This window comes from Paenibacillus pasadenensis (assembly GCF_002864175.1).
GTDB classification, from domain to species: domain Bacteria; phylum Bacillota; class Bacilli; order Paenibacillales; family Paenibacillaceae; genus Paenibacillus_O; species Paenibacillus_O pasadenensis.
Genome location: NZ_NFEZ01000004.1, coordinates 2,433,979 through 2,547,530, shown reverse-complemented (window position 1 = coordinate 2,547,530; position 113,552 = coordinate 2,433,979). Strand labels below are relative to the sequence as shown.

The following is a 113,552-nucleotide window of genomic DNA, read 5'->3' as shown; positions in this document are numbered from 1 at the left end:
CAAAGGCCGTATACCTCGAAGCGATGGTTCATGATCTTGAAGTTGCCCGGCAGCCTCATCTCCTGCTCCATCGGGCAGTAGTCGAACGTGAGCGTCTTCTCGCAATTCGTGCAGATCAGATGATGGTGGTGATGATGATTGCAGGCCGCCTTGAACTTGAGCCCCGCGTCCATCGAGTAGAACTGCTCCAGCACGCCCATCTCGCTCATGAGGCGCAGATTGCGATATACGGTATCGAAGCTGACGCCCGGATAGTGGACCGTCATCGCCTCGTAGACGTCCTTCGGGGACAGATAGCCTTCGCAGCCGGCGAAAATTTCCGCCAGACGCCGCCGCTGCTCGGTGATGCGCCAGCCTCCGCGGGCCATCGCGTCGACGATCTCCTTGGCCGTGCCGCCGGCATGGGTATGCGCCATGATCCCGTCTCCCTCCCTTTACATTCCAGTCGATGGTCCTATTGTACCATAACCGGACGTGGACAAGGTAGCTCCGCCCGACCGCGCATGCCGACGACCGGCAGGCGGAATCCGCCTGCCGGTGTCCGGGACCTCAGCCGCTACGACTTGCCGCCGCGCCCCGCCAGATGGATCATGGAAACGACGAGGGCGAGCAATGCGATCAGCGTATCCGTACTCATGAAAACCGCCTCCTGAAGCGTAGGCTTCTGTCGGCCGGCTTCCTCTCCCATGAGCGGTGCGGAATCGGTTTCCCCGTACTAGGACTATGCGGGCGCGGCGCCGAGTATTCTCCTTTTCCTGCCAAAAAAGCTCTCCCACATCCCCAGCCGCGCACGTATAATAAGAACTACGCTCTCGCGAGCCGAGCGCGGCCTATCCGAACCTTCAAGGGGAGACCATCATGAACCTCTACTTGATCGTGCTGTCCTTGTTCATGTATCTCATCGCCTTTTTCACCGGCGTCAAGCGCACGCCATGGCTGCTGGCCGCCTTCGCGCCCGGCAGGATCCGCAACCGCGACAAGCTGTTCCGAACCGTCTCCCTCTATAATTTGATCGCTTGCGTCATCGTGTTTTTCGTCGGCGTCATCAACCTGCCGGAGCTGTCGTATCTGCTCGTGCTCATCGGCTGCGGCTACGTCGCGCTGCTGCTGTACTGCAACCGCAGCATGTAGGGTCCCGTCCTCCACCGCGCAAAAAAACAAGCCCTGGATGAAGCCATCCAGGGCTTGTCTTGCGTGAAGCGATGCGGCGGCCATGCGTCCGCCGCGCGTTGAATGCTCTTGCGCGGATCAGCCTTCGAGCAGAAGGGATTCCGGATCCTCCAGCAGCTCTTTGACCGTGACGAGGAAGCGGACCGCTTCGGCTCCGTCGACGATGCGGTGGTCGTAGGAGAGCGCGATGTACATCATCGGGCGGTTCTCCATCTCCGTGTCGCTGGTCGCGACCGGACGGATCTGGATCTTATGCATGCCGAGGATGCCGACTTGCGGTGCGTTGAGGATCGGCGTCGAGAGCAGCGAGCCGAAGACGCCGCCGTTCGTGATCGTGAACGTGCCGCCTTGCAGGTCCGACAGCGCCAGCGAGTTTTTGCGGGCTTTGCCGGCCAGCTCGGAGATCGACTTCTCGATGCCGGCGAAGCCGAGGCGGTCGGCGTCGCGCACGACCGGCACGACGAGGCCGTCCGGAGCGGCGACGGCGATGCCGATGTCATAGTATTTCTTGACGATCAGATCGTCGCCGTCGATTTCCGCGTTGAGGAGCGGGAATTTCTTGAGCGCGCCGACGACGGCCTTGGTGAAGAAGCTCATGAAGCCGAGGCCGATGTCGTTCTTCTCCTTGAACGCATCCTTGCGGCGCTTGCGCACGTCGAGGATCGCCGTCATGTCGACCTCGTTGAACGTCGTCAGCATCGCGGCCGTCTGCTGGGCTTCGACGAGGCGCTTGGCGATCGTCTGGCGGCGGCGCGACATTTTGGTGCGCTCGACCGGCTTGCCCGGCTGCTCCGTGAACGCCGGCTTCGCGGCCGGAGCCGGAGCGGCGGCCGGAGCCTTGGCCGCAGGAGCCGGAGCGGAGCCGTGGCTCGCCACGTCCTGGCTGTAGATGCGGCCGTTCGGGTCGGTTCCCTTCACCTGGTTGAGATCGATGCCGCGCTCGCGGGCCAGCTTGCGAGCCGACGGGGAAGCGATCGGCTCTCCCTCGGAGGATGCGCTCGCAGGAGCGGGAGCTGCCGCCGGCGCAGCGGCCGGAGCCGCTGGAGCCGCCGCCGGAGCGACCGGAGCTGCCGTCTGGACCGGCTGCGCCGGAGCGGCGGCTGCGCCGCCCTCTCCGATGACGCCGATCGACTCGCCGACGAGCACGGTATCGCCCTCGCCCTTCAGGATGCTCGAGAGCACGCCTGCGGATTCCGCGCTGATCTCCAGGTTGACTTTATCGGTTTCAAGCTCCAGCAGCAGGTCGCCTTGGCTTACGGCTTCCCCTTCCTTCTTGAGCCATTTGGTGATTGTCGCTTCCGAGATGGATTCGCCCAGATCGGGAACTTTGATGTCAGCCACTTGCTTCTACCTCCCAAGTAAAATCGTGTTCAGAGCTTTTTGCTGCAGCGAGAGCGAAAGGATGGACTGCTGCTCGGCGGCGTGCACTTCCTGATGGCCGCTAGCCGGGCTCGAGCGGTCCGGACGGCCGATGTAATGGACGGCCTTGCCTCCGGCCAACTCGCGGATGCGAGGCTCCATGAACGTCCAAGCGCCCATGTTCTTCGGCTCTTCCTGAACCCAGACGATCTCCTCCAGCTTGCTGTAGCGGGAGATGATTTCGGCGATCTCCTTGGCCGGGAACGGATACAGCTGCTCGACGCGCACGATGTGCAGCCAGCTCATGTCCTGGTCCTTGGCGGAATCCAGCGCTTCCTCGAGGTCGACGGCGACCTTGCCGGTGCAAAGGATCAGGCGGCGCACGGCGGACGCCTTCTTGCCGAGGCCTTGCTGCTCCAGCACGAGCTTGAACGAGCCGCTCGCCAGCTCCGAGCCCGGCGACAGGACGCGCGGGTTGCGGATGAGGCTTTTCGGCGACATGAGCACGAGCGGACGCGCGCCCTCATGCTCCGTCCAGGCAGCCTGGCGGCGCAGCAGGTGGAAGTATTGGGCGGCCGTGCTCAGGTTGGCGACGGTCCAGTTGTTCTCGGCGGACAGCTGCAGGAACCGCTCCAGACGGGCGCTGGAGTGCTCCGGTCCTTGGCCTTCGTAGCCGTGCGGCAGCAGCATCGCGAGGCTGGAGCGCTGCTTCCACTTCGTCCGTCCCGCGGAGATGAACTGGTCGAAGATGACCTGCGCCGCATTGGCGAAGTCGCCGTACTGCGCTTCCCAGATCGTGAACGTCTCCGGCGAGAAGACGTTGTAGCCGTACTCGAAGCCGAGCACCGCGCCTTCGGTCAGCGGGCTGTTGTACACCGCGAAGCTCGCCTTGGCTTGCGGGAAATGATGCATCGGCGAAAATTTCTCGCCGGTCTTGTGGTCGTTCAGCACGATATGGCGATGCGAGAACGTCGCGCGCTCGGCGTCCTGGCCGCTCATGCGGATCGGCTTGCCGTCGGCGAGGATCGTCGCCAGGGCGAGCGTCTCGGCGAGCGCCCAGTCGACCTTCTCGCCCTCGTCGAGCATCGAGCCGCGGCGCTGCAGGATGCGCTGCAGCTTCGGATAGACGGTGAAGCCATCCGGAACCTGCAGCAGCGCGGCGTTGATTTCCTTGAGGCGCTCGAGCGGCACCGCCGTCTCGGTCGTCTCCGGGGCGTCCGGAATCGAGCCTTCGTTCCGGCGCTTGCCGCTGGCCGCCTGCTCCTTCATGACGTCGTAAGCCTTTTGCAGCTCGGCTTGCGTGTCCTGGATCATCCGGTCGATGTCGGCGGCGCTCAAGGCGCCCTCGGCCTTCAGGCGCTCGGCATACAGCGTCGCGACCGTCTTGTGGGCGCGGACCTTTTCGTAGACGAGCGGCTGCGTGCCCTCCGGATCGTCCATCTCGTTATGGCCGTAGCGGCGGTAGCCGACGAGGTCGATCAGGAAATCCTTCTTGAACTTGTCGCGGTACTCGCAGGCGAGGCGGACGGCGGCGATGCAAGCCTCCGGATCGTCGGCGTTGACATGCACGATCGGAATCTCGTAGCCCTTGGCGAGGTCGCTCGCATAATGCGTCGAGCGGGAATCCTTGCTGTCGGTCGTGAAGCCGATGCGGTTGTTGGCGATGATATGGATCGAGCCGCCGTTCGTGAAGCCGTCGAGGCCGGTGAAGTTGAGCGTCTCGGCGACGATGCCCTCGCCCGGGAACGCCGCGTCGCCGTGCACCTGGATAGCGAGCGACTTGCTCGGATCGCGGCGCGGGAAGCCCGGCTGCGTGCGGTCCTCCTGCGCGGCGCGCGAGAAGCCCTCGACGACGGAGTTGACGTACTCCAGGTGGCTCGGGTTGTTGGCGAGCAGGATGCGCGCTCCGGCGACGGAGCGGTCCGCGCCGAGGTGGTACTTCACGTCGCCCGCCCAGCCGGAGTTGATGCCGACGGAGCCTTCCGACGGCACGAGCTCCTTGTTCGGCGCATGATGGAACTCGGAGAAGATCTTCTCGTACGGCTTGCCCAAGACATGCGCAAGCACATTCAACCGGCCGCGATGCGCCATGCCCATCAGGATATGACTCGCCCCGTCCTGAACCGCTTGGCGGACGATCTCGTCGATAACCGGAATAAGCATGTCGACACCTTCTACGGAGAACCGTTTCTGGCCGACGAACGTGCGGTGAAGGTAAGACTCGAATTGTTCGACATGAAGCAGCAGATTGAGCAGGGACTTGCGTTCTTCAACGTTCAGGGAGGCGTTGGCAATGCCCGATTCAGCCTTCGCGCTGAGCCAGTCCCGTTCGGTTTCGTCGTGGACGTGGCTGAACTCGAAGCCGATGGATTGGGTATACGAATTGCGCAGCTTCTGGATCGCTTCCCAGCCGTTGGAGACGCCGGCCGGCGCATGATCCCAGAGGAGGGAGGCCGGGAATCGGCTCAGATCCGATTCGTTCAGCTCAAAAGTGGATGGCTCGAGCAAGCGTGTATCCGAGGATGCGCGCAAGCCGAGAGGATCGGTATTGGCGGCCAGATGGCCGTAGGTGCGGATGTTGCCCACCAGCTTTTCGGCGGCGACGAGCTTCTTGAGCAGCGTCGCGTCGACGGCGACCTGTCCGCCCGCGGCCGGGGCCGTGCGGGAAGGCTGGGCGCCGAGTTCGGCAGGAGGCGCTCCCAGTTCGGCGAAAAGCTCGCGGAAGGAAGCGTCGACCGATTCCGGGTCGCTGCTGAACTGTTCGTACTGTTCCTGGATGTAGCCCAGGTTAGGTCCGAAAAAGTCTTTCCATTGCCTTTTCGTGTTTGATTCGTCGGTCATTTGCCAACTACCTCCGTTAAGTGAAAAAGGTTGGTACGGATGATAACCAAGCGCTGCCGAACCTCCGTCATGCCCGTGAAAAAGCCGCCGGCAGAGTACCGGCGGCCTGACAACAACGAATCATTGAACAGGTTCGGCTTCGATTGTGCCTCTATTATAAAGAAAATAAAGCGCTTATTCAACGTTTCGCGACAACCTTTCCGAAATTGTGACGATTTCGTTCACAACCTTGAGCGAAGCCGGCCTCTTTGCGGCCGAACATCGCGGGCAAAAGTCCGTCCTCCAGCCGAACCAGGCGCCGAGCGCCCAGCCGGATGCCGGATCAGGAGCGGTACAAGCCGCTGCGGAAGCTGACGAGCTTGGCCTCGGTCATCTCCTCGGCGGCGTAGCGGACGCCTTCCCGGCCGCTGCCGCTGTCCTTGCGGCCTCCATACGGCATATGGTCGAGCCGGAACGTCGGCACGTCGTTGATCATCACGCCGCCGGCCTGCAGCTCGGCTGCCGCATGGAGCGCATGCTCCACGTCCTTGGTGAACACGCCGGCCTGCAGCCCGTAGCGGGATCGGTTGGCCGCGGCGACCGCCTCCTCCCATCGGCGGAACGGCGCGATCGCGGCGACCGGGCCGAACGCCTCCTCGCAGCTGAGCTCGGCGTCCTCCGGCACTCCGCGCAGCACCGCCGGCCGCATCAGGCTCCCCTCGAAGCTGCCGCCGCACAGCAGCTCCGCTCCGCGCGCCAGCGCCGCGTCCAGCCAGCCCTTCAGCCGCTCCGCCGCCTTGGCGCTGATGAGCGGCGTGATGTCGGTCTCCTCGGCCAGCGGATCGCCGGCGACCAGCGCCTTCGCGCGCTCGGCGAGCATGGCGGCGAACCGATCCGCCAGCTCCTCATGCACGAAGACGCGCTGCACCGAGATGCAGACTTGTCCATTATAGGCAAACGCTCCGGCCGCCGTCTCGTCGGCGATCCGGCCTAGCTCCTCCTCCGTGAAGCCGCGATCGATCAGCAGCGGCGAGTTGCTGCCCAGCTCCAGCGTCGTGCGGCGCAGCCCGGCCAGCTGGCGGATTTGGCGGCCGACCTCAGGGCTGCCCGTAAAGGAGACGAACGAGACGAGCGGATGCGAGGCGAGCGTCGGCCCGAGCTCGCGCCCGTCTCCGGGCACGATGTTCAGCAGCCCGGACGGAAGGCCGGCTTCCTCGAACAGCTCGGCCAGGAACAGCGCGGAGATCGGCGTCTGCTCCGCCGGCTTGAGCACGACCGCGTTGCCGGCGGCCAGCGCCGGCCCGACCTTATGGGCGACGAGGTTGAACGGGAAGTTGAACGGCGTGATCGCGCTGACGACGCCTACCGGCTCCCGCCGCACAGAGGCGGTCCGGCCTTCGCCGCGCGGAGCGGCGTCCATCGGCACGGTCTCGCCGGTCAGGCTGCGGGCCGCCTCCGCGGCAAACAGATACGTCTGCACCGTGCGCGCGATTTCGGCGCGGGCCGCTCGGATCGGCTTGGCCGCCTCGAGCGCGACGATCCGCGCCGCCTCCTCCGCCCGCCGCTCGAGCAGATCGGCCGCTTGATACAGAATGGAGCTGCGTCGATGCGCCGGCATGCCGCAATGCTCGCGGAACGCCCGATCCGCCGCTTCGACCGCGCGCGCGGCCTGCTCCGGCGACGCATAGCCGACGAGGGCCAGCTCCTCTCCCCCGTATGGCGCGAGCAGCGGCGCCTGCTTATGCCCGTCTTCCCACGTCCCGTCGATCCATAACCGCATCAGTTGCGACATTTCGTATCCCTCCATCTTCATATTGTGATAGAAGCCAAACAAAGTCTAATGAATTCGTGCTTTCATGCGCCAATTTTCAAAGCGCTTTGCTTGACATGATACAATTTGTATCATAAAGTTTGATTATAAGGCCTGCTCGTCAAGCCTTTCTTTGAACCGCCAAGGTTCAGTCTGATGTAAGGAGCCACCGACATGACCATGACCATGGGCGACCGTCTGCGCGAGCTGCGACTCAGCAAGAACCTGTCCCAGGAGGAGGTGTCCCGCCATATCGGCATCACCCGATCCGCGTACAGCCATTATGAGATCAACAACCGCCAGCCTGTCTACGAGACGTTGATGAAGCTGGCCGCCTTCTTTGAGGTCTCCCTGGATTATATGATCGGCGGCGACCAAAATCAAAGCGAGTCCCAGCAGTTGAACAAGGATACGCTGGATCTGATCCAGACGCTGAACCGGATGGAGCCCGACAAGCGGAAGCTCTATATCGATCAGATGCTGAAGCTGCTTCGCAAGGCCGAATCCGCCGGCTAGCGGCCTGCTCCGCCTGCCGGCGGCAGGCGCGGCCGGCCGCGCCTTTCCCCGTTTTTCCCCTCGTCCCGATCCGGCCCTCCTCCTGCCTCTTGCCGGGCGCCTCCCCGTCTGCGCGAATCGGCGGCTTTCCTTCACCCCGCCTTGCCCTCCGGCTCTCTCCTTCATTGCTTCGATCCATCGCTCCCGATATAATGAATGGACGATCGCATGACAGAAGGGACCGAGAATTCATCGATGTATACTGCTGACCAATGGAAAGATTACGAACTGATCGACACCGGCGACGGAGACAAGCTCGAGCGCTGGGGCGACGTGACGCTGCGCCGTCCCGACCCGCAGATCATCTGGCCGTTCCGCGGAGACCGCAAAGCCTGGACGTCCGCCGACGGCCATTACCATCGCAGCAGCGCCGGCGGCGGCAGCTGGGATTACCGCAAGGCGCTTCCCGAGCGCTGGACGATCCGCTACGGCGAGCTGAGCTTCCATATCAAGCCGACGAGCTTCAAGCATACCGGACTGTTCCCGGAGCAGGCCGTCAACTGGAGCTGGATGATGGACAAGATCCGCTCCGCAGGCAGGCCGATCCGCGTCCTCAACCTGTTCGCCTATACGGGCGGAGCGACCGTCGCCTGCGCCGCCGCCGGTGCGGAGGTGTGCCATGTGGACGCCGCCAAGGGCATGGTGCAGTGGGCCAAGGAGAACGCCGCGCTGTCCGGGCTGGCCGAGCGCCCCATCCGCTACATCACCGACGACGTGTTCAAATTCGTGCAGCGCGAGCAGCGCCGCGGCAGCAAGTACGACGCGATCATCATGGATCCGCCGTCCTACGGACGCGGCCCCGGCGGCGAGATGTGGAAGCTCGAATCGAGCCTTTTCCCGTTCCTCGAGTCGTGCATGGACATCCTGAGCGAGAAGCCGCTTTTCCTGCTCCTCAACTCCTATACGACGGGACTGTCGCCGCAGGTGCTGCACAACCTGCTGGAGATGACCGCCCGCAAGCGCTTCGGCGGCTCCATCCACTGCGGCGAGATCGGCCTGCCGATCACCGCCTCCGGCCTGACGCTGCCATGCGGCATCCTCGGCCGCTGGGAGGCGTGATCCGGTGAGCGCCAGCCCCGGCAGCGCGTCCGACATCCCGATCCTCTACGAGGACAACCATCTGCTCGTCGTCGTCAAGCCGCCCGGCGTGCCCTCGCAGGAGGACGAGAGCGGCGATCCGGACATGCTGACGCTGCTCAAGGCCGATCTCAAGCGCCGCTACGACAAGCCGGGCAACGTGTTTCTCGGCCTCGTGCATCGGCTCGACCGACCCGTCGGCGGCGTCATGCTGTTCGCCAAGACGTCCAAGGCGGCGAGCCGGCTGTCCGACGCCGTCCGCACGCGCGCGTTCCGCAAGACGTACCTCGCCGTCCTCACGGCCAAGCCGCAGACGGACTCGGGCAGCCTTCGCCACTACCTGCAAAAGGACGCCGCCCGCAACGTCGTGACGGCTTACGCCAAGCCGACCGGCGACGCCAAGGAAGCTCGCCTCGACTACCGGACCTGGCCCGGAGCGGACGGCGCGCCGCTGGCGGCGGTGCGACTCCACACCGGACGTCCCCATCAGATCCGCGCGCAGTTCGCCGCGATCGGCTGCCCGCTGGCCGGCGACCGCAAGTACGGCCCATCCGGCCGCGGCGCTCCAGCACGCGGCGGACACGGCGACATCGCGCTCTGGTCGGCGGCCGCCGGCATCGCCCATCCGGTGACCAAGGAGTGGATGGAGTTCCGCTCGCTTCCGCCGCGCGCCTTCCCTTGGACGGCTTGGACGGAGCAGCAGCTGGAGCAGGCGGCCTCCGCCGTCCAGCACGCTTCCGACTGAAGGCGGGCCGAGACGGATCGTCTGGCAGGAAAAGCAGGCGGCTTTGCCGCAAGAGAGCCGAGGGCCGAACAGCCGGAATCAGCAAACAAGGGCCGAGCCGGCTTCCCTGCGAGGGGAAGCCGGCTCGGCCCTTTGTGCGGCGCGGCTGAAAGGAAATGCGGCGCGGACGGCCTTGGCGGTCCGCCCTTGACCTGCCGCCGGGACACGCCCGGCATGGAAGCGGCTAGCCCGCGTTGGCGACCTTGCCGAGCAGGTAGACGAGCAGCTGCTGGTTATGGGACGAGATGCGGTCGAGCGCCCCCTTGAGGAACTCCTCGCGAATCTCCACTCCCCGCTTCACCTCGTGCTCGCCGTGGCTCGTCATCTGCACCCAGACGATGCGCCGGTCGGAGGAGTCGCGGCTGCGCTCGATCAAGCCGCCCTTCTCCATCCGGTCAAGCAGCGTCGTGATCGCCGCCGGCGTCGTCTGCAGATGCTGAAGCAGCTCCGACGGCTTCATCGGCTGATGCTTCTGCAGCAGCTCCAGCACGTTCAGCTGTCCTTCGGTCAGCTGAGGAAGCAGCTGCTCCTCCAAATGGTTCTTCCATTCCTTCGAGATCTTGATCCACAGCCTGGCGAAATCCTCGGTTATCAACGCGAACACCTGCTTTCTGAATGGATAGGTCCGACGAGGACAAGTCTGTCCTCTGCTAATTCCTGATTATACCATCTGACTTTGTCGAAAGAAAGGTTAATCGGATTAATAATTCTAGACCTTAATCGATCTCTTTCCGAACCTTTAGACATAGGTTGACATAGGATGCAAGACATGAAGGCGACAGAAGGCGAAAGGGTGATCATCATGGAAGGGCATAAGGAAGCGGTCATCCGCAAAATCCGTGCCTACGGCATCATCAAGGACCCCGAGCTGCTGGAGCGGCCCGACGAGCCGGTTCCGCTCTGGGTGCTGCTGGAAGCGCTCTTGCACGTGATCGACCGACTAGAGCCTTCCGACGACCGGCCGTACGACTGACAGGCTCTGCGAGGGGCCTCTTTTTTTCGTTAAAGCATTGAACCTTTACGGGCATGCTTGGTATAATCATTACATTTATTCCGTTAGATAGAGAGGGTTGAATTTCGATGACACAAAAGCTCAGAACCGGCATCGTAGGCGGAACCGGCATGGTCGGACAGCGCTTCGTCGCCTTGCTGGACCATCACCCTTGGTTCGAAGTGACGGCGATCGCGGCCAGCGCGAGCTCCGCCGGCAAATCGTATGAAGAAGCGGTGCGCGGCCGCTGGAAGCTGGACACGCCGATGCCCGAAGCCGTCAAGGCGATCCAGGTGCAGGACGCGTCCAAGGTCGAGGAGGTCGCAGCCGAGCTCGACGTGATCTTCTGCGCGGTCGACATGAAAAAGCAGGAGATCCAAGCGCTCGAAGAGGCTTACGCCAAAGCCGGCGTCGCCGTCATCTCCAACAACTCCGCCCATCGCTGGACCGCCGACGTCCCGATGGTCATTCCCGAAATCAACCCGGAGCATCTGGAGGTCATCGCCTCCCAGCGCGAGCGCCTCGGCACCGAGACCGGCTTCATCGCCGTCAAGCCGAACTGCTCCATCCAGAGCTACGTTCCGATGCTGACCGCGCTCAAGGAGTTCGGACCGAAGCAAGTCGTCGCGAGCACCTATCAGGCGATCTCCGGCGCGGGCAAAACGTTCGCCGACTGGCCGGAGATGATCGACAACGTCATCCCGTATATCGGCGGAGAGGAAGAGAAGAGCGAGCAGGAGCCGCTGCGCATCTGGGGCAAGGTCGAGGACGGCGCGATCGTCAAGGCTTCCGAGCCGGCGATCACGACCCAGTGCATCCGCGTCCCGGTCGCGGACGGCCATCTGGCGACGGTGTTCGTGAACTTCGAGACCAAGCCGAGCAAGCAGGACATCCTCGACCGCTGGGCCGCCTTCGCGGGCCGTCCGCAGGAGCTGGAGCTGCCTAGCGCGCCGAAGCAGTTCATCACCTACTTCGAGGAAGACAACCGCCCGCAGACGGGCTTGGACCGGGGCATCGAGAACGGCATGGGCATCAGCGCCGGACGGCTGCGCGAGGACTCGCTGTACGACTTCAAATTCGTCGGCCTCTCGCACAACACGCTCCGCGGCGCCGCGGGCGGCGCCGTGCTGATCGCCGAGCTGCTCAAGGCCGAGGGCTATATCGTCGCCCGCTGAGCACAGCGGACCGATCGAGAGCCGGCAGCAAGCAAAAGGGACGAAGCGGAGAAAATCTCCGCTTCGTCCCTTTTTTCGATGAATGGCCGTTCGGCAGCCGAACGTGAACCGGTCATCTGTCCATCTCTGCCCGGCTGCCGCCGCCGGATCAGCCTTCCTGGCTGATTTCCGGCCGCTGGAACAGCTGCATGACAGCGTCGTTCTTCTCGACCTGGACCATCGCCCGGCCGACCGACTTGCGGTCGTCGAGCGGCGTCTTCTCGCTCTGGAAGCGCTGCTCGCCGCCTCCGGCGAGCAGCGCGCTCAGCTCGCGCGGCTCCTTGCAGTACGAGGCGCCGACGAGCGCCGCGCCGTTCGGCTTGACCCGCTTGCCTTCCTTGAACTCGAACGTGATGACGCCCTTGCCGCCGCGGCCCTGGACCGGGTAGTCGGCGAGCAGGCTGCGCTTGGCGTAGCCGAGGTCGCTGATGACGAGCACTTCGCCCTCGTCGTCCGGACCGGCCTCCAGCGCGGCGGCAAGCTCGTCGCCTTCCTTGAGCTGGATGCCGCGCACGCCGCCGGCGACGCGTCCCATCAAGCTCACCTCGGCAGCCGGGAAGCGGATCGCCGCTCCCGCCCGCGAGACGAGCACGAGATGGCGGTCGCCTGCCGACTGCAGCACCTGGACGACCTCGTCTCCGTCCGCCAGCTTGACGGCCGCGATGGCCGTCGAGCGGTTCGTCGCATAGTCCTTGAGCTCGGTCCGCTTGACCTGCCCGCGCTTCGTGAAGAAGAACAGCGATTGGCCCGGCTGCTGGATGTCCTTGACCGGCAGCACCGCGACGATGCCGTCATCTTTTGGAATCGGGATGACGTTGACGATCGCCGTGCCGGCGTCCTTCCACTTGAAGTCCGGAATCTGATACACCGGCAGCAGGTAGTAGCTGCCCTTGCGCGTGAAGACGAGCAGGCTGTCGATCGTATTGCACTCCAGCACATGGCGGAGCGCGTCGCCTTCCTTGAGGCCGGACGCGTCCAGCTCTCCCCCGCTGCGGGCGAAGCTGAGACGGCTCGTCCGCTTGACGTAGCCGTCGCGGCTGATCGTCACGAGCACGTCCTCGGCGCTCACCATCACCTCGAGGCCGACCTTCAGCTCCTCGACCTGGCCGCGGATTTCCGAGCGGCGGTCGATGCCGTACTTCTCGCGGATCTCCAGCAGCTCCTCCTGAATGACCTTGAGCAGCTTCTTTTCGCTGTCGAGGATCGAGCGCAAATAGTGGACGCGCTTGGCGATCTCGCGCAGCTCCTTTTCCAGCGAGGTGATCTCGAGGTTGGTCAGGCGGTACAGCTGGAGCGTCAGGATCGCATCGGCCTGCCGCTCGCTGAAGCCGAACTTGGCGACGAGGTTGTCCTGCGCGTCGGCGCGGTTTTTCGACGCCTTGATCGCCGCGATGACGTCGTCGAGGATGTTCAGCGCCTTGACGAGTCCTTCGAGCACATGCGCGCGGTCCTCGGCCTTCTCCAGCTCATAGCGCGTGCGGAACGTGACGACTTCCTTCTGATGGTCGATGTACGCCGCCAGCATCTCCTTGACGCCGAGCTGGCGGGGAGCCTTGTTGACGATCGCGACCATGTTGAAGTTGTACGTCACCTGCAGGTCGGTCTTTTTGAGCAGATAGGCCAGGATGCCGTCGGCATCCGCGTCCTTCTTGAGCTCGACGACGATGCGCAGGCCGTCGCGCCCGCTCTCGTCGCGCACCTCGGCGATGCCGTCGACCTTCTTCTCGAGACGGATGTTCTCCATCGCCGTGACGAGGCGCGACTTGACGACCTGGTACGGAATTTCCGTCACGACGATCATCTTCTTGCCGCCGCGCAGCTCCTCTACGGCCGTTTTCGACCGCAGGTGGATGCGTCCCTTGCCGGTCGAGTAGGCGTCGCGGATGCCCTCCTCGCCCATGATGATGCCTCCGGTCGGGAAGTCCGGACCTTTGAGGATGCCCATCAGCGCCTCGAGCGGCATGCTGCCGTCGTTCATGAGCGCGATGCAGGCGTCGATCACCTCGCGCAGGTTATGCGGCGGGATCTCGGTGGCGAAGCCCGACGAGATCCCGCTGACGCCGTTGACGAGCAGGTTCGGGTAGCGGGCCGGCAGCACGACCGGCTCCTTGGTGCTGTTGTCGAAATTGTCCTTGAACAGCACGGTGCGCTTCTCGATGTCGCGCAGCAGCTCCATCGCGATCGGCGACAGCCTCGCCTCCGTATAGCGCATCGCCGCCGCCGGATCGTCGTCGAGCGAGCCCCAGTTGCCGTGGCCGTCGATGAGCGTATGGCCCATCTTCCATGGCTGCGCCATCCGCACCATGCCCTCGTAGATCGAGGAGTCGCCATGCGGATGGTAGTTGCCCATCACGTCGCCGACCGTCTTGGCCGACTTGCGGTACGGCTTGTCCGGCGTATTGCCGGCGTCGTACATCGCGTACAGGATCCGCCGCTGCACCGGCTTCAGGCCGTCGCGCACATCGGGGATGGCGCGGTCCTGGATGATATATTTGGAGTAGCGTCCAAATCGGTCGCCGACGACCTCCTCGAGGAATGCCGGCAGAAATTGCTCGCTTGCGCTCATGAGCCCGTCCCCCTATTCCTCGTATTCGGTGAAGTCGACATTGTCGATGATCCAGCGCTTGCGCGGATCGACCTTGTCGCCCATGAGCGTCGATACCCGCCGCTCCGCCTTGGCCGCATCGTCGATCTGCACCCGCAGGAGCGTTCGGGACTCGGGATTCATCGTCGTTTCCCAGAGCTGGTCCGGGTTCATCTCGCCGAGGCCCTTGTAGCGCTGCAGCTCGAAGCCCTTGCCCATCTCCTTGCCGTAGTTCTGCAGCTGCTCATCGGTCCAGGCGTAGCGCACCGTCTGCAGCTTGCCCGTCTTGCGGGACATCTTGTAGAGCGGCGGCTGCGCGATGTAGATCCTTCCCGAGTCGATGAGCGGCTTCATGTACCGGTAGAAGAACGTCAGCAGCAGCACCTGGATGTGCGCGCCGTCCGTATCCGCGTCGGTCATGATGATGATCTTGCTGTAGTTGCACTCGTCCGCCTCGAACTCCGGCCCGACGCCCGCGCCGATCGCGGCGATGATCGCCTTGTACTCGTCGTTCTTGAGGATGTCGCCCAGCCGCGCCTTCTCCGGATTCATCGGCTTTCCCTTCAGCGGCAGGATCGCCTGATACTTGGAGTCGCGGCCTTGCTTGGCGGAGCCGCCGGCAGAGTCGCCCTCGACGATGAACAGCTCGTTGCGCGAGGCGTCCTTGGACTGCGCCGGCGTCAGCTTGCCGCCGAGGTTGGACGACTCGCTGCGCTTCTTTCCGCTGCGGATCTCCTCGCGCGCCTTGCGCGCGGCCTCGCGCGCCCGGGACGCCTGGATCGCCTTTTTGAGCAGCATCTGGCCGACCTGCGGATTCTCCTCCAGGAACACGGCCATCTTGTCCGCGACGACGGCGTCGACGGCGCTGCGGGCGGAGCTGCTGCCGAGCTGGTCCTTCGTCTGCCCGACGAACTCGACCTCCGCCATCTTGATGTTGATGACGCACATCATGCCTTCGCGCAGGTCTCCGCCTTCAAGGTTCTTTTCCTTTTCCTTGAGCAGGCCGGCGCGCCGGGCATAATCGTTGAGCACCCGCGTGTAGGCTGTCTTGAAGCCGGTCTCATGCGTGCCGCCGCCCCGCGTCGGGATCGAGTTGACGAAGCTCACGATCGTCTCCGTATAGCCGTCGTTGTACTGCAGGGCGACCTCGACCTCGATGTCGTCCTTGTCCGCCGCGAAGCGGACCGCCTCATGCAGCACCGACTTCTCCTCGTTGAGGAACTCGACGAACTGCTTCGCTCCGCCCTCGTAGTGGAAGACGTTCTCATGCCCGCTGCGGTCGTCGCGGATCGTCACCTTGAGCCCGGAGTTCAGGAAGGCGATCTCCTGCAGCCGGTCGCTCAGCGTATCGAAGCTCAGCGAGGTGTTGCCGTGAAAGACGCGCGCATCCGGCTTGAACGTCACCTTGGTGCCGGTCTGGCGCGTATTGCCGACGATCTCGAGGCCGGTCGTCGGCTCGCCGACATGCTCCTTGCCCTGGCTGTCGACCCAGTATTCGAACCTCTGCTTATGTATCTTGCCCTCGCGGAAAATCTCCACCTCGAGCCATTCCGACAGCGCGTTCGTCACCGAAGCGCCGACGCCGTGCAGCCCGCCTGACTTCTTGTAGCCTCCGCCGCCGAACTTGCCCCCCGCGTGCAGGATCGTGAATACGACCTGCGGCGTCGGGATGCCGCTTTTGTGCATGCCGGTCGGGATGCCCCGCCCGTTGTCGTGTACGGTCACCGATCCGTTTTTGTGCAGCGTGACGGCGATCTCCGTGCAGAACTTGGCCAGATGCTCGTCCACGGCGTTGTCGACGATTTCCCACACGAGATGGTGCAGGCCCGAGCTCGTCGTGCTGCCGATGTACATGCCGGGGCGCTTGCGCACCGCGGTCAGGCCCTCGAGAATCTGGATATCGTCCGCCTCGTAGGAAGGGCCCTTCGCCGTATTTGCCGATTCGGTTGCGTAAAGGTCCAGTTGTTCGGCCATACGCGTCCCCCTTTTCTGTTCCTTGCTGTCCGTGCGAATAACTCACGCTATTTTAATTCAAGATGTCCTGTTTCGTAAAGACGCCATACGAGACGACGAGCGCCGCAGCGGCCCAGATGCCAAGCACGGCCAGGGAAAATCCGATGTCCATGCCCGCGATCGGCGGCGGCGTGCCTTCGAGATAGTCGGTCAGGTCGATGTTCACGGAGAAGATGTATTTGGCGGCCTCCCAGGAGGAAGCCATGCCGGCCAGGATGCTGCCGGAGATGACCGCCGCCATCATCGTGACGATGCTCGCCGCCGTGCTGCGCACGAGCACCGACACCATCGTCGACAGGATGGCGATCGTCATGCAGCTGATCCAGATGAGGCCGCTCTGCATGAGCATGTACGCCCATTGCGGCACGGCATGCACGCCGGTCGCGTCGATCGCGGAGCCGTCGATGACAAAGCCGGTGAACACCGGCATCGTCCATCCCCCGTAGCCGAAGAGGAGGCCGGATATGAGATAGCATACCGCGCCGGTCGCGAGGATAGCCAGCGAAACGTAGAGCGTCAAGGCGATCAGCTTGCTCGTCAGGATTTTCCAGCGCCGCACCGGACGGGTCAGCAGCATCTTGATCGTGCCCCCGGTGCGCTCTCCCGATACGAGATCGGACGAAAGCGCGAGGATGAGCAGCGGGAAAAACATCGAGACGGAGCTCGCCATGAACTGACGGGTGAACGTAGCCGCGTCCGGGCTGTTCGGATTGATGTCATGATCCAGGTAATATTGCAGCTGCTGCACTTTGATGCGGTCGTACTTTTTCCACTCCTCCGGCATGCGGTCGCTCGCCAGCGTGTTCTGCAGGTCGGTGATCTGCTGCTGGATCTGGTTGCGCCAGTCCTTGAAGTTGGCGGCGTTCGTCTGGGACACCCGGAGCTGGGCGTAGGTGAACAGCGGCACGAGCACCAGCAGGATTAGAAGGATAACATAGAACCGCTTCTTTTTCCAAATTTTCAGCGTCTCGTTCTGAACGAGCGGAAGCATCCCCTTCACTCGGCCTCCACCTCCGTCAGCCTCAGGAAAAGCTCCTCGAGCGTCGGCGCGACGCGCTGCACCGCTTCGATGCCGATGCCCCGCCGCACGAGCAGCTCCACGACATCCGGCAGCGCTTCTTCATCCACGCTCGTCACGATCGCTCCGGGCAGATGAGCGAGCGCGCCCTCGTCCAGCCGATGCTCGCCGTCGCCGAACAGCTGGACGGACGGCTGGTCCGCGAGCAGCGCCCGCGCCTCCTCCTGGCGGTCGGTCTGCCACAGCACGAAGCTGGACGCCTGGCCGACAAGCTCGTCCACCCGGCCGACCGCCAGCACCCGGCCTTCGTTGATGATCGCGACGCGGTCGCACATGAGCTGGATTTCGCTCAGCAGGTGGCTGGAGATGAACAGGCTCAGCCCGGTTGCCGACAGCATGCGGATGAATTCGCGCAGCTCCTTGATGCCCTTCGGATCGAGCCCGTTCGTCGGCTCGTCGAGGATGAGCAGCTTCGGCCGTCCGAGCAGCGCCTGCGCGATGCCGAGCCGCTGCCTCATGCCGAGCGAGTAGTCGCGGACCTTGTCATGGATGCGCTCGTCCAGGCGCACGATCGAGACGACCTCGCGGATGCGGTCCTCCCCGATGCCCGGCTGCATGCGCGCGAACTGCTCGAGGTTTTCCCAGCCGGTAAGGTAAGGGTACATTTCCGGATTCTCGACGATGCAGCCGACCTCGGCCAGCGCCTTCTCCGGATCGCGGGCGAGATGATGTCCGCCGATGAGGATCTCGCCCTCGGTCGGCTTGATCAGATCGACCAGCATCCGGATCGTCGTCGTCTTGCCCGAGCCGTTCGGCCCGAGGAAGCCGAAGATCTCGCCGGGATGCACTTGGAACCCGACCTCGTGGATGATCCATTTCCGGCGGATTCTTTTTTTCAGGCCGCGCACGTCCAGCACGGGCTCGCCGGCGGCGACGCCCGCCTTCGAAGCGGCATCCTGCGCAGCCGCGGACGGCCTGGACTTTGGCCGTCGGCGAACGGGGTAATCAATCGTCATGCAGGTCCTCTCCTTTTGTCTCTAGCTCGTCTGCCAAGACAGCGGCGACGCGTCCGTCAGGTCAGCGCCTGCACGATGCGCTGCGCGATGCGGACGTAGCCGTCCTGATTCGGGTGGAAATGATCGGACGCCATGTAGGCGGCCGAGCGCTGCTCGAACAGATCCATGACGGGAACGAGCACCGCATGCTCGTCCTTGGCCAGGATGCGGTACGCCTCGTCGTTCCAGCGCTGGACGGCCGCGCTGCCGTCGCGCAGCTCCGCGATGTCGTAGAACGGATTGTACAGCCCGGCGTAGACGAGCGTCGCCTCCGGGTTGATCGCGCGGATCCGCTCGACGATGCTTTTGAGCGACGCGGCCGCGGCCGGAATCTGCGCCTCGATCTCGTCGAGCGGAATGTCGCTCGAGCTCCCGTTCTCTCTCGCTTCGAGGACAGGACGGAACAAGTCGTTGCCGCCGATCGTCAGCAGGATCAGGTTCGCCTGGCGAATCGGGTTGTCGAGGCCCCGGTCCTCGGCGAGCATCTTGTCGAGCTCCGCCGCCGTCAAGCCGCTGATCGCCAGATTGTTGATCTGCTGCACCGGCTTGCCGGTCGCAGCCTTCAGCTGCTCCAGCACCGGCTTCACATAGCCGCGGCCGCTGTTGTCCCCGACTCCTTTGGTCAAGGAATCGCCGAGCGCCGTCACGAGGATCTCGTCCGCCTGCTGGTATTGTCCGCCGGCCTGAGCCTCCTCCGGAGCCTGGCGCGCCGCCTGCTGCACGGAAGGCGTGACGATCAGCATGTCGCGCATGGCGAAGGCGAATCCTCCTGCGAGGAGCAGCGTCGAGGCGAGGGACGCCGTGCCTACGACCCGCCATAATGTGCCGGATGACTTCATCTTATTTCGGCTCCCCTTGCTCGGAATTTGAATTGTGAACATTTGGTATAGCATCATCTACTAAAAATAAGGCTTGCGACAAGTTTTTGCAAATCATGCGGGACGAAAGGACTAGGGCGCGCTCGTCCCCCGCACCGCAAAGCTGCCCGCCGGCGTTCGCGCCCGCTTCTGCCGCCCGATTTTTTTGGACTGCAGCGTCCCGAGCGGACGGCAGCGTCAGACGGAAAGGAGGCGAAAGCGCATAGGTCCATGAAAAAAGCAGGCCTCGTCGGCCTGCTCTTCCTATCCGTCATATCTGATCGTCAAGCACTCCGCTGCCTGGCGAGCCGCGTCGCGCGCGCTCTCGGCATCCGTCCCCGACGCAAGGGCGACGGCCATGCGGCGTCCCTTGCGCGTCTCCGGCTTGCCGAATACGCGCACCTGCGCGCTCGGCACCGCGAGCGCCTGCTCCAGCCCTTCGACCGCGAACGAGCGGCTGTCGCGCGTCGCCTTGAGCGTGCGGCTCGCGCCCGGCGACAGCAGCCGCACGCCAGGGATCGGCAGGCCGAGGATCGCGCGCACGTGGAGCGCGAACTCCGACAGATCCTGCGTCGCCATCGTCACCATCCCCGTATCATGCGGCCGCGGCGACACCTCGCTGAACAGGACGCCGTCCTCGGTCAGGAACAGCTCGACACCGTACAAGCCCCAGCCGCCAAGCGCTTCGGTAATCGCCAGCGCGATCCGTTCGGCCTCGCGCAGCTGCGCCTCGCTCATCGCATGCGGCTGCCACGACTCGATATAGTCGCCGTCCTGCTGCACATGTCCGATCGGCGCGCAGAACGCCGTGCCCGAGACGGAGCGGACCGTCAGCAGCGTGATCTCGGATTCGAAGCGGACGAAGCCTTCGACGATGACGCGCTTCTTTTTGGCGCGGCCGCCCTCCATCGCATAGTTCCAGCAGCTCTCGATCTCCGCCTCGGAGCGGCAGACGCTCTGGCCCTTGCCCGAGGAGCTCATGATCGGCTTGATGACGCACGGCAGTCCGAGCTCCAGCACGGCCGCCCTCATCTCCTCGAGCGAGTCCGCGAAGCGGTAGGAGGCGGTCGGCAGGCGCAGCGTCTCCGCCGCCAGGCGCCGGATGCCTTCGCGGTCCATCGTCAGCCGCGCGGCTCGCGCCGTCGGCACGACCTTGTAGCCCTCCTGCTCCAGCTCGACGAGCGTGCCGGTGGCGATCGCCTCGATCTCCGGCACGATCAGATCCGGCTTCTCCCGCAGGATCAGCTCCCGCAGCCGCTCCGGGTCGAGCATGTCGACCACATGCGAGCGATGCGCCACCTGCATCGCGGGCGCGTCCGCATAGCGGTCGACGGCGACCGTCTCCACGCCGAGCCGCTGCGCCTCGATGACCACTTCCTTGCCCAGCTCTCCAGAGCCCAGCAGCAGCATCTTGCGCGCCCCTTGGGTCAGCGGCGGTCCATACGACATTTCAGTTCCCCCTGTTCCAATTTCCGGTACATGATCCCTATCATTTTGGACGCTCTCTATCGAAAAATCAAGCGAACAGAGTCGTTTTCCTTGACAGCTATATTCCACTGAACGTATATTTTAGGCATGAAATCGATCCTTCACGCGCTGGCCGAGCCGAATCGGCTGCGGATCGTCGAGCTGCTCCGCTCCGGTCCGCTCACAGTCGGAGAAATCGCCGAACGGCTGTCCTTCAACCAGCCGCAGACGTCCAAGCATCTCAAGGTGCTGAGCGAGGCCGGCGTGCTGCTTGTCGAAGCCTCGGCCAACCGCCGCATCTACCGGCTCTCGCCAAAACCGTTCCAGGAGCTGGAGGCATGGGCTTCCTCCTTCCGCCGCGACTGGGAGGAGCGCATGGACCGCCTGGACGGGTACCTGCAGCGGCTGCAGCAGGACGGCACGGAGCGCTGACGGCGCAAGGCTCGGCCTTGCGGCCCGAGCCTCGCTTGCGCGGCCGCTGCAGACAGACTTTCAGGCCGCCCGCAGAAGGCCCCTTCCGCAAAAAAAAGCTGACCCGCATGTCCGGACTTGGACAGGCGGAGTCAGCTTTTTTGGAGCCGGCCTTGGCTTGCCGGCAAGCGTCAGGCGCTGAGGAAGCGGTACTGCGCCTCGATGAGGCCGTAGTACGTGCCGCCATGCCGCATGAGCTCGTCATGGCTGCCCTGCTCGACGATGCGGCCGTGGTCGAGCACGACGATGTTGTCGCAGTGGCGGATCGTCGACAGGCGATGCGCGATGATGAACGACGTGCGTCCGGCCAGCAGCGTCTTGAGCGCCTCCTGGATCTTGAGCTCCGTCTCGGTGTCGATGCTCGCCGTCGCCTCGTCGAGGATGAGGATCGCCGGATCCGCGAGCAGCGCGCGGGCGAAGCTCAGCAGCTGCCGCTGTCCCATCGACAGGACGTTGCCGCGCTCCTGCACCTCGGTGTCGTAGCCGTCGGGCAGCGTGACGATGAACTCATGCGCGTTGACCGCGCGGGCGGCCATCTCGACCTCCTCGTCCGTCGCGTTCAGACGCCCGAAGCGGATGTTGTCGCGGATCGTGCCGGAGAAGATGAACGTATCCTGCAGCACGATGCCGACCTGCGAGCGCAGGCTGTCGATCGTCACGTCGCGGATGTCCTGGCCGTCGATGCGGACCGCTCCCTCTACGGGATCGTAGAACCGGCAGAGCAGGTTGATGATCGTGCTCTTGCCGGAGCCGGTATGGCCGACGAGCGCCACCGACTGGCCGGCCTTCACCTCGAGCGAGATGCCCTTGAGGGCGGGACGGTTCTTCTCGTACTCGAAGACGATGCTGTCGAACGACACGTCGCCCTTGATGCCGGTCAGCATGCGCGCGCGGCCGCTTTCCTTAACGGTCGGCTCCTCGTCGATGAACTCGAAGATCCGCTCCGAGCTGGCCATCGCGACGAGCAGCTGGTTGTACATCTGGCCGAGCCGGTTGATCGGATCCCAGAAGTTGCCGATGTAGTTGGCGAAGCCGACGAGCAGGCCGACGGTGATGACGTTCGTCTGGAGCAGATGCGAGCCGTACCAGAACAGGATGAGCGTGCCGATCGCCGCCGTCACCTCGATGATCGGGCCGAACGTCTGGTTGAGCACCGAGGCGCGGTCCCAGCTTTTTTTGTTGATCGTGTTCATATGGTCGAAGAACTTGTAGTTCTCCTTCTCCTGCACGTACGCCTGCGTCACCTTCATCCCCTGGATCGCCTCGTTGAGATGGGAGTTGATGCGCGACTGCTTGATGCGCACGTCCTGCCAGGCGAAGCGGATGCGCTTGCGGAGAGCGCCGGAGACGATGAACATGAGCGGCACCGTCACCATGACGGCGATCCCGAGCTGGAAGTTCCAGATGAGCAGGATCGCGGCGATGCCGACGAGCTGGATGCAGTCCATGAGCAGGTTGACGACGCCGTTCGTGAACAGGTCCTGCAGCGAGTTGACGTCATTGGTGACGCGCACGAGCACGGAGCCCGCCGGCCGCTTGTCGAAGAAGCGGAAGCTGAGCTTCTGGATATGCTCGAACAGCTGCTGCCGCAGGTCGTAGATGACCTTTTGGCCGATGATGTTCGTGTACTTGATGCGGATCGTGTTGGCGGCCCACTGGATGACGTACAGGCCGAGCATGATGCCGCCGTAGGCGAGCAGCAGGCTCTTGTCGCCGCCGTCCTTGTCGATCGCCTCGTCGATCGCGAGGATGATGACGGCCGGCGCGGCGAGCCGCGTCAGCGTGCCGAGCAGCATCATGAGCACCATCGGCACGAGCTGCTTGCGGTAAGGCTTCATATAGGAAAGCAGGCGCAGGACCTGCTTCCAGTTGAACGGCTTCTCGATGACCTCGTCATCGGTATACTTGAAGCGCTGGCGCTGAGCCTGCGCCGCCTCCTGCATGGAGGCGTCCAGGCCGGATGCGGGCGCGGCCGGCCCTTTTGCGCTGCTAGCCATCAGGCGGTCCCTCCTTTGCCCAGCGCGGGCTCGTCGTCCTGCTGCGGACGGTCGGCGTACTGGATGTTGTAGACTTCGCGGTACGGTCCGCTCTGGCGGACGAGCGCCGCATGCTTGCCGCGCTGCACGATGCGGCCCTTGTCGAGCACGAGAATCTCGTCGGCGTCCTTGAGCGAGCTGATCCGGTGGGCGATGATGAACGTCGTCCGTCCCTTCATCAGCTCCTTGAAGCCGGCCTGGATCTCATGCTCCGTCTCCATGTCGACCGCGCTCGTCGCGTCGTCGAGCACGAGGATATGCGGATTGCGGATCAAGGCGCGGGCGATCGCGATGCGCTGCTTCTGGCCGCCGGAGAGGCCCATGCCGCGCTCGCCGACGAGCGTGTCGTAGCCGAGCGGCAGCTCCATGATGAAGTCATGCGCCTTGGCCAGCTTGGCCGCGCGCTCGATCTGCTCCATCGTCGCGTCCTTGTCGGCGTAGGCGATGTTGTCGCGGATCGAGGCGGAGAACAGGAACGTCTCCTGGAACACGGTCGCGATCTGGCTGCGCAGGCTCTGGACGTCGAGCTGGCGGATGTCGAGGCCGTCGATGGTGATTTTGCCCTGCTTGACGTTGTAGGCGTGCATGAGCAGCTGGATGATCGTGCTCTTGCCGGAGCCGGTGCCGCCGAGCAGGCCGATGACGGTGCCCGGAGGGGCGTCGAAGCTGATGTCCGTCACCGCCGGCTCCTTGTCCGCGTAATTGAACGTGACGTTCTCGAAGCGGACATGACCCTTGACATGCTGCTTGTCGAGCACGACCGCGTCGGGCACGCTCTTCACATGCACGTACTGGTTCAGCAGCTCCAGCACCCGCTCGCCGGACGCCTTGGACTGCGTGTAGTTGTTGATATGGAAGCCGATGCCCCACATCGGTCCGATGATGTACCAGATGAGGCTGAAAAACGCGACCAGCTCGCCGAGCGTCAGATGCTGGTCGATGACGCGCAAGCCGCCGAAGATGAGCAGGATGACGACGCTTACGTTGGCCAGCAGCTCCATGAGCGGGAAGTACCGGGCCCAGATCGTCGCCGCGCCGACCTGGTTCGTCTGGTATTCCGCGCTGCGCGCCGAGAATTTCTCGACCTCGTGGGACTCGCGCGCGAACGACTTGACCGTGCGCACGCCGGTGATGTTCTCCTGGACGGCCGTCGTCATGTGGCTGAGCGCCTGGCGCATCTCGCGGAACGCCGGATGGATGTTCTTCTCGAAGCGCACGGCGGTGAAGGCGAGCAGCGGAATCGCCACCAGCGTGACGAGCGTCAGCTGCCAGTCCATGGTCAGCATCATGACGCCGCCGAACAGGATCATGAGGAACACGTTGAGCACCTGCGCGAAGCCGAAGCCGATGAACTGGCGGATCGCCTCCAGGTCCGCGGTCAGGCGGCTCATCAGATCGCCCGTCTTGGCGGTGTCGTAGTACGGATAGCTCAGCTCCTGCAGCTTGGCGTAGCTGGCGTTCCGCAGCCGGTAGGCGACGCGGTTGCCGAGCCGTCCGCCGAAATATCCGCTCAGGAAGTTCATGAAGCCCTTCAGCGAAACGACGCAGACGACGGCCAGCGACAGCAACGGCACCGGCTCCCAGTTCTGCGGCTTGACGACGTCATCGATCAGGTACCGCAGCAGGTTCGGATAGACCAGTCCGAGCGCGGTTGCAGCGGCCAGGCAGAGGATGGATGCGAAGATGAACTTGCGCTCCACCCAGTAGTAAGGCTTGAGTTGCCTGAAAACCTCCAAGTGTGCTCTCTCCCCCGTTAGTTAGGTTTAACTGCGATTTCAGTGCTGACATGGACGTATGTTATCAGCATCCCGCAGGAGCGGCAAACGCCTTTTGCGGCCATATTCAGCACTCTGCTCCGCTAAAAGGGAAGATAAGGCACGTAAGGGGGATCATTCTCTTTTTCCTCAACGAATCGTCACGTTTACGACACATTTGCGCGTTTTTATCCGTTTCGGCTGGAAATGCGAAAAAAACTTTTAACGCTCGCCGATTTCCGCTACCGCCGGCACGCTCCGCAAGCAGCAAAAAAGGATGCCCCTCGGCCGCTATCAGCGGCGCGGAGGGACATCCTTTTTGTCGCGCGGAATCGCGCCTGCGGGCAGCGCCGCTCGGGTAGGCAGGGGGATCAGCCCGCCTCGCCGAGCAGCTCCTGAAGCTGCCGCTCCAGCGCGCGCAGCGAGTCGAGGCTGCCGCCGTCCCGCATCGAGCCGATGCGGCCGTCCAGCTCCCGTTGGAACGAAAGGCCCAGCGCGTCGGCCGCCGCGGCGAGCCCGGCTTCGAGGGCGGTCCGGTAATGGGCGAGCCAGTCCGCCGCCGCATGATCCATCCACGCCCGGATTTCCGGAGCGATTGTCTCCTCCAGCTCCTCCCGCAGCGCTTTTTTGCCCTCTCCCTCGAAGAAGGAGCGCGGGCTGCGGAACAGGCTGTACAGCCGCTTCGCCTGCACGCCGGCGGACTGCCATGGCGCCGGCTCCGGCGGAGCGGCGAACGCAGCCGCTTCCCAAGGCGCCGGCTGGAAGCCCGGCAGCAGCTCGGCCAGCCTCGCGGCCGCCGCTTCGGCGCGGACGCGGATAAGCGCGCCGGAGGCCGTTTCGAGCCGCAGCGTCGTCGCCAGCAGCTCCTGGCTCAGCTCCAGCTGAAGCAGCCGCTGCAGCTCGAGCCATGACGTCCAGACGGCCCGCCGCAGGTCGCGTCCGTCGTCCTGCAGGCTCGACGGGTTGAAGGCATAGTTGAAGAAGTCGCCGAAGCCGTAGCGGATCCGCTGCTGGATGTAGTGGAACAGCTCCTGCAGCTCCTTCTCCAGCTCGGCGGCAGGCGGCGCCTCGGCGATGACGGCAGCGGCGTCCGCCCCGGCGGCGCGCAGCCCCTCGAGACGGGCGCGCTCATGCCGCCGCGTATCAGCGTCGCCTTCGGCCGCTTCGATCCAGCCGCGGATCGTATGCGCGGCACGCTCGAGCTCGCCGTCCGCCGCCTGCACGGCCAGCCGGCCGAGCTCGCCGCGCGTGAAGTCGAGGAAGCTTTGCTCGAACGCCGGGATGCCCGACGCCGCGAGCGCCGCCTCGTCGCCGTGCTTCCCTTTCAGCCCGAGCAGGCTCGATACCGGGAACAGCCGCGGGAAGCGGATGCCGTGCTGCAGCAGATTCGATTCGACATGCTTCAGCACGTCTCCCAGCTCCTCCGGCGAGGCCGCCAGGTCGGCGGCATTGACGAGGAAGAACATCTTGTCGAGCTCGAACTGGTCCTTCACCCGCCCCAGCTGCATGAGGAATTGCCGGTCCGCCTGCGAGAACGCATGGTTGTAATAGGTGACGAACAGAATCGCGTCGGCGTTCTTGATGTAGTTGAAGGCGACTCCGGTATGGCGGGCGTTCACCGAATCCGCGCCAGGCGTATCGACGAGCACGATGCCCTGGTCGGTCAGCGGCGAGCTGTAGAACAGCTCGATCTCGCGCACGAAGCAGGAGCGGCTTTCCTCCGCGACGTAGCGGCGGTAGTCCTCCTCGCCGACGCGCAGCACCTCGCCGAGCTGCGGCGACAGCTCGCTCCAGCCGGCCGCCGCCGCCTTGAGGAAGCTGTAATGCGGCCGCCCGGCGGCATGGATGCCGTCCGGACGCAGCGCGGCGATCCGCTTCAGCAGCTCCGCCTCGGCGGCGCCGGAGGCGTCCTCGCCGAGCAGCGACAGCGAAAAGCGCAGATCGTCCAGCATCGCCTCGCGGGCTTTCATGCTGACGCGGGCCGTGCCGTGAGGCTGCTCCTCCGTCGGCGCAAGGATGCGGTTGATCGCCGCCGTTGTCGGATTCGGCGACACGGGCAGCGCCCGCTCGCCGATGAGCGCGTTGGCGAGCGACGACTTGCCCGCGCTGAACGCGCCGAACAGCGACATCGTGAGGCCCCGAGGCGCATGGCGGGCGCGCGCATCGCCGGGGCTCAAGCGCGCCAGCGCCGGCTCCGGCGCGAGCAGCTCCGCCGCGGCGCGCAGGCGCGCGGCGGCCCGCGCGCGGCGCGCGCCTCGTGCGGCTTCGCCGGGCGGCGCGGCGGCGCGCCTGCCGGCAGCCCAGGGGCGGCTTCGCGAGGCCGAGGGCTCGGGCTGCCGGTGCGCTCCGGCCGCTGCCGGCTGCGGCGGCGCGCTTGCGGCGCAGAGCGCCGGCGCGCCGGCTCGCCGGCACAGCAGCGCCGCGCGCGCGCTCGCTGCGCGCGGCCGCCTCGCCGAGGCGGGAGGCCCGCGAGCGCGCGGATTGGCCGCCGAGGCCGGGCTAGCCGGCGGCGCGCTGCGGCGGCGGCGGCATAGCGGGCCGCCGCCGCAGCGCGCCGCCCCCAAGAGGCGCCGCGCTTCAGCTGCGCCTTGATCTGCGCGGCGGCGTCGCGGCAGTACACGATCGTGTACTCGCCGCCGAACACCGCGCCGCTGCTGACGCGCTCCGCCAGCCAGGCGGCGTCCGGCCGCCAGGCGAGCGCCGCCTCGAGTCCGCTTTCCCACGACTGCCGCTCCGGCCCCTGCAGCCCCTCGCGGTCCGCCGCCTTGCGCAGCAGGTCGGCCAGATGCCAGGCGGCCTCCGCCTGCACCTGCCGGCCAAGCTCCTCCTCGAACGCCGCCGCGCGCCGCTCCTGCTCGGCCGCCGTCTTGGAGGCGGCGAACAGCAGGCCCGTCTTGAAGCCCGGCTTGCGGCTCTCCAAAAACGACGCGGCGATGTCCCGGGTCGCGGCCGGCATCAGGTTGGCGTTGTCGAGAATTTTGCCGATCTCCGCCTGCAGCGACGCTTCCAGCGCCTGCGGTCCGGACTCGGCGCCGCCTGCGGCCTGCTCCAGCTCCCGCATCGCCGCCTGCAGTCCGGCCCGTTCCTCCTCCGGCCCGGCCTCGAGCTCCAGCCGCTCCCGCTGCGGCTCCTCCGCTTCGAGCCGATGCTTCAGCCAGCTGCGGGCGAGATGGCGGAGCGAGGCGTGCACGCTCCCGACGGCCAGCTCCGAGCGCAGCCCCTCCAGCTCGCCAAGCAGCTTCTTGAGCTCCTCGAACTGGCTCTGCGGATGCTCCGGCTCGCGCAAGGACAGGTAGAGCGTGCCGGCCGGCTCCAGATGCCAGCTGCGGAACGCCTCCTCCACGCTGCGCTTGTACTCCGCGAACGGCAGCTCCTCCTCGCGATGCTTGTCGATCTGGTTGACGATCAGATAGAGCGGCTTGCCCCAGTCCTTGAGCCCTTTGGCGAACTCGAAGTTGATCTCCGACTGGACATGATTGTAGTCCATCACGTAAAAGACGACATCCGCCAGATGCAGCGCCGACTCCGTCGCCATCCGGTGGGCGTCGTCCGTCGAGTCGATGCCCGGCGTGTCAAGCAGCGTCGTCTGCCGGCCGAAGCCGCTCGCCGGATAGGTCAGTTCGACGCTGCGGAAAACCTCTCCGTTTTTGCAATAGTCCTCCAGCCGCAGCGGATCGGCCTCGATCGTCCGCTCTTCCCCGTCCACGACCGCGTGGATGACCGCCCTCGCCGGTTCCCCCGACGCGATCGTCACGACGTTGGCGCTGGTCGGAATCGGACTCGACGGCAGCAGCCGCACGCCGCACAGCGCATTGACGAGCGTCGACTTGCCAGCCGAGAAATGGCCGCAAAACGCTGCCGACAGCCGGCCGGCCTCCAGCTTCTCCTCCAGCTGGCGGGCTCTTCCCGCCAGCTCCTTCTCGCCTTGCTCGGCAAGCAGGACGGCCAGCCGCTCCGCCGAATAGCCGAGCCGCTCCGCCTCCTCCTGTCCGCTGGACATCGTTGCTGTTTCCCCTTGAGCCATGTCGCCATTCTCCTCTCCGCTTCGCCCGCCGGATCTCTCTGATCAAAAAGGTCAAAAAAGCGCAAAACAGCCGTCCCCGGGCGGCAGGGACGGCTGATGCTGCAATCGAATCGCCTTGCTCTGCGGCAGGCGCCGGCGCCGGTTTAAACGGCCGGCGCCTCCTCATCCTCATCCGTCGGGATGCAGATCTCGAACACATTGCCGTGCTGCAGGATCGTGATGCCGCGCTGCTTCTCGCGCATGACGACGACCTCCGGCTTCTGGCGCATGCGCTCCAGGTATTGGGCCGGCAGATCGCCGGAGCCGCTTACCGTCACGCCTTCGACGACGAGATCCTCGTTTTCTCCCGGAGGAGCTTCCATCACCTGCTCGTAAATATCGGAGAACAGACCGAAGTCATTCGTGAATACGCTGATGCATTTCATTGTTCATCATCCTTCGCTTAAAGGTTGGAAGCCTCGCGCCTGGCGGCGGCTCCCTTCTTGGATCTAGGTTTGGCGGCGGGGACCGCCTTCATGCGCCGCTGGCCTTCCTTGCACAGCCCGATGAGCGGACAGATGTCGCATTTGGGCTGCTGGGCCTTGCAGTGGTAGCGCCCGAAAAAGATGAAGCGATGATGGGTCAGCGTCCATTCATCCCGGGGGACGCGGCGCATCAGCTTCTTTTCGACCTCGAGCACGGAATCGTCAGGCTTCGCCAGCCCGAGCCGCTTGGACACCCGCTCCACATGCGTATCCACCGCGATCGCCGGGACGCCAAACGCGTTGCTGACGACGACGTTGGCCGTCTTGCGCCCGACGCCGGGCAGCTCCGTCAGTTCCTCATGCGTGCGCGGGACGTCGCCGTCATGCCGATCCAGCAGGATCCGGCACAGCTTCTGGATGTTCGCGGCCTTCGTGCGGAACAGGCCGATGCGACGGATGTCCTGCTCGAGCTCGGCCAGCTCGACCTTCAGGTAATCCTCCGGGGAACGGTATTTTCGGAACAGATCCGCCGTCACGCGGTTCACCGTCTCGTCCGTGCACTGCGCGGACAGCAGCACCGCGATCGTCAGCTCGAACGCGTTTCCGTGGTTCAGCTCGCAATGCGCGTCCGGAAACAGCTCGGCCATCGTGTCGAGAATGAACCGGATTTTATCGGAAGCTTTCATTGGAACGCTCTCTCCCTAGTTGCACTATCGTTCAAAGTGTACCGAATCTGCCCGTCCGGCGCAACCGAAAAAGGCTGTCCGCGCAAAAAAAGAAGCGCCTCGCGGCGCTTTGTTGCGAAAATCTTCGTTTTTCAGCCTTTGACGACCTCCAGCAGCTTGCCTCCGAACACGTACAGCGTGACGGCATCGCCATCGGTCAGCGAAGCGATCGCGATCGCTTGCCCGTTCCAGCTGGCCGCCGCGCCTTCGGCGAGCGTGAAGCGATAGCTGTTGTCGGTAAGCGAGCTGCGCTTCACGAGCAGCTGGCCGTTCTCCATTTTCCAGAACGTCTTCTTGACGCCGGCGTTCGCTTCGATGACGACGGCTCCATCGGCGTTTTTGCGCGTCTCCACGCGGTCGCCGACAGCCAGCGTCGACACGCTGCCGCTCGCCGCTCCGTTCTTGACGATGCTGTAGCCGCTGCCGAGCTCGATCGTGCGCGCCGAGCCGCCGTACTCCTGCACGGTGACGGAGCTGGCACCGATCTGCGTGACGACGCCGTAGCGGACCGTCACGAGCGTCAGCGACGATGGCGTCTGACCCGCATAAGTGACGTTCACCGTAGCTCCCGCCGCAAGCGAGGCGAACGGAACGGTCGCGCCGTCGTCGCCGCGCAGCGGCAGGCTGCCCGCGCTGAGGGCGATGCCGCTGCCGGAAGCCGGCTGCAGGCCGAGGATCTTGTTGGCCGCATCGACCGACGAGATTTTGTACTGCACGCCCTGATGGACGCGCAGGCTCGTCGCCTTGGCCTGATTCGTATCGAGGCCGGCCGTCACGCGCATTCCGACCTTGACGTCGGCAATCGTCGCGCCGCTCTTGCCGTACCAATCGACGGAGAGCGCGTCGAACGGCAGCGTCGCCGACGTGCCGTCGTCAAGCGACAGCGCCAGCGTCTTGGTCGCCGTATTGAGCAAGCCGATCGTGCCCGTGTATTGATACACGAAGCGGATCAGCACGGCGTCGCTGCCGGAATAGCCGACCGTCACGCGCTGGCCCTGGCGCAGCATGCCCGCCGCCGTCGACAGCGGCACGTTCGTGCCGTTCAGCTCGACCCGCGTCTTGTCGGTCACCTGGAGCGCCGCGAGCTTGCCGTTCGTGCCCTTGACGGTGAGAGCCTTCTGCTCGGCGCTGTAGCTGAGCACCTCGGCTCCGGTCAGCGTCGTCAGCGAGCGGTTCTTGACCGTGATCGAGGTGATCTTGCCGGCGGCGTCGAGCGCGAGCTCCAGCTGGTCGTCCTTGTACAGGTCGCCGAGCACCGGCTGCTCGATGCCGGGTATCGTCAACGTCACGTTGTCCGCAAGCTTGCTCGTCTGGGCTTTTCCGGCAACCTCGTAAATCAGGTACTCTCCCGTATAGGCGCTGAACGTGCCGCTCGCGCTCCGCACCGTCGTATCCGTCACCTTCACCGACACGACCTGGCTGTCCTTGACGGAATAGCTGACCGTATCGCCCGCCTTCAGTCCGGCAAGGCCGCCCTCCAGCGCGCGGCCGTCCCAGCCGAGCACGACGAGTCCCGCCGCTGCCGGCCACGTCTCGTCGGCGCCGGACGCCGTCTTGACCGTCAGCATGCCGTTCGCCGAGGCGGCGACGGTGCCGGCGCCTTCCTTGGTCACCGGAGCCGACTTGACGACGATCTCGAGCGCGCCCGGCTTGTCGCGGAACGTATCCGTCTTGACGATGACCTGGCTGTCCGTCTTGAGATCGGCGAGCTCCAGCTTCGCGCCCTCCTGCGACTTGATCGCAAGCGACGAGTCGTAGGAAACGCCGATCATGTTCTGTCCATCCCAGAGCCATACCGTATTCTGGCCGGGAGCGATCTGCTTGATCGTGCCCTCGGTCGACTTCACCTGCTGCTCCGTGTCGGTCTGCTCCACATAAAGCGCGTCCGTGCCTCCGCCGAGCACCTGCACATGCGTGTACAGCTGCAGCTCGGAGCCGGACTTCAGCGCCGTCTCGCTGTCGAAGCGGTAGAAGCGGACATCCGCGGCGAGGTTGAACGTGCGGAAGCCTTCATCGGTATAGACGGTAGCCGTCGTGCCGCTGAGCGCCGTGAGCACGCCCTCCGTCTCGCCCGGGTAAGAGACCGGCGCGAGCGTCTGCGCGCGGCTGAACAGCGTCGCCGCCGAAGCCCGGTTGACGGCGGAGACCGGATCGAACTTCTCCGCCGTCACGCCTTTGACGAGTCCGAGCGAGACGCCTGCATTGACATACCCGGCATAACCCGCGCCGATGGAGGCGGCGTCCTGGAAGCCGGAGCTTTTGGAGGCCAGCTCCTGAGCGAGCTGCTGCTTGCCTGCGGCGCGCACGATCAGCTTCGTGATCCATTCGCGCGATGCGGCGGAAGCGCCCCATTCCTGCTTCGGCTGCGATTCGGCCAGCTTGAACTCCTCTTCCTGGCTGAGCAGGCCCAGCTTCATTGCCAGCACGACGTACGGCTTGTAGTAGTTGTTCACTTGGAACGTATCGGGGAAGACGACGGCCTGCGAGGCGTCGATCTCCTTTTCCTTGCCCATGAAGCGGAGCGCCATGACGACGGCTTCCTGGCGGCTCACCGACGCCGAAGGGCGGAATTGCCCTTGGTTGCCGACGATGATGCCCTGCAGGGCCAGCTTCATGATGCTGCGCTCCGCCCAATGTCCGGCTTTGACGTCGGCGAAGAAGGATCCGGCCGCTGCGGCCGCTGTCGTCCCCCCGGACACGGAAGAAGCCGCTGCATGAGCAGCGGCAGGTCCTCCAGCCAGGAGGGAGAGGGCGATCATGCCCGTGGCGAAACGATAGGCTTTTGTACTTAATGGCATCTGTTCCGGCTCTCCCCTATGAATGGAATGAAATAGATCTGGTTATCGGCGGCCTTCGTACGAAGCGCGCTTGATCGGATGCTCCAGCTCGACGTGGCCCATCAGGCTCTCGACCGCCTCGCCGTCCACCGTCACGTCGAGCGACTCGATTTCGGGAAACTGGAACGCCGTGCGCGCCAGCGAGTCGATGGCAAGCTGCTCGCCCGACCCGCCCAAGCGCGCATCGTCCGGCAAGGTCAAGTCGACCTGCGCCGCCCCGTCCTTGAGCTGCACGGAACGGAACTCCACGCCTTGCCATAAGGACAGATAGCCGTCGCGGTCCGCTCCGGCCAGCGCCTCGAGCGCGGCAGCGAGCTTGTCGGCATCGCTCTTGTAAGAAATTTCAGCATCGAATGCCTTGAGCTCCAGCAGCTCCGAATCGGTTTGATAAATCTGGATCGTCGCCTTTTGCAGCTGCGCCTCCGCTCCGCTCCCGGCGGAAGCTCCGTCGCCGGAGCCTTCGGCCGTCTGCGGCGACGGCGACAAGGAAGGAGCCGCCGTCGCGGCAGGAGACGGAGACGGCGATGGGCTGGACGCTCCCGCCCCGCCCTCCGGCGCTTTGGCGCCGCAGCCTGCAAGCGCGGCCGTAACGGCGGCGGCGGCCAGCAGCGCCGCCAGCTTGAATCTAGGCTGCTTCATGGCTCTGTCGCCTCCTTACAGCTTTAAATATTCCTTGATTCCTGCCACGAGCGCTTGCGCGATCTCGTTCTGCTTCTTCTCGTCGAACAGGATCGCTTCGTCCTTGGCGTTCGTGAGGAAGCCGGATTCCGTCAGCACTGCCGGCATCGTCGTTTGCTTGATGACGACAAAGCCCGCCGTCTGCACCTTGCGGTCCGGAAGTCCGGTCGCGCCGAGCAGATGCTTCTGGATGATGTCAGCGAGCGTCTTGCTGTCCGCCCGATTATAGAAGGTTTCGGTCCCCGAAGCCGAGGAGCCTTTGAGCGCGTTCGCGTGAATCGAGATGAACACGTCCGCTTTGAGCCTGTTGGCGATTGCCGCCCGCTCTTCCAGAGCGATGAAGGTATCGTCCGAGCGCGTCAGGATCGGCTCGATGCGAGCCTCCTTCTTGAGCAGCTCGTTCACCTTGAGGGCGATGGCCAGGTTGTACGCCTTCTCCGTCTTGCCGCTGATGCCGATCGCGCCCGGATCGTGGGCGCCGTGTCCGGCGTCGATGACGACCTTGAAGATCTTGTCGCCCGACGGCGTCGTCGGAATTGGAGGCACCGGCTCGGTCGAGCCGAGGACGCTCAGCTGCACGAGGCCCTCGGACTTGGTGAGCGTATACTGCGCCGCCGCCGTCAGATCCCATACGATCCGGACCGTCGAAGGCTTGTCCGAATAATGGGAGAAGCGAATCTTGCTCACCAGAGGGTTGTCCGTGACGATCTCGCCCATCTTGGCCGTCGTCGCCGTGAAGCCCGGGGCGAAGGCGTCCGCGAACGCCGATGCCGGAATGTCCAGCACGAGCCGGTCCGGTCCGGTCAGCACCTGCGGCTCGCCTACCGTCGCGATGCCTTGGTAGGCGATGCTCGTCGTGCCGATGCCGTCGTACTGGATGGAGGTGACGAGCGCCTGCGCGTCGGACGGCACCGTGCCGCCGCCATTGCCGCCGCCCGGCTCCGTGCCGCCCTGGCCGGGATCCGGCTGGCTGCCGGTTCCGCCTGTTCCGGGCTGGCTTCCGCCGCCGTCCGTGCCCGGGTTTTCGGGCTCCTGCACGGCCGGCTGGAACAGATACACCGACTTGGCAGGCGCGTCGTAGTACACCTCCAAGCCCATGTTCTCGCTCACGAAGCGCAGCGGCACCATCGTCGTGCTGGCCGCTCCGCTGCCGACAATTTTCGCCGGCGTCGGCAGAGCGACCTTCGAGCCGTTGACGACGGCGGACTTGCTGCCGACGACGAGCTCGATGAGGCTGTCTCCGTTATGTATGACTGCCTTTTTTGCCGCCTTGTCCCACGTCACGTCAAAGCCCATCCCCTCGGCTACCGTGCGGATCGGAATGAACGTCGTGCTCTGGTCGATCCGGGGCGCCGATGCCGACTGAAGCTCCAGGCCGTTCAGGAACAGCTTGGGAGCCTTGCTCGCCGCGGAAGTGGCCGAAGCGAACATGGTTAACGCTGCTACGAGAAACACCAGCATCAGAACTGCTTTTTTCATCATTCACCTCGAAAAACGGATTCACCCGCCTTGCCTGTCCGGCGGCAGTGGACGTTGGCAAAGTCAGGCAAAAGGTTAGACGCGAAGCGTCCCGAAAAGTTGCGAAAAAAAGGGAACCGTGGCAACTTTTTTGCGTATAGGCGAGGTTGCCGCTTCGCAGGCCGCGCCGCTCCGGCAAATGACCGCTCGACGAATGCTGACGCCGCGACAGATCGTCTTTGCTTCGCTGGCTGCAGATCGAGTTGCTCGGTTTTTCCGCACAACTCTAACAGTTCGCTCCTCTTCTGACCCAGTTACTCGGTTTTTCCGCGCAACTCCGACCGCTCGCTCCTCTTCTGACCCCAGTTACTCGGTTTTTCCGCACAACTCTGACCGTTCGCTCCTCTTCTGACCCAGTTACTCGGTTTTTCCGCGCAACTCCGACCGCTCGCTCCTCTTCGGACCCCAGTTACTCGGTTTTTCCGCGTAACTCCGACCGTCCGTTCCTCTTCGAACCCCAGTTACTCGGTTTTTCCGCGTAACTCCGACCGTTCGCTCCTCTTCTGACCCCAGTTGCTCGGTTTTTCCGCTCAGTTCTCTCTCTGATCCGCCTCCCGCGCATACGAGTAACTCGATTTTCTCGACTTAATGCCTCGGCTTCGTGCCTCCAACCACCCGCTAACTCGATTTTTTCGACTTAATGCCTCGGCTTCGTGCCTCCAACCACCCGCTTACTCGATTTTTTCGACTTAACGCCCCGGCTTCGTGCCTCCAACCACCCGCTAACTCGATTTTTTCGACTTAATGTCCCGGCTTCGTGCGAGCGGTGCGGACCTGTCCAAACCCGGTGAGACCGGCGTGGCGCGCATGGTAATCGTCTCCCAGGGATACGGGAGCGCATAAGGCCCCTGTCTTCGGTTTTACGGAGCGTGCAGGTCAATCAGCTCCCGGTGCGTAAGATTGTCGTTCCCGGTGACACGGGAGCGCTCAACCCTGCCGTCTCCCGAGAATGCGGGAGACGCGCCCCTCCCCCAAAAAAAGGGGGAGAGGCGAAGCTGATGGACAAGGCAGAGCGAAGCGAGACGATGCCTTTCGGAGAAGCGGCAGCGGTCCTCTTGGAAGACGGATGGCCTCCGCCTAGGAGGTCAAAAAATCAGGGCATCCGGCTTCCAGTGGAATCGGAGAAAGGCTCGGCTCGCGCAGCGGTTCGCCTGTCCATGGCCCGCTTTCCGGCTCACAGCCGAGAAAGGCTCGGCCCACGCAGCGGGCTTCTTGTCCATTAATCTGTCGGCTCACGGCCGCCCTCTCCCCCACGCCGAAAAATAAAAACCCGCCTGCGGACTCCGCAGACGGGCAAGCAAACTTTTTACGCGAAAGCGCCCTGACGACGCTCCTCATACGCGGAAATCTCATCCGCATGCTTCAGCGTCAGGCCGATGTCGTCCAGCCCTTGAAGCAGGAACTGGCGGCGATGCTCGTCGAGCTCGAACTCGATGCGCAGGCCGTGCGCGTCGGTCAGCAGCTTGTTTTCCAGATCGACGCTCAGCTCGTAGCCCTCATGCGCGGCGGTGCGCTGGAACAGGTCCTCGACCTGCTCCTCGCTCAGCTTGATCGGCAGGATGCCGTTCTTGAAGCAGTTGTTGTAGAAGATATCCGCGTACGACGGCGCGATGACGACCTTGTAGCCGTAGTCGAGAATCGCCCACGGCGCGTGCTCGCGGGAGGAGCCGCAGCCGAAGTTGGCGCGCGAGATCAGCACGGATGCGCCTTGATAGCGCGGCTTGTTGGGCTCGAAGTTCGGGTTGACGTTGCCCTCTTCGTCGAAGCGCCACTCGAAGAACAGGAACTGGCCGAAGCCGCTGCGCTCGATGCGCTTGAGGAACTGCTTGGGAATGATGGCGTCCGTATCGACGTTGACCCGGTCGACGGGGGCGACGATGCCCGTATGCTTCACGAATGGTTCCATGATCGGTGAAACTCCCCTCTGTATGAAACGGCCTGAGCCGCTGGTATTTATTAGTTCGCTACCGCTTGCTTGATCTTCCAGTCGCGCACGTCCGTGAAGCGGCCCTCGATCGCAGCCGCCGCGGCCATCGCCGGGGAGACGAGATGCGTGCGGCCGCCGCGGCCCTGACGTCCCTCGAAGTTGCGGTTGGACGTAGAGGCGCAGCGCTGGCCCGGCTGCAGCACGTCGGGGTTCATCGCGAGGCACATGGAGCAGCCCGCCTCGCGCCATTCGAAGCCAGCCTCGACGAACACCTTGTCGAGCCCTTCCTTCTCGGCCTGCATCTTGACGCGTCCGGAGCCCGGCACGACGATCGCGGTGACGCGGTCGCTCACCTTATAGCCGCGGGCGATCTCGGCGGCGGCGCGCAGGTCCTCGATGCGGCCGTTCGTGCAGGAGCCGATGAACACGTAGTCGATCGGAATCTCGGCCATCGGCGTGCCCGGCTTCAGATCCATGTATTCCAGCGCCTTCTCGGCCGCCTTGCGCTCGTTCTCCGTCGGCAGGTCGGACGGGTTCGGCACGGCAGCCGTAATGTCGGTGCCCATGCCGGGGCTCGTGCCCCAGGTTACTTGCGGAATCAGGCTGTCGACGTCGAACTCCAGCACGGTGTCGTACTCGGCGCCCTCATCGGTCGTCAGCTGGCGCCATGCCTCGATCGCGGCGTCGAAGTCGGCTCCCTGCGGCGCGTACTCGCGGCCGCGCAGGTACTCGAACGTCGTCTCGTCCGGAGCGATCAGGCCGGCGCGCGCGCCGCCCTCGATGCTCATGTTGCAGACGGTCATGCGCTCCTCCATCGTGAGCGACGCGATCGACTCGCCCGTGTATTCCAGCACGTAGCCGGTGGCGAAGTCGGTGCCGTACTTGGCGATCAGGCCGAGGATCATGTCCTTGGCGGTGACGCCGGGCTTGCGGCTGCCCTTGAAGCGGATCGCCATCGTCCGCGGCTTGGACTGCTGCAGGCACTGGGTGGCGAGCACATGCTCCACCTCGCTCGTGCCGATGCCGAACGCCAGCGCGCCGAACGCGCCGTGCGTGCTCGTGTGGCTGTCGCCGCAGACGATCGTCTTGCCCGGCCAGGTGAGGCCGATCTCAGGCCCCATGACGTGCACGACGCCCTGGTCGATGTTGTTGAGATCGAACAGCTTGACGCCGAAGTCGGCGCAGTTCTGCGTGAGCGTGTCGACCTGCTGCTTGGAGATCGGGTCCTTAATGTTGAAGCGGTCCTTGGTCGGAACGTTGTGGTCCATCGTCGCGAACGTGCGGTCCGGGCGGCGGACCTGGCGGCCGGAGAGGCGCAGTCCCTCGAACGCCTGCGGCGACGTGACCTCGTGGACGAGATGCAGGTCGATGTAGAGGATGCTCGGCTTGCCCTCTTCCGCGTGGATGACGTGATTGTCCCAGATTTTTTCGAACATCGTGCGCTTTTTCATAAGTTATCACCCCGTATGAGTATCGGTGCCGTTTGTTGATCTGCCTCCAGCATACACGCCGGCAGTTGATTGTTCCAAGATATAATATCTATAATCATTATAGGAGTCTGTTATAAATCGCCCGGCCGCGCCGAGGCGCCGAAGGAGTCGAACGATGGAACTACGCCAGCTGCATTACGTCATCCAGATCGCCAAGGAGCTGAACTTCTCGCGCGCCGCCGAGAAGCTCCATATCGCCCAGCCGTCGCTCAGCCAGCAGCTGTCCAAGCTGGAGAAGGAGATCGGCGTGCTGCTCGTCCGCCGCACGACCAACTCCGTCGAGCTCACCCATGCGGGGGAGGTGTTCGTGGACAAGGCCCAGGACATCCTCGACCGCATCGAGCAGCTCAAGACCGAGATGGAGGACATGGCCCAGATGAAAAGAGGCCGCCTCGTCATCGGCAGCCTGCCGATCACCGGCTCCCACATCCTGCCGATCGTGCTGCCGGAATTCGGCCAGCGCTTCCCCGACATCGAGCTCGTGCTCGTCGAGGATACGACGGCCAAGCTCGAGCAGCTCGCCGCCAGCGGGCAGACCGACATCAGCCTGCTGACGCTGCCGCTCATCGACTCGACGCTCGTCTACGAGCCGCTCATCCGCGAGGAGATCACGCTCGCCGTGCCGCCGAGCCATCCGCTCGCCGGCCGGACCGAGCCGATCGAGCTGGAGACGCTGCGCGAGGAGCCGTTCATCGTGCTCAAGAAAGGCCAGGGCTTCCGCAAGATCGCCCTCGACCTGTGCGCGGGCGCCGGCTTCCAGCCGCGCATCGTGTTCGAGAGCAGCAACATCGAGACGGTGCAGTCGCTCGTCGCCGCCGGCATGGGCGTCGCCTTCATCCCGCAGATGATCGCGCAGGGACGCCATACGGAGTTCACGCCGTCGTTCATTCCGCTCGCCGGCAAGCCGTCGCGCACGCTCGTCATCGCCAGCCGCAAGGGCCGCTACCTGTCCAAAGCGGCGGAAGCCTTCATCGAGACGATGAAGGCTTCCGTAAGCCGCCACTACGGCGGGCAGGACTAGAGCCCGGCCGCTGCGGCCGCGCCCTACAGCCGGTACAGCTGCGGCCTGCGGTCCTCGAAGACGGGAATGCGCGAGCGCACCTCGTCGACCAGCGACAGATCGATGTCGGCGCTGAGGATCGTCTCCTCCTCGCCCGCCTCGGCGATCACTTCGCCCCACGGGTCGATGATCATCGAGTGGCCGAAAAATTCCGTCGATCCGCTCATGCCCGTGCGGTTGCAGGCGATGACGTACATCTGGTTCTCGATCGCGCGCGCGATCAGCAGCGAGCGCCAGTGATGCAGGCGCGGCTTCGGCCATTCCGCCGGCACGAACAGAGCCTTGGCCCCGGCCAGCGCGAGCGAGCGGGCGAGCTCCGGAAAGCGGATGTCGTAGCAGATCATCATCGCCGCGTCCGCTCCTTCGAGCGGGAACAGGCCGAGGCGCGAGCCGGCCGCCAGATGCTTCTCCTCGTCCATCAGCCGGAACAGATGGATCTTCTCGTACTGTCCGGCCAGCTCTCCCTCCCGATTATAGGCGTAGGCGGCGTTGTACACCTCCTGCGCCCTCTTTTCCGCGATCGAGCCGCCTACGACATGCACGCCCGCCCCCCGGCTGAACGCCGAGAGCATGCCGCGCGTCCGCGCCCCTTCCTCGTCGGCCAGCTCGCCGATGCGTTCGAGCGCGTAGCCGGTATTCCACATCTCCGGCAGCACGATCACGTCGGGCTTGTCCGCCGCCGCGGCCGCCTCCTGCAGCCTGGCCTGCACCCGGCCGAAGTTCAGCTCCGGCTCTCCTGCGTCTATATGAAGCTGCAGCGCCGACACGCGCAGCTTGCCTCTGGTTCCGCTCATGCCTCCAACCCCTTTCCGCGCATCCGCCTTGGAATGCTTGTCTAGATGCTACTATTCTTGCCGCCTCATAGGGCGCTGTCAAGATGGACAGCTTAATAGCGAAGTTCCGGCTGCCCGAGGCAGCACGAAAGGAGATGTTTTGCCCATGCGATTCCTTCCCTCTCGATCGCGCGCCGCGCGCATGCGGCTGGCCGCCGCTGCGCTTGTCCTCCTGCTGCTCGCGAGCCTGCTGCCGCAGGCTGCCGCGGCTGCGGCTCCGGCGCCGAGCAAGCCCGACCGTCCCGTCCAGGTGTTCGACGTCCGCGCCGGCAAGGTCGTGCAGTCGTTTCCGAATGAGGACGCGTACCAGCAGATCGCCCGCGCCTGGCTGGACGCGGCCGAAGGGCTGTCGCCCAATCTGTCCCCGGACGATGACTGCGGCTATGTGTTCCGCATCCCGCTGCGGAAGCCCGCCTCGGTGAAGGTCGGCAGCCTGCGCCTGACCGCCGAGGACGTGTTCCTGTTCTATTGCCCCGAGCGCGAGCCGGAGCTGCTCGTGTTCGACGAGCGCAAGAAGCCGTACCTGCTGACCGCCCGCCCCGATCTGCGGCCGTTCTTCGAGCGGATCGGCTTCGAGCCCTGACCGCTCCGCTCGACAGTCCGTCCCTCCTCTGCTACCATGGGTGCAGCAAGCCGGAAGCGAGCGCGCGAGCCGCAGCGGTCCGGCCAAGGATGATGATGGAGTGATGACAAGATGAGCAAAAGCCGCTTCGGCGCGGCGGCGCCCGGCATCGTGCCCGCCCGCCGCTTGCAAGGGCTGCCCGAGCAGTTTTTCGCCAAGCTGGTCGGCAAGGCGAACGCCCGCGCCGCGCTCGGCCGGGATGTAATCAATCTCGGCCAGGGCAACCCGGATACGCCGACGCCCGCCCATATCGTGGAGAAGATGCAGCAGGCGTCCGCCGATCCGCGCTACCACCGCTACCCGCCGTTCCGCGGCTTTCCGTTCCTGAAGGAAGCGGTCGCGCTGCGGTACAAGGAGGATTACGGCGTCGAGCTCGATCCCGAGACCGAGGTCGCGATCCTGTTCGGCGGCAAGACGGGCCTGATCGAGATCAGCCAGTGCCTGCTCGATCCCGGCGACCTGTGCCTCGTGCCCGATCCGGGCTACCCGGACTACTGGTCCGGCGTCGCGCTGTCGGGCGCGCGCATGTCGTTCATGCCGCTGCGCGAGGAGAACGGCTTCCTGCCGGACTACAGCCGCATCGGCGCGGACGACCGCCGGGACGCCAAGCTGATGTTCTTCAACTATCCGAACAACCCGACCGGAGCGGTCGCGACGCCGGAGTTCTACCGCGAGACGGTCGAGTTCGCCGCGGCGAACGGCATCGTCGCCGCCAGCGACTTTGCCTACGGCGCGCTCGGCTTCGACGGCCGGCGGCCGATCAGCTTCCTCGAGACGCCCGGCGCCAAGGAGGTCGGCGTCGAGTTCTACACGCTGTCCAAGACGTACAACATGGCCGGCTGGCGCGTCGGCTTCGCGCTCGGCAACGCGCGCACCGTCGAGCTCATCAACCTGATCCAGGACCACTATTACTGCAGCCTGTTCGGCGGCATCCAGGAAGCGGCGGCGGCGGCGCTGACCGGCTCCCAGCAGTCGGTGCGCGAGCTCGGCGCCAAGTACGAGTCGCGGCGCGAGGCGCTGTTCGGCGAGCTGGAGCGCATCGGCTGGCAGGCGGAGCGGCCCGGCGGCTCGTTCTTCTGCTGGCTGCCGGTGCCGAAGGGCATGACGTCGGAGCAGTTCGCCGACATCGCGCTCGAGCAGGCCGACGTCGTCGTCGCGCCCGGCGTCGGCTTCGGCCGGCACGGCGAAGGCTACGTGCGGCTCGGCCTGCTGACGGACGAGGATCGGCTGCGCGAGGCGGCCGCCCGCATCGGCAGGCTCGGCCTGTTCGGCTAAGGCCGCTTCCGGCCCGCCCGGCTGTCCCGCCCGCATCGGCAGGCTCGGCCTGTTCGTCTGCGGGCGGCCGAGTGCCGGGGAGGCGGAGCCCCGCCTCCCCGCTCGCGGTCCTTTACGGCTTTACAGTGCCCGGGCGTCATGGTATGCTGGGTTCAATTCAACACGTTAGACGCTGTGAAGGGAAACGACAGAATCCCGCTGCGCCTCAGAGAGCGGTCTCCATCGGCTGGGAGAGACTGCGGCGCCAGCCTTCTGCACCCGTCCCGGAGCGCCCGGCGAGGAGCCGGACAGCGCCCTCTGTTACAAGGGCACCGAGCGGGACGGCTTTGCCGTCCAAGTTTAAGGTGGTACCGCGGAAGCAGCAGCTTTCGTCCTTTAGAGGACGAAAGCTTTTTTTGTTTCCGCCGCGTCCACGCCATTTTTGCCGAGCAAGAGAGGAGCAGCACGATGAGCGCTGACAGACGCGTCGTCAAGATCGGGAGCAGCTCGCTGACGAGTCCCGAAGGCGGATTGAACAAGGAAAAGCTGGCCTTTTACGCCGGAGAGCTGGCCGCCCTCCACCGGCAGGGCCGCGAGGTGCTGCTCGTCACCTCCGGCGCCGTCGCCGCAGGATTCCGGGCGATCGGCTACGCCGCGCGGCCGAAGCTGCTGCATGAAAAGCAGGCCGCGGCCGCCGTCGGCCAGGCGCTGCTCATGCAGGCCTACCAGGAGGCGCTCGCGGCCGAGGGCGTCCGCTGCGCGCAGCTGCTGCTGACGCGGCCGGACTTCACGGCCCGCGGCCGAGGGCGCAACGCGATGATGACGATCGACGAGCTGCTGCGGCAGGGCGTCATTCCGATCATCAACGAAAACGACACGGTGTCCACCGACGAGCTGAAGTTCGGCGACAACGACATGCTGTCCGCGCTCGTCGCCAATCTGGTCGGCGCGCGGCAGCTGATCATCGTCACCGACACGGACGGCCTCTATACGGCCGATCCCCGCCACGATCCGTCGGCGCGCAAGATCGAGCGCGTCGAGACGATCACCGGCGAGCTGATGGGACTTGCCGGCGGAGCCGGCTCAAGCGTCGGCACCGGCGGCATGCGCTCCAAGATCGAGGCCGCGCGCATCGCGATGCGCGGCGGCGTGCCGGCGTTCATCGGCCGCGTGCTGGAGCCGGGCGAGCTGCTGCTCGCCGCATCCGGCAGCGGCAAAGGCACCTATTTCGAATCGCGGGAGCATCATCTGCCGGTCAAGAAGCAGTGGCTCGGCTTCCACTCGATGCCGAGCGGCCGCATCGCCGTCGACGCCGGCGCGGAGCGCGCCCTCGTCAGCGGCGGCAAGAGCCTGCTGCCCGCAGGCGTCACTGCCATGAGCGGCGACTTCCATCCCGGCGACGTCGTCGAGGTGACGGATGCGGAAGGCCGCCTGATCGGCCGCGGCATCGTCAACTACGACTGCTGGCAGCTGCGGGCGGCGGCCGGTCTCGGCTCGGACGAGGTGCGCCGGCGCATCGACATCGCCCGCATCGAGGTCATCCACCGCGACGAATGGATCACGCTCGCCTGACGGCAGCGTCCACATTCGAAAAACATTCAAAACGGGCTCCGGCCCGACAAGGAGGAAACGACATGAGCATGCAAGCCAGCTTGTCCGCCGCTCAGGAGGAAGCCCGCCGCAAGGCGGCCGCCGCGCGCAAGGCCGCATCGCGGCTCGCCGTGCTGACGACGGCGCAGAAGGACGAGGCGCTCGCGCGCATGGCGGACGCGCTGCTGGAGCGCTCCGCCGAGCTGATCGCCGCCAATGCGATCGATCTGAAAACAGGCGAGGAGAACGGCACCGCCCCCTCCCTGCTTGACCGGCTGAAGCTGACGCCGGAGCGGATCGAGGCGATCGCCGAGGGCGTGCGCCAGGTGATCGGCCTGCCCGACCCGGTCGGACGGACCGTGCAGGCGATCGAGCGGCCGAACGGCCTTTCGATCGAGCAGGTGACGGTGCCGCTCGGCGTCATCGGCATGATCTACGAGGCGCGCCCGAACGTGACCGTCGACGCGGCGGCGCTCTCGCTCAAGACCGGCAACGCCGTCGTCCTGCGCGGCGGCAGCGCCGCGCTGCAGACGAACCTCAAGACGGCGGAGATTCTGCGCTCCGCGCTCGCCGGCTCGGCCATCCCGCCCGAAGCGCTGCAGCTGATCGAGGATCCGAGCCGCGCCTCCGCCGACGCGATGCTCAAGCTGAGCGGGCTGCTCGACGTCATCATCCCGCGCGGCGGAGCGGCGCTCATCCGCAATGTCGTCGAAAACGCGACCGTGCCCGTCATTGAGACCGGCGCCGGAATCTGCCATACTTATGTGCATGAGGATGCGAACGCGGACATGGCGGTGTCCATCGCGGTCAACGCCAAAGCCCAGCGGCCGTCGGTATGCAATTCGATGGAGACGCTGCTGCTGCATCGCCGCTTCGCCGAGCGCGGGCTCGCCCGCATCGCCGAGGCGATGAAGGAAGCCGGCGTCGAGCTGAAGGGCTCGCCGGACGCGCTTGCCCTGCTCGGCAGCGGCGCGGCGCGTCCGGCAACGGACGCGGACTACGCCACGGAGTACAACGACTACGTGCTCAACATCCGGATCGTCGACAGCCTCGAGGAGGCGCTGGAGCATATCGAGCGCTTCGGCACGCGCCACTCGGAGTGCATCGTAACCGAGAGCGCCGCGGCCGCGGGCGAGTTCCTCGACCGCGTCGATGCGGCGGCCGTCTACCACAACGCCTCGACCCGCTTCACGGACGGGTTCGAATTCGGCTATGGCGCAGAAATCGGCATCAGCACGCAAAAGCTCCATGTGCGCGGTCCGATGGGGCTGCCGGCGCTGACATCCACCAAGTACCGCATCCGCGGAACCGGCCAGGTACGAGGCTGATTCCCCCATTCAAGGAGGCAACTGAACCGATATGACGACGCAATCCGCGGCCGGCGCTTCGCCGGCCGCTCCCGATACGCAGCTGCAGCAGCTGCGCTTCTGCTTCTACGGCGCCGGCTCGATGGCCGAAGCCGTCGCCCGCGGCATGACCGGCCGCAAGCTGTGCCCGCCCGAGCAGATCGGCATGTTCAACCGCAGCGGCGGCCAGCGGCTCGCCGACCTGCGCGCCCTGTACGGCGTGACGACCGCCGAGACGCCGGAGGACAAGGACCGCCTGCTGGCCGAGGCCGATGTCGTGATTTTGAGCATGAAGCCGAAGGACGCCGAGGAGGCGCTCCGCTCCGTCGCCGCCACGCTGCGGCCGGGGCAGCTGATCGTCTCGATGATCGCCGGGCTGTCGATCCGCACGATCCAGGCTCTGCTCGGCCAGCCGCTCGCGGTCGTGCGCACGATGCCCAATACGTCCAGCTCGATCGGCCTCGGCGCGACCGGCCTCAGCTTCTCCGGCGAGGTCAGCGACGAGCAGCGCCGCATCGGCGAGCAGCTGTTCCGCTCCGTCGGCATGACGGTCACGGTCGAGGAGCCGCTGCTCGAAGCGGTGACCGGCGTATCCGGCAGCGGCCCGGCGTATCTGTACTACATCATGGAGTCGATGATCCAGGCCGGCGTCGAGCTGGGGCTGGACAGCGGCCTCGCGCGCGAGCTGACCGTGCAGACGATGCTCGGCGCCGCCGAGATGATGCGGATCACCGGCGAGCAGCCGGCCGAGCTGCGCCGCCAGGTGACGAGCCCGGGCGGCACGACCCAGGCGGCGATCGCGCTCATGGAGGAGCACGGAGTCGGCCTGCATTTCCGCCAAGGGATGAAAAAATCGTCGCAGCGCGCCTCCGAAATCGGACGCGATCTGGAAAGGAGCGTACTCGGTGACTGAATCGACGAACCGAGCCGGCATGTGCGTCGCGACGTACCGCGTCCATGACGACAAGGCCGACTTCGCCAAGAAAGCCCAGTCCATCGCCGTCGGCCTGACGGTCGGCAGCTGGACCGATCTGCCGGAGCTGCGCAAGGCCGAGATGGAAAAGCATCTCGGCCGCGTCGTCTCCGTCGAGGAGCATGCGGGAGACGGCACGCCGGGCAGCCGGCATGCCGACATCCGCATCGCCTATCCCGACCTCAACTTCAGCCGCGACATCCCTGCCCTGCTCGTCACCGTCTTCGGCAAGCTGTCGATGGACGGACGGGTCAAGCTGCTCGATCTCGACGTGTCCGACGGCTTCCAGAGCGCCTTCGCCGGTCCAAAATTCGGCATCGCCGGCGTGCGCGAGCAGCTCGGCGTCCACGGCCGCCCACTGCTGATGAGCATCTTCAAGTCCGTCATCGGCCACGATCTGCGCGGGCTCGAGGAGCAGTTCTACCAGCAGGCTCTCGGCGGCGTCGATCTGATCAAGGACGACGAGATCCTGTTCGAGAACGACGAGATCGGCATCGACCGCCGCGTCGCCGTCTGCATGGAGGCTGCCCGGCGGGCGTCGCAGCAGACCGGCCAGAAGCTGCTCTACGCCGTCAACCTGACCGGCCCGACGTCGCGGCTGCATGACCAGGCCCGCCGCGCGATCGCCGAGGGAGCCAACGCGCTGCTGTTCAACGCGCTCGCCTACGGCTACGACGCGCTGCATGAGCTCGCGGCCGATCCGTCGGTGAACGTGCCGATCGCCGCCCATCCGGCGATGGCCGGCGCGTTTTATCCGTCGCCGCATTACGGCATCGCCGCCCCGCTGCTGCTCGGCAAGCTGATGCGGCTCGCCGGCGCCGATCTCGTGCTCTTCCCTTCTCCGTATGGCTCGGTCGTCATGCCGAAGGAAGAGAATCTCGCGATCACCGCGGCGCTGCTCGACCCGTCCCGTCCGATGCGGACGAGCTTCCCCGTGCCGTCCGCCGGCATCCACCCCGGCCTCGTGCCGCTGCTGCTGCGCGACTTCGGCATCGAGTCGGTCGTCAATGCCGGCGGCGGCGTGCACGGCCATCCGGGCGGCGCCGCCGCCGGCGGACAAGCGTTCCGCCAGGCGATCGACGCCGCGATGGCGGGCATTCCGCTGCAGCAGGCGGCGCAGGAGCCGGGACGCGAGGCGCTGCGCGCCGCCGTCGACGCCTGGGGAGTGCGCGAGGCCTGAGGCTTCGCGGCATCCGCCCCGCGAATTTCGCAACCGCAACCGAGAAAGAAGGCTTAGAGCGATGAGCATGGAACCGAAAAAACAAGTGCTGTTCTGCGACTTCGACGGCACGATCACCGAGAACGACAATATCGTCGCGATCATCAAGCAGTTCGATCCGGACGGCTGGCGGCAGCTCGTGCAGGACACGGTCGACCAGCGCATCTCCGTCCAGGAGGGCGTCGGCTCGCTGTTCCGCCTCCTGCCGGCCTCGCTGAAGGACGAGGTCGTCCGCTATTCGATCGCCAATGCCGTCATCCGAGACGGCTTCCGCGAGCTGCTCGCCTATTGCCGGGAGCAGGACATCGACTTCTACGTCACGAGCGGCGGCATCGATTTCTTCGTCTACCCGCTGCTGGAGCCGTTCGGCATCCCGCATGACCATATCTATTGCAACGGGGCCGACTTCTCGGGCGAGCGCATCGAGATCGTCTGGCCGCATCCATGCGACGACGGCTGTCCGAACGGCAGCTGCGGCATGTGCAAGACGGCGGTCATGCGCCGGTTTCCGGCGGAGCGCTACGAGCGCATCCTGATCGGCGACAGCGTCACCGACTTCGAGGGCGCGAAGCTCGCCGATCACGTCTTCTCGCGCGCCCAGCTGACGGCCAAGTGCCGCGAGCTCGGCCTGCCGCATGAGGAGTTCGCGACGTTCCATGACGTCGTGCGCGACCTGCAGGAGCGCCGGCCAGCCCATCAAGAAAGGACGCGTCAATCATGAGCGATTTTCAAGAGCATCTCGCGAAGCTGGAGGACAAGCAGCGCGCCTACGCCGAGCTGGCCGAGGTCAAGGAGCTGTTCGCCTCGCGCGGCTGGTTCGCCGGCACGAGCGGCAATCTGTCGGTGCGCGTCGGAGACTTCAACCCGGGGAGCTTCCAGTTCGCCGTCACGGCGAGCGGCAAGGACAAGTCGAAGCGCACCGCGGAGGACTTCCTGCTCGTCGACCAGAACGGCAAGCCGAGCGAGCCGACGGCGCTGAAGCCGTCCGCCGAGACGCTGATCCACTGCGAGATCTACCGTCTAACCGGAGCCGGCGCCATCTTCCATATCCATTCCGTCTTCAGCAACGTCGTCTCCGAGTGGTTCTGGGAGCGGCGCTCGGTGCCGGTCGCCGGCGTCGAGCTCATCAAGGGGCTCGGCATTTGGGAGGAAGAAGCGCAGATCGAGATTCCGATCGTACCGAACTACGCCGACATCCCGCGCATCGTGCCGGAAATTACCGACGCGCTCCAGCCTCGCCTGCCGGGCGTGCTGCTGCGCAAGCACGGCATCTACGCCTGGGGCAAGGACGCCTTTGAGGCGAAGCGCCATCTCGAGTCGTTCGAATTCCTGTTCGAATACGTCTATCGCTGGGAGCTGCTGCAGGGCAGCCGTCGATAAGCGGCCCTATTCCCTCGCGAACGAAAAGCAACCAGGCACGGCTGCTCCGGCAGCCGTGCCTGGTTGTTTTTGTCGGGCCTCGACAAGTCGGCTGAAGCATGCCAAGCTCAGCCTGGCCACTCGCCGCCCGGATAAAGCGTCGAGCGGTACAGGCGCTTGGGCTGGGGCAGCGCATGCCCCGGGCGCCTAGCCGTCAGATCGATCGCGGCGCTGCCGAAGATCGCCGCTCTCTCATCGTTGTAAACGATGACCTGCTCCGTACCTGTGCCGGCGAGATCGCCATGCACGGCATACCCTTCCGCCGGAAATTCCGCCACTACGTTCATATGGCCGTCGTAGAGGGACGGCCATACGCCTCCACCGCGCCGATAGGCGAGGATGTAGTCCTGCCGCGAATCCGGCTCCCAATGCTGCAGCGTTTCCGCGATCGTCAGCCAGCCGTCGGTCCGACGGTCCTCCTTCCACAGCTGAGCGCCGCTCGAATCGAGCAGGAACAGCGCATCCTTTCCTCTCAGCCCCTTGCCGTCGTCTTCCCGGACGAGCCGGTCCAGTCCCGCGATCTGCAGCCCGGGAAGCTCCGGGCGGAACTTGCCGAGCGCGATATGCTGGGACTCGATCGAGTCCGCATGCCGCCACAGCTCCTGTCCGTCGCGGCTGTACATGACCGTCACGCTGCCTCCGACGACAACCTCCGGAATTCCGTCTCCGTCGACATCGCCGAACCAGATGCAGTCGGCATGATCCTCGAGGCCGCTGCAGCTCCATCTCCTCCGGCCTGTATGATCGAGCAGATCGTATCCCGCCATGATTTCGTCGAAGCCGTCTCCATCCAGATCGCCAGCCCATGGAAAATGGCCCGGATTGCCCTCGTACGTCCAAAGCAGGTTGAATCGGTTGTCCATCGCCCACAGCTTATGGTAGCGGTCTTTCAGGATGAGGTCCGAAGCGCGCGGGCCTCCGCTCAGATTGGCGATGATCAGGCAGTCATGCGCATGGGGAGACGGCAGCTCATGAGACGCTTTCTGCGCTCCCGTCGCGCCGTCCAGCACGACAATGCGATCGTTCATGACGCAGAGCACCTCCAGCCGCCCGTCGCCGTCCCAATCGTACACCTGGGCCGGATAGTCGGAGCCCTGGCTTCCCGCTCGAGGATCCGGTTTGCCGGCTTGCCAAAGCCGGTTCCCGTCCAGGTCGAAGGCCGTCACGCATTGCACTTGATGCGGAATATGACGGACATCCTGCCGGTTGTCGGGCTGCACGAGCACGAGCTCCATCCGGCCGTCGGCGTCCAGGTCCCCGAGCAGCATCTTGCATCTCGGGCCTGCCGGGCTGATGTCTAGCTCGGCCAAGCGCGCCGCTCCTTCCTGTCTGCTGCGTTTCATCGGCCACTCTCCTTTAACATAATCGCGCCGCTGCCCGGAATCGCCGGCCGCTCGGGCAGCGCATCGCCGAGCAGCTCCAGGCAAATGATCGCATTGAGCGACCACTGCGAAGCCTCGTTCGTATTCATCCAGTCGATCTCTCGCAGCTCGTCGACATAAGAGACAGTCTGCGCGTCGTTGACCAGATCGACGGTCGCAAACGGATGCTCCATCAGGAACGACCAGGCCAGCCGGGCCGTCCGCTCCTCTTGCCTGTACGAAGCTCCGTAAGCGACGAGGGCAAGCGTCAGAACGGGATGCCCGAAGCTGCTCGCGCTGATCTTCCCGCCGGTGATGTCATCCTTCTCCTCCTGCGGCAGATGATAGAACAAGCCGAAGTCGGCCATCATCTCGTTCCACTGCGGGTCCTTCAGCATGCCGGCCAGCTCCATCCACACTTGCGGTCCGCCCATGCACACCGCCAGATGGCGCCCCCAATTGTCGTCTCCCAGCGGCGTCAGCCGGCCCGTCTGCGGGTCGTAGCCGTACGTCGGGCCGGAGATGAGGCCGAAGCTCGCCTGCTTGATGCATGCGATGCCCGTCAGCAGCTTGTCTCGATAAGCCGCGTCCTCGAAGCGCTCCCAGCGGGTCATCCAGTTCGAGCTGAACGCCGCCCAGTCCGGCCCGACGCGGGCATGCGTCGGATGCTCGTCTTTCGGAAAATACGCTCTCATCGGGTCGAGCGAGACGGTGGTGTAATCGGCATCCTTCACTTCCTCCATCATGTCGCCGATCCGCTCGTCGGCGGTCAGATAATAATAATAGCGATGCAGGCCGGCCATGCTGATGCGAGCCTCCTTGCAGCCGCAGCCCCAATGGACGACATTGTGGCGCGATCCGAGTCCGGCGTATTCGCCGAAGTGATAGACGTCCACCTCGCTCGTATGGCGCGTCATCGCCTCCGCCAGGCGGAAGATGTCCTCCCGGCCCGAACGCAGGAACATGAGCCATAGCCACATGTTCGGCACGAGCTCCGTATTCTGCCAGGCGCAGCCGCCGAGGTCGTAGTTCCATACATGGCGGGCGGGATCGTAGCTGTGCATGAAGTCGCCGTAGTCCCAGAAGCCGTACCAGCGCCGCTGCTCGATTTCCCGCTGATAAAACGCGATGATGCCGTCCAGCTGCCGCTCCAGATGCGCTTTGGCCTCCGTACCGCGGTCGGGCAGGCTCCAGATGCCGAAGGCGCCTTGACGGTGGAAATGCTCCGGCTCGCATGCCAGCTGCGGCGGCGACTCGTTGTGTTCCGCCAGCCGCTCGAGCCGCTCGGGCGTCGGCGTGGACGCGCAGCCCCACAGCGTCAGCTCGTTCGTATTGGCGACGCCGTACGGCGTCGCCCGCATTTCCTCGGCGCCTTCGTAGGAAGACTCGACATGCGTCTCAGTGTCGTAATGGCGCATGTCCATGGCAGGGGCGTCCGGTGACCAGAACCAGGCGGTCAGCGCCGCCTCCGCGCCGAGCATCCCCTCGACTTCGAGGGCGGAAGGATGCTTGCGCCAGAAGTCGCGCATCGTTGCCGCGAGGCCGCCGCCTCGGCTGCCTGCGTAGACGACGCCGCGAGCGCGGCGTCCTTCCGCCGCCTTGATCCAGCTGCAGCCCGGCTTGGTGCGCTTGAGCATCCGATAGCTGTCGGCCGAGTGCTGCGTCAGCTTGAAGCTGTCCCAGGAGGCGGATTCCTCGAGCAGCCCGAGAAAATAACCGTCGTTCACTTGCTCCTCGAGCAGCCATTCCCCTCTCAGCTGCCGCTCGAACAGCTCCAAATAAGGGCCTTTCGTACGGCGCGTATGCAGCGTCTTGGCGGCTTCGCTCCAGAATCCGCTGTCTCCGGCGAAGCGGACATGGCGGTTGTAGTGAGGCCCGCGCATCGGCACGGAGAAGCGAATTCCGAGCCCTTTGACGAAGTCCTGGCTCGGATTGCCGTCGTAAAAGAACGTGTGCACGATCCGGATCGTCTCGAGCCCCGCGTAGGCGTACAGCCGCAGCGAGAACGGCAGCCACTCGCCCGTGCTGGCCGGCCCGGCCGGCCCGTCGTCGGCCCGATGCCGACCGGACAGCTTCAGGACGGCCCGCGCCGGCCCTTGCTGCTCCAGCTCCACCCTGGCGATCCGCGACCGAAAGCGTTCTTGCCGATACGTCCTGCTTCCGGACAGCTCGCTCCTCGTTTCCCGCATGGCGATCAGCTCAGCCCTCCCGCCGATCGGCACGCCATTCCGGAAGATGCCGTCGATGATTGCGCTTCCTGTCTTCGGAACCCGGAACGAAATGACGCCCGTATCGACATCGACATGCTCCTCCGTCTCCGTCACGCTCAGCGCCGGAGCAGCGGCCATCGTTCGCGCCGATCCGCGCCGAACGGAATATTCGGCCGCCGCATCGGCGGGAAAGGCCGCCGCATGCGCCGTCCATTTGACGCTGCCGTCCGGCCAGTAGGCGGCCGGCCAGCTTTGCAGCGCTGGCGGAGCGCTGCCGTCCCCCGACTCCAGCGCCAGCTCCTCGCCGCGCCTCAGCTCCCCTTCCTTCCACGGCATTCCCCATGCGACTCCTGCGGGCAAAACAGGCGCTTCCTTCAGCCAGCGTAAACATGCCTTCGTCGTACCGCTCATAGCCTCATCTCCTGCCGAGATAGTTTGCAGACGGTTTCATTATATCGGCGCCTGTTTTCCCGGCAATCGGACAATCTTGCAGGAGGCGCGCAGGCTCCTTGCACCGTCCAGCCCGGGCTAGCACTTTTTTGCCGGCCGGCCTCGCCGATCGGCTTCGCCTTGCCTGCCAGGTGACGCGTCACTCCGGCCGGCTCAACATGCGGTAGCGCGTTGGCGTCATGCCCTCCAGCTTTTTGAAGATGCGGTTGAAATAGCTGTGCTGATAGCCGACCTGCTCGGCGATGTCCTGGATTTTCAGCTCGGACTCGCGCAGCAGCTCCTTCGCCTTGTCGACCCGCAGCCCGGTCAAGTAATCGATGAAATTCACGCCGGTCACCTGCTTGAACGATTTGCTGAGGAAAAATGGATTGGTGCCGATATGGTCGGCGCAATGATCGAGCGAAATGTCGCGCATGTAATTCCGCTGCAGGAAAAGCACCGCTTGCTCGATCAGGCGTCTCGTCTGGCCATTCGATCGGGTTTCCATCTCTCGGAGGTACGGCTCGAACACTTTGGCCGAAAACCATTCGCAGGCATGCTCGGGCTCCTTGATCTGCGACAGCTGCTCGTACAGATTGGCTCCCTTGTACAACCGACTCGGCTGGATGCCGGAAGCGAGAATCGCGTGCTGGACCGAGCCGAGCAGCTGCAGCATGCCTTGGTGGACGTCGATCGCCTTCGCTCCCGCCACCGAAAGCGATTGCTGGAACTCGCCCAGCAGCGTCTTGGCGTCCGCCGCCTGCCCGGCGCGCAGCGCCTGCAGCAGCTCGCGCTCCAGCGCGAACGGATAGGTCGGCGCCGGCGAGCCCTCCCAGTCCGACTGCTCCATGTCGATGACCTGGTTCGCATCGTCGAAGTTGCGGAAGCTGGCCGCTTGCTTCACCGCTTCGAAGGCGCGCGGAACGTCGCTCGCCCGCATCATGGAGCGGCTGATCGCGACCGTCACGTTCAGATGGAGCAGGCGGTTGACGGACTGCATCAATTCTTCGCAGAACGATCGGATCTTCGCTGCGAACGATCCCCCCTCGGGCAGGATCAGCAGCAGCCCCGAGCCGAGATCATGGAAGTTGATCGCGTTGTACTGCTCGAAGTACCGCGCGGCCGTCTCGTCGATGATGTTGACCGAGGCGAATGTCACCAGCCCTTCGTCCCCTTGCTTGAACTTGCCCTCCAAGCTGGCGATGCCGCTCAGCTGCACGTACAGCACGATGAACTGCCTGTTGCGGACGTCCCATTTGTACCGTTCCAGGCGCGAGAGCAGATCCTCTTCCGAGTAGGCGTAAAGATAGCCTTGCAGCAGCTGATGCAGGAAGCTCTCCTTGACGTAGGGCAATTGCTCGGTCAGCCTGGCGTTCAGCTCGCGGCTTTCGCGGCTCAGGTCGCGCCAATGCCTTTCGATCAGCGTGAACTCGTCCTCCCTCGCCTCTCCTTGTCCGCCATGCGGAATGAGGCTGCCCATCAGCCGCTTGATCGGCGAATAGATCCGGCCGGAAGCGAGCCAGGCGAGCAGCAGTCCGAGCAGCAGCGCGCTGACGCTGACGCCGAGGATGATTCTGGAGACGAATACGACCGGAGCGGTGATCGTCGTGATCGGCGAGGCGGATACATACATCCACGGGTCCATGATGCGTCCAAACTGTCCGGATGTAACCGCGTACGTCCTGCCGTCCCAATCCAAAAGAAAAGAGCCTGTCCCTCCGTCATCCGTCGAGATCCGAGCCCTCAGCGCCGCAATGAACGGCGAGTCCGCGGCATGGCCGTGAGCGGAGACGAACAGGCCGCCGTCCGCGCCGACCAGGAAGTTGTCGCCGTCATCATAGGGAGCGAGCGCCAGCAGCGCTTCCGCCACCTGCTCGCGGTCCAGCCGGGCGACGAGCGCGCCGAACGGCTTCAGGCTGCTTCCGGGAATTGGATGGACGAAGGCCAGCTCCCGCTGCTGAGGCTTGGCCGGATCAAAGGCGAGCTGCGTCCAGTACGTCGTCTTGTTCCCGTTTGCCAGCAAGCTGTCGTAAAGGCCGATCACACGTTCATCCTGCAGCGAGGAATACTCCGGATCGAACAAGATCGGCTGCTCGCCCTGCAAGTAGAGGCTGACGCTGCCGATCATGGCGTTCGAGCCTTGCATGACGAGCAGCGTGCTCGTCAAGTCGCGGGTCCGGATGAAGTCGCGGACGAAGTCATGATCCTGCAGCGAATAGTCGAATCGGGTGTCGAATGCCCAGTGCGACAGCATCATTTCCAGATTCGCAAGCTGCGCGTCCATCGTGCGCGCCCGCTGCTCGATCTGGCCGACATGCTGCTGGAGCAGCTCCTTCTCGAGATTCCCTCCCGCCATCGCATACACCAATACGCTCGTGATGATGCCGGGTATGCTTGCGACGACGAGAAGCAGAATCAGGCTTTTCCGATAATAGCTGCCTGCGCCTCGCGTTAGACGAGCGGCAATCGTTCTCCCCTGCACTCTTTCGCCCCCTACTTTTTTGTAAGCGGATTCAAAAACGCCCGGCCAGAAGATGCATCCAGCATAACCGGAACGGCCTGGATGAACCAGTTTGAAAACCGACTTTTTCCGTTAAAAAGCCGTCTACATCGTGTTCTCGATGCAGACGGCCCGGTGTCGCTTTCGCTTTAATTTGCAGCAGCGTAGAGATCGTTGATCTCTTTTACATAGTCGTCGCCGCCGGATTTTTTCCACAGCTCGATGGCCTCTTTCCAGCCCTTCTCGTCGATCTGGCCGACGATGAACTTGATGCGCGCGTCATTGATGATGTTGCCGAGCTGCTGGCCCTTCTGGGAGTATACGGCGGAGATGAACGGAGCGGACGGGTCGGCTACGATCGTCTCCCGATTTTTCGCCATCACCTCGGCCTGTTTCTTGCGCAGCGGCGTCTGCTTTACGTCCAGTCCGAGGTTGGTCGCAGGCGTGAACGGCGCCATCTGGTTGAGTCCCTCGACCTCGGACTCCAGCAGCGCGCTGTCGTCGGACGGCTGGATCGTATTGTCCTCCAATTTTGTATAATGCACGCCTTCGAGACCGGATCCGACGAGCGTCAGGTTTTCCGGCTCGTTCAGCGCATCCAGGAAGGCCAGCACCTTGTCGACCTGCTCCTCCGTTTTTACGCTCGACTTCGGTATCGCCAGCAAGCCTGAGAACCCGGCCGTCGGCAGCGTGCGGATCGAGCCGTCGGGGCTTTTGACCGCGCCGAACACATCCATGTAATGCTCTCGTTTGTCCTCCTTGCCAGCTGCGGCGAGCGCGTCATGAATCCGCAGGTCGGCGCGGGCAGCCCCGTCCACGACGTCGATGATCACGCCAGCCTGGCCATTGACGATCGGATCGGTCCACTTCGCGGAATCCATGACGGCGAAGTCCTGGTTGACGAGCTTCTCGTCGTACAGCTTTTTCATGAATTTGAGCGCTTCGAAGTATTCGTCGTACATGAAGTCCGGCGTCAGCTGGCCGTCCTTAGTCCCCCAGTTGTTCGGCGCGCCGAACCAGAGCTTGATCTGATCGAAGCCCGCCCCCCACGCCGGCGCCCATTTCACCATGACGAGGCCGTACGTATCGTGCTTGCCGTTGCCGTCCGGATCTTTTTCAGTAAACGCTTTCAGCATTTCGTAGAACTCATCGATCGTCGTCGGCTGCTGCAGCCCGACGCTTTCCAGCCAGTCCTGGCGGTAGTAGACGCCGTTGCGGCCGATCTCGCGGCCTCGGTACACGCCGTAATTGCGGCCGTCGATCGAGGCGTTTTTGAGGATGACCGGATCGGATTGGCTCAGATTCGGATACTTTTTCAGCTTGTCGGTCACGTCCCAGAACGCGCCCGCTTTGACGGCGTTGACGAAGCTCGGGCCTTTCACATCGGGCACGTAGAGGATGCTCGGCAAGTTGCCCGAGGCGAGCGTAATGTTGAACTTGTCGCCGTACGAGGCGTTCGGCACCCATTGGAAGTGGATGTCGGTGTTCGTCCGCTTCTCCAGCTCGGCCGCGACCGGACTATCGTCCTTCGGAAAATTCGTCTTGAAAATCGGCAGCATGATGCTCAGCGCCAGCGGCTTGTCCGCGGTCGGCGATGCGTTCGGAGAGCCGCTGGCGGCAGGCGGAGCGGAAGCGGCAGGCTCGTTGCCGCTGCTGTCGGACGCGCAGCCTGCCATAGCGGCGGCGAAGACGGAACTGAGCAGCACAAGCCGGGAAGCGGAACCGGCGAGCGTCGATTTTTTCATTGTGATCTCCTCCTGGAACGGGAATGGCTCAGCCTTTGACGGAACCGAGCAGGACGCCTTTGGCGAAGTGCTTTTGCAGGAACGGGTAGACGCATAGGATCGGAATCGTACCGACGACGATGACGGCCATCTTGATCGACTGGTCCGGCGGAGCGACGAAGCTCGGATCCATCGAGTTCATGTCTCCGGCAGCAGCCTGAGATAAGAGGACGATCTGGCGCAGCATGACCTGCAGCGGCCATTTTTGCGGATCGTTGATGTAGAGCAGCGCCCCGAAAAAGTCGTTCCAATGGCCGACGGCATAAAACAGCGTGAAGGTGGCGAGCACCGGCATCGACAAGGGCAAGACGATGCGGCCGAGCAGGCCGAGCTCCGTGCAGCCGTCGATGCGGCCTGCATCCTCGATCTCTTTCGGGATTTCCTGGAAGAAATTTTTGACGATGATCAGGTTGAACGCGCTGATCGCGCCAGGCAGCATGAGCGACCAGAGGGAATCAAGCAGATGCAGCCCCCGAACGACGAGGTAAGTCGGAATCATGCCGCCGCCGAACAGCATCGAAAAGATGACGAGGTTCAGCACGAAATTCCTCCCCCACAACCCTCTGCGGGCGAGGGCGTAGGCCATCGTCACGGTGAAGAACAGATTGACTGCCGTGCCGATGACGGTGACGTAGACCGATACGCCGATGCTCTGCATGATCGTGTCCGTCGAGAAGATGAACTTGTAGGCATCGAGCGTGAGCGATTCCGGAATGAAGAAGACCGCTCGGCTCGTCAGCTCCGCGTCCGAGGCAAACGAGCCGGCGACGACATACACGAAGGGCAGCACGGCCGCCAAGGCGCATGCGGTCAGGAAGATGATGTTTGCCGCGTCGAAGATCGTCCCGGCGATGCTGCGGTTGCGTTTGGACATGGCTTCCGATCTCCTTTCGAATCAATAAAGGCCGGACTCGCCGAATTTTTTGGCCAGCCAGTTCGTCCCCAGCACGAGGATGATGCCGACGACGGACTTGAACAGGCCGACCGCCGTGCTGTAGCTGAACGCGCCTTGCGTGATGCCCATCGCATAGACGTAGGTGTCGAACACTTCCGCGGCCGAGCGGTTGAGCGGATTCAGCATCAGATAGATCTGCTCGAAGCCGTTGTCGAGCACGCTGCCCATTCGCAGGATGAGCAGGATGACGATCGTGCTGCGGATCGCAGGCAGCGTGATGTGCCAGATCTGCTTCCAGCGGTTCGCTCCGTCGATCGTCGCCGCCTCGTACTGCTCGACATCGACAGCAGAAAGCGCTGCCAGAAAGATGATCGTTCCCCAGCCGCATTCCTTCCATATCGTCTGCAGCAGGATGATCGGCCGGAACCAGTCCGGATCGGACAAAAAGGCGATCTTCTCGCCCGTATGCTGGAGCAGCAGCTCATTGACCGGCCCTCCTTCCGTCGTCAGGAAGACGTAGGTCAGGCTCGCGACGATGACCATGGAGATGAAATGCGGGATGTAGATCATCGTCTGGACGACTCTTTTGAACAGAGCCCGCCGGACTTCGTTCAGCAGCAGCGCCAGCACGATCGGAGCGGGGAAAAAGAAGACCAGATTCAGAAAGGACAGGATGAGCGTGTTCTGCAACAGCAGGAAAAACTCCGGATTGGCGAAGAACAGGCGGAAATGCTCCAGTCCGACCCACTCGCTTTTCCAAAAGCCGGTGAACGGCTGGTAGTTCTTGAAAGCAAGCAGGATGCCCCACATCGGCACATATTTGAAGAGGGCAAAATACAGCAAGCCTGGAAGCAGCAACAAGTAAAGCCACTTGTCCCGCCGCAGCCGGATGGCAAGGGACGGCCGATAGGCCGCCTCTCCAGCCGCTTGAGGCGGCTTCCCTCTTTCTATGGCCTGCTTCATCGTTTCTCCCACCTCCTTCTTCGCTATGATCGCATGCTCGCCTCGAGAGCGCTGGCCCTATTATGCAGAGGTCCTCGATTTTCCGGCAATGAGACATTTTTGAAGAAGGATGAAGCGCGGAGCTCGCGACGCCGGCCCAGCTTTCCCAAAAAGTGCAAGTCCGGCAAAAGAGTGGCATCCGCTCCGGCGCAGTTGCAAAAAAATCGCATCGCCAGCCGCAGCGGGCGGCGCAGACGATGGACGAATGAAAGACAAAAAACCCGCCGGTCTGCATGCAGCTCGGCGGGCTTTGCCTTTTCTTTTGCTTATCCGATCTTGACGCGGATGACGTTCCAGGACGCCTTCGGCAGCGTCGCTTCGATTTTGCCTGCGTCCGTCTGGGCGGCATTGCCGCCGACATGCGGCTTGACGCGGTTCGGCTCCTTCGCCGTATTCACCGCTTTCAAATCGTCGCTTTCCAGCACGATATGCTCGATGACCCGGCTCTGCTCGAAGCTGCGCAGGTCGATCTCGAACGGCAGCTCCTCGTCCAGATGGCGGTTGACGGCAAACACCGTCACCTCGCCGAGCTGCTCGTTGTAGACGGCGACCGATTCGAGGTAAGGGACGTCCGTGAAGTCCTTCGAGTCGTACTTCGGCGACTTCACCAGCGGCACGAGCACGGTGCCGCGTCCGAACACGCTCGCATGCATGTACGGATAATAGATCGTCTGCTTCCACGCCGCGCCGCCATTCTCCGTCATGATCGGCGCGATGACGTTGACGAGCTGCGCCATGCAGGCCATCTTCACCCGGTCCGCGCGCTTCAGCAGGCTGATCAGCATGCAGCCGACGAGCAGGGCGTCTTCATGGTTGTAGATGTCCTCCAGCTGCGGAGGCGCGATCGTCCATGGCTCCAGCTTGCTGTCCTGCTCGTTGGAGTGGAACCAGACGTTCCATTCGTCGAACGACAGGTGGATCTTCTTCTTGCCGCGCTTTTTGGCCTGGATGTAGTCGCATACCGAGATGACCGTATGGATGAAGCTGTCCATGCCGACCGACTGGGCGAGGAAGTTGGCGGTGTCGCCGTCCCGGTTGCCGTAGTATTGGTGAAGCGAGAGATAGTCGACGTTCTCGTAGGCCTGCTCCAGCACGGTCGCTTCCCATTCCGGATAGGTCGCCATCTGGATGCTCGAGCTGCCGCAGGCGACGAGCTCGATCGTCGGGTCCGTCCAGCGCATCACCTTCGCCGCTTCATTGGCGATGCGGCCGTATTCGTAGGCCGTCTTGCTGCCCATCTGCCACGGGCCGTCCATCTCGTTGCCGAGGCACCAGGTCTTGATCGCATGCGGCTTAGCATAGCCGTGGCTCGCGCGCAGGTCGCTCCAATAGGAGCCGGCCGGATGGTTGGCGTACTCGAGCAGGTTCCGCGCCTCATCGGGACCGCGAGTGCCGAGGTTCACCGCCATCATTGCCTCGGTGTTGGCTTTTTTGCACCAGTCCATGAATTCGTTCAAGCCGACCCAGTTCGGCTCGACCGTGCGCCAGGCGAGATCCAGCTTGCGCGGACGCAGCTCCTTCGGCCCGACTCCGTCCTCCCAGTTGTAGCCGGAGACGAAGTTGCCGCCCGGATAACGGACGATCGGCACGTCCAGCCCTTTGACCAGCTCCAGCACGTCGCTGCGGAAGCCCTGCTCATCCGCCCCCGGATGATCCGGCTCATAGATGCCGCCGTATACGGCCCGTCCCAGATGCTCGATAAAGGAGCCGTAAATGCGCTTGTCCACCTCGCCGACTCGAAAATCCTTGTCCACGATCATCGAAGCTTTGTTTTTTGTCGTCATAACCGCTTCACCTCGTCTTCATATAAATACCGTTATTAATTAGTTAACAACTTCATGAATGAGTCACCCTTTCATTTAACCCTATTCTTTAAAAATGTTCAATATCTCGAATACAATTTATATTTTTATTAACGTTATGGAGGAGAGGGAATGCCAAAAAACCGCTGCGATCGGCCAAGGCCGAAACCAGCGGTTTCGCTCGAGGGCATGGCGGCGGCGAGACCGGCTAGCCCAGCTTTCCGTGCCGCATGACGCCGAACATGCCGGTCATCCCCTCGTGGCGGGCGAAGCCGTACGAGGTATAGAACGGCTGGATCTCGCCGCATCGGGAGAGAGGCCATCTGCCTATCCCATCCCCTCCGCCGCCTCGAGGACTCGGGCGAGTCCTTCGGCCAGCCGGCGCTCGTCGAGCAGCGAGTAGCTGAGCCGGATCCGGTCCTGCATCGCGTCCAGCGGATCGCAGATCGGTCCCGGGACGAAGGCGGCGGACAGCTCCAGGCTGCGCTCCAGCAGCCGCGAGGCCTGCATGCCCTCCGGCAGCCGCACCCACAGATTGAGTCCGCCGGCGGGACTTTCCCAGCTCCAGCCGGATGCGGACAGCGCCTGCTCCATCGCTTCCTTGCGCATCGAGACGGCGACGCGCAGCTTGGCCAGATGCTCCTGCATCCGGTGCGAAAAGAAGAACGACTGGAACAGCTTCTGCCCGAGCAGCGGCGTGCCGCCGTCCGCCAGCGCCTTGAGCGGACGGATCGCCGCCAGGAGCGGCGGCCTCGCCGCGAGAAAGGCGATCCGCAGCCCGGGCGCGATGTATTTGCTGTAGGAGCGCAAATAGACGACCCAGCCTTCGGTATCGTAAGCGAACAACGGCGCAGGCGGCGGCTCGTGGAAATAAAGGTCCGAGTAGGCCTCGTCCTCGATGAGGATGCAGCGGTAGCGCTCGGCCAGCTCGAGCAGCGCCTTGCGCTGCCGGACCGGCACGGTGTAGCCCGTCGGATTGTGGTACGTCGGGTTGAGGTAGAACAGCTTGGGCCGCTCCGCGGCCATCAGCTTCTCGACCCTATCCAGGTCATAGCCGTCCGGCCGGATCTCGACCGGCAGCATGCGGACGCCGAGCTGGCGCAGCATGTCGATGGCCGGACTGTAGGTCGGCCGCTCGATCAAGGCTTTGTCGCCCGGCTGCAAAAGCGCCCGGAACGCCAGATCCATCCCTTGCTGGGCGCCGGTCGTCACCATCAGCTCCTCGGCCGACAGCTCCAGCCGCCGGTCCTGCATATAGCCCGCCATCGCCTCCCTCAGCTCCCCGTCTCCCATGACCGTGGAGTACGTGCTGAGCAGCAGCGGCTGGCTCGCGATGACCTCCTGAGCGTGCCGGGCGAGGAAACGGTTCGGCAGCAGCGTCGGATCGAGCAGCGCCTCGGACATCCGGTAGCGGACCGCCCGCCGATGGATGTCCGACAGCCGGCTCTCGGCTCCGCAGGCCGTTCCCGCGCCATAGCTCCAGCGGACGCCGCTGCCCGCCGCCTCGCCGGCAGGCACTTCCGCGCGGACGTAATAGCCGCTCCGATAGCTCGCTTCGAGCAGCCCCTCCTCCTCCAGCAGCCGATAGCCTTTGAGCACGGTCAAGCGATGCACGCCGAGCTCCTCCGCCATCGTCCTCACCGACGGAATCTTTTCTCCCGCCGCCCAGCGGCCATGACGGAGCCCGCTGCGCAGCGCCTCCTCCACTCTCTTTCCTTTGGAGCCGATTCCATCGGCCGTCCACGCAGGACGCATCCGCCATCCCTCCCGATCACCGCCTTCATCTGTTCTACTATTGCTCCATCTGGTCGGTTTGTCAATCGTATGATGGTGGCCAAAAGGAGGCTTTTCCTCATGGTCGTTCTGCTCTACTCTCTCATGTGCGCCATCTTCGGCACGACCTTTCTCGTCATCAAGCTCGGCGTGGATGCCGGACTGCCGCCGCTTTTGTCGGCCAGCCTCCGGTTTTTCGCCGCCGGCGCGCTGCTGCTGCTCGGACTGCGCCTGCGCGGCAAGCCTTCCTTCGGCCTGCTCGCGCGCAAGGAAACCTGGCTCATCGGCTGCGGCAGCACGTTCGTCACGTTCGCGACGCTCTACTGGGCGGAGCAGCATCTCGACTCCGGCACGGCCGCCGTCCTGTCGGCCACCGCGCCGATCGCGGTCCTCCTGCTGCAGTCCGTCTTCTGGAAAAAGCGCTCGACGAAGCTGGAGCGGCGCGGCGCGCTCGTCAGCTTCGCCGGCGTCGTCGTCCTGCTGCTGCCGAGCTTGGCGGCGGTCCATCCGGACCGGCTCTGGCTGCTCTCGGCTGCGCTCGTGCTGCTCGGACAGATCGGGTATGCCTCCGGCAGCCTGCTGCAGCGCCGGCTGCTGACGAAGGAGCCGGCGCTGTCTCCGATCGCGCTCAATGGAGGCCAGATGCTGGCCGGCGGCGCCGGCATGGCGCTGCTGTCCCTGCTCACGGAGCGGATCGATCCGTCCGCCGTCGAGCCGCTGCCGGCGCTTGCCTCGCTGCTTTATCTGATCGTCATCGGCTCGATGCTCGGCCACAGCCTGTTCGCTTGGCTGATCCGCGCGACGAACGCCTTTTTCCCGTCCACCTGGCTCTACGTCTCGCCGGCGCTGGCGCTCGGGCTCGGAGCCGCGCTGTACGGCGAGCGGCTGAGCGGCTTCACCGCCGCAGGCTCGCTGATCGTCCTGGCCGGCATCGTGCTGCTGCGGCTCCCGGAGCTGAAGTCCCAGCTGCTCGCGGCCAAGAAGAGAAGCCGGGAAGCGGCATGAGTCCGACCGCCAAAGCGAAAAGCCCTCCTCGGGATCATCCGGGGGGCTTTGCGGCGGCAGCGAGCCGCGATATTCCGAAGCCTTCAATGATTTTCCGCTCCAGCTGTGCATCCAAGCTACATCTAGATCCGGATCCCGACCTTCCCGTCCTCGACGACGACGGGGTACGACCTCACCCGGACGCGCTCGCTGAACAGCGAGCGGCCGGACTTGATGTCGAACTCCCAGCCATGCCAAGGACAGCGGACGATCTCGCCGTCGCGGTCATAGCGGTAGCAGTACACGTCCGACGGAGCGTTCGTGCCGCCCACGCGGCCGGCAAGCATCGGCGCGCCTTGATGCGGGCAGTAGTTGTTCAGCGCATAAAAGCCGTCCTGCAGCCGGTAGACGACGAGCTCCCGCTCGCCGACCGCGACGAGCCGGGCTTCGCCGACGGCCAGCTCCTCCTCGCGGAGGACGACATGCACGGTCATTGGCTTCCCTCCTCCCTCGCCGGTCATCCAAGCCGGTACAGCTGGCGCGCGTTGTCGTAGAACACCTTGCGCCTCGCCTCGGGCTTCAGCTTGCGCAGGATCTTGTCCGGCGCGTCGAAGTCCCAATGCGGATAGTCGCTGGAGTAGAGCAGCATGTTCTCGGCATCCATCATGTTGAACAGATCGGCCAGATGCTGCGGGTTGTCCGGCTCCTCGATCGGCTGCGTCGTCAGATAGCAGTGGTCGCGGACGTACTCGCTCGGCAGGCGCGTCAGCCAAGGCACCGTCGAGCGGAGCGCCTTGTAGTTCTTGTCGAGCCGCCACAGCAGCGGAGCGAGCCAGGCGACGCCGCCTTCGACGAGCACGAGCTTCAGGCCCGGGAACTTGACGAAGACGCCCTCGCAGACGAAGCTGACGAGATGGGCCATGAACATCTGCGACAGGTTCGTATGCCACTCGAGATAGCGGCTCGGATAGCCGGCCGCCGTCGGAGCCGTCGACAGTCCGCCGCCCTCCGCGCCCGGGTGGACGGCCAGCGGCAGTCCCGCCCGCTCGCAGGCCGCGTAGATCGGGTGGTAATAGCGCTGGCCGAGCGGAAATCTCGCGGCGCTGGAGATGATGACCTCGACGAAGCCGGGATGGCCGGCGAGACGGTCGATCTCGCGCGCGGCCAGCTCCGGATCGAGCGTCGAGACGGCGATCGCCGCCTTGAAGCTCGGATGCTTGCCGAGCCACTCGTGCGCGACATAATCGTTGTACGCGCTGCAAATGGCGGCGGCATAGTCGGGATCATGGGTCGTCGAGATGTTGTAGACGACGCCGGTGAGGACGGCCGCCTCGACCTGAAAAGGCTCGATCAGCTGCTCGACGATCAGCTCAGGCACGGAGCCGGCGCGCGCGCCGTTCGGCGGCAGCGCGTCCTTGCGCATGACGCCGACCGGCGACCAGTAGCCCGACATCGCGTAGCCGATGCCGGAGCCCGCCACGCGCGAGCGCCACGGCTCGGGCAGATAGGGCAGCAGCGCCCGGTCCTCCTGCTCGTTGTGGATGTCGGCGTCGATGATCGGATAGGCTGCGTTCGCGGCCATCGCTCAGCCTCCTCCGTAGGTGCGGTCGTAGGCGGTCTGGTACATGGCGAGCAGCTCGTCGGCGCCGAGCTTCTTGAGCTGGTCCGTGAACTGGGCGAACGCCTCGTCGGTCATCGGCGTCTTGCCGGTGATGAACTCAGTCAGCTTCTGATCGATATGCTTGGTCAGGTTCGTCAGCTTGGACTTCTCGAGCTCCAGCTCCTCCTGCGTCTTGACGATCTGCTTGGGCGCCGGCACGATGAACGAGGCATACGACTCGTTGATCGCCTTGGCCTGGTCGCTCAAGCCTGCCTCCCACGCGGCGCGGGACTTGGCGTTGTTGAGCGTGATCATGTCGTACCAGACGCCCCAGTCCTTGCGCAGCGTCGTGAACGGCGACGGGCCGAAGTCCTTATTGTACACCGGCGCTCCGTCCGCCAGCTCATACGTCTTGCCCTCGATGCCGAGCGACAGGTAGTCGCTCCCCTCTTCTCCGGCGAGATAGTCGAGGAACTTGACCGCCCGCTCCTTGTCCTTGACCTTGGCGGAGATCGCCCGGCCGACCGCGCCGACGACCGGACGCGAGAACTGGTACGGCTTGACGCCGTCCGCGGCGAACATCGGCATCGCCCCGAGCTCGAACGAGGCCGTGCCGGCCTGCTTGCCTTTGTCGATCAGCGTCTCGCGGTCCGCTTTCCAGAAGTACGTGACGCTGGATTGACCCCGCAGCAGCCGCTCCTCCCACTGCGCCGGCGTCAGGATCGCATACTCGGGATCGAGCAGCTTCTCGGCGTACAGCTTGTTCAGGAACCGGATCATCTCCTTGTAGCCGTCGCGATACGGAGCGAACGCGTAGTCGCCCGATTCGGGGTCGAGGTTGAAATAGCCCTCGATGCCGGTGAACATGCGTCCGAACACCGTATACAGGCCGGTGTCGCCCGTGATCGCGCTCGTGATGAGCGGATAGCTGTTCGGCTCCTTTTCCTTGAGCGACTTCAGCAGCGCATAGAACTCGTCCAGCGTGCCCGGCGCCTGAAGGCCGTGCTTGTCCATGAGGTCCTTGCGCGTGTACCAGATGAAGTTGAAGCCCTTGCCCTCCGCGTCGCCCTCCAGCACCGGCACCGTGTAGATGCCGCCGTCCGCTCCGGTCGCCACCGCCTTCGCCTCGGGGTACTTCTCGTAGAACGCCTTCAGGTTCGGCGCCTCGTCGAGATAGTCGGCGAGGTTGAGGAACACCTTTTCCGGGCCGTTCTCGCGGCCCTCCTGGTTGGTCACCTGAATGAAGTCGGTCACCGTATTGGTGGCGATCATGATCTGCTTCTTCTCGGCGAGCCCTTCCTGGCTGACGATCTGGAACTCGGGCTTCACGCCCGTCTTCGCCTCGATCTCCTTGAAAATCTCCCAGTCGGACCGCACCTTGCCCTCCGGCCGGTCGTAGACGAGCCAGCTGTAGGAGATCGGTCCGTCCGTCTTCTCCTCGCCCTCTCCGCTGCAGCCGCTCAAGGCGCTTGCGGCAAGCGCCGCGGCAAGCAGCAGCGCCATGCGTGTCGAACTCGACTTCATGAATGGTTGCCCCCTTCTTGAAATAGGCTCAGCCTTTGATGCCGCCGATCATGGCGCCCTGCACGAAATACTTCTGCGTGAACGGATAGACGCACAGGATCGGCACGGTCGCCAGCATGATCATGGCGTACTTGGTCGTCTCCAGATGGGACAGGTCGCCCTCGCCCTGCACCGTCTCGCCGGCGATGAGGATGTTGCGCAGCATGAGCTGCAGCGGATAGCGTCCGCGGTCGTTCAGATAGATGAGCGCGTCGAAGAACGAATTCCACTGGTTGACGGCGCTGAAGAGGCCGATCGTCACCATGACCGGCATCGAGAGCGGCATGACGATCCGCAGCAGCACCTGCAGCGGACCGCAGCCGTCGATGCGCGCGGCGTCCTCCAGCTCCTCCGGCATCGCTTCGAAAAACGTCCGCATGATGAACAGATACCAGGTGCTGATGAGCGGCGGCAGCACGATCGCCCAGATCGAGTCGAGCAGGCCGAGCTTCTGGACGACGAGGAAGGTCGGGATGATACCGCCGCTGAACAGCAGCGTGAAGGCGGCCAGCAGCAGGATCGTCCTGCGGCCCGGCAGCCAGCGCTTGGACAGCGGGTACGCCATCGCGGCGGTCGCCAGCAGCGTGAGCACGACGAAGACCGCCGTGTAGCGGATCGTATTCCAATAGCTCGTCCACAGCTCCGAACGGGCGACGAGCTGCTCGTAGGCGATCCAGGTGATGCGCCTCGGCCAGAGCAGCACCTGGCCGCTGGCGACGAGCGCGTTGTCCGAGATCGAGGCGGAGAAGACGTAGAGCATCGGATAGAGCATGACGGCGGCCAGCAGCAGCATGACGACGACGTTGAAGGCGTCGAACAGCCGCGAGGCGAGGCTTTGCTTGATTTTCACGGCAGCTTGCTCCTCCTTACCACAGACTCGTGTCCGAATGCTTCCGCACGAAGCGGTTGGCCGCGACGACGAGCACGAAGCCGATCGCCGACTGGAACAGCCCGACGGCGGTCGCGAAGCTGAAGTCGGCATCGAGGATGCCGCGGCGGTAGACGAATGTGTTGATGACATCGGAAGTCTCGTAGTTCATCGAATTGTACAGCAGCAGGATCTTCTGGAAGCTCGCATCCATGAAGTTGCCGAGCGTAAGCACGAACAGCACGATCATGATCGGCACCATCCCGCGCAGCGTGATGTGGCGGATCTGCTGGAAGCGGCTCGCGCCGTCGATGCGGGCCGCTTCGTAGAGCGCAGGATCGATGCCGGCGATCGCCGCCATGTAGAGGATCGTGCCCCAGCCGAGCTTCTGCCAGATCTCCGAGCCGACGTAGACGGTCCGGAACCACTCCGGCATGCCGAGGAAGGCGATCGGCTCCAGGCCGAGCAGCTGCACGAGCAGCGCGTTCACGATGCCGGTCGTCGGCGACAGGAAGGTGACGAGGATGCCGGCGATGACGACGGTGGACAGGAAATGCGGCATGTAGCTGATGCTCTGGATGAAGCGCCGGAAGCGGGCGCTGCGCAGCTCGTGGAACAGCACCGCGAGCAGGATCGGCAGCGGGAAATGGAAGATCAGATCATAGACGTTGAGCAGGATCGTGTTGCGGATCAGCTTCCAGGCGTCCGGCGTGTAATAGAAGAAGTCGACGAAATGCTTGAAGCCGACCCACTTGCTGCCGAGAATGCCTCGGCCGATGGAGAAGTCCTGAAACGCGATGATGATGCCGTACATGGGAACGTACTTGAAGATGATGTAATAAAGCACTCCCGGCAGCATGAGCAGGTACAGCGCCCGATGCTTGCTCAGGGCGGCCAGCAGCCGGCTGCCTCGCGCCAAGCCGAACTCCCCCTTTCCGGTTGTCCTTCCGCGGCGGACTGCCGCAGCAAGAAGCTTGCCCTCAGCTTAGCGGCCGTTCGGACCGGGCGTAAAGGGACGCTTTTTTCGCTCGACGCCAGAGAGGGCGAAACCCGCGAAGCCGCATGGCAGGCCGCTTTCCGCGAAAAAAAAGCGACGCCGAAAAAATGGCGACGCGGGTTTTGACGGTCAGGAGCCGGCCGAGGAGCGGGCGGCATCGCGGTATTGGCTCGGCGTGATGCCTTCATGCTTGCGGAACACCCGGTGGAACGAGTTGCGCCCCCAGTAGCCGACCTTCTCGGCGATGTCGTCGATGCGCAGGTCGGTTCCGAGCAGCAGCTCCTTGGCCTTCTCAAGACGATATTTGGCGATGTAGTCGACGTACTTCTCCCCGATCTCATCCTTGAAGACGCGGCTGAAATAACCGGGCGACATGTCCAGCCGGGCGGCGAACTCGTCGATCGACAGCTCCTTGTCGTAATGGGCGTGGATATAAGTCATGATCTCGCCGAGCCGGGTCGGACGGGAAACGGGGTCCGGCGCGTCCTGCCCGACGAGCTGCCGATGCGCCTGGCGCAGCCACTGCCGGAACTCCGCCTCGCTCCAGCAGCGCTCCAGCCCGGCGAGCAGCCGCTCGGCCGCGGCGGGATCGCCGGTCTCGGCGGAGGGCAGCAGCCGCTGCCAGGCGCGCAGCGTGTCGCCGCACCACTCCCGGAGCCGCGCGCAGGAGGCGCCTGCAGCGGCCAGCTTGGCGGCGCCGTCCAGCGAGCTCTCCAGCATCGCCCGGCGGTCGCCCGTCCGCCTGCGGTTGAAGACGACCGCCAGCTCCTGCGCGCTCAGCAGAGCGGGCGGCTCGGCCGCGGCCTGGCTGCGCGCGGGCGCCGCGCAGACGGCGATCGGCTCGCTGCCGACGAGCCGCTCTTCGACGGCCGCCTCGGCGGCGCGCCAGCAGGCGGCGATGCCGTCCGGCGCGTCAAAGCGGCCGCCGATGCCGATCGTCGCGCGGCCGGACGGCAGCTCCCGGCGCAGCGCGAGCCGGATCATCTCGGCCAGCTCTCCGCCGGTGACGAGCAGCAGCGGGTCATCGCCGGCGACGACCGCGATCGTATCCGCCGCCGGCCGCCCTGACAGCACTTGCGTCGGCAGCAGCGCCGCGATGCGCTCCGACAAGCTCGCCGGATCCGGCCGCGGCTCTGTGCGGGACGGGCTGTCCGGCTCATCGTGGAGGCGGATGCAGAACGCGTATCCGCATGCCGGCAGCTCCAGGCGAATGCCGAGCGCTTCGGCCTCGCCGCGCAGCTGCGCGGCATCCCGCCATTTTCCCGACAGCAGCCCTTCGAACAGCGACTGCCGCAAGGCGGGATAGCCGTCGAGCGGCGGCGGCGGATCAGACGGATGGCGCTCCGGGGCTTCGGCGAGCGGCCGGTAGATGCGCCGGCTCAGCCAGTAGGAGACGACGCTGCCGACGAGCAGGAACAGCGCCGCGAACAGCAGGATGCCGAGCCGCAGCTGGCGCGCGGGCTTCATGAGCTGGGGCAGGTCGACGAGGCTGACGATCCGGTAGCCCTCGTGGAAGCGCATCGCGGCCGCCTGCAGCACGTAATCGCCGGCCAGCTCCGTCGCGAAGCCGCCGCGGACGTCCCCGCTCGCAGAAGCCGCCAGCCCGCGCAGCTGCTCCGGCCCGACTCCGTCCGTCCGATACGAGCCGGCGATCCGCTCGCCCTCCCGATCGACGAGCGCGGTGCCGGCCGACCAGCGCTCCGGGATGTCGAGCAGGCGGAGCAGCTCCGGCTGCCGGAGGCGGACGACCAGGTACAGATCCGGCGCGGCGCTGTTGAACGGATAGCTGGCCGCCGCGGCCAGCTGGCCGGTGCCCGGCAGGATGAGGTCCATCATCATTCTTCCGCGCAGCGAGGTCAGCAGCCCGTAGCGGAGGCTGTCGTCCATCGGGTCCACGAAGCGGAAATAGTAGGACCGGTCGGTGTACAGGTCGGAATCGACGATCAGCTCGCTGCGGGCCGAGACGACAAACGCCTTTTCCGCGAGCGGATGGCCCTCCAGCCGCTGGAGCTGCTCGCGCAAGGCGAGGAGAGCTTCCGCGCGCTGCTGTTTTTTGGCGTCGGAGACGCTTGCGCCGGCGGAGGCGCCGGCGGGGCCGGAGGCTGGCGCGGCGCCCGAACTGCCGGAGGCGGTCATGCTGCCTGACGGATCGAGGAGGTCCGTCGAGAGGGAGGAGAGCGTGGCGATCATCGCCGTCTGCAGCGTCTCGAAGGACGCCTCGGTCTTTTCCGAGGCGCGGGCGAGCAGCAGCTCGTTCCGCTTCTCGGCGTCGTCCGTTATGAGCTGGAGCACGAGCATCTGCACGAGCGCGGCGGCGGCAAGCACGGGCACGAGGATGAGCAGCAGATAGACGGCGAAATGCCGGCGGAACAAAGAGGCTTTGAAAGAGGGCATGCGGGTCGACAGGTCCATCGTTCTCACCACCTGGGAAAGGGTCGGCAAGCAGGCATGCGGGATTGAGGCGCGACATGACGCGGCCGCGGCCGCGTCTGTCCTTCGCGGGGGAATCTAGGTAAAAGTATAGACAAGCCGTAATTTAATATCAACAATATGTTAAGTTTATGAAAATAAAAATCAAAAACTCTCCCGGCTCCGCTTCCCGCCTGTCGTCGGATGCTTCGTGCGTCTCGTAAAGCTATGGAACGCAAAGACGGCCATTCTCTGAGAATGGCCGTCTTTGCTGCCGCGCGCTTCAGTCGCGGAACTTCTTCAGAAACTGCACGGCAGCGGCGATATCCTGCTCCGGCTGGCCGCCGACCTCGCGCTCGATCGTCAAGTAGCCGCTGTAGCCGATGTCCTGCAGCGCCTGCAGGTAGCTCGGCCAGTCGACGCCGCCCTCGCCGAGCGGCACCTCGCGGAAGTCCTCGCCCTGCTCGGCCGCCTCGGCGATCTTCTCGTGGCTCATCGCTTCGAAATCGAAGCCGAGCATGCCGTACACCTTGCGCGGATCGACCTCGTCCTTCAGCTTGATGCCGTCCTTGGCATGCGTATGCACGATGTAGCGGCCGAGCGTGCGTACGCCCTGCACCGGATCGTCCCCTGTCACCATGACCATGTTCGCCGGATCGAAGTTGACGGACAGGCCGTCCGTGCTGAGCTTGTCGAGGAAAGCCTTCAGATGCGCCGCGCGCTCCGGCCCCGTCTCGATGGCGAAGTAGGCGCCTCGGCTCGTCGCGTACGAGCTGATCTCCTCGCAGGCTTCCTGCATCGCCGCGTAGATGTCGCTCTGCTCGTCATCGGGCACGATGCCGATATGCGTCGTGACGATATGGCAGCCGAGATCGAGCGCCAGGTCGAGGATGCGCTTCGACTTCTCGATTTTCCAGCCGTTCTCCTGCCGATCCTGAAAGCCGTGTCCGCCCAGATCGCCGACGAGCGCGGAAATTTCCAGGCCGAGCGAGCCGATATAGTCGCGCAGCTCGCGGCGCGCGGCCGCGTCGAGCCCGTCCGGATCCATTTCGCCGGATACGGCATAGATCTGCACGCCGTCCGCGCCGACCTCCTTCGCCTTGCGCAGCCCCTCGCGCACGCCGACCTGGAAGCTGTCGACGATGACGCCGATCGGATTGTTGATGCCCATGACGATCCCGCTCCTTTGCCCTTTTGTTCAGGCCCCCGCGAAGGCAGGCCGCTTGCTCCTCATTGTAAAGGCTGTCCGGCAAGCGGAGCTAGAACAGCGATGCGGCCGAGTTGGACATTTGTGCGGCGGGCTTCCTCAGCCGACCGCCACCCATTCTCCGCGGCGGTCGGCCGAGGCGATCTCGGCGGCGACGATGCGGATCGTCGCCTTGGTGCTCTCCGGATCCGCTTCCTCGATCGGGGCGCCTGCCAGCAGCCGCTCGACGAAATAGCGGAGCTCGTAGTAGTATCCCTCTCCGGGAGCCAGCGCCGCCTCGTAGCCTGGCGCGCCGTCCGGATTGACCCGCAGCCTGCCGCCGGCGAGCTGGACGTTTCCGCGCTCGAACGTCACGCGGAAGCCCATTTCGAAGCCGTAATCGCCGTTGAGCGTCCAGTCGACCTGGGCATGCACGATGCGCGGATCGGCATACCGGTAATGGGTCGAGACGATGTCGTAGCCGCTGCCGAGAATGACGTTCAGGCCGACGGCCGACACCGCCTCCGGCTTGCCGAACAGCCAGTTGACGACGTCCGCGTCATGGACGTGCATGTCGAGGATCGCGCCTCCGCCCTTGTCCTTGTCGAGCACCCACGGTCCCCAGCTCGGCGTGCCGCCGCCCCGGTAAAAGGAAGCGTACGTCACCTCGCCGAGAACGCGGGCGTCGATCAGCCGCTTCAGCTCGACATAGGCCGGCCAGAAGCGCAGGCATTGCCCGATCATGAGCGACCGGTCCGCAGCGGCTGCCGCCCCGATCATCGCCTCGCATTCCGCCTCGTCCATCGCCATCGGCTTCTCGCACAGCACATGCAGGCCCGCCTGCAGGCACTGGATCGCCACGTCCTTATGCAGGTAGGTCGGCAGCGTGATGTCCACCGCATCCAGCTGTTCGCGGGCCAGCATGTCGGCGACCGACTCGTAGGCGGCATACGCGCTCAGATCGGTGACGCTGCCGCCTGCGGCCAGATTGCCGCCGCTCCCCTCGCCGCGCAGCTTGGCCGGATCCGCGTCGCAGATCGCGGCGATCTGCACGGCGACTCCTTCCCGCTCCAGCTGTCGGTAGTTCTCCAGATGCGCCTTGCCCATGAAGCCCATGCCGATGAGGCCGATCCGGATCATGACCGCACGCTCCTTCCGAGGATGGCGTCCATCGCCGCCGACGTATTGAAGACGATCTGCTCGCCATGATGCGCATAGGACGGGATCATCTCTGCCGTCACGTAGCTGTCGTACCCGATCGCTTCCAGCTCGCGCACGACCGCCGGGTAGTCGACGTCTCCGGCCAGCAGGTCCACGAAGCCGTGCAGGCCGCCGGCGGCGCGCCGGTAGTCCTTGAAGTGGACCTTCTTGATGCGCTTGCCGAGGATCGGGATCCAGTGCTCCGGATAGCCCCCGTGCAGGGCGTTGCCGACGTCGAAATAGCTGCCGACCGCCGGCGAGCCGACGGCGTCGATGAAGTCCCTCATTTCCAGCGGCGACAGCAGGAACTTGTTCCACACGTTCTCGATGCCGATGCTAACGCCCAGCCGCTCGGCATCGCCGGCCACCTCCCGCAGCGCCTCCAGCGCGCGCTCGTAGGCGACGTCGTAGCGGACGGCCGGAGCGTCCGGCAGGAAGTCGACGCCGACCGCCCCCGGCACGATCAGAATCGTATCGACCTCCAGCAAGGCGGCAAACTCCAGCTGCCGGCGGACGATCGCCTTCGCCTTGGCGCGCGTCTCGCCGTCGCCGCTCGTAAACGGATACGACCAGTACAAGCCGCTGGCCAGGCTGGCGATCTCGATGCCGATGTCCCGCGCCAGCTTCGCATGGGCCTCGATCTGCTGCGGCGTGCTTTCCAGGCTGAGCTCTCCCGTCTCCTCCAGCGCCAGCTCGATGCCGTCGAAGCCGGCCTCCTTGGCGAGCCTCAGGCTTCGTTCCACCGTCGTTCCCGCGGGAAACGACCAGGCGTTGATTCCTTTTTTCATCGTCTCGCTCCTCCTTCAGGCATGATGGCCATCCGCCATCGCCATCCGCCATCAGTATAGCTCTCCCGGAGTCCGTCCGCTTTGCCATCAGCGCCGCCGGATTTGCATTTTTGTGGTAAGATGGGAGCACAACCTGCGCCATGGAAAGGAGCGGTCGAGCTGGAGTTCCATCCGCTGACGCTGAGGCAGGAGCTGGCCGTCGAGCAGCTCATTTCCTTCCACTATTTCGAATATCCGAAGGGCTATCTGTTCGAGGGAGAGTCGCATGACTTCTGGGAGCTGCTCTATGTGGACAAAGGCGAGGTCGAGGTCCGCGCCGACGACCGCCTGCTCCGCTTGAGCCAAGGCAGCATCGTCTTCCACAAGCCCGGCGAGTTCCATACCGTCCGGGTCGGCGAGGAGCATCGGCCGCCGAACCTGATCGTCGTCGCCTTCGTCTGCCGCAGCCCGCTCATGGACCGCCTGCGGGACTGGACCGCCGCGCTGGAGGACGGAGAACGGGCGTGGCTGTCGATGCTGCTGCGCGAAGGCTTCGCGAGCTTTCAGCCTCCCTACCACAACCCGCTCGTGCATGAGCTGCGCCGCGCGCCGGACGCGCCTCCGGGGTCGGAGCAGCTGCTGCGCCTGTCGCTGGAGCTGCTGCTGCTCAGCCAGATCCGCAAGAGCGGCGATCCGTTGCGCCAGGGGGGCGCGCCCGCGATCCAGCCGCTGCCGTCGGAAGGCGCGGACGCGATGGAGCGGCTGGAGGCGTTCGTCGCCGAGCGCATCGGGCTCGGCGAGACTCCGACGCTCGACGACCTGTGCCGCGCCGCCCATCTCGGCCGCAGCCGGCTGCGCGAGCTGACGCAGCAGCATGTCGGGACCGGGCCGATGGAGCTCGTGCGCCGGCTGCGGCTCGACGCGGCCAAGTCGATGATCCGCGAGCGGCGCTACAGCCTCACCGAGATCGCCGACCGTCTCGGCTACTCGAGCCTCCACTACTTCTCGCGCGACTTCAAGCGCCTGACCGGCATGGCGCCGTCCGAGTACGGACGCACCGCCCTGGCCGCCGCAGGCCTGCTCGCGCAGCCGGGACCGGCGAAGCTCTGACCTTGGAAAGGAGCAATCGGAATGGGACCTCATTTTTGGAGAGCCTACGGCATCTGGATTTTTCCCGCCTTCGTGCTGATCGTGCTCGCCGCCGGGTGGCTGAACGGAGATAGGGCATCGACAAAAGAAACGTTCGAATGGCTGACCGACTACGCGGCGCCATGGATCATCATCGTGCTGCTGCTCGTGCTCATCCGCCGTCTGCCTCGGCGCTGAGCCATGCTGAAAAACGAAGCCCGCCTCCAGCTGGAGGCGGGCTTCGTTTTTCAGTTGCGAATGGAACCGGCTCTATTCCGCCGGAGGCGTGAACGAGCGGTTCGCGAACTCGGCGTCCAGCATGTAGAAGGCGTTGCTGTCGGACTCGATCCGCTTGAGCTTTTGGATGATGCCGTCGAAGAGGGCTTCCTCCTCTACCTGCTCGTCGATGAACCACTTCAGGAAGTAGATCGTCGCGTGCTCGCGCTCGTCGAGCGCCAGGTCGGCCAGATGGTAGAAGTTTTTCGTATTCTGCTGCTCGTGCCGGTAGCCGTGCTCGAATACGTCCAGCATCGAATCGTACTCGTTCTTCGGCTCGCGCAGAGCCTGCAGCGTGGCGCGGCGGCCGCGGTCGTTGAGGAACTTGTAGATCTTCATCGCATGGAAGCGCTCCTCCTCGGCCTGAACGAGGAAAAAGTTGGAGAAGCCCTCCAGGCTTTGGCCGGAGCAGTACGCCGCCATGGCGAGATACACATGGGCGGAGTAGAACTCGAAGTTCATCTGGTCGTTGAGCGAAGCGGCTAGCTGGTCATTCATCGGAATTCCTCCTTGGATGCGGATAGGGCTAGTTTCGGCGCTCCTTCTCGACCCGCTCCAGCACGCGCCGGGCCAGCTTCTTGGGCTTGCCGGCCTGCACGACGCGGCCCTTGACGACGGCGAAGCAGCGCTCGCGGCACAGCCGGCAGCTGCCGAGGCAGGGCGACTTGCGCAGCTCGATGCCGGGCTCGTCCTTGAGCCTGCGGTAGGCGGGCTTGGACAGGAGCTTCAGGTTGCGCCGGCAAAACCGGATCTTCACTTGGCTCCGCCGCGGAACTTGCGGCTGTGGACGCGCGCTTCCTCCGGCGTGGTGACCCGATTGCGGCCCCATTCCAGCAGGATGCGGTCGATATAGGTGAAATGCAGCTTGCCCGCGAACACGGCCTCGCGCAGCGCGAAGCGGATCAGCTCGTCGCTGTAGCGGTCCTGGTCCAGCCACATGCTGATGCGCTCGCACTCCATCGGGGAGAGCGGACGGCCGAATTCCTGCTCGAACACCGAGAACAGGTCCGTCGCGGCGGCAGCGGCAGCCGGACGCGGACTCGGCGCCGCCGATGCGGAGACGGACGCGGAACGGTCCGCCTCCGCCGTCCACTCGGCCGCGCGCTCCAGCCAGCCCTGCCAGTTGTAGCGCTCGTAGCGGATGCCGCTGACGCTGTCGAGCGTCTCGTCGATGCGCAGGAAGCCTTCCTTCATGAGGCGGCCGAGCTGCTGCTGCACCGAGCGCGGCGAGATGCCGAGGCGCGTGGCAAGCTCCTCCGGCGTCGGAAAGTCATTGCGCTCCGTATCGCGGAACGCCATCAGCTGCAGCAGCAGCATGAAGTCCGCGTCTCCGAGCCCCAGCTCGCGATAGGAGCGGAGCAGCAGCGCCGGCAGGAAGACGCCTCCCTCGCCCATGACGCGGGCGAGCGCCTCGGCATGGGCGCCGCTGCCGCTGACGCTGCTGCCCCGGTCGCCAGGCCGCATCAAGGATACAGCCGGTAGAGCGTGCGCGGGAACGCGATCGTCTCGCGCACATGCTCCAGCCCGCAGATCCAGGCGACCGTCCGCTCCAGGCCGAGGCCGAAGCCGGAATGCGGCACGGTGCCGTACGTGCGCAGGTCCATGTACCATTGGTACGCCTCGAGCGGCAGGTTATGCTCCTCGAAGCGCTGCGCCATCAGCTCCGGGTCGTCGATCCGCTGCGAGCCGCCGATGATCTCGCCATAGCCTTCCGGCGCGATCATGTCGGCGCACAGCACGACCTCCGGACGGTTCGGGTCCGGCTTCATGTAGAACGACTTGATCGAGGCCGGATAATGCGTGATGAACACCGGACGGTCATGCGCCTGGGCGATCGCCGTCTCGTGCGGAGCGCCGAAGTCCTCTCCCCACGGCACTTCGAAGCCGTTGCTGTTGAGGAAGTCGATCGCCTCGTCGTACGTGATGCGAGGGAACGGCGCCTGGATCGCCTCCAGCTTGGAGATGTCGCGCTCCAGCGTCGTCAGCTCCGGACGGCAGTTGTTCACGACGCTCTGGACGACATGGGCGACGAACTGCTCCTGGATGCGCAGCGACTGCTCGAGGTCGACGAACGCCATTTCCGGCTCGATCATCCAGAACTCGATCAGATGGCGGCGCGTCTTGGACTTCTCGGCGCGGAACGTCGGGCCGAAGCTGTACACCTTGCCGAGCGCCATCGCCGCCGCTTCCATGTACAGCTGTCCGCTTTGCGTCAGGTAGGCGTCCTCGTCGAAATATTTCGTATGGAACAGGTTCGTCGTGCCTTCCGCCGACGTCGGCGTGAGGATCGGCGGATCGACCTGCGTGAAGCCGTTCGTATCGAAGTATTCATTGACCGCGCGCTTGATCTCGGCGCGGATCGTCAGCACGGCGCGCTGCTTGGGCGAGCGCAGCCACAGATGGCGGTGGTCCATCAGGAAGTCGACGCCATGCTCCTTGGGCGTGATCGGGTATTCCTGGGTCACCTGGATAATCTCGATGCCTTCGACGACGAGCTCGTAGCCGGACGGGCTGCGCGGCTCCTCCTTGACGAGGCCGGTCACGTACAGGGAGCTTTCCTGCGTCAGCTTGCCCGCCTGCTCCCAGGTGTCCTCGCTCACCTCGGTCTTGGCGACGACGCCCTGGATGAAGCCGGTGCCGTCCCGCAGCTGCAGGAAGGCGATCTTGCCGCTGGAGCGCTTGCGCTGCAGCCATGCGCCGATGCGCACGCTTTGGCCGACATGGCCGGATACTTCTCGGATGGTGACGAGGGAATCATTCATAATGGCGGTTGGCCCCTTTCGTGTGGATGGATCTGAAATGGATCAGGCCTGCTCCGCTCCGCGCTGACGGGCCAGCTTGAACGTGTCGCGGGCGATGAGCAGCTCCTCGTTGGTCGGCACGACCATGACGGCCACGGACGAGTCCGGCGTCGAGATGACCCGCGCCTCCTTGCTGCGCTGGGCGTTGAGCTCCTTGTCCAGCTTGATGCCGAGGAACGTCAGGCCGTCGCACACATGCTCGCGCAGGACGACGGAGTTCTCGCCGACGCCGGCCGTGAACAGCAGCACGTCGATGCCGTTCATCGCCGCCGCATAGGCGCCGATGTACTTTTTGACCCGGTAGGCGTACATCTCGAAGGCGAGCTTCGCGTTTTTGTCGCCGTCGAACATCGCCTCCGTGATCTCGCGCATGTCGCTGCTGAGCCCGGAGATGGCGAGCAGGCCGCTATGCTTGTTGAGCATCGAGTTGACCTCGGAAAGGGTCAGGTCTTCCTTGTTCATCGTGTACGGCACGATCGCCGGATCGAGATCGCCGCTGCGCGTGCCCATCATGAGGCCCTCGAGCGGCGTCATGCCCATGCTCGTGTCGAACGACTTGCCGTGCAGGATCGCCGTCGCGCTCGCGCCGTTGCCGATATGGCAGCTGACGAGCTTGAGCTCCTCCAGCGGACGGCCAAGCACCTCGGCGGCGCGCTCGCTGACGTAGGCGTGGCTCGTCCCGTGGAAGCCGTAGCGGCGGATCGCATGGCGCTTGTACAGCACCATCGGCACCGGATACAGGTACGACTGCTGCGGCATCGTCTGATGGAACGCCGTGTCGAACACGACGGCCTGCGTGACGCCCGGCAGCACCGCCTCGACGGCCGTGATGCCCATCATATGGGCCGGGTTATGCAGCGGCGCCAGGTCGAACAGCTTGCGGATCTCCAGCTTCGTCTCCGGCGTGACGACGGCGGATTCCTTGAACGCCTCGCCGCCGTGCACGACGCGGTGGCCGACGGCGTCGATCTCCTGCACCGAGCTCAGCACGCCGTGCTCGGGATGGGTGAGCATGTCCAGCACGCGCTTGATCGCGCTCGTATGCTCCAGGATCTCGTCGACGATCCGCACCTCGGGACGGCCCTCCGGCTCATGGGTGACGATCGAGGAGTCCATGCCGATCCGCTCGACGCGCCCGCTCGCGAGCACGGACTCGTCCTTCATGTCGTAAAGCTGGTACTTCAGCGAGCTGCTGCCCGCATTGATGACGAGAATGTTCATACGCGGTCACCGTCCTCATCGTAAGTGAAGAAGCCCGCGCCGCTCTTGACGCCGAGCTGTCCGCCCCGCACCATCTTCTTGAGAATGAACGACGGGCGGTATTTCAGCTCGCCGTACTCGCGGAACATCGACTCCAGCGCGGCATGCACGGAGTCGAGGCCGAAGCGGTCGGCCATCTCGAACGGTCCGTGCTGGAACGAGTAGCCGATCCGCATCGCGCTGTCGATGTCGTCGACCGACGCGACGCCCTCCTCGAGGATGTGCAGCGCCTCGTTGATGAACAGGCAGATGAGCCGCGTCGTGATGAAGCCCGGCGACTCGAACACCATGACGCCCTTCTTGTCGATCACCTGCTCGACGAAGCCCTTGGTCGACTTGAACGTCGCGTCCGACGTGCGCAGGCCGCGCACGATCTCAACGAGATCGACCTTGAACACCGGATAGACGAAGTGCATGCCGATGACGCGCTCCGGATGCGCCGCCGCGCTCGCCAGCTCCGTCAGCGACAGCGTCGACGTATTGCTCGCGAGGATGACGTCCGGCGGGCAGGCGCGGTCCGCCGCGGCGATGATCGCCTTCTTGCGCTCCAGGTCCTCGGTGATCGTCTCTATGATGAGCTCGCATTGGGAGAAGTCGCTCATGTCCGACACTCCGTGGATGCGGTTCAGGATCAGCTTCTTCTCCGCCTGCGTCAGCGCCCATTTCTCGATCTGCTTGTCCAGGCTGATCTCGATGCTGCGAAGTCCCTGCTCCAGCTTGGCCGGCGTAAGCTCCATGAGGAATACGTCCATGCCTTTGTACGCAAGCATTTCGGCGATGCTCTGGCCCATCGTGCCGGCACCGATGACACCGATCTTTCTAAAATTCACAGTAGGTCCGCTCCAATCTGAAAAGCCTCTATTCTCTCTAAAGCCGCCCCTTATTATACCTTTCCAAGGGGCTGCTGCACAATGTTCCCGAATCTGTATTTTGCACAATCCGGTGACCGAAAATCCGCGCCGCTGCTGGATTTTTATGCGTCAGCGCGGCGATGGGAAGTCACAGATCCGCCCTAATCGGACCCGGTCTGGCGCATTCCTGGCCGCATCGCTCGGCCGCTGCCCGAGCGCCTCCCCAGACAGCATAAAAGACGGGCCGGCGGCCCGTCTGTGATGGATGTATCCATAGGTCAAGCGACGTTGCCGACGGCTCAGGCGCCGACGAGCTGCTCCTCGCGCAGCAGCTCGCGGAACTGCTCGCCGCCAAGCGTCTCTTTTTCGATCAGGATGGCGAGGCTATGCTCGAACAGAGGGCGGCGCGAGCCGAGCAGCTCCTTGGTGCGCGCCATCAGCCCCTCCAGCACCCCGCCGGTAATCTGCGCCCAGCGGTCCGGCGTCAGCATCCGGTCCTCGACGATGCCGGCCTCGGTGAGCCCGCACTCGACCATCGTGCGCACGATGCTCAGCGCCTGGTCGAAGTCGCCCTTGGAGCCCGTGCTGCGCCCGCCGTAGAACATCTCCTCTGCGGCGGCGCCGGCAAGCGCGATCATGATCTGCGACTCCAGGTAGTCCTTCGTGTAGAGGTAATGGTCCTGCGCGGGATTGTGGCGCACGTAGCCGAGCGCCCCTCCGCGCGGCGAGAGCGCGACCTGCGACACGCTGCCCGGACGCACCAGCTCGGCGGCGATGGCATGTCCGAGCTCGTGGATCGCGACCCGCTCCCGCTCCTCCTTGGTGGACTCGCGGTCCGTCTTCTCGCCCATCATCACCTTGTCGATCGCCATCGACAGATGCTCCTGGCGCACGGACTCGCTGCTCTCGCGCATCGCATAGATCGCCGCCTCGTTCAGCACGCTCTCCAGCTGCGCGCCGGAGAAGCCGAACGACTCCTCGGCGATCTTGTCGAGGCTGACCGCCTCGTCGAGCGGTTTGTTCTTGGCATGGATGGTTAAGATATGAAGACGGCCTTTTTTGTCCGGCAGCTCGACGCCGATATGGCGGTCGAAGCGGCCCGGACGCAGCAAAGCGGAGTCGAGCATCTCCTTGCGGTTCGTCGCCGCCATAATGAGGATGCGCGGGGCGTCGTTCGTATGGATGCCGTCCATCTCGGTCAGCAGCTGGTTGAGCGTCTGGTCGTACTCGCGGTGCTGGCCGCCGTCGCGCTTGCCGCCGATGACGTCGATCTCGTCGATGAAGATGACGGCGTTTTTCTTGCCGGCCTTCTGCGCTTTTTTGCGCGCGTCCTTGAACAGGTCGCGGATGCGGCCCGCGCCGACGCCGACGTACATCTCGACGAACTCGCTGCCCGAGGCGGCGAGATAGACCGAATCCGTATACTGCGCCGCCGCCTTGGCCATCAGCGTCTTGCCGGTGCCCGGAGGGCCGGTCAGCAGGATGCCCTTGAGCGGACGGATGCCGAGCTTGCTGATCTCCTCATGCTTGACCAGAAAGTCGAGCGCCTCGATCAGCTCGACCTTGGCGCGGTCCTGGCCGCCGATATCGTCGAAGGAAAAAGGCTTGGACGTCTTGACCGTCGCGTCCCGCCTGCCGCCTGCCGCGGCGAGCTGCCCCTTGGAGCGCAGAGCGAAGAACAGCACGCCGACGAGCGACAGGGCAAGCAGCAGCGGCACGACATTGACGCCGCGGAACAGCAGAAAGGCCAGCAGAGCGGTCAAAAAGCCGGCGCCGATCTCGGCGCTGTACTTAGGCATTGGGCCATACCCCCATCGTCTCGCCCGCGCGGGGCAGAATGACATACTTCGTATCCGTGCCGTACTCCAGCGTCACATAAACGTTCGCCTGATCCATGGAAGACTTCGCCCGAAGTCCTTCATGGCTTTTTTGCATGGCCGCCAGCGCGTCGGGGATGCGGGAGTACTCCCGGTTCTCCATCGCTTCGGCGATCGTGAACAGCTGGCTCGACCAGATCTCCTCCAGCTTCGGACTCGTCGGCCCGTCGACCTGCAGCACCAGCTTGCGGGAGCCGATGACCGAGGCGCCTTGACGCGAGATCTGCTCATATATGGTTCGAAGGTCGGCTCCGCCGTTCAGCGTGAGCTTGACCGTGACGACATCCTGGCTAAGGGAGGGTTGGGCGGATGACACGCCCGGCAGCGCTTGTACGGCTTTGCTGAGCGGACGTTCGACAGCGGTCTGCTGATAGGCGTACCAGCCTCCGAACAGCAGCGCGGCCGACACGGCGACAGTGGCGAGAAAAGGCAGCAGCCTCCATTTGATCAAAGCAAAAAGCCCCCTTTAGGATCGAAGCGGCCAGCGGACTGGCCGTCCTCATGCGTATTCGCGCCTTGTGATGGCTTCTAGTATATCACAATTGCTATACGATGAGTATATCACTTCGACTTTGATAGAGGGCAGGCAAATGTGAACAAATCAGGAAGAACGTTTGGCGGTCAAGGAATACGTGGCTCGTTCGGCGCCGGTCTTGAAGTCGTAGAACTCGTAAAAGTAGCGCAGCTGGTCCGTTGTCCGGGAGTAGTACGCTTCCCATGCCGGCGAGCCCTGATGCCAGGCCGGACGGACATGGAGCAGCTTGGCGTCCGGCTTCGCCGCGAGCAGCTTGGCGCGGATGTCCTCCTCCGTCGCGCTCTCCGCCGCATTCTCGGCATAGGGAGCCCGCTCCGGCAGCAGCCAGACGACGAGCTGGCGGCCTTCGGCGGTGCTGCCGCGCACGATCCAGAGCGGCTCGTCCCACACATACTTCTCGGCGGAGGCGACCTCCGTCAGCCCCGCCTGCTCCTTGGCCAAGCTCGCCGCCTGCGCCTCGCCTTGCCAGACCGGCTGCTGGATGCTCCGCAGCTCGGCATGGATCAGCGCCAGCAGCAGGATCAGCGCCAGCACGGCGACGACCGTCCAGCCCCGGCGGGTAAAGTACCAGCGAGGACTGCGGCTGCGGGCCATCAGGCCCCGGCGAGCCTGCGGTAGCAGGCTTCGGCTTCAGCCAGGATCTTCTCCTCGTCGAGCAGCAGGCAGACGCCGCCCTGCACGACCTGGCGTCCGTCGACCCAGACGTCGCGCACGTCGCGTCCCGAAGCGGAATAGACGAGATGGGAGACGATGTCCGTGCGCGGGTAGAAATGCGGCTGGTCGGCGTCCAGCGAGATGAAGTCGGCCTTGAGTCCCGCCTTCAGCGCGCCGAGCTCCGGCTGCCGGATCGTCGCCGCGCCGCCGAGCGTCGCGAGCTGAAGCGCCTGCATCGCCGGCACGACGGTCGGGTCGCCGCTGACGCCCTTGTGGACGAGCGCGGCGAGCCGGATCTCGTCGAACAGGTCGAGATTGTTGTTGCTCGCCGCGCTGTCCGTGCCGAGCGAGACGGCGACTCCGGCCTTCAGCAGCTCCGGCACGCGGGCCACGCCGCTCGCGAGCTTCAGGTTGCTGGCCGGATTGTGAGAGACGGCGACGCCGCGCTCGGCGAGCAGCGCGATCTCCTCGTCCGTCAGATGCACCGCATGGGCGACGAAGCTCGGACGGGAGAACAGGCCGAGACGGTCGAGATGCGCCACCGGGCGCAGGCCGTACTCGCGCAAGTTCTGCTCGACCTCGGCGCGCGTCTCCGACATATGCGTATGCATCGGCAGGTCGAGATCATGCGCCGCCTGCACGAACGCTTCGATGAACGCCGGCGGGCACGTATACGGCGCATGCGGGCTCATCATCGTCGCGATGCGGCCGTCCGCCGCGCCGTTCCAGTCCTTGGCGAACTGGACCGCCTCCGCCAGCTTCTCGCGCTGCACCTCTTCCGGGCAAAGGCCGATCGCGCCGCGCATCAGCACGCCGCGCATGCCGGAGCGCTCCACGACCTGGGCGACCTGGTCCATCCGGTCGTACATGTCGACGAATGTCGTCGTGCCGCTTTTGAGCATCTCCAGCACGGCCAGCGAGGTGCCCCACTTGACGTCGGCGTCCGTAAATTTCGCTTCCATCGGCCACATGTAGTCCTGCAGCCACGTCTGCAGCGCCTCGTCGTCCGAGAAGCCGCGCAGCAGCGACATCGCCGCGTGGCCATGCGTGTTGATCAGTCCCGGCATGTAGACGCGCCGGCTGCCGTCGATCCGCACGGAGATCGCGTCGGCCTCCTGCGGACGCTCTTCTCCGATATAGACGATGCGGTCGCCGTCGACGACCATATGGCCGCGCACGACCGGCTGGGCTTTGTCCATCGTCACGAACGTCCCGTTTTCAATCCACCATTTGCTCATGTTCATCCGTCCCGTCTTTATCCATATAGTAGGCCAAGCTCAGCAGCTGCGTCGTGAAGTCGGCGTAGTGGATCCGCACCTTGTCCGGAGCCTTGAGCACGACCGGCGCGAAGTTGAGGATGCCCGTCACGCCCGCCTCGATGAAGCGGTCGGCGACGTTTTGCGCCTCCGCGGCCGGCACCGTGATGATGCCGATCTGGATGCCGTCCTCCCGCACCTTGTCCCGCAGCCGCTCGATCGGCAGCACCTCGAGCCGGTTGATCCGCATGCCGATCTTGGCCGGGCTCGCGTCGAACACGGCCGTGATCTTCATGTTGTCCTTGAGGTAGCTGCTGTAGTTGCACAGCGCATGGCCGAGGTTGCCCGCGCCTGCGAGCGCGACCTTCATCGGCTGGTCGAGCTTCAGGATGCCGCGGATCTTCTCGATCAGATAGTTGACGTCGTACCCGACGCCTTTGCGTCCGAACTCCCCGAAGTAAGCCAGATCCTTGCGGATCTGGGCGGGATTGAGATCGAGCTTGCGCCCGAGCTCCTGGCTGCTGACGGTCTGCACGTCGCGCACATGCAGGTCGTTCAGCACCTGCAGATAGACCGGCAGCCGCCGCACGACCGCTTCGGATATCGGTTTGCCCTGCTTGCTCATCGCTGCTCGGCCCCCTTCGCTTCGTCCTGCAGCCATTCCCTCATGCGGGAAGTGAACTGCTCGGCATGCATCGTTTCAATTTTAGGCCCTGGCAGCGAATAGAGGAAGTGCTTTCCATAAAAGGTATCGATGACGCGCGTATCGTACAGCAGCACGATGCCTTTGTCGCGGGACGTGCGGATGAGCCGGCCGAAGCCTTGCTTGAAGCGGATGACCGCCTGCGGCACCGACAGCTTCATGAACGGATTGTGGCCCGCCTCCTGCAGCAGCTCCGCCTTGGCCTCCTGCAGCGGATGGTTCGGCGGCTGGAACGGCAGCCTCACGATCGCCAGGCAGACGAGCGCGTCGCCGGGAATGTCCACGCCTTCCCAGAAGCTGCTCGTGCCGAGCAGCACCGACGCCGGCTGCTGGCGGAACAGCCGCGTCAGCTTGCTGCGGTTGCTGCTGTCCACTCCCTGGCCGAGCACCTGGATGCCCGCTCCGGCTAGCGCTTCCTTGAGCGGCTCGTACACTTCCTTCAGCATCCGGTAGCTGGTGAACAGGACGAGCATCCGTCCGCCCGTCTCGACCGCCGCAGCGGCCAGCGAGCCGAGCAGCTTGTCCATGTAGGCCGGATCGGCAGCCGCTCCCTTTACCTTGGGAAAGTCGCGCGGGATCATGACGAGCGCCTGCGAGCGGTGCTGGAACGGCGAAGGCAGCTGCACCGTGCGCGCCTGGCGCTCGTCGCCAAGCTTCAAGCCGAACTGCTCGGCGGCGTACTGGAACGTCTTCTGCACGGTCAGCGTCGCCGACGTGATGACGACGCTTTTTTTGCTGTCGAAAAAATGCTCCCGGATCTGCGCGCTCACATCGGCCGGCACCGTATGCAGCTGCACGCTCTTCGTCCGCGCGCTCTGGTAGGACTCGATCCAGTACACCATTTCCGGCTTGTCCGCCCGCACGAACACCTTGAGCTCGTCGCGGATGCGCCCGGCGTCCTTGACCGCACCGGCAAGATCGGTGATCATGCCTTGCAGCGACAGGTCGTCCAGCTTGTCCTTCATGTCCGAGCTCATCTTGTCCAGCACCTTGACGACCTGGTTCATCTCCTTGAAGAACAGCGACTCCTCGAATTCGATCGCTTCCCAAGCTTTGGGGAGCGCGCCGGGCTTGAGCCGCAGGATCGTCTGTCCCGCCTCGGCCGCGCCGCCTCCAGCGCTCGGCGAAGCGAGCGCCTGCAGCAGCTCGAACAGCTTTTCCCACGTATCCTTGAGCGAGCCGAAGCGCGGGATGACCTCGTCGAGCTGCTCCGTCCATTTGGCGACCTCGTCGGCATCCTCGCCCTGGATCTGCATCCGCAGCTGGGGCAGCAGGCCGTTCCTCGAATCCTTGGCCAGCCGGTTCGCCAGGTTGAGGAAGCCGTAGAAACCGAGCTGCTGTCCCAGATGCTTGCCGGCCACCTCCTCGAGCTGATGGCCCTCGTCGATGACGAGGTATTCGTAGGACGGCAGCAGCCGGTGGTCGGCGCGGATGTCGGTGAACAGCAGCGAATGGTTCGTGATGACGATGTCGGCGAGGTTCGACTCCTGCTTGGCCCGGTGGTAGAAGCAGCGCTTGAACCACGGACAGGCGCGGTTCAGGCAGGAATCCGCGTCGCTGGAGACCGTGTTCCAGAACTCCGCGCCGCGGTTGCCGAAGTTCAGCTCCTCCTGGTCGCCCGTCTCCGTCTCGCCGAGCCAGACGAGCATCTGCGAGGCGGTCTGCCGCTCCTCGCTGCCCGCCGCCAGCTCCAGCGTTTGCAGCCGCGTCTCGAACTTGCGCAGGCACATGTAGTTGCCCCGGCCCTTGAAGACGCTTGCGCGGAACTTGAACGGCAGCACGTCGCGCAGCAGCGGCAGGTCGCGTTGGCGCAGCTGCTCCTGCAGATTGATCGTGTGCGTGCTTATAACGATCTTGCGCTCGTTTTTGATTCCGAAATAGAGCGAAGGAATGAGATAGCCGAGCGATTTGCCCGTGCCGGTGCCGGCTTCGATCAGCAGATGCCGGCTGTTCTCGAAGGCGTCGTTCACTTCGCGGAACATCGTCGTCTGCGCCTCGCGCTCCTCGTAGTCGGGAAACAGCGTCTCGAAGCCGGTCTTGACCATCTCCAGGTAGTCCTCGAAGCTGGCGTCCGCAAGCGGATTGGCCTGCTCCTCCTCGCGGGCAGACTCCTCCTCGGTCCAGTCCCCGGCCGACATCGCCACGCCGCGATAGTACTTGTGGGAGTCCGTATCGAGCGCGGAGAGGAGCTGCTTGGCTTCAAGCTCGAGCGCCAGCAGCCAGCCGAGATCGCTGTCCCGGATGAAGGAGGCCAGATGCTCGACGGTCAGCAGCGGCAGCGATCGGAGCTTTTTCAAGCACTCCGAGAACAGGATCGCCGTCGCCATCGCATCGCTGTCCGCCCGGTGATGCTGGTCGTGGCGGATGCCGAACTGCTCCGATACGGCTCCGAGCTGATACGACGGCAGCGAAGGGAACAGCATCCGCAGCAGCTCGACCGTATCAAGCCTGCGGCCGGCGAACGGCGAATAGCCGGCGCGGTCGAGCGCCATATTAAGGAAGCCGGCGTCGAAGCCGACATTATGTCCGACCAGCACGGCATCGTCCAGCAGCGGGATCAGCTCGAGCAGCAGCTCGTCCGGCTCCGGAGCGTCCCGCACCATCTCGTCGTCGATGCCCGTCAGCTGGGTGATGAAGGCAGGGATCCCCCTGCTCGGACGCACGAAAGAGCTCAGTGTCTGTACGACATTGAACTCTTCGTCCATCAGCACGAGGCCGATTTGTATGAGATCATCTTCCGAGGCGTTCGTCCCGGTCGTTTCCACGTCGAGTACCGCATAATTCATTGACAGCCGATCTTCCTCTCCGATCAAGTCAGCTCCGCGCTTCCGAAATAAAGGGATAAGGGCCCATGCGCCTGATGGCATGACTTGAGGTTGATAGCCGGATCCTCGAAGCTCGGATCCATCTTGAGCGCTTGACGGAACAGCCGTTCCGCAAGCTCCATGTTGAGCCGCACCGCCTGGATGCAGCCTAGCGCGTTGAAGCTGATCGCCTGCCAGCGCGGATGCTCCGTCAGCGTGGCGAGCAGCTTGAAATGCAGCTCCGCGTCGTTCCACTGCTTCGTGTGCATGAGCGACATCGCCAAGTACAGGCGAGCCAGATTGCATTCCGGGGCGAGCCGCACCGCATCCGCGAAATGGCGGATCGCCTGGGGGAACATGAACAGGTTGAAATAGCCTTGACCCTTGGCGACGCATGCCGCGAGCTCCTCGTCCGACACCGGCTCCGGCACGCCGGCCGCCGGGGGCAGCAGTCCCGTGTCGGCCTGCGGCTGCTGCCCCGGGGCTGCGGGCTGCTTTGAGCCGCCAGAGCCCGGAGGCTCCTGCATGAGCGGCAGCTGAGGCTTGGCGAAGCGGGAAGCGGCGGCTTCGCCCCCTCGGCTGCGGCCGGACTGCGGCTCGCTCGCGCGAGACAGGCCGGACAGGCCGCCGCCGAGGCCTGCGGCTGCGGCCTCCTGCGGATAAGCGTCCTGGAAGTCCGCCAGCTTTTCCTCGAAGGCCAGCCATTCCTCGATGAATTGATCGCTTGCCGCGCGAAGGTGGATCAGCTGCTTCAGCAGCTGCTCGCGCTCGTTCGGACTGCAGCCGGGACAGCGAAGCATGATGTCGTCCAGCATCTCGTTCATGACGGCAAACATCGGCTCAAACATCCGTTCACACCGCCTTCGGCTATGGAATGAGGGGAAAGGAATCGTCATAAATGCGCGGCTGCGAAGCCGTACCCTCATTCTGCTTCCGAAGCGCCCCCCCTATACCCGGCGGCGGCAGTTCCCTGAGGCGGACGCATCAGGAAGCTCGCTTACCGAATAACGGCGTGCACCTCGTGATCCATCACCTCGGCCGGCCGGTTGTCCTCGTTCAAAATGACGACGCGCGGCCGATAGGTCCGGGCTTCCGCTTCTTCCATCGAAGCGTAGGAAATGATGATGATCTTGTCGCCGGGCTGCACGAGCCGGGCGGCGGCGCCGTTCAGGCAGATGACCCCGCTGGCTCGCGGTCCCGGAATGACGTACGTCTCCAGACGGGCGCCGTTGTTGTTGTTGACGATCTGGACCTTTTCGTTGGCCCACAGATCGGCCGCTTCCATCAGGTCCTCGTCGATCGTGATGCTGCCCACATAGTTCAGGTTCGCTTCCGTCACGGTCGCGCGGTGCAGCTTGGATTTCATCATGGTGCGTTGCATCGGGTTCAGGCTCCCTTCTTGGGAAATATCGCGTTGTCGATGAGCCGGGTGCCGCCGAATTTGACCGCGAGCGCCAGCAGCGCTTCCGACTGCCCGAGCGCGGCGCTCAGCGGCTGCTCCGGAGGGATCGCGGCGAGCGACGGGTACAGCCGCAGCTCGGCGTAGTCGATGTCGGCGAGCGGCGAGCGCAAGATCGCTTCGCGCGCGCGGCGCTGCAGCTCGCCGGCCGTCATGCCCGGCTCCGACGCCCACTGCTTCGCCTTGTCCAGCGTGCGCGACAGCACGAGCGCCTCGGCGCGCTGCTCCGGCGACAGGTAGACGTTGCGCGAGCTGAGCGCAAGTCCGTCCGGCTCGCGCAGCGTCGGGCAAGGCACGATCTCGACGTCGAAGTTCAGGTCGTCGGCCATCTGACGCACGACGGCGACCTGCTGCGCGTCCTTGAGGCCGAAATAGGCCTTCGTCGGAGCGACGAGGTGGAACAGCTTGGCGACGACCGTGCCGACGCCGTCGAAGTGGCCCGGCCGGGAGGCGCCGCATAGCGCCTCTGTCACGTCGCTGACGAGCACTCGCGTCAGCGGACGTCGAGGATACATCTCCTCGACGCTCGGCATGAATACGATGTCCGCCCCTTCGCGGCGCGCGACCTCGAGATCGCGGGCCTCGTCGCGCGGATAGCGGTCCAGATCCTCCGTCGGCCCGAACTGCAGCGGGTTGACGAAGATCGACAGCACCGTCAGCCCGTTTTCCGCAGCGCTGCGGCGGATGAGGCTGCCGTGGCCGTCATGCAGATAGCCCATCGTCGGCACGAGGCCCGTCTGCAGGCCGGGCGCGCGCTCGCGGCGCTCGCGCAGCAGCCCTTTCAGCTCGGCTACCGTGCGCGCGACGATCGGCGCCTTCGGCTTCGCTTCCGTCAGCACGCTCATTTGGAGCCTCCTCCATAAACGGCAGCCGGCTGCGCGGCGGACACGCCGAACGTATGCTCCTCCGTCGGGAAGCGGCGAGCCTTCACGTCCTCGACAAAGCCGCCGAGCGCCTCGCGGATCTGCGTGCCGACATCGGCATACGTCTTGACGAACTTCTTGGGCGTATAGGGCGAGGCATATTGAATGACGTCGTGGTAGACGAGCACCTGGCCGTCGCAGCCGGCGCCGGCGCCGATGCCGATCGTCGGGATGTCGAGCCGGCGCGAGATGTCCTCGGCCAGCGGCCCGAGCACGAGCTCCAGCACGACCGCATAGGCGCCGGCCTGCTGCAGCGCGAGCGCGTCGTCCAGCAGCCGGGCCGCTTCAGCCTCGAGCTTGCCTTGAATTTTGTAGCCGCCCATCTGGTGGACCGACTGCGGCGTCAGGCCGATATGGCCGATGACGGGGATGCCGGCATCGACGCAAGCCTTCACATGCTCGGCCACCTCGGCGCCTCCCTCGATCTTGACCGAGTGGGCATGCCCTTCCTGCATGAGCCGCGCCGCTCCCTGCAGCGTATGCTCGCGGCTGATCCGCGCCGTCATGAACGGCATGTCGACGATGCGGAACGTATTCGCCGCCCCGCGGGCGACGGATCGCGCATGATAAATCATATCTTCCAGCGTGACCGGCACGGTCGTGTCGTAGCCGAGCACGACATTGCCCAGCGAGTCGCCGACCAGCAATGTGTCGACTCCCGCTTCCTCGGCCAGCTTGGCGGAAGGATAATCGTACGCCGTCAGCATCGTGATCGGCACGCCCTCTCTTTTCATCCGCTGCAGCTTGGTTGTCGTCAACGCTTGTTTCATGTTCGTTTTCCCCTTTCGGAACCTCTTGGCTTAGTGTGAACACAAAAAAACCTTTTAGCCTCTGCTAAAAAGTCCAGCCCGAAAAAGGATGTCCTGCCGGCAGCGCTCCTCTCGCCGTCACGGTCCGTCATGCGGCTCCGCGCGCCGAGCTCTCGCTCCCGCGTTCATGCCTTCTTATGAAGCAGCAGACTTATGGAGCCGTCTGCCCGGCTGCGCCAGTGCGGTTCCGGCCTATCGGCCCTTGATACCGCCTGGTCACACCCAGTATAGCAGATCGAGCCGCATGCGTAAACGAAGGCCGAAGGCGCTTGCACGCCGATCACGCCCGGATCGGCTCGCCCATCTGGGCCGAGAACAGCGTCCGCTCCGAACCGTCCGCCATCCGGACGATCAGCGCGCCGGACTCATGCAGGCCGAGCGGAGTCGCGACGATGTCGCCCTGCGGCGTGCGGAGCTCCGTCTCGCGATGCAGCGAGACCGACAGCGCCTCCCAGAGCGTCCGCACCAAGCCGAAGCCTTCGGCCAAATAGAGCCGGTACAGCCGCTCCCACTCGAGCAGGAACGCCGCCGCCAGGGCGCCGCGCGAAAAGCTGCGGCCGGCGGCCATGCGCAGCGAGACGGCCTTGTCCAGCAGCTCCGGCGGATAGTCGGCCTCGCTCAGGTTGACGCTGATGCCGATGCCGGCCACGACATGCCGGAGCCGCTCGTCCTCGGCGGCCGACTCCAGCAGGATGCCGCTCAGCTTGCGGCCGTCGACGAGCAGGTCGTTCGGCCACTTGATGCCGATATCGAGCCCGGTCTCCGCGCGCAGCGTCCGGCAGAGCGCGACCGCGGCCAGCAGCGTCAGCTGCGGCGCGCTGCCGACCGGCAGCTGCGGCCGCAGGATCAGGCTCATCCAGAGCCCTTTGCCGTACGGCGACACCCAGCCCCGGCCCATGCGCCCGCGGCCGCTCAGCTGCTGCTCGGCGATGACGAGCGTGCCTTCCTCGGCGCCTTGCTGCGCGAGCTGCTGGGCGACGTTCTGCGTCGAGTCGATCTTGTCCAGCACGACAAGCCTGCGGCCGAAGCTCTCCGTCCGCAGCTGCGCGCCGATCGACTCCGCATCCAGCGGCTCGGGACGGCCGACGAGCCGGTAGCCGAGCTTGCGCGAGGCTTCGAACTCCACGCCCTGGTCCTGCAGCCGGCGGATGCCTTTCCATACCGCGGTCCGGCTGACGCCGAGCTCGCGGCTCACCTCCTCGCCGGAGCGAAAGCGCTCGCCCGATTCCTCGAACAGCTCCAGCAGCCTTTCCAGATCCATGTCCCTACTCTCCTTCCATCCAGGAAACAGCCAGCTTCGCCAGCGCTTCCGTCTCGTTCGGCGCCTCGCCGAGCATGACCGCCTCCAGCAGCCGCTTCAGCAGCGGCCCCAGCCAAGGCCCGGGCCGGCGGCCGAGCTGCCGCTGCAGCAGCCGGCCGTCGATCGCCAGCTCCTTGAGCGTGCGGGCGGGCAGCTGCTCCAGCCAGCCGCTCAGGAGGGCGGCTGGCGGCGCCGCGCCGGCGGGAAACAGCTGCGGCGCCAGGCCGGCCCGCTCCGCCGCGGCAAGAAACGCCAGCCCCTCGCGGACCGGCTCCTCGCCAAGCTCCAGCACGAGCCGCGCCAAGCCGTCCCGCTGCGGATCGCGGCCGAGCCGCTGCACGCCCGCATGGAACGCCAGCACGGCGGCAAGCCGCTCCTGGCGGGCCAAGCTGAACCGCAGCGTCGCAAAGCTCATCTTCGCTTCGTCCGCGAAGCCTTGCATCGCCTGATCTGCCGTCAGTCCCAGCAGCAGATGCAGCGCCGCCCAGCCGTCGTCCGGCCGCTGCAGCCGGCTCGCCGCCTGCAGCGGCGCGGCCAGTCCGCGTCCATGCGCAGAGCAGGCGCCAGCCGCCCGCGCCAGCGCCGGAATCGGTTCCTTGAATCGATCCGCCAGCCCCGACGCGGCCAGCAGCGCCGCCCCGCGGGCAAGCCCGCCGCCGGCCAGCAGCTTGTCCAGCTCGGCGCCGACCCGCTCCATCGCGATCAGCCGCATTCCTTCGCGCCCGGCCTTCAGCCCGCGCCAGGCGGACGGAGCGAAGCTCAGCCCGTAGACGGCGGCGAAGCGGATGCCGCGCAGCAGCCGCAAGGCATCCTCGGCGAAGCGTTCCTCAGCCGCGCCGACCGCTCTCAGCGTCCGGTTCCGCAAATCCGCTTGGCCTCCGAACGGATCGGTCAGCCTTCCGCTCCGATCCATCGCCATCGCGTTGATCGTGAAGTCCCGCCGCCGCAGATCCTCCTCCAGGCTGCGAACGAACCGGACCTCGTCCGGCCGCCTCGCATCGCCGTACTCGCCGTCCGTCCGGAAGGTCGTCAGCTCGTAAAGCCGTCCGCCGTGCCGGACGGTCACCGTCCCGTGCCGCAGTCCCGTCGGAATCGCATCGGGAAACAGCTCCATCGCCTCCTCCGGCGTCGCCGAGGAGGCGATGTCCACGTCATGCAAAGGCAGGCCGAGCAGCAGGTCGCGCACGCACCCGCCGACGAAGACCGCTTGGAAGCCGGCCTCCTCGAGCCGAAGCAGCACCGGCAGCGCCGCTTGCATCTGCGGATCGAGCGGGATGGATCCGCCTTTCATCCGCGGCAAGCCTGCATCGGGAGCTCCGCCTCGAGTCCGAGCACCCGGTAATAGATCTTTTCGTATTCGAGCGTGATCCGGTCGTTGCAAAATTCCTCGCAGGAGCGCTTGATGCACGCCTCGCGGAACTGCTCATACATCGCCTCGTTCGTCAGCAGGCGGACGGCGTTGCGGGCCATGTCCGCCGTATCTCCGACCGGCGACAGGAATCCGGTCCGCTCATGCGCCACAAGCTCGGGGATGCCGCCTGCGGTCGAGCCGATCGTCGGGACGCCGCATCCCATCGCCTCGAGGGCGACGAGCCCGAAGCTTTCCTTTTCGGACGGCAGCAGCAGCAGGTCGGCGAGCGAGATGATCTGCGCCACATCCTCCTGCTTGCCGAGGAAATGGACGCGGTCCTCCAGCCCCATCTCCTGAATCTGAAACTGGATTCGCGACAGTTCAGGCCCTTCTCCGACCAAAAGCAGCTTCGAGGGGACATGCTCATTGACGCGGCGGAAAATATCAATGACGTCTCCGACGCGCTTGACCGGACGGAAATTGGAAATATGCATGAGGATCTTTTCATGCGGCAAGGCGTAGTCATCCCGCATCGAGCCCGTGTCTCGCGGGTAGTAGACGCGCTTGTCGACGAAGTTGTACGTCAGGTCGATATCACGCGTAATGTCCATCAGCTCGCGCGTCTCGCGGATGAGATCCTTGGATACGGCGGTGACGGCGTCGCTTTCGTTGATCGCGAGGCGGATCAGGCTTTTCAGCGACTCGTCTTGGGCCAGCACCGTAATGTCGGTCCCGTGCAGCGTCGTCACCGTCTTCAGGCCGGAGCCGTTCATCATCTGCTTGGCGAGGAAGGCGCATACGGCATGCGGCACCGCATAATGCACATGCAGCAGATCCAGGTTCTGCATCGCGGCGACCTGGGCCATCTTGCTGGCGAGGCTCAGATCGTACGGCGGATAGCGGAAAACGTAATACTGGTTGACCTCGACCTCGTGATAGAAGATGTTCTTGTGGAACTGGCCGAGGCGGAACGGAATGCTGTGCGTGATGAAATGGATTTCATGCCCTTTTTCCGCGAGCAGCTTGCCGAGCTCGGTCGCCACGACCCCGGATCCGCCGAGGGTCGGATAGCACGTGATGCCGATCTTCAGTTTTCTGGACATGATCGTTCCTCCTAGGTGAAGCCGGAACCGGGTCCGGGTCCGGCTTCGGCGTGGATGCCTGATGCTATCATTGTATTCGCGGCTCGGAGCCATTAATCATCAAGCTTCGAGAAAGCTCGACACCGGATGCGGGCGCTTCAGCGCGAAGCCTTCCGCATAGCGGCAGCCGGCGGCTTGTCCCGTCAAATAATCGCGGTACTCGACCCGCTGCACGTATCCCTGCGTCAGCGGCGTCTCGACGCGGTCGCCGCCGGCAGCTTCGAACTGCGAGCGATAGGCGGCCAGAGCGTCGAGCTTGGTCCCGATCTCCGCCGTGACGTCGACCGTCAGGGCGATATCGCGCTGGTCGTTGATGTAGTAATAGACGAGCCGCTCCACCTGGACCGGAGGCAGCTCCGGCATGCAGCGGCGCAGCTTGGCGTTGAATACGGCTTCCTCGACGATCGCGCTGCATGCGTTGTGGTCGGGGTGGCGGTCCTGCCAGTACGGCGCGAAGACGACGCGCGGCCGGCGGAGCCGAATCTCGCGGACGACGGCGGCGATCTGCTCCGCGTCCCCCGTCAGGCCGCGGTCCGGCAAGCCGAGGCAGCCCCGATAGGCCAAGCCCAGGATGCGGGAAGCCTCCGCCGCCTCCTCGGCGCGCAGCACCGGATCTCCGTTCGAGCTCATCTCGCTGCGCGTCAGGTCGCAGACGCCGACGCGCCACCCTTGCCGGGCATGGAGGGCGATCGTGCCGCCCATGCCGATCTCGGCATCGTCCGCGTGGGCGCCGAATACGAGCAGATCGACTTGACTCTGTTGAGCGTCCATCCGCTTACTCCGGCTTGTACTTGTGCACGAGCTCGCGCCAGGCGAAGTCTCCGCGCATCATCGACTTGACGAGCAGCTCGGCGGTCGCGATGTTCGTCGCCACCGGGATGCCTTGCACGTCGCACAGGCGAAGCAAGGCGGTAATGTCCGGCTCATGCGGCTGAGCCATGAGCGGATCGCGCAGGAAGATGATGAGATCAAGCTCATCCTCCGCGACAAGCGCTCCGATCTGCTGGTCCCCGCCGAGCGGGCCGCTCATGAAGCGCTTGATTTGCAGGCTCGTCTTTTCCATGATGCGGGAGCCCGTCGTCCCGGTGGAATACAGCTTGGCGTTTTTGAACGCCTCCTCGTAGGCGGTGACGAAGTTGACCATTTCGTCCTTTTTGCGGTCATGCGCGATGAATGCGATTTGCAGCATCTATTCCAGCTCCTTTACGGCCTGACAGGCTGAAGTTTTCCAGGAATCGTTCCTTAGTCGTCCATGATATGCTCGAAGCCGTACACCATGCCCTCGTAGGTCATTACTTTGCGGACGGCATGCGCGACGCCCGGCATGTAGCCGGCGCGGTCATAGGAGTCGTGGCGGATTTTGAGCGACTGTCCGAACGCTCCGAAGACGACCTCCTGCTGGGCGAACACGCCCGGAAGACGCACGCTGTGGATGCGGAACCCGTCGTAATAGCCGCCGCGCGAGCCCTCGATCGTCTCCTCCTCGCTCGGATTGCCTTGCCGCAGCTCCTTGCGGGCGGCGGAGATGAGCTCGGCCGTCTTGATCGACGTTCCGGACGGAGCGTCAAGCTTCTGGTCGCCATGATATTCAATGATTTCGAGATGCGGGAAGTATTTAGCCGCCTCGGCGGCGAATTTCATCATCAGGATGGCTCCGATCGAAAAGTTCGGCGCGATCAGCCCGCCGATCTTCTGCTGCTTGCACAGCTCGTCCAGCTCTTCGATCTGGGCTGGCGTGAAGCCGGTGGCGCCGACGACCGGCCGGACGCCGCGCGTGATCGCTTCCAGCGTGTTGGCGTATACGGCCTGCGGCACGGTGAAGTCGACGAGCACGTCGATGTCGGCGGAGGACAGCATCGCCTCGAGCGTAGGCACGACCTTGACGCCGGCCTCGTCCAGGCCGACCAGGCGTCCCGCGTCGACGGCGCCTGCGGATGGAGACATCGCGCCGGCCAGCTGAAGCCCTTCCTCCTGCAGCACCAGCTTGACGGCTTCGCGGCCCATGCGGCCGGATGCGCCGGCCACCGCGACTTTGATTGGGGTTGACATTGATGATCACCTCGGTTCAGAAATAAAAGGCGGCAGGGACGGTCAATCCCTCCCTCGCCGCCTCAGCATCCGCTTGAGCTGACGATTCAGCTGCCTCGCTTCCTCCATCGCCGGCTCCAGGCGGCAAGCCTCTGCCGCGAGCAGCCGCGCTTCCTGCAGCCGGCCGAGCTGCATGCAGCAGACCGCGGCGAGATAGCAGGCCTCGGCCTGAAGCGGGTCGAGGATGCGGGCCTCCTGCAGGAACTCCATCGCTTCCGACGCGGAGCCCGACTCGGAGGCCATGATCAGCTTGGCGTCGGATACGAGCCGCCTCGCCTCGACGACGTCCAGATGATAGCGGTATTCCTCATGGTCCGGCTTCAGCTCGCATGCCTTGGCCGCATGCTGGAGAGCCAGCTCCCACCGTCCGCTCCGAGCGCAGGAGACCGAGCACTTATAATGAAAGGAAGCGTTCCGAGGCTCCAGCTGGATGGCCTGCAGGAACCACTCGATCGCTCCATCGAAATCGCCGTTCAAGATGCATTCATACGCTTTTTTGATGCAGCCTTCCCCGTCCATCCGCCCACCTTCCTTGCGCTAGGGTGATGGTAACAGCATATGCCCGGGGCTTTATTGCGGTTCGCCGTTTTTGCGCGTCCAGCGGTCGGCGTCGCGCGTATTGAATTTGTGCATGACGGCGTCATGCGCCTTCGTCAGGTCGATGTCCAGCGAGTTGGCGAAGCAGTTCAGGATGAACAGAATGTCGCCCAGCTCCATTTCGATGGAGTTGTCCGCCTCGTCCGGCTTTTTCGGCTTCTCGCCGTACGTATGGTTCACTTCTCGCGCCAGCTCGCCGACTTCCTCCGCCAGTCTCGCCACGAGCGACAGCGGGCTGAAGTAGCCTTCTTTGAATTGGCCTATGTAGCGGTCTACCTCGCGCTGGATTTCAGCGAGGGATTTTTCGTCCATGCGGCTGTCCCCTTTTTGCAACGTATCTTTACCTATGTTATCCTAAAGCAGTTTTGAACACAATATAGGGAAAGCCGCATGAGGCTGCCCGCTCAGACCGCTGAAGCCAAGGAGAAAACCGCCATGTCCAATCTTGCCTACCGCTATTTGTACAAGTCCATCCTCCCCGTCCTGCTCGGAACCGCCATCTATGCCTTCGGCCTGCAGTATTTCCTGCTGCCCAACCAGCTCATGGAGGGCGGCGTCACCGGCATCGCCGTCCTGCTCAACTACGCGTTCGGGTGGAAGCTGTCCATTACGACGCTGCTGCTCAACATTCCGCTCTTCTTCGTGGGACTGCGCATCCTCGGACGGCTGCCGATGGTCATGACGATCGTCGGCACCGTCAGCCTCTCGCTGTTCCTGTTCATTTTCGAAAGGGGCATCGAGTCGGGCTGGATCGAGCCGTTCTACGCCGAGCATGACCTCATTCTCGCCGCGCTGTACGCAGGCGTGACGCTCGGCGGCGGCCTCGGCATCGTCTTCCGCTTCGGTGGCACGACCGGCGGCGTCGACATCGCCGCCCGCATCATCAACCGCGCCAAGGGCTGGAGCATGGGCCAGATCATCCTGTCATTCGACGCGATCATCATCGGCATCTCGCTTCTTTACATCCCGAAGCAGAACGTGCTGTACACGCTTGTCGCCGTCTTCATCGCCTCCAAGCTGATCGACTTCATCCAGGAGGGCGCCTATGCCGCCAAGGCATTTTCGATCATCAGCGAAAAAGGCGATGAGATCGCCGAGCGCATTACGGTCGAGCTCGAGCGCGGAGTGACGCTCATTCCCGCCGTCGGCGCCTATTCCAAGGTGCAGCGCAACATGCTCTATTGCGTCGTCTCCCGCAGCGAGATCCGCTCGCTGCGCCTCATCGTGAAGACGATCGACCCGCGCGCCTTCATCGTCATCAGCGACGTCCACGACGTGCTCGGCGAGGGCTTCAAGGAAGAGGCGTAGCCGCTGCGGCTCTCTCCTCCCCTCTAGAGCATCAAGCCAAAAAGCCCTTCCGTCTGCGCAGACGGAAGGGCTTTTTGATGTCGAGCCGTCATTTGCGGACGACTCCGTTGCGGCTCGGACGCTCCGGCCGCGCCGGGAGCACGATGACGCCATGCTGCCCTTGCCGATAGTTCGACCAGCCGACGTACGTGAGCAAGGCGCAGATGAGCGGCACGATCGTATAAATCAGCCATCCTCCGCCAGAGTGCGGGGGCAGCGGATGAGGAAGCGCATCGGCAGCAAGATAGCCGCCCTCCCCGCCGCTCGCCAGGAACAGCCGATCCGCGGCGGCCGACAACGACTCGAACGACTGCACGGCCCAGCCCGTCCGGGTCCCGTCATGCGAGGTCAGCAGCCGCGAGCTGTAGGCGATGCTGTCCCGCATCGCTTCGGTCAACGCCTTGTCCCTCATCAACAGAGCGGAAGGCTCGACCAGCTCCCAATGCTGCTGGAGCGTCTTCATCCGCGCCTCCGCCGTGCCGGTCCCGGACGCGCCCGACGTCGTCCAAGCGATGACGAGCTGGCGCGCGTCCTCCTTGAGAACCGGCCGGTACTGCAGCCAGAGCGCGTCGTCGCCGCCGGTCAGGCTGTCCGCGGCCAGGCGAAGCTTGGATGCCGCCGCCAGCAGCCGATCCGCTTCCGATCGGCGGCTCGCTGCCGCCTCCGCCTCGAGGAGCGCCTCGTCGACGGCGATCCATCCGAGCTCGCCGCCGCTCCGACGCAGCACGCTGTCGCCGGCTGTCGCCGCCGCATCCCGCAGGGTATAAAAAATGCCGTTGCGGTCCGCAGCCATGACCGATTCATAGAATCGGTCGGCTGCCGCCTGGAACCTCTCCTGCTTGGCGCGAAGGCCCAGGTCGTCCTCGTTTGCGGTTGAAGCACGGCTCGCCGCGGCCGCCAGCGCGGCGCCATGCAGCAGAAGGGCAGCCGCCAAGCCCGCTGCTATGGCTGCCCACCATCGTCTTGACATGCTTATCCCTCCCTGTCTGTCCTACTTTATGCAGGGACAGGCAGGTTTATGATGGCGGATCCACGCACCTCGAATCGGATCAGCGGCAGCGCCGGCAAGCCCTAGCCCCGGTCAGCGGCCGCGCCCGTCTCGCTCCCTCCGCAGCAGCGCCAGTCCGAGCATCGTGACGAGGAAGCTGAACACGGTCAGCCCGACCGTAAAGGTCCGCACCTCGGGCACATAGTCGTACAGCGGCCCCGGCAAATAAGGGAAGATGCCGAAGGTGTAGTCATTGTAGTCATTCAGCAGCAGCCAGCCGAGCGCGAACGCCGCGGCAGCTCTGCGGAACCGGAAGAACGGCAGATAAAGCAGCGCTTCCACCGCCATCCCGAGATGCGAAGCCATCAGCATGTAATGCTGCGGCTCCAGCGGCTCCCCTTGGGAGGCGCCGGCCAAGATCATCGAGACCGCCCAGATGCCGTACTTGATCGAGGTGACGACGCCAAGCGCCTCGATCGCCGAGCGCAGCAGCCGCGCTCCCCGTCCAGGCGATGCGGGCGGAAACAGCAGGTAGAGCAGCGCCAGCGTAAAGAAGAGGCTGGCGGTAGGACTGTCGGGCACGAAGACGATTTGCCACCAGGGGTGTCCGTCGCGGACGGTCTGCTCGAGCTGATGAGCATACCAATAGTAGCCGTAGACAGTCCCAAGCGCGTTGACGATGAACAGCGTCCACAGGAACGGCCGATACAGCAGCAGGCTGCGATCCAGCTTGATTCCCATCGTTGGTTCCTCCTTTGATGCCGGAATCGGTACAGAAAAGACCTGACTGCCGAAGGACAGTCAGGTCTCTCGCTCTGCCGAGACTTACTCGCCGGCAGCCTTTTGCTTCGCCAGCCAGTCGGCCAGCGTGTTGATTTCTTCGGAGGAGAGCTGTTCGCCGAACGCCGGCATCGCGCCTTTGCCGTTCGTGACGATGTCAGCCAGCTCTTCCTTCGTCAGCAGGTCGCCGACGCCATGCAGCGATGGAATCTTCGCTCCGGCTTGGCCTTTGAGGTCCGTGCCGTGGCATTGGAGGCAGCCGGCCTTTTCCATGATCGCCTTGACGTCCGCGTTGTCCGCGTCGACCAGAGCGACCTCCTCGACCGGCTTCGTCGCCGAAGGCGGCTCCTTGCCGGACATGGCCGCTTCGCGCGCTTCTTCCTCGCGGGTGATATGCTCCGGCACCGTGCCGGTGACTTCAAGCTCATGCTGGTAGAAGTCCCAGCTCACCTTGGTGAGATAGAAGCAGGCGACGAGCGAGAGCAGCATGAGCGCGCTCGCGATCGGACGGCGGTAGAAGCGGCGCTCCTTGCCGGTGTCCAGGAACGGAGCCAGCATCAGCGAGCCGAACGCGACGCCGGGAATGCCGACAACGCCCCAAGCGACATAATCGCCGGACACCCAAGGATACTTGAGCAGCTGGTACAGGAACAGGAAGTACCAGTCCGGAATCGGAATGAACGCCGAGTTGGTCGGATCCGCCGGATAGCCGAGCGGAGCCGGATGGGCGATCGTCAGGACGAGGAATCCGACCAGGACGACGCAGCCGACCATCCATTCCTTGAGCAGGAAGTTCGGGATGAACGCTTCCGAACGGCCGGGGAAGGAAGTATAGTCCGGCGGCACCGCCACTACTCCGGAAGGCTTGCGCACCCGGGAGTCGCCGACATAAACGACCTTTTCGTCTTTGTTGCCGTGAGCCATTTAGGTCCCTCCTCTCGGTTATAGAGGACCCGCGATGCCTTGCTTGCGGATCATCAGGAAGTGCGCGGCCAGCAGAGCCAGCAGGGCGCCGGGCAGGAAGAACACGTGGATCGCGAAGAAGCGGGTCAGCGTCGTCGCGCCTACGATCTCGCCGCCTTGCAGGAAGATCTTGATATACTCCCCGATGTAAGGCACGGAGTCCGCGATCTGGATGCCGACCTTGGTGGCGAAGTATGCCTTGTTGTCCCACGGCAGCAGGTAGCCCGTGAAGCCGAGGCCGAGCATGATGAAGAAGATCAGCACGCCTACGACCCAGTTCATCTCGCGAGGCGCCTTGTAGGAGCCCGTGAAGAAGACGCGCAGCGTATGTAGGAACATCATGACGATGACGAGGCTCGCGCCCCAGTGGTGCATGCCGCGTACGATGGAGCCGAACGGCACCTTGTGCTGCAGGTAGTCGACGCTGGCATAAGCATTGATGATGTCCGGCACATAATACATCGTCAAGAACATGCCGGAAAGGATCTGGATGACCGTGATGAAGAACGTCAGTCCCCCGAAGCAATAGACGAAAGCGGAAAAGTGATGGGCCGGGTTGACATGCTCCGGCACTTCATGGTCCGCTACATCCCGCCACAGCGGCGTTACGTCAAGACGCTCGTCGATCCAGTTGTATACGCTTTTAAACATCGGAACTAACGCCTCCCATTAAACCCGCGTGTTGGGGATGATATCGCCCAAGTAGACGAAACCGTTCTCGACCTTGACCTGGTACTCGTCAAGCGGAGCCGGCGCCACGCTCAGGTTTTTGCCATCTACCGTGTAATGCGCGCCGTGGCAAGGACACACATATTGATTAGCAGTCGTCGTGTTCCAGCCGATCGTGCAGCCGAGATGCTTGCACACCGGCGAAAGGGCGAAGATCTTGCCTTTGTCGTCCTTCATGATCCAGGCCGCCTGCTCGGGATCGCTTACATACCAAGCATCCACCTGATGGATCTTGAACTTGAATTCGGTCGGCTCGCCGACCTTCACCTTGCTCTCTTCCACGACCTTCACGAAACTGCCGCCCGCGCGCTTCTCCAAGAGGGGATCAACGGCGAACCGGATCATCGGCAGCACGGCGCCGCCTGCCATGAATGCAGTTGCTCCTCCGAGGGTGTACGCGAGAAACTGCCTGCGGGACATTTCCTTGCGTTTTACGGGAGTATGCGCGGTCTCCTGATACTCGTGATTACTCATCTGTTCAACCCCCTTTGCAACCATTTCGGATGCCTTGTCCGCCAGACATTCCGTGTCGAACCAAGCAATTCCTATCATACGTCAGTCATATAGGAGCGTCAAGAATTTGGAAGTTCAATGTTCAAAAATCGCTCCCATGTTTGTTGCTAATTTGTCACAATTGCCCCTGCTTTCGACACGCGCAGTTAACAATCATTCCCTGAGACATGGTTTCCCCCAAAAGGGCCGTCTCTATACGCGCTCGAAGCCCTTCCTTTGCTCTTTGATCAGGCGTTCCAGAGCCGGCGGATCTCGCTGCGGATGCGCTCCGCGTCCGGCAGGCTGCCGTCCTCGCCCGGCCCGATCGTCAGATCGGCTTCAGCCAGCCCGTCCAGCCGCAGCGCCGCCGAAGCCGCCACCACATAGCGGAAGCCCGCCTTCTTCAGGTTCGCGACGAGCGGGCCGAGCGCCGCCGCGCTCTCCTCGCTGCCGTATTGAACGGCCGGATAAGCGATGATCCGTCCTCGGAACGGGACCTCGATCGCATCCATCACGTCGCGCAGCTTTTCGAGCTCGGCCGCGGCCTGCCACGGATTCTCGACTCCGCTCAGCCCCGTCACCGGCAGCAGGCAGGTATCGACAAACGGCTGCAGCTCGGGCCACCGCGAAGGCTCGATTTCGCTGAATTTCATCTTGCACCTCCTTTAGCGCCATAACCTTTACTATGGTACCTTCTAAAGGCGCGTTTGCCAAGCGCACGAACCCCCCGCCGGTCCGGCGTACCGGATCGGCGGGGGGCATGGGCGCGCCGACGTCGTCAGCGCTGCAGCGTATTCCATTGGGCAGCCAGCTTCTCAAATCCTTCCTTGTCGCCGGATTCCAAAGCATTGTCGATCGCCGCGTAGATCTTTTCCTTTCGAAACCGGATCATCGCCTCGTCCAGCAGCATCTCCGCGGCCAGCCCGAGCATGACCTCGTAATTCGCCTTCATTTTGTCCATCGGATGCACCTCCGCAAATTTGTGCACCTATACCTTCCTCGCTGCAGTTCGTGCCGGTAGTGCCGCCAGGTATAGAATCGACGCCAACCTATCGCCGCGATCTCCATCTATCGTATTCTTCCTAGCGGCGGCCGGGAGAGGCTGATGACCCGCCAGCTAGAATAATATGCTCTTGCCTGCCCGTGCTAGAGAGGCGGAACGGCGCCGGCTTCGATCCGCAGCACGTCTCCGTGCTCCACGCTCACCCCGGCGACGATCGCCCGGCCGAGCCGAGTCATGCGCAGCACCGTCCCCCGCTGCTCCTCCTCGCCGATCCGCAGCAAGCCGAGATGAAGCATCATCATGAGGATCCGGGAATCCATGACCGCCTCTGCCGTATCGTAGTAGTAAGGCTTCACATACGGAATCAGCACCTCCCGCAAGGAATCCGCCGTCACCCAGCGGTCAGCCAGCTCGTCGACCCAATGGACCATCGGCGCCAGATTGGGAACCGGGCCTTTGTACAGCCGCAGCCAGAACCGATAGAGCTGCTCCGTGCCGAAAGGCTGTGCTCCGAGCAGCGCCGCCTCGCCGAGCGGCGTGAGCAGAAGCTCGCTTTCGGTCTCCTCGAGCCACTTATTATAGAAGCAAAAATCGTAGACGAGCGAGAAGCGCTCCGGATATTCGCGGAAACGGCGGCCGTAGCCGAACCTCCACGCCGCTTTGGCCGGCGGCTCCTCCCGCACGCCGAAGCTCTCCATCGCCTGCAGCATGCTGCGGCGGTGCATGTAGCCCTCCCGCGTCAGCGGCACCTCATGGTGACGCACGTACGAAAGCAGCGCTTTGACGTCGCCCGCGAGCAGCTCCTGCTCGTCCCGGTATACCGGCGGCTCGTCCGTAAACACGAGCCGTTCGGCGAACTTCCGCTTGAGCGTCTGGCGGAAGCGATCCTTGAGATCTTTCGGCACGCGGAACAAATACCGGTCGGGTCCCGATATGCCGTTGAACAGCCATCCGTAATGCTTGAAGCGGACGATCATGTCCCGGGGCCCTTCCGGCTCCGCCGGCGGCTTGCCTTTTTTGGCGCGTCCCTTGGCCCGGCCTTGGGCCGGCTCGCTGGCCGGCTCCAGCCCGTCGCGGCTCGACTGCACTCTGGCGATCAGCTCCTCGAGGCTGAACTGCTCCCGGCTGTCGAAAATCAAGGAGTTGATGAATCTCAGCTCCTCCAGCTTCATGCTGCCGATCTGGGCGTCGAAGCCTTCGCGCGAGCCGGCTTTTGAGAGAATCGCTTGAATCAGCTCATGCTTGGAGTTGCCGTTGCAGCGGCAGTCGTACACTTGCGCGATCCGGCTCAGCTGGGCGATGTCCGCATAGCCCAGCATATCGGAGAAATTCATCTCTCGTCCCTCCTTCTATCGGCCCTGTTCCCTTCTAGCTGCTTTTTGTACTACCATTATGGGACGATTCGGAAGGTTTAAGACGTGCCGGACAACAAAAAAACCCGCCGGTTCGGCGGGTTCTTCGGGTCAAGCCTTTTCTTGCAGATGAAGCGTGCAGTTATGCAGCAGCGACTTCCACCCTGCTTCTCCGTGCTCGAGGACGGAGAAGCACATATTGTTCAGGTAAGGCTGATCGAGCCCTTCGACCATCACTCCGAGCATCTGAGCGAGGAAGCTTCCATGCGTGACGGCGAGCAGTCGGCCCTCGGGCATCCGCGCCGTATAGGCTTGCAGAAATGCCGCCGCCCGCAGGCGGACGCTCTCGTCGCTCTCCACTCCGGCTTCCGGATGCGTCCGCCACTCCGGCCCCCACGCCGCCAAGCGCTCTTCCTCCAGCGTGCCCTCGATCTGGCCGAAGCTGCGCTCGATGAGCAAGGGCTCCGGCTCCAGCAGCGGAATCCCGAGCTTGTCCGCGATGATTCGTCCCGTTTCGGCTGCGCGCGAGAGGCCGCTCGTGACGACGGCGTCCCAGCTCTGCTCCTCGCCTGCCAGCCGGTTCGCGAGCAGCAGCGCCTGGCGCTTGCCTTCGTCGTTCAGCGGAATATCGGTGATGCCTTGAATGCGGCCTAACGCGTTCCAATCGGTACGGCCGTGACGGATCAGACCCAGTTTCATCGTCTTGCCTTCCTTCCTGCTGCAATATCGTCCGGACTGAGTATAACAAAAGTATAACAAAAAAACCGGCCGCGAAGCAGCCGGAGTGCGTCATTTTCGATTGCGGGACAGCCACCCCATCATGAGCATCGTCATGACGAGCCCCAGCATGGATAAGATAATCCAGTATTGGGGCGTGCGGGGAACGAGGCTCAGCAGCAGCGGATCGCTGACCGTGGCGACGGGAATGTCGCCCGAGATCGACGCTTTGAAGACGGGAGAGGAAGAAGCGTTCGCCGTATCCATGATGCCCTTGGTCTCGTCGGACTGTCCTCGGCCGAGAAGCACGTACAGCAGGCTCGTGCAGAACATCGCCAGGCACGCCGCCACGGCGGCGGACAGCCTGGGTCCGAAGGAGCGGCTCAACGAAAACCGTCTTTTCAGCGTCCAATCCATATGGTCCTCGGCGTAGATCCGGTCCATGACCGTCCGATTGACTTCCTCGGCCCTTTCGGACATTTCATGCTCTTCCATATCGGACAGTTCCTGGATGAGCCGCTCGCTCTCCGCCCAAAGCTCGTATTCCTGCCTGCAGGCTATGCAATGCTTCAAATGCAGGTCGACAGACTGCTTCAATGGCTCGCCATCCGGCAAATCCCAATAAAGCGCCAGCGCATCCTGCACTTCTTCGCATTTCATCGCAGCTTCATCCCTTCGAACGCTTCGCTCTCCGTTTCTTCGAAGTAGGGTTCCAGCTGGACCTTGACGCTGCCCCGGGCGCGGAACAACAACGATTTGACCGAACTGACGGTCCCGCCCAGAACATCGGCAATCTCCTGATAGTCCAATCCTTCATATTCGCGCAGGATGAGCGCAGAGCGCTGCTTTTCCGGAAGAGCGTTGATCGCTTCCCGGACAAGCGCCATCCGCTCTCCCTGGAGCAGCCTCTGCTCCGGAGCGGCGTCCAAAGGAGCGGTCGGCATGATGCCGCTCTCCTCTAAAGGAATATGTACGCTGCGCTGCTTGCGAAGCTCGCTCAGCACCGTATTGCGCGCAATCGTGTACAGCCAGGTGGAGAACTGCGCGTCCACCTCGCGGAACGAATGCAGGCTGCGGTAAGCTTTGTAGAAGGTCTCGGAGCAGAGGTCCTCCGCGACGAGCTCCATCTTGGTGCTTCTGAGCATGTGAAGGATAAAGGCCATGATCTTGCGCTGGTAACGCCTCATAAGTTCGGAATAGAGCTCTACATTTCCATGTTTGATTTGCCGGATCAGATCGGAATCATCCATGACAGGCGGCTTTACCTCCTCACCTGCAGCGATTTCCGTCCGGCATTTAATTGTACCGGAACGGATGCAGAAAGTTGCGCTGCCGCGCCAAAAAAGAAAGAAGAATGAACATGCGACGTTAAAGTGTATTTCGGCATCCCGCAAAGCATTCTGAAGACTACTATTTCGCCAGCCGACGCCAAATTCCTGCCGGCTTCGACATCATGGGTGATTACCCAAAACTTGGCTGCCCGCAAACTCTTCGTATTGTATCATGGGGGGCGCGAAAGGAATCGAATATGAGGAACTTCTAAGAAAAGGCAAGCTCAAAACAAAAAGCCGCCCGAGAGGGCGGCCCGCACAAGACGTGCGATGGAGTTGGATAGGAGTGGAGAGAAACCATACTGTACTTTTATTATATGTATCCGTTTTCAATCTGTCAATAAGCGTTTTCATTTTGTTCGAAAAAGTTTGAAGCGGTTTCATGAAGGCAGCTCGCCTAAAACGAAGCGCCCTCTGACGGGCGGCAGAAGGCGCTTTCGTCTGGAAGAGGCAAAGCCGAGAGGCGGCGATGCTCTGGCGTCGCCGCCCGCCCGGCACGGGCCCACTTGGACCGGTGCTGCCACTTGGACCGGAGGCCGCCGCTTGGACCAGTGACGCCGCTTGGACTGGACGCCGCCGACGGATCAGCTCTTGACCGTATACCCCAGCTGCTCAAGCGCATCGAGCGCCTGGTCGAGATCCCCTTGGGTGCGGAAGCTGAGGCGCAGCACGCCAGGAACATCCATCCGGCTCTCGATGATCTGCAGATTGCTCAGGTTGATCCGGCGGTTGCCGAGCTCCGTCGCGATCTTGCCGATGATGCCGGGATGATCGGGCACGTCCATGTAGCATTCGTAAATGGACTGGAGCACGCCCTTGCGGCGCTCCGGCAGGCTGCTGCGGAATGCTCCCGCGGCGCGGAACGCATCGCTGATCGCCTCGCCGTCCTGCTTGCGCAGGATGTCCGCGAGCCGTTCCAGCTCTTCTCCCCACTCCTGCAGCAGCCGCAGCACGACGCTGCGGTTTGCCAGCAGAATATCCCGCCAGACGACCGGATCGCTTGAGGCGATGCGCGTGATGTCGCGGAAGCCCCCGGCCGCCAGCATCGCGTAAGCCTCGTTGGACTCGTTGTAGCGGCGCACCTGGTTGACGAGGCCGGCCGCGATCAGATGCGGCAGATGGCTGATCGCTCCGACGATCTCGTCATGCTCCGAAGGATTCATATGGACGATTTTGGCACGGGTGTGGCCGAGCAGCTCCGTCAGCCGCTCGACCGCATCGGCCGGCGTGCCGGCCTCCGGGGTGAGCACGTAATAGGCGTTCTCGAACAGGATCGGGCTGGCCGCCTCCACCCCGGCGCGCTCGGACCCGGCCATCGGGTGGCCGCCGATGAACACGGCGCCATGCCAGTCGATGGCGGAGACGGCTTCGGCGACGCCGGACTTCGTGCTGCCGACGTCCGTGACGACGCAGCCCGGCTGCAGCGGCATGAGGCTGATGCGGCGAGCGTAATCGGCGAGCATGCCGACCGGCACGCACAGGAAGATGAAGTGCGCCCCCCGCACCGCATCCTCGAGCGAGGTCGTAGCCTCGTCTACGACGCCCAGCTTGACATACTTGTCGGCCGACTCTTGACGATAGGAATAACCCGTTACGTGCAGGCCGGGCTGTCCTTTGAAGCACAAGGCGAGCGAGCCTCCGATGAGGCCCGCTCCGATAATGGCGATTTTGGTCATCGATTTACTGTTGCACCGTCGCTTCCTTCAGCACTTCCTCCAAGGCGGCGACAAACTTGACGTTGTCGTCCGCCGTGCCGATCGATACGCGCAAGCGGTTCGGATACTTGGACCATCCGGCGCGCGTAATGAAGCCGCGGCGCAGCAGCCGGTCGAACGCCTCGCGGGACGGCATGCCGACGTCGACGAGGACGAAGTTGGCCTGCGTCGGGAAGTAGGCCAGCCCAAGCCGGTCGAACTCGCTCTGAAGGTAGTCGCGCTGGCGGAGATTGTTCTCGCGGCAGCTGTCGACGAACGCCTGGTCGGACAGGGCGGCCTTGGCCGCGGCCTGCGACACGCGCGCCGTATTGAACGGCTCGCGCACGAGGTTGATTGCATGGATGACGTCCGGATGGGCGATGCCGTAGCCGATCCGCAGCGCGGCGAGTCCGTAGATCTTGGAGAACGTGCGCAGCGAGACGAGGTTCGGATAGCGCTCCAGCAGCCGGATGCTGTCCGGATAGTCCGGATCGTCGACGAAGTGGCAGTACGCCTCGTCAAGCACGCAGAGCACGGACGCCGGCAGCGCGTCGAGGAAGGAGACGAGCTCCCGCTCGCTCACGATCGTGCCGGTCGGATTGTTCGGCGAGCAGATCCAGACGATCTTGGTGCGGTCGGTGACCGCGGCCAGCATCGCCGGCAGATCCTGCTTGCCGTCCACGAGCGGCACCTCGACGATGACGGCGTTCTCGACGACCGCGTTGTGCCGGTACTGCGAGAACGTCAGATCGGCCATGACCGTCTCGTCTCCCGGCTCGAGGAACGAACGAGCGAGCATGAGGATGATCTCGTCGGCGCCGTTGCCCCAGATCAGCTGCTCCGGCTGAACGCCGAGATGGGCGGCGGTCGCCGCCGTCAGCTCGACGCTTGCCCCGTCCGGGTAGATGTTGCTGTTTTCGATCTCGGTCAGGATCGCCTGCTTGGCCAGCGGCGAGCTGCCGTAAGGGTTCTCGTTGGAGGCCAGCTTGATGACCTCGCTGAGGCCGAGCTCTCTCTTGACGTCGTCCACCGGCTTGCCCGGCTGGTAGACGGGCAGATCCACGATATGGCGTTTCGTATTCATGGTTCACCTCATAAAAAAGTAAAGTCCGCTTCCCGCGTCATGCCCTCTATTGTCTCACAGTTTCCGGGAAGTTGGAAGCACTTTAAAGCGGTGCACCAAGTCAGCCGCGCAGGGAGGCGACGAAGCGGCCGATCTGCGCGATTCCGTCGCGGTACGTCGACGGCTCGGCAAGCAGCGGCAGCGCCTCTTCGACCTGCCGCACGATCGCGCTCCCGACGATGACGCCGTCGGCATGGCGGCTCATCCGCTCGACCTGGTCGCGGCTGCTGATGCCGAAGCCGACCGCGATCGGCACCGGCGCCGCCTCGCGCACCGACTGCAGGAATTCCTCGATGCCGCTGTGGAATTCGCTGCGCATGCCCGTCACGCCGAGCGAGCTGACGCAGTAGACGAACCCTTGCGCGCTTGCGGCGATCCGCTGCACGCGCGCCTTCGACGTCGGCGCGACAAGCGGAATGAGGTGGATGCCGGCCTCGGCGGCCATTTCCCGCACCTCTCCGTCCTCCTCGATCGGCAGGTCCGGGATGATGAGGCCGCTGATGCCCTTGTCATGGAGGAGCGTGAAGAACCGCTCCATCCCGTACTGCAGGATCGGGTTGAAATAGCTGAACAGGATGAACGGCATGCGGCAGCCGGCTTCCCGGGCGCGCTCAGCCACCAGGACGCAGCCCTCGAGCGTCACCGGTCCGCGCAGCGCTCGCTCCGATGCCTGCTGAATGACCGGTCCGTCGGCCAGCGGGTCGGAATAGGGAACTCCCAGCTCGACCATGTCGGCGCCGCTACGCTCCAGCTCGAGCACGATGTCGACCGTCGCGTCCAGGCTCGGATCGCCCGTCGTGACGAACGGAATGAGCGCCGCGCGGCCCTCGGCCTTCAGCGCCGCGAACACTTCGTCAATGCGATTCATTCGGCTTCCCCCCCAGATATCCCATGATGGCTTCTACGTCCTTGTCGCCGCGGCCCGACAGCGAGACGACGATCGTCTTGTCCTTGGGCAGCGTCGGGGCGAGCTTCATGACCTGCGCGATCGCGTGGGCCGACTCCAGCGCCGGGATGATGCCTTCCGTGCGGCTCAGCAGCTGCAGCGCTTCGAGCGCTTCCGCGTCCGTGACCGGAACGTACTCCGCCCGTCCGGAATCCTTGAGGTAGGAATGCTCCGGTCCGATGCCCGGATAGTCGAGTCCGGCGGAAATCGAGTGGGCCGGCAGCACCTGGCCGCTGTCGTCCTGCAGCACGTAGCTGAGCGAGCCTTGGAACACGCCATGCCGTCCGAGCGTCATCGTCGCCGCATGCTCGTCGGTGTCGACGCCGCGTCCCGCCGCCTCGACGCCGATCAGCTGGACCGATTCGTCGCCGACGAACGGATAGAAGATGCCCATCGCATTGCTGCCGCCTCCGACAGCGGCGACGACGTAGTCCGGCAGCCGCCCTTCGTCCCGCAGGACCTGCTCGCGCGCCTCGTCGCCGATGATGCGCTGGAAGTCGCGCACCATCATCGGATACGGATGCGGACCGGTGACGGAGCCGAGGATGTAGTAGGTGTCGTCGACATGGCTCACCCAGTAGCGGAGCGTCTCGTTGCAGGCGTCCTTGAGCGTGCGCGTGCCCGACAGCACCGGCACGACCTCGGCGCCGAGCAGCTGCATGCGGAATACGTTGAGCTGCTGGCGCTTCGTATCCTCCTCGCCCATGAACACCTTGCACTCGAGCCCGAGCAGCGCGGCGATCGTCGCCGATGCGACGCCATGCTGACCGGCCCCCGTCTCGGCGATGATCTTCTTTTTGCCCATGCGCTTCGCCAGCACGCCTTGGCCGATCGTATTGTTGATCTTATGGGCGCCGGTATGGTTGAGGTCCTCTCGCTTGAGCAGGATCTTCGCGCCTCCGAGATGGCTCGTCAGCCGCTCGGCGTAGTAGAGCGAGGTCGGCCTTCCCGAATATTTATGGAGCAGATAGCGGACCTCTTCCTGGAAGCCGGGGTCCTTGGAGTAGTGCTTGTAGGCTTCCTCCAGCTCGAAGAGCGCGTTCATCAGCGTCTCGGGCACGTACCTCCCCCCGAACTTGCCGAAGCGTCCATTCTCATCAGGTACCTGATTCATCGCTGCTTCACCCTTTCCGTAAATGACCGGATCCGTTCCGGCGACTTCTGTCCATCCTGCTCCACTCCGCTCGAGACGTCAATTCCGTCCGGCGAGTAGCCGTCGATCAGCTCGCGCACATTGTCCGGATGCAGCCCGCCTGCCGCCAGCAGCGGCAAGCCGGCGGCGGCGGCGGCCTCCGCATAGCCGGGGATCATTTCCCAGTCGAACGTGCGGCCGGTGCCGCCCCCTGCCGTATCGAGCAGCAGGCCGCGGACGCCCGCGTCCGCATAACGCGCGACTTCCGCGGCGGCCGCCTCCGGGCCGGCGGCCAGCCGTCCCGCGTGCAGCGCCTTCCAGACGGGAAGCCCGGCGGCCTCCGCGGCGGCGAGGCATGCCTCCGGGCTCTCCGAGCCGTGCAGCTGCACGAGGTCGAGTCCCGCCTCCTTCGCCGCCTCGGCCAGCTCCGACGCCGGCGCGTTCACGAACACGCCGACAGCCAGCGGAGCGGGGCGTCCCGCTTCCTTCGCCGCGGCCTTCATCGCGGCGATGAGCCGCGCCGCCTCCGCCGCAGCGACCTGGCGCCGGCTCGGCGCGAACACGAAGCCGGCGTAATCGACCGGGAGCTGCCCGAGCAGCCTGGCGGTCGCCTCGTCCCGGATGCCGCAAATCTTGAGCAGCGGAGCGGATGAGCCCTGGCCCGGAGCGGCGCCGCAATCGCGCCCTGCAGGAGCGCTCATCGGACGCGCACCGGTCCGAGCAGCCGCTCGACCGCCTCGGCCGGATCCGGCTGGCGCATGAAGTGCTCGCCGACGAGCACGCCGGCCGCGCCGGCC

Annotated in this window: 101 protein-coding genes (2 of these 101 only partly in view); 20 read left to right on the top strand and 81 right to left on the bottom strand. The window is 64.4% G+C overall.

From position 1 onward, the window contains the following. Positions 1-416: the 5' portion of a Fur family transcriptional regulator gene (locus B8V81_RS20525; RefSeq protein WP_028599669.1), read on the bottom strand. It extends 31 nt beyond the left edge of the window; the window shows 416 of its 447 coding nt (coding positions 1-416); the start codon lies at positions 414-416; its stop codon lies off the left edge, out of view. A gap of 442 nt (positions 417-858) precedes the next feature. Here B8V81_RS20525 and B8V81_RS20520 point away from each other — a divergent pair, with 442 nt between their 5' ends. Then, positions 859-1,131, top strand: a complete 273-nt coding sequence (locus B8V81_RS20520; RefSeq protein WP_028599670.1) for a hypothetical protein — start codon at positions 859-861, stop codon at positions 1,129-1,131. A 117-nt stretch (positions 1,132-1,248) separates the two neighbouring features. Here B8V81_RS20520 and odhB read toward each other — a convergent pair whose 3' ends face one another. From odhB to B8V81_RS20500, 3 genes are all read right to left on the bottom strand, one after another. Then, positions 1,249-2,511 (bottom strand): 2-oxoglutarate dehydrogenase complex dihydrolipoyllysine-residue succinyltransferase, encoded by a 1,263-nt coding sequence (odhB, locus tag B8V81_RS20515; RefSeq protein ID WP_028599671.1) that lies wholly within the window; start codon positions 2,509-2,511, stop codon positions 1,249-1,251. Between the two features lie 6 nt (positions 2,512-2,517). Next, entirely contained in the window at positions 2,518-5,370 is a 2,853-nt protein-coding gene (locus B8V81_RS20510) for a 2-oxoglutarate dehydrogenase E1 component (RefSeq protein ID WP_028599672.1), read from the bottom strand. Between the two features lie 322 nt (positions 5,371-5,692). Next, complete coding sequence (locus B8V81_RS20500) at positions 5,693-7,141, bottom strand: aldehyde dehydrogenase family protein (RefSeq protein ID WP_416362089.1); 1,449 nt, start codon at positions 7,139-7,141, stop codon at positions 5,693-5,695. Positions 7,142-7,333: 192 nt separating this feature from the next. Here B8V81_RS20500 and B8V81_RS20495 point away from each other — a divergent pair, with 192 nt between their 5' ends. The 3 genes from B8V81_RS20495 to B8V81_RS20485 all read left to right on the top strand — a co-directional run bounded on the left by B8V81_RS20495 (position 7,334) and on the right by B8V81_RS20485 (position 9,536). Further along, the gene (locus tag B8V81_RS20495) at positions 7,334-7,675 is read left to right on the top strand and encodes a helix-turn-helix domain-containing protein (protein WP_028599675.1); all 342 of its coding nucleotides are present in this window, start codon (positions 7,334-7,336) and stop codon (positions 7,673-7,675) included. 234 nt (positions 7,676-7,909) lie between these two features. Continuing rightward, the gene (locus B8V81_RS20490) at positions 7,910-8,773 is read left to right on the top strand and encodes a class I SAM-dependent methyltransferase (RefSeq protein ID WP_028599676.1); all 864 of its coding nucleotides are present in this window, start codon (positions 7,910-7,912) and stop codon (positions 8,771-8,773) included. A gap of 4 nt (positions 8,774-8,777) precedes the next feature. Further along, positions 8,778-9,536 (top strand): RluA family pseudouridine synthase, encoded by a 759-nt coding sequence (locus B8V81_RS20485; RefSeq protein WP_028599677.1) that lies wholly within the window; start codon positions 8,778-8,780, stop codon positions 9,534-9,536. A 223-nt stretch (positions 9,537-9,759) separates the two neighbouring features. On the opposite strand, the gene B8V81_RS20480 is transcribed toward B8V81_RS20485, so the two are convergent. Beyond that, the gene (locus B8V81_RS20480; protein WP_028599678.1) at positions 9,760-10,170 is read right to left on the bottom strand and encodes a MarR family winged helix-turn-helix transcriptional regulator; all 411 of its coding nucleotides are present in this window, start codon (positions 10,168-10,170) and stop codon (positions 9,760-9,762) included. A gap of 174 nt (positions 10,171-10,344) precedes the next feature. Between B8V81_RS20480 and B8V81_RS20475 the strand changes: the two genes are divergently transcribed. Further along, positions 10,345-10,548: a hypothetical protein gene (locus tag B8V81_RS20475; RefSeq protein ID WP_043111584.1), complete on the top strand. Its 204-nt coding sequence runs from the start codon at positions 10,345-10,347 to the stop codon at positions 10,546-10,548. 107 nt (positions 10,549-10,655) lie between these two features. After that, positions 10,656-11,741 carry an aspartate-semialdehyde dehydrogenase gene (gene asd, locus B8V81_RS20470; protein WP_028599679.1) on the top strand — a complete coding sequence of 362 codons (1,086 nt, stop codon included), beginning with the start codon at positions 10,656-10,658 and terminating at the stop codon, positions 11,739-11,741. Positions 11,742-11,889: 148 nt separating this feature from the next. Here the strand turns inward: asd and gyrA are convergent, their stop codons facing one another. From gyrA to purT, 6 genes are all read right to left on the bottom strand, one after another. Further along, complete coding sequence (gene gyrA, locus B8V81_RS20465; protein WP_101809091.1) at positions 11,890-14,346, bottom strand: DNA gyrase subunit A; 2,457 nt, start codon at positions 14,344-14,346, stop codon at positions 11,890-11,892. A gap of 12 nt (positions 14,347-14,358) precedes the next feature. Next, positions 14,359-16,338, bottom strand: coding sequence for a DNA topoisomerase IV subunit B (gene parE / locus B8V81_RS20460; protein ID WP_028599681.1), 1,980 nt, complete (start codon positions 16,336-16,338; stop codon positions 14,359-14,361). Positions 16,339-16,390: 52 nt separating this feature from the next. Continuing rightward, positions 16,391-17,377 carry an ABC transporter permease gene (locus B8V81_RS20455; protein ID WP_101809090.1) on the bottom strand — a complete coding sequence of 329 codons (987 nt, stop codon included), beginning with the start codon at positions 17,375-17,377 and terminating at the stop codon, positions 16,391-16,393. After that, a complete protein-coding gene (locus B8V81_RS20450; RefSeq protein WP_028599683.1) occupies positions 17,374-18,411 on the bottom strand; it encodes an ABC transporter ATP-binding protein in 1,038 nt (345 codons plus the stop codon). Before B8V81_RS20450 ends, B8V81_RS20455 begins: the two co-directional genes overlap by 4 nt. 56 nt (positions 18,412-18,467) lie before the next feature. Next, positions 18,468-19,289 carry a GDSL-type esterase/lipase family protein gene (locus tag B8V81_RS20445; protein WP_180968498.1) on the bottom strand — a complete coding sequence of 274 codons (822 nt, stop codon included), beginning with the start codon at positions 19,287-19,289 and terminating at the stop codon, positions 18,468-18,470. Between the two features lie 282 nt (positions 19,290-19,571). Continuing rightward, complete coding sequence (gene purT / locus B8V81_RS20440) at positions 19,572-20,756, bottom strand: formate-dependent phosphoribosylglycinamide formyltransferase (RefSeq protein ID WP_028599685.1); 1,185 nt, start codon at positions 20,754-20,756, stop codon at positions 19,572-19,574. Between the two features lie 126 nt (positions 20,757-20,882). Here purT and B8V81_RS20435 point away from each other — a divergent pair, with 126 nt between their 5' ends. Then, positions 20,883-21,206 carry an ArsR/SmtB family transcription factor gene (locus B8V81_RS20435; RefSeq protein WP_028599686.1) on the top strand — a complete coding sequence of 108 codons (324 nt, stop codon included), beginning with the start codon at positions 20,883-20,885 and terminating at the stop codon, positions 21,204-21,206. 170 nt (positions 21,207-21,376) lie between these two features. Here the strand turns inward: B8V81_RS20435 and B8V81_RS20430 are convergent, their stop codons facing one another. The 11 genes from B8V81_RS20430 to leuC form a co-directional block, all read right to left on the bottom strand. Next, complete coding sequence (locus tag B8V81_RS20430) at positions 21,377-23,188, bottom strand: ABC transporter ATP-binding protein (protein WP_028599687.1); 1,812 nt, start codon at positions 23,186-23,188, stop codon at positions 21,377-21,379. Positions 23,189-23,241: 53 nt separating this feature from the next. Next, complete coding sequence (locus B8V81_RS20425; RefSeq protein WP_101809087.1) at positions 23,242-25,017, bottom strand: ABC transporter ATP-binding protein; 1,776 nt, start codon at positions 25,015-25,017, stop codon at positions 23,242-23,244. A 389-nt stretch (positions 25,018-25,406) separates the two neighbouring features. After that, complete coding sequence (locus tag B8V81_RS25000; protein WP_146000536.1) at positions 25,407-27,164, bottom strand: dynamin family protein; 1,758 nt, start codon at positions 27,162-27,164, stop codon at positions 25,407-25,409. 44 nt (positions 27,165-27,208) lie between these two features. After that, entirely contained in the window at positions 27,209-29,059 is a 1,851-nt protein-coding gene (locus B8V81_RS20415; RefSeq protein WP_101809086.1) for a dynamin family protein, read from the bottom strand. Between the two features lie 143 nt (positions 29,060-29,202). Further along, on the bottom strand, positions 29,203-29,484 hold the full coding sequence (locus tag B8V81_RS20410) for a hypothetical protein (RefSeq protein ID WP_028599689.1): 282 nt from the start codon (positions 29,482-29,484) through the stop codon (positions 29,203-29,205). A 17-nt stretch (positions 29,485-29,501) separates the two neighbouring features. Further along, on the bottom strand, positions 29,502-30,209 hold the full coding sequence (gene nth / locus B8V81_RS20405; protein ID WP_028599690.1) for an endonuclease III: 708 nt from the start codon (positions 30,207-30,209) through the stop codon (positions 29,502-29,504). Between the two features lie 131 nt (positions 30,210-30,340). Next, positions 30,341-33,046, bottom strand: a complete 2,706-nt coding sequence (locus B8V81_RS20400; RefSeq protein WP_084137422.1) for an S-layer homology domain-containing protein — start codon at positions 33,044-33,046, stop codon at positions 30,341-30,343. Between the two features lie 42 nt (positions 33,047-33,088). Beyond that, complete coding sequence (locus B8V81_RS20395) at positions 33,089-33,724, bottom strand: GerMN domain-containing protein (RefSeq protein WP_043111586.1); 636 nt, start codon at positions 33,722-33,724, stop codon at positions 33,089-33,091. A gap of 15 nt (positions 33,725-33,739) precedes the next feature. Continuing rightward, the gene (locus tag B8V81_RS20390; RefSeq protein ID WP_052333416.1) at positions 33,740-35,194 is read right to left on the bottom strand and encodes an N-acetylmuramoyl-L-alanine amidase; all 1,455 of its coding nucleotides are present in this window, start codon (positions 35,192-35,194) and stop codon (positions 33,740-33,742) included. Between the two features lie 1,393 nt (positions 35,195-36,587). Next, the gene (leuD, locus tag B8V81_RS20385; RefSeq protein WP_028599694.1) at positions 36,588-37,187 is read right to left on the bottom strand and encodes a 3-isopropylmalate dehydratase small subunit; all 600 of its coding nucleotides are present in this window, start codon (positions 37,185-37,187) and stop codon (positions 36,588-36,590) included. A gap of 50 nt (positions 37,188-37,237) precedes the next feature. Then, positions 37,238-38,659 carry a 3-isopropylmalate dehydratase large subunit gene (gene leuC, locus B8V81_RS20380; protein ID WP_101809085.1) on the bottom strand — a complete coding sequence of 474 codons (1,422 nt, stop codon included), beginning with the start codon at positions 38,657-38,659 and terminating at the stop codon, positions 37,238-37,240. A 154-nt stretch (positions 38,660-38,813) separates the two neighbouring features. On the opposite strand from leuC, the gene B8V81_RS20375 reads away from it, so the two are divergent. Then, positions 38,814-39,719, top strand: a complete 906-nt coding sequence (locus tag B8V81_RS20375; RefSeq protein ID WP_101809084.1) for a LysR family transcriptional regulator — start codon at positions 38,814-38,816, stop codon at positions 39,717-39,719. 23 nt (positions 39,720-39,742) lie between these two features. Here B8V81_RS20375 and B8V81_RS20370 read toward each other — a convergent pair whose 3' ends face one another. Further along, entirely contained in the window at positions 39,743-40,552 is an 810-nt protein-coding gene (locus B8V81_RS20370) for a carbon-nitrogen family hydrolase (protein ID WP_101809083.1), read from the bottom strand. 145 nt (positions 40,553-40,697) lie between these two features. On the opposite strand from B8V81_RS20370, the gene B8V81_RS20365 reads away from it, so the two are divergent. From B8V81_RS20365 to mtnB, 8 genes are all read left to right on the top strand, one after another. After that, positions 40,698-41,174 (top strand): hypothetical protein, encoded by a 477-nt coding sequence (locus B8V81_RS20365; protein WP_028599698.1) that lies wholly within the window; start codon positions 40,698-40,700, stop codon positions 41,172-41,174. A gap of 111 nt (positions 41,175-41,285) precedes the next feature. Further along, the gene (locus B8V81_RS20360) at positions 41,286-42,488 is read left to right on the top strand and encodes a pyridoxal phosphate-dependent aminotransferase (RefSeq protein WP_101809082.1); all 1,203 of its coding nucleotides are present in this window, start codon (positions 41,286-41,288) and stop codon (positions 42,486-42,488) included. A gap of 447 nt (positions 42,489-42,935) precedes the next feature. Continuing rightward, positions 42,936-44,039 carry a glutamate 5-kinase gene (proB, locus tag B8V81_RS20355; RefSeq protein WP_219623330.1) on the top strand — a complete coding sequence of 368 codons (1,104 nt, stop codon included), beginning with the start codon at positions 42,936-42,938 and terminating at the stop codon, positions 44,037-44,039. Between the two features lie 62 nt (positions 44,040-44,101). Then, on the top strand, positions 44,102-45,385 hold the full coding sequence (locus B8V81_RS20350; RefSeq protein ID WP_101809080.1) for a glutamate-5-semialdehyde dehydrogenase: 1,284 nt from the start codon (positions 44,102-44,104) through the stop codon (positions 45,383-45,385). A gap of 31 nt (positions 45,386-45,416) precedes the next feature. Then, the gene (gene proC / locus B8V81_RS20345) at positions 45,417-46,316 is read left to right on the top strand and encodes a pyrroline-5-carboxylate reductase (RefSeq protein ID WP_028599702.1); all 900 of its coding nucleotides are present in this window, start codon (positions 45,417-45,419) and stop codon (positions 46,314-46,316) included. Between the two features lie 19 nt (positions 46,317-46,335). Then, entirely contained in the window at positions 46,336-47,556 is a 1,221-nt protein-coding gene (locus tag B8V81_RS20340) for a 2,3-diketo-5-methylthiopentyl-1-phosphate enolase (protein ID WP_101809466.1), read from the top strand. Positions 47,557-47,617: 61 nt separating this feature from the next. Beyond that, positions 47,618-48,316 (top strand): 2-hydroxy-3-keto-5-methylthiopentenyl-1-phosphate phosphatase, encoded by a 699-nt coding sequence (locus tag B8V81_RS20335; RefSeq protein ID WP_101809079.1) that lies wholly within the window; start codon positions 47,618-47,620, stop codon positions 48,314-48,316. Further along, the gene (mtnB, locus tag B8V81_RS20330) at positions 48,313-48,975 is read left to right on the top strand and encodes a methylthioribulose 1-phosphate dehydratase (RefSeq protein ID WP_028599705.1); all 663 of its coding nucleotides are present in this window, start codon (positions 48,313-48,315) and stop codon (positions 48,973-48,975) included. Before B8V81_RS20335 ends, mtnB begins: the two co-directional genes overlap by 4 nt. A gap of 107 nt (positions 48,976-49,082) precedes the next feature. Here the strand turns inward: mtnB and B8V81_RS20325 are convergent, their stop codons facing one another. The 8 genes from B8V81_RS20325 to B8V81_RS20290 form a co-directional block, all read right to left on the bottom strand. Then, positions 49,083-50,357, bottom strand: a complete 1,275-nt coding sequence (locus B8V81_RS20325) for a rhamnogalacturonan lyase family protein (protein ID WP_028599706.1) — start codon at positions 50,355-50,357, stop codon at positions 49,083-49,085. Further along, complete coding sequence (locus B8V81_RS20320; protein ID WP_101809078.1) at positions 50,354-52,996, bottom strand: exo-rhamnogalacturonan lyase family protein; 2,643 nt, start codon at positions 52,994-52,996, stop codon at positions 50,354-50,356. Before B8V81_RS20320 ends, B8V81_RS20325 begins: the two co-directional genes overlap by 4 nt. A gap of 178 nt (positions 52,997-53,174) precedes the next feature. Further along, a complete protein-coding gene (locus B8V81_RS20315; protein ID WP_101809077.1) occupies positions 53,175-55,496 on the bottom strand; it encodes an AraC family transcriptional regulator in 2,322 nt (773 codons plus the stop codon). Between the two features lie 167 nt (positions 55,497-55,663). Further along, positions 55,664-57,259, bottom strand: coding sequence for an extracellular solute-binding protein (locus B8V81_RS20310; RefSeq protein WP_101809076.1), 1,596 nt, complete (start codon positions 57,257-57,259; stop codon positions 55,664-55,666). 28 nt (positions 57,260-57,287) lie between these two features. Beyond that, a complete protein-coding gene (locus tag B8V81_RS20305) occupies positions 57,288-58,172 on the bottom strand; it encodes a carbohydrate ABC transporter permease (protein ID WP_028599710.1) in 885 nt (294 codons plus the stop codon). A gap of 21 nt (positions 58,173-58,193) precedes the next feature. Continuing rightward, the gene (locus B8V81_RS20300) at positions 58,194-59,156 is read right to left on the bottom strand and encodes an ABC transporter permease (protein WP_028599711.1); all 963 of its coding nucleotides are present in this window, start codon (positions 59,154-59,156) and stop codon (positions 58,194-58,196) included. Between the two features lie 305 nt (positions 59,157-59,461). Continuing rightward, entirely contained in the window at positions 59,462-60,979 is a 1,518-nt protein-coding gene (gene arfA / locus B8V81_RS20295) for an arabinosylfuranosidase ArfA (RefSeq protein ID WP_028599712.1), read from the bottom strand. A 345-nt stretch (positions 60,980-61,324) separates the two neighbouring features. Beyond that, on the bottom strand, positions 61,325-62,752 hold the full coding sequence (locus tag B8V81_RS20290) for an aminotransferase-like domain-containing protein (RefSeq protein ID WP_028599713.1): 1,428 nt from the start codon (positions 62,750-62,752) through the stop codon (positions 61,325-61,327). Positions 62,753-62,851: 99 nt separating this feature from the next. Here B8V81_RS20290 and B8V81_RS20285 point away from each other — a divergent pair, with 99 nt between their 5' ends. Continuing rightward, positions 62,852-63,775 (top strand): DMT family transporter, encoded by a 924-nt coding sequence (locus B8V81_RS20285; RefSeq protein WP_028599714.1) that lies wholly within the window; start codon positions 62,852-62,854, stop codon positions 63,773-63,775. 122 nt (positions 63,776-63,897) lie between these two features. Here B8V81_RS20285 and B8V81_RS20280 read toward each other — a convergent pair whose 3' ends face one another. The 9 genes from B8V81_RS20280 to B8V81_RS20240 all read right to left on the bottom strand — a co-directional run bounded on the left by B8V81_RS20280 (position 63,898) and on the right by B8V81_RS20240 (position 74,365). Continuing rightward, on the bottom strand, positions 63,898-64,248 hold the full coding sequence (locus B8V81_RS20280) for a Rieske (2Fe-2S) protein (RefSeq protein ID WP_028599715.1): 351 nt from the start codon (positions 64,246-64,248) through the stop codon (positions 63,898-63,900). 23 nt (positions 64,249-64,271) lie between these two features. Further along, positions 64,272-65,336, bottom strand: a complete 1,065-nt coding sequence (locus tag B8V81_RS20275; RefSeq protein WP_028599716.1) for an amidohydrolase family protein — start codon at positions 65,334-65,336, stop codon at positions 64,272-64,274. A 3-nt stretch (positions 65,337-65,339) separates the two neighbouring features. Further along, entirely contained in the window at positions 65,340-66,878 is a 1,539-nt protein-coding gene (locus B8V81_RS20270) for an extracellular solute-binding protein (RefSeq protein WP_028599717.1), read from the bottom strand. Between the two features lie 28 nt (positions 66,879-66,906). Continuing rightward, positions 66,907-67,767 (bottom strand): carbohydrate ABC transporter permease, encoded by an 861-nt coding sequence (locus tag B8V81_RS20265; protein ID WP_028599718.1) that lies wholly within the window; start codon positions 67,765-67,767, stop codon positions 66,907-66,909. Between the two features lie 16 nt (positions 67,768-67,783). After that, positions 67,784-68,644, bottom strand: coding sequence for an ABC transporter permease (locus B8V81_RS20260; RefSeq protein ID WP_101809465.1), 861 nt, complete (start codon positions 68,642-68,644; stop codon positions 67,784-67,786). Positions 68,645-68,911: 267 nt separating this feature from the next. Next, positions 68,912-71,194, bottom strand: a complete 2,283-nt coding sequence (locus tag B8V81_RS20255; protein WP_101809075.1) for a helix-turn-helix transcriptional regulator — start codon at positions 71,192-71,194, stop codon at positions 68,912-68,914. A gap of 280 nt (positions 71,195-71,474) precedes the next feature. Continuing rightward, entirely contained in the window at positions 71,475-72,362 is an 888-nt protein-coding gene (locus B8V81_RS20250) for a sugar phosphate isomerase/epimerase family protein (RefSeq protein WP_101809074.1), read from the bottom strand. A gap of 135 nt (positions 72,363-72,497) precedes the next feature. Beyond that, positions 72,498-73,517, bottom strand: a complete 1,020-nt coding sequence (locus tag B8V81_RS20245) for a Gfo/Idh/MocA family protein (protein ID WP_101809073.1) — start codon at positions 73,515-73,517, stop codon at positions 72,498-72,500. Beyond that, entirely contained in the window at positions 73,514-74,365 is an 852-nt protein-coding gene (locus tag B8V81_RS20240; RefSeq protein WP_101809072.1) for a sugar phosphate isomerase/epimerase family protein, read from the bottom strand. The genes B8V81_RS20245 and B8V81_RS20240 overlap by 4 nt, the downstream gene beginning before the upstream one ends. Before the next feature lie 120 nt (positions 74,366-74,485). Between B8V81_RS20240 and B8V81_RS20235 the strand changes: the two genes are divergently transcribed. After that, a complete protein-coding gene (locus B8V81_RS20235; protein WP_101809071.1) occupies positions 74,486-75,454 on the top strand; it encodes an AraC family transcriptional regulator in 969 nt (322 codons plus the stop codon). Positions 75,455-75,475: 21 nt separating this feature from the next. Beyond that, the gene (locus B8V81_RS20230; protein WP_101809070.1) at positions 75,476-75,670 is read left to right on the top strand and encodes a hypothetical protein; all 195 of its coding nucleotides are present in this window, start codon (positions 75,476-75,478) and stop codon (positions 75,668-75,670) included. A gap of 72 nt (positions 75,671-75,742) precedes the next feature. Here the strand turns inward: B8V81_RS20230 and B8V81_RS20225 are convergent, their stop codons facing one another. The 24 genes from B8V81_RS20225 to B8V81_RS20110 form a co-directional block, all read right to left on the bottom strand. After that, the gene (locus tag B8V81_RS20225; RefSeq protein WP_101809069.1) at positions 75,743-76,246 is read right to left on the bottom strand and encodes a ferritin; all 504 of its coding nucleotides are present in this window, start codon (positions 76,244-76,246) and stop codon (positions 75,743-75,745) included. A gap of 28 nt (positions 76,247-76,274) precedes the next feature. Continuing rightward, positions 76,275-76,505, bottom strand: coding sequence for a DUF1450 domain-containing protein (locus B8V81_RS20220; protein ID WP_101809068.1), 231 nt, complete (start codon positions 76,503-76,505; stop codon positions 76,275-76,277). Then, positions 76,502-77,212 carry a DnaD domain-containing protein gene (locus B8V81_RS20215; protein ID WP_101809067.1) on the bottom strand — a complete coding sequence of 237 codons (711 nt, stop codon included), beginning with the start codon at positions 77,210-77,212 and terminating at the stop codon, positions 76,502-76,504. Before B8V81_RS20215 ends, B8V81_RS20220 begins: the two co-directional genes overlap by 4 nt. Beyond that, positions 77,212-78,510: an asparagine--tRNA ligase gene (gene asnS, locus B8V81_RS20210; RefSeq protein WP_101809066.1), complete on the bottom strand. Its 1,299-nt coding sequence runs from the start codon at positions 78,508-78,510 to the stop codon at positions 77,212-77,214. The genes B8V81_RS20215 and asnS overlap by 1 nt, the downstream gene beginning before the upstream one ends. 42 nt (positions 78,511-78,552) lie before the next feature. Beyond that, complete coding sequence (locus tag B8V81_RS20205; RefSeq protein ID WP_101809065.1) at positions 78,553-79,770, bottom strand: acetate kinase; 1,218 nt, start codon at positions 79,768-79,770, stop codon at positions 78,553-78,555. Further along, positions 79,767-80,639 carry a 3-hydroxyacyl-CoA dehydrogenase family protein gene (locus B8V81_RS20200; RefSeq protein ID WP_028599730.1) on the bottom strand — a complete coding sequence of 291 codons (873 nt, stop codon included), beginning with the start codon at positions 80,637-80,639 and terminating at the stop codon, positions 79,767-79,769. The genes B8V81_RS20205 and B8V81_RS20200 overlap by 4 nt, the downstream gene beginning before the upstream one ends. A 320-nt stretch (positions 80,640-80,959) precedes the next feature. Beyond that, positions 80,960-82,459 (bottom strand): AAA family ATPase, encoded by a 1,500-nt coding sequence (locus B8V81_RS20195; protein ID WP_028599731.1) that lies wholly within the window; start codon positions 82,457-82,459, stop codon positions 80,960-80,962. Then, on the bottom strand, positions 82,452-82,988 hold the full coding sequence (locus B8V81_RS20190; protein WP_101809064.1) for a hypothetical protein: 537 nt from the start codon (positions 82,986-82,988) through the stop codon (positions 82,452-82,454). The genes B8V81_RS20195 and B8V81_RS20190 overlap by 8 nt, the downstream gene beginning before the upstream one ends. Positions 82,989-83,138: 150 nt before the next feature. After that, a complete protein-coding gene (locus B8V81_RS20185; RefSeq protein ID WP_028599733.1) occupies positions 83,139-83,666 on the bottom strand; it encodes a cell wall elongation regulator TseB-like domain-containing protein in 528 nt (175 codons plus the stop codon). Next, entirely contained in the window at positions 83,666-84,970 is a 1,305-nt protein-coding gene (locus B8V81_RS20180; RefSeq protein ID WP_101809063.1) for an amidohydrolase, read from the bottom strand. Before B8V81_RS20180 ends, B8V81_RS20185 begins: the two co-directional genes overlap by 1 nt. Continuing rightward, entirely contained in the window at positions 84,945-85,607 is a 663-nt protein-coding gene (locus tag B8V81_RS20175; protein WP_101809062.1) for a redox-sensing transcriptional repressor Rex, read from the bottom strand. Before B8V81_RS20175 ends, B8V81_RS20180 begins: the two co-directional genes overlap by 26 nt. Next, on the bottom strand, positions 85,604-88,471 hold the full coding sequence (dinG, locus tag B8V81_RS20170; RefSeq protein ID WP_101809061.1) for an ATP-dependent DNA helicase DinG: 2,868 nt from the start codon (positions 88,469-88,471) through the stop codon (positions 85,604-85,606). The genes B8V81_RS20175 and dinG overlap by 4 nt, the downstream gene beginning before the upstream one ends. A gap of 23 nt (positions 88,472-88,494) precedes the next feature. Beyond that, positions 88,495-89,337 carry a hypothetical protein gene (locus B8V81_RS25390; protein ID WP_052333422.1) on the bottom strand — a complete coding sequence of 281 codons (843 nt, stop codon included), beginning with the start codon at positions 89,335-89,337 and terminating at the stop codon, positions 88,495-88,497. A gap of 149 nt (positions 89,338-89,486) precedes the next feature. Then, positions 89,487-89,870 carry an aspartate 1-decarboxylase gene (panD, locus tag B8V81_RS20160; protein ID WP_028599737.1) on the bottom strand — a complete coding sequence of 128 codons (384 nt, stop codon included), beginning with the start codon at positions 89,868-89,870 and terminating at the stop codon, positions 89,487-89,489. Positions 89,871-89,875: 5 nt separating this feature from the next. After that, the gene (gene panC / locus B8V81_RS20155; RefSeq protein WP_052333423.1) at positions 89,876-90,793 is read right to left on the bottom strand and encodes a pantoate--beta-alanine ligase; all 918 of its coding nucleotides are present in this window, start codon (positions 90,791-90,793) and stop codon (positions 89,876-89,878) included. Next, on the bottom strand, positions 90,790-91,641 hold the full coding sequence (gene panB, locus B8V81_RS20150) for a 3-methyl-2-oxobutanoate hydroxymethyltransferase (RefSeq protein WP_028599739.1): 852 nt from the start codon (positions 91,639-91,641) through the stop codon (positions 90,790-90,792). The genes panC and panB overlap by 4 nt, the downstream gene beginning before the upstream one ends. Positions 91,642-91,960: 319 nt before the next feature. Beyond that, positions 91,961-92,941, bottom strand: a complete 981-nt coding sequence (locus B8V81_RS20145) for a biotin--[acetyl-CoA-carboxylase] ligase (RefSeq protein ID WP_028599740.1) — start codon at positions 92,939-92,941, stop codon at positions 91,961-91,963. Between the two features lie 4 nt (positions 92,942-92,945). After that, positions 92,946-94,271 carry a CCA tRNA nucleotidyltransferase gene (locus B8V81_RS20140; RefSeq protein WP_101809059.1) on the bottom strand — a complete coding sequence of 442 codons (1,326 nt, stop codon included), beginning with the start codon at positions 94,269-94,271 and terminating at the stop codon, positions 92,946-92,948. Then, complete coding sequence (gene bshA / locus B8V81_RS20135) at positions 94,268-95,434, bottom strand: N-acetyl-alpha-D-glucosaminyl L-malate synthase BshA (protein ID WP_028599742.1); 1,167 nt, start codon at positions 95,432-95,434, stop codon at positions 94,268-94,270. The genes B8V81_RS20140 and bshA overlap by 4 nt, the downstream gene beginning before the upstream one ends. A gap of 99 nt (positions 95,435-95,533) precedes the next feature. Further along, positions 95,534-96,244, bottom strand: coding sequence for a bacillithiol biosynthesis deacetylase BshB1 (gene bshB1, locus B8V81_RS20130; RefSeq protein WP_101809058.1), 711 nt, complete (start codon positions 96,242-96,244; stop codon positions 95,534-95,536). Between the two features lie 4 nt (positions 96,245-96,248). Beyond that, positions 96,249-96,662, bottom strand: coding sequence for a methylglyoxal synthase (gene mgsA / locus B8V81_RS20125; RefSeq protein ID WP_028599744.1), 414 nt, complete (start codon positions 96,660-96,662; stop codon positions 96,249-96,251). Positions 96,663-96,715: 53 nt separating this feature from the next. Beyond that, positions 96,716-97,522, bottom strand: coding sequence for a 4-hydroxy-tetrahydrodipicolinate reductase (gene dapB / locus B8V81_RS20120; protein WP_028599745.1), 807 nt, complete (start codon positions 97,520-97,522; stop codon positions 96,716-96,718). A gap of 42 nt (positions 97,523-97,564) precedes the next feature. Continuing rightward, the gene (locus B8V81_RS20115) at positions 97,565-98,080 is read right to left on the bottom strand and encodes a tetratricopeptide repeat protein (protein ID WP_101809057.1); all 516 of its coding nucleotides are present in this window, start codon (positions 98,078-98,080) and stop codon (positions 97,565-97,567) included. Between the two features lie 51 nt (positions 98,081-98,131). Further along, entirely contained in the window at positions 98,132-98,470 is a 339-nt protein-coding gene (locus B8V81_RS20110; RefSeq protein WP_101809056.1) for a nucleotide pyrophosphohydrolase, read from the bottom strand. A 123-nt stretch (positions 98,471-98,593) separates the two neighbouring features. On the opposite strand from B8V81_RS20110, the gene B8V81_RS20105 reads away from it, so the two are divergent. Further along, on the top strand, positions 98,594-99,466 hold the full coding sequence (locus B8V81_RS20105; RefSeq protein WP_101809055.1) for a YitT family protein: 873 nt from the start codon (positions 98,594-98,596) through the stop codon (positions 99,464-99,466). 88 nt (positions 99,467-99,554) lie between these two features. Here the strand turns inward: B8V81_RS20105 and B8V81_RS20100 are convergent, their stop codons facing one another. The 17 genes from B8V81_RS20100 to trpC form a co-directional block, all read right to left on the bottom strand. Continuing rightward, positions 99,555-100,475 (bottom strand): sporulation protein YpjB, encoded by a 921-nt coding sequence (locus B8V81_RS20100; RefSeq protein WP_101809054.1) that lies wholly within the window; start codon positions 100,473-100,475, stop codon positions 99,555-99,557. Positions 100,476-100,586: 111 nt separating this feature from the next. Next, positions 100,587-101,234 (bottom strand): DUF1405 domain-containing protein, encoded by a 648-nt coding sequence (locus B8V81_RS20095; RefSeq protein ID WP_101809053.1) that lies wholly within the window; start codon positions 101,232-101,234, stop codon positions 100,587-100,589. A gap of 84 nt (positions 101,235-101,318) precedes the next feature. Next, positions 101,319-102,197 (bottom strand): menaquinol-cytochrome c reductase cytochrome b/c subunit, encoded by an 879-nt coding sequence (locus B8V81_RS20090; protein WP_028599751.1) that lies wholly within the window; start codon positions 102,195-102,197, stop codon positions 101,319-101,321. A gap of 18 nt (positions 102,198-102,215) precedes the next feature. Continuing rightward, on the bottom strand, positions 102,216-102,887 hold the full coding sequence (gene qcrB, locus B8V81_RS20085; RefSeq protein WP_028599752.1) for a menaquinol-cytochrome c reductase cytochrome b subunit: 672 nt from the start codon (positions 102,885-102,887) through the stop codon (positions 102,216-102,218). An 18-nt stretch (positions 102,888-102,905) separates the two neighbouring features. Further along, complete coding sequence (locus B8V81_RS20080) at positions 102,906-103,439, bottom strand: ubiquinol-cytochrome c reductase iron-sulfur subunit (protein WP_028599753.1); 534 nt, start codon at positions 103,437-103,439, stop codon at positions 102,906-102,908. 266 nt (positions 103,440-103,705) lie between these two features. Continuing rightward, positions 103,706-104,110, bottom strand: a complete 405-nt coding sequence (locus B8V81_RS20075; RefSeq protein ID WP_101809052.1) for a DUF2487 family protein — start codon at positions 104,108-104,110, stop codon at positions 103,706-103,708. A 125-nt stretch (positions 104,111-104,235) separates the two neighbouring features. Continuing rightward, positions 104,236-104,418, bottom strand: coding sequence for an IDEAL domain-containing protein (locus B8V81_RS20070; RefSeq protein WP_101809463.1), 183 nt, complete (start codon positions 104,416-104,418; stop codon positions 104,236-104,238). Positions 104,419-104,603: 185 nt separating this feature from the next. After that, a complete protein-coding gene (locus B8V81_RS20065) occupies positions 104,604-105,794 on the bottom strand; it encodes a hypothetical protein (protein WP_101809051.1) in 1,191 nt (396 codons plus the stop codon). 129 nt (positions 105,795-105,923) lie between these two features. Further along, positions 105,924-106,511, bottom strand: a complete 588-nt coding sequence (locus tag B8V81_RS20060; protein ID WP_101809050.1) for a histidine phosphatase family protein — start codon at positions 106,509-106,511, stop codon at positions 105,924-105,926. 90 nt (positions 106,512-106,601) lie between these two features. After that, on the bottom strand, positions 106,602-107,189 hold the full coding sequence (locus B8V81_RS20055; RefSeq protein ID WP_101809049.1) for an anti-sigma factor family protein: 588 nt from the start codon (positions 107,187-107,189) through the stop codon (positions 106,602-106,604). Then, positions 107,186-107,779 carry an RNA polymerase sigma factor gene (locus B8V81_RS20050; protein WP_101809048.1) on the bottom strand — a complete coding sequence of 198 codons (594 nt, stop codon included), beginning with the start codon at positions 107,777-107,779 and terminating at the stop codon, positions 107,186-107,188. The genes B8V81_RS20055 and B8V81_RS20050 overlap by 4 nt, the downstream gene beginning before the upstream one ends. 665 nt (positions 107,780-108,444) lie before the next feature. Continuing rightward, the gene (locus B8V81_RS20045) at positions 108,445-109,536 is read right to left on the bottom strand and encodes a prephenate dehydrogenase (protein ID WP_028599760.1); all 1,092 of its coding nucleotides are present in this window, start codon (positions 109,534-109,536) and stop codon (positions 108,445-108,447) included. A 4-nt stretch (positions 109,537-109,540) separates the two neighbouring features. Continuing rightward, positions 109,541-110,638: a histidinol-phosphate transaminase gene (hisC, locus tag B8V81_RS20040; RefSeq protein WP_028599761.1), complete on the bottom strand. Its 1,098-nt coding sequence runs from the start codon at positions 110,636-110,638 to the stop codon at positions 109,541-109,543. Positions 110,639-110,738: 100 nt separating this feature from the next. Further along, positions 110,739-111,545: a tryptophan synthase subunit alpha gene (trpA, locus tag B8V81_RS20035; RefSeq protein WP_101809047.1), complete on the bottom strand. Its 807-nt coding sequence runs from the start codon at positions 111,543-111,545 to the stop codon at positions 110,739-110,741. Further along, on the bottom strand, positions 111,532-112,737 hold the full coding sequence (trpB, locus tag B8V81_RS20030) for a tryptophan synthase subunit beta (RefSeq protein ID WP_028599763.1): 1,206 nt from the start codon (positions 112,735-112,737) through the stop codon (positions 111,532-111,534). The genes trpA and trpB overlap by 14 nt, the downstream gene beginning before the upstream one ends. Further along, a complete protein-coding gene (locus tag B8V81_RS20025; RefSeq protein WP_052333424.1) occupies positions 112,734-113,456 on the bottom strand; it encodes a phosphoribosylanthranilate isomerase in 723 nt (240 codons plus the stop codon). The genes trpB and B8V81_RS20025 overlap by 4 nt, the downstream gene beginning before the upstream one ends. Beyond that, positions 113,453-113,552, bottom strand: partial view of an indole-3-glycerol phosphate synthase TrpC gene (gene trpC, locus B8V81_RS20020; protein WP_101809046.1) — the 3' portion only. 698 nt of this gene lie beyond the right edge of the window; the window shows 100 of its 798 coding nt (coding positions 699-798); the start codon falls outside the window, past its right edge; it ends in the stop codon at positions 113,453-113,455. The genes B8V81_RS20025 and trpC overlap by 4 nt, the downstream gene beginning before the upstream one ends.

Bases quoted from the DNA above. Each gene is read 5' to 3' on its own strand.
- leuD (WP_028599694.1), bottom strand. From the start codon at position 37,187: ATGGAACCATTCGTGAAGCATACGGGCATCGTCGCCCCCGTCGACCGG.
- B8V81_RS20050 (WP_101809048.1), bottom strand. From the start codon at position 107,779: ATGGATGATTCCGATCTGATCCGGCAAATCAAACATGGAAATGTAGAG.
- B8V81_RS20245 (WP_101809073.1), bottom strand. From the start codon at position 73,517: ATGATCCGGATCGGCCTCATCGGCATGGGCTTCATGGGCAAGGCGCAT.
- dapB (WP_028599745.1), bottom strand. From the start codon at position 97,522: ATGTCAACCCCAATCAAAGTCGCGGTGGCCGGCGCATCCGGCCGCATG.
- B8V81_RS20100 (WP_101809054.1), bottom strand. From the start codon at position 100,475: ATGTCAAGACGATGGTGGGCAGCCATAGCAGCGGGCTTGGCGGCTGCC.
- B8V81_RS20365 (WP_028599698.1), top strand. From the start codon at position 40,698: ATGCGATTCCTTCCCTCTCGATCGCGCGCCGCGCGCATGCGGCTGGCC.
- B8V81_RS20310 (WP_101809076.1), bottom strand. From the start codon at position 57,259: ATGAAAAAATCGACGCTCGCCGGTTCCGCTTCCCGGCTTGTGCTGCTC.
- B8V81_RS20175 (WP_101809062.1), bottom strand. From the start codon at position 85,607: ATGAGCAAGCAGGGCAAACCGATATCCGAAGCGGTCGTGCGGCGGCTG.
- B8V81_RS20360 (WP_101809082.1), top strand. From the start codon at position 41,286: ATGAGCAAAAGCCGCTTCGGCGCGGCGGCGCCCGGCATCGTGCCCGCC.
- B8V81_RS20095 (WP_101809053.1), bottom strand. From the start codon at position 101,234: ATGGGAATCAAGCTGGATCGCAGCCTGCTGCTGTATCGGCCGTTCCTG.
- B8V81_RS20290 (WP_028599713.1), bottom strand. From the start codon at position 62,752: ATGCGTCCTGCGTGGACGGCCGATGGAATCGGCTCCAAAGGAAAGAGA.
- B8V81_RS20495 (WP_028599675.1), top strand. From the start codon at position 7,334: ATGACCATGACCATGGGCGACCGTCTGCGCGAGCTGCGACTCAGCAAG.
- B8V81_RS20195 (WP_028599731.1), bottom strand. From the start codon at position 82,459: ATGCCTAAGTACAGCGCCGAGATCGGCGCCGGCTTTTTGACCGCTCTG.
- B8V81_RS20400 (WP_084137422.1), bottom strand. From the start codon at position 33,046: ATGCCATTAAGTACAAAAGCCTATCGTTTCGCCACGGGCATGATCGCC.
- B8V81_RS20055 (WP_101809049.1), bottom strand. From the start codon at position 107,189: ATGAAATGCGAAGAAGTGCAGGATGCGCTGGCGCTTTATTGGGATTTG.
- B8V81_RS20500 (WP_416362089.1), bottom strand. From the start codon at position 7,141: ATGTCGCAACTGATGCGGTTATGGATCGACGGGACGTGGGAAGACGGG.
- panC (WP_052333423.1), bottom strand. From the start codon at position 90,793: ATGAGCGTGCTGACGGAAGCGAAGCCGAAGGCGCCGATCGTCGCGCGC.
- B8V81_RS20070 (WP_101809463.1), bottom strand. From the start codon at position 104,418: ATGGACAAAATGAAGGCGAATTACGAGGTCATGCTCGGGCTGGCCGCG.
- dinG (WP_101809061.1), bottom strand. From the start codon at position 88,471: ATGAATTATGCGGTACTCGACGTGGAAACGACCGGGACGAACGCCTCG.
- B8V81_RS20185 (WP_028599733.1), bottom strand. From the start codon at position 83,666: ATGGCCCGCAGCCGCAGTCCTCGCTGGTACTTTACCCGCCGGGGCTGG.
- gyrA (WP_101809091.1), bottom strand. From the start codon at position 14,346: ATGAGCGCAAGCGAGCAATTTCTGCCGGCATTCCTCGAGGAGGTCGTC.
- B8V81_RS20300 (WP_028599711.1), bottom strand. From the start codon at position 59,156: ATGAAGCAGGCCATAGAAAGAGGGAAGCCGCCTCAAGCGGCTGGAGAG.
- B8V81_RS25390 (WP_052333422.1), bottom strand. From the start codon at position 89,337: ATGTTTGAGCCGATGTTTGCCGTCATGAACGAGATGCTGGACGACATC.
- B8V81_RS20255 (WP_101809075.1), bottom strand. From the start codon at position 71,194: ATGGACCTGTCGACCCGCATGCCCTCTTTCAAAGCCTCTTTGTTCCGC.
- B8V81_RS20060 (WP_101809050.1), bottom strand. From the start codon at position 106,511: ATGAAACTGGGTCTGATCCGTCACGGCCGTACCGATTGGAACGCGTTA.
- B8V81_RS20285 (WP_028599714.1), top strand. From the start codon at position 62,852: ATGGTCGTTCTGCTCTACTCTCTCATGTGCGCCATCTTCGGCACGACC.
- B8V81_RS20520 (WP_028599670.1), top strand. From the start codon at position 859: ATGAACCTCTACTTGATCGTGCTGTCCTTGTTCATGTATCTCATCGCC.
- B8V81_RS20475 (WP_043111584.1), top strand. From the start codon at position 10,345: ATGAAGGCGACAGAAGGCGAAAGGGTGATCATCATGGAAGGGCATAAG.
- asd (WP_028599679.1), top strand. From the start codon at position 10,656: ATGACACAAAAGCTCAGAACCGGCATCGTAGGCGGAACCGGCATGGTC.
- B8V81_RS20280 (WP_028599715.1), bottom strand. From the start codon at position 64,248: ATGACCGTGCATGTCGTCCTCCGCGAGGAGGAGCTGGCCGTCGGCGAA.
- B8V81_RS20325 (WP_028599706.1), bottom strand. From the start codon at position 50,357: ATGAAACGCAGCAGACAGGAAGGAGCGGCGCGCTTGGCCGAGCTAGAC.
- B8V81_RS20435 (WP_028599686.1), top strand. From the start codon at position 20,883: ATGAAATCGATCCTTCACGCGCTGGCCGAGCCGAATCGGCTGCGGATC.
- leuC (WP_101809085.1), bottom strand. From the start codon at position 38,659: ATGAAAAAGCGCACGATGTTCGAAAAAATCTGGGACAATCACGTCATC.
- B8V81_RS20270 (WP_028599717.1), bottom strand. From the start codon at position 66,878: ATGAAGTCGAGTTCGACACGCATGGCGCTGCTGCTTGCCGCGGCGCTT.
- B8V81_RS20205 (WP_101809065.1), bottom strand. From the start codon at position 79,770: ATGAACATTCTCGTCATCAATGCGGGCAGCAGCTCGCTGAAGTACCAG.
- B8V81_RS20320 (WP_101809078.1), bottom strand. From the start codon at position 52,996: ATGAGCGGTACGACGAAGGCATGTTTACGCTGGCTGAAGGAAGCGCCT.
- B8V81_RS20230 (WP_101809070.1), top strand. From the start codon at position 75,476: ATGGGACCTCATTTTTGGAGAGCCTACGGCATCTGGATTTTTCCCGCC.
- B8V81_RS20335 (WP_101809079.1), top strand. From the start codon at position 47,618: ATGAGCATGGAACCGAAAAAACAAGTGCTGTTCTGCGACTTCGACGGC.
- B8V81_RS25000 (WP_146000536.1), bottom strand. From the start codon at position 27,164: ATGTCGCTGTTCGGCGCGTTCAGCGCGGGCAAGTCGTCGCTCGCCAAC.
- B8V81_RS20145 (WP_028599740.1), bottom strand. From the start codon at position 92,941: ATGGATCTGGAAAGGCTGCTGGAGCTGTTCGAGGAATCGGGCGAGCGC.
- B8V81_RS20110 (WP_101809056.1), bottom strand. From the start codon at position 98,470: ATGGACGAAAAATCCCTCGCTGAAATCCAGCGCGAGGTAGACCGCTAC.
- proB (WP_219623330.1), top strand. From the start codon at position 42,936: ATGAGCGCTGACAGACGCGTCGTCAAGATCGGGAGCAGCTCGCTGACG.
- B8V81_RS20080 (WP_028599753.1), bottom strand. From the start codon at position 103,439: ATGAGTAATCACGAGTATCAGGAGACCGCGCATACTCCCGTAAAACGC.
- B8V81_RS20140 (WP_101809059.1), bottom strand. From the start codon at position 94,271: ATGAAAGGCGGATCCATCCCGCTCGATCCGCAGATGCAAGCGGCGCTG.
- B8V81_RS20115 (WP_101809057.1), bottom strand. From the start codon at position 98,080: ATGGACGGGGAAGGCTGCATCAAAAAAGCGTATGAATGCATCTTGAAC.
- mgsA (WP_028599744.1), bottom strand. From the start codon at position 96,662: ATGCTGCAAATCGCATTCATCGCGCATGACCGCAAAAAGGACGAAATG.
- panD (WP_028599737.1), bottom strand. From the start codon at position 89,870: ATGCAACGCACCATGATGAAATCCAAGCTGCACCGCGCGACCGTGACG.
- B8V81_RS20450 (WP_028599683.1), bottom strand. From the start codon at position 18,411: ATGACGATTGATTACCCCGTTCGCCGACGGCCAAAGTCCAGGCCGTCC.
- B8V81_RS20410 (WP_028599689.1), bottom strand. From the start codon at position 29,484: ATGAAATGCATCAGCGTATTCACGAATGACTTCGGTCTGTTCTCCGAT.
- B8V81_RS20340 (WP_101809466.1), top strand. From the start codon at position 46,336: ATGTGCGTCGCGACGTACCGCGTCCATGACGACAAGGCCGACTTCGCC.
- nth (WP_028599690.1), bottom strand. From the start codon at position 30,209: ATGAAAGCTTCCGATAAAATCCGGTTCATTCTCGACACGATGGCCGAG.
- B8V81_RS20390 (WP_052333416.1), bottom strand. From the start codon at position 35,194: ATGTTCGCTTCGGCCACTTCCGCGGCGAGCAAGGCTCCCAAGCTGTTC.
- B8V81_RS20045 (WP_028599760.1), bottom strand. From the start codon at position 109,536: ATGACCAAAATCGCCATTATCGGAGCGGGCCTCATCGGAGGCTCGCTC.
- B8V81_RS20240 (WP_101809072.1), bottom strand. From the start codon at position 74,365: ATGAAAAAAGGAATCAACGCCTGGTCGTTTCCCGCGGGAACGACGGTG.
- B8V81_RS20305 (WP_028599710.1), bottom strand. From the start codon at position 58,172: ATGTCCAAACGCAACCGCAGCATCGCCGGGACGATCTTCGACGCGGCA.
- B8V81_RS20510 (WP_028599672.1), bottom strand. From the start codon at position 5,370: ATGACCGACGAATCAAACACGAAAAGGCAATGGAAAGACTTTTTCGGA.
- proC (WP_028599702.1), top strand. From the start codon at position 45,417: ATGACGACGCAATCCGCGGCCGGCGCTTCGCCGGCCGCTCCCGATACG.
- B8V81_RS20415 (WP_101809086.1), bottom strand. From the start codon at position 29,059: ATGGCTCAAGGGGAAACAGCAACGATGTCCAGCGGACAGGAGGAGGCG.
- arfA (WP_028599712.1), bottom strand. From the start codon at position 60,979: ATGACGACAAAAAACAAAGCTTCGATGATCGTGGACAAGGATTTTCGA.
- B8V81_RS20375 (WP_101809084.1), top strand. From the start codon at position 38,814: ATGGAACTACGCCAGCTGCATTACGTCATCCAGATCGCCAAGGAGCTG.
- B8V81_RS20490 (WP_028599676.1), top strand. From the start codon at position 7,910: ATGTATACTGCTGACCAATGGAAAGATTACGAACTGATCGACACCGGC.
- B8V81_RS20105 (WP_101809055.1), top strand. From the start codon at position 98,594: ATGTCCAATCTTGCCTACCGCTATTTGTACAAGTCCATCCTCCCCGTC.
- hisC (WP_028599761.1), bottom strand. From the start codon at position 110,638: ATGAATACGAAACGCCATATCGTGGATCTGCCCGTCTACCAGCCGGGC.
- parE (WP_028599681.1), bottom strand. From the start codon at position 16,338: ATGGCCGAACAACTGGACCTTTACGCAACCGAATCGGCAAATACGGCG.
- qcrB (WP_028599752.1), bottom strand. From the start codon at position 102,887: ATGTTTAAAAGCGTATACAACTGGATCGACGAGCGTCTTGACGTAACG.
- B8V81_RS20090 (WP_028599751.1), bottom strand. From the start codon at position 102,197: ATGGCTCACGGCAACAAAGACGAAAAGGTCGTTTATGTCGGCGACTCC.
- B8V81_RS20370 (WP_101809083.1), bottom strand. From the start codon at position 40,552: ATGAGCGGAACCAGAGGCAAGCTGCGCGTGTCGGCGCTGCAGCTTCAT.
- mtnB (WP_028599705.1), top strand. From the start codon at position 48,313: ATGAGCGATTTTCAAGAGCATCTCGCGAAGCTGGAGGACAAGCAGCGC.
- B8V81_RS20260 (WP_101809465.1), bottom strand. From the start codon at position 68,644: ATGCTGCCGGGAGTGCTTTATTACATCATCTTCAAGTACGTTCCCATG.
- trpB (WP_028599763.1), bottom strand. From the start codon at position 112,737: ATGAATCAGGTACCTGATGAGAATGGACGCTTCGGCAAGTTCGGGGGG.
- B8V81_RS20065 (WP_101809051.1), bottom strand. From the start codon at position 105,794: ATGAATTTCTCCGATATGCTGGGCTATGCGGACATCGCCCAGCTGAGC.
- B8V81_RS20225 (WP_101809069.1), bottom strand. From the start codon at position 76,246: ATGAATGACCAGCTAGCCGCTTCGCTCAACGACCAGATGAACTTCGAG.
- B8V81_RS20445 (WP_180968498.1), bottom strand. From the start codon at position 19,289: ATGAAGTCATCCGGCACATTATGGCGGGTCGTAGGCACGGCGTCCCTC.
- B8V81_RS20180 (WP_101809063.1), bottom strand. From the start codon at position 84,970: ATGAACATGAGCAAATGGTGGATTGAAAACGGGACGTTCGTGACGATG.
- B8V81_RS20275 (WP_028599716.1), bottom strand. From the start codon at position 65,336: ATGGCCGCGAACGCAGCCTATCCGATCATCGACGCCGACATCCACAAC.
- purT (WP_028599685.1), bottom strand. From the start codon at position 20,756: ATGTCGTATGGACCGCCGCTGACCCAAGGGGCGCGCAAGATGCTGCTG.
- bshB1 (WP_101809058.1), bottom strand. From the start codon at position 96,244: ATGGACGCTCAACAGAGTCAAGTCGATCTGCTCGTATTCGGCGCCCAC.
- panB (WP_028599739.1), bottom strand. From the start codon at position 91,641: ATGAAACAAGCGTTGACGACAACCAAGCTGCAGCGGATGAAAAGAGAG.
- B8V81_RS20235 (WP_101809071.1), top strand. From the start codon at position 74,486: ATGGGAGCACAACCTGCGCCATGGAAAGGAGCGGTCGAGCTGGAGTTC.
- B8V81_RS20395 (WP_043111586.1), bottom strand. From the start codon at position 33,724: ATGAAGCAGCCTAGATTCAAGCTGGCGGCGCTGCTGGCCGCCGCCGCC.
- asnS (WP_101809066.1), bottom strand. From the start codon at position 78,510: ATGAATGATTCCCTCGTCACCATCCGAGAAGTATCCGGCCATGTCGGC.
- B8V81_RS20350 (WP_101809080.1), top strand. From the start codon at position 44,102: ATGAGCATGCAAGCCAGCTTGTCCGCCGCTCAGGAGGAAGCCCGCCGC.
- B8V81_RS20250 (WP_101809074.1), bottom strand. From the start codon at position 72,362: ATGGGCATCAACAATCCGATCGGCGTCATCGTCGACAGCTTCCAGGTC.
- trpA (WP_101809047.1), bottom strand. From the start codon at position 111,545: ATGAATCGCATTGACGAAGTGTTCGCGGCGCTGAAGGCCGAGGGCCGC.
- B8V81_RS20025 (WP_052333424.1), bottom strand. From the start codon at position 113,456: ATGAGCGCTCCTGCAGGGCGCGATTGCGGCGCCGCTCCGGGCCAGGGC.
- B8V81_RS20215 (WP_101809067.1), bottom strand. From the start codon at position 77,212: ATGCGGCCTGGCGACCGGGGCAGCAGCGTCAGCGGCAGCGGCGCCCAT.
- bshA (WP_028599742.1), bottom strand. From the start codon at position 95,434: ATGTCCAGAAAACTGAAGATCGGCATCACGTGCTATCCGACCCTCGGC.
- B8V81_RS20075 (WP_101809052.1), bottom strand. From the start codon at position 104,110: ATGAAATTCAGCGAAATCGAGCCTTCGCGGTGGCCCGAGCTGCAGCCG.
- B8V81_RS20430 (WP_028599687.1), bottom strand. From the start codon at position 23,188: ATGCAGGAGGCGGCGCAGGCTCAGCGCCAGCGCTTCAAGTATACCGAT.